The organism is Pseudoalteromonas sp. BZK2 (assembly GCF_014349195.1).
Lineage (GTDB): Bacteria > Pseudomonadota > Gammaproteobacteria > Enterobacterales > Alteromonadaceae > Pseudoalteromonas > Pseudoalteromonas simplex.
The window spans coordinates 173,014-288,356 of the sequence record NZ_JACSOG010000001.1; the positions used below are offsets into that span (position 1 = coordinate 173,014).

Sequence of the window (115,343 nt, forward strand, 5' to 3'; positions counted from 1 at the left end):
AAAATACTACGATCTTCTAAGGTGCGTTCTGCGTCTGCCTTTTGCTTTTTAAGTTCTTCTCGCAATAATACCGATTTAGTAATATCTTGAAATGTACCTATTAATCTTACGCACTTTCCGTTTTTGAATTCAGGTTCACCAAAAGTGGATACCCATATAGGTTTACCTTTCGCTGTGATCAATTCAATTTCGATATTCCACTGTTTTCCATCTTCAATAGCTTCTTTCACAGCAAGCTCAATGGCATCCCTACTTGGCCCTTTTTTGTAATATTCTATGGCATTATCAAGTAAGGGAGTAAAATCTTCTGGCACCTCATGGATCGCTTTTGTTTGTTTACTCCAATAAAGGCGATTTGATGCAAGATCTAACTCCCATGAACCAATCTTCGCAACTTTCTCAACTTGAGCAAGCATAGAGTTCTTTTTTATTAATTTTTTTGATGCTGAATTTCGTGCAAACTCATTTCCAAGCCATTGCGCAAAAAGCTCAACATAATCATGGGCATCATCATTAAAAGGCGGTGAAGCTTGCGGTGCAGAAAAGTTAAGAGTACCAAAGACTTTATTACCTACAAAAATAGGTGCGCCAATATAAGATTCAAGTTTGAAATTCAGATAACAAGGATGCTCTGCAATAGTACTTTTAGAGGCTTGATGAAAAGATATCGCTTTATTCGCTGTGAGCGTATGGGTGCAATACGTACCCGATAGTTCAAACTGAGTACCAACAGCAATTGCATCATCTGGAGCAATTACGTGTATGACCGTGTAAACATTATTTTCTACACGACTAATTATCGCAAAATCAAGATTAAATACATCTAGACCAAATTTTAGTAACTCTGTTATTTTCTCTGAGAAGTCAGTATTTTGATCAGATACGATGTTGTGAAATTGGCGCAGAAAGTTCAACCTAGCTCCCTAGTTACACGAATTTTATTTTGCTTTAATAAGCATACCAAGAATTTCAAATAACAACAGTAGTAATCATAATTTATGACTGTATTTAAATTATTTATAATGACTTGCTCCTATTAAAAAAGCCCCTTAAAAGGGGCTTTTTTCGCTATTTTAATCTCTGTATAGTCGCCTTCTATAAACAAAAGGTAACAAAGCAATGAGAAATACAAAAACGCCACCGCTACTAGATTCAGCTTTATCACTATTGCTAGTAGTAGGTACATTTTTAACAGTAACATCTATCGATTGTTCTGTAGTTCCTTCCCCATCCGAAACTGCTACTTTGAATTTGAGCAATGAATCCTCTGAAACAGCTGGAGATTTGAATTTTAACGTTGCCGAATTCGATTGAAGAATATCAGCTTGAAGACCTTGCGTTTGCGTCCAATTGTAAGTTAACGACTGTGATTCCTTATCTGTCGCAGAAACGGTAATTACACCGTCTGCATTCTCATTAACTGTATAACTACTAGCAAGTTCAAGAGTTGGCAATTGGTTTACATGCACGAATAGAACAGATTGTTCATGAACAAATTCCTCATAACCATCGTTAATGGTTAAAGAAATTGTCCCTTGCTTTGACTCTATTAGCTCTGACACTTTTAAGATTGCTATACTTTCATTTTGGTTTTCGATAGTAACTTCAGGTATTGAAATAGACCAGTGATACGTTAGCTCATCTGCGTCGCTATCTGACGTGCCTGACGCATCTAAAACGAAAGTATGCAGCTCTTCTATCGTTTCTGGAATAATAAGAGACAATGTCGGTGCGCTATTAAGACTTTCTTGGGCAAGTTTTGCGACAACTTCAACAAAACCATTTTTCTCGCCGTCTAAGTCAAATTCACTACCATCTTCAATACTAATGGCTGAACAATTGCTGCACTCAGCACTAAACTCACTGCTTGCAATTATCTCTACCGATTTCCAACCATTTAACGTTAGTACGCGTGCTTGTAGCTCATCGCTTAATAAAGCGTTTTCGAGCATTGGTAAAGCAAGGTCTACTGATTCTGTACGCTGTGCAAGCTCAACATTGATGTTTATCATGTCACTCTTCAATTGGAAATGAGGATCTTCAACCCTCATCTCGGTGAAGGCATCAAGCAGTTGGCCCTCAGAGACATTCATATTTTCTATGAAGTGCTCACTGTGAGTGCGAATAACGTCACCTGCTCTGATGATATGGAAAACATTGTTCGTATATACATAAGAGTCAGATGCGAGTACCCCTTTCGAGGTGTTTGCTGAATTATCTAAGAAATCAACAATCCCATCACCATCACTGTCGCCTATCCACTCTATGCTATCGGGGATATTATCACCATCGGTGTCCGCACTTTCATCATCAAAGATAACATTATTAATCAATGGCACAGTCTCAGTTTTAGTCATAACCGACTCTCCATTTTGTAAAATGTCATACTGTAAGGTAATGTCTCCTTGCCAAGCATCTTCAATACCAAAATAGCCACTCCAAATTGATGTGTCATACATATACACGTCAACTTCATTGATGACTTGTTCAGCAGATAATAATGTTACTTTTAGCTCTAAACTTTCATAATTTGAAAAGCCATATACTTGTATATAAAGTTCGGCGCTATTCCCTTTGACCAAACTTGCCATTTTCTTACCATTTTGTTTATAAGTGGCACTGATAGTACGTGGAGCATCTTCATCTAAATGAATTATTTCAGATTTACTAAACTCCCCTGTATAACCGCCGTCGTATACTTCAAGCTCAATTGAATCGATTGACGATTCCACGATACTTGGGAAGACTACATTCTTAATCCCTTCAATACTGTAGTCACCAACATAATGGCTATAATTGCCAGCACTTAAATTTAACCCCAAATAATCATATAGCGGTTTACCTCTTACATTAAGCGCAACGACGGGCAGAGCATTTCGATAAGCATAGGTATAAGGCTGAATATCAATACGAGGATTTATATGAAGGTTTATTGTGCCTGAGGCTGTATTACCTGCATTATCGCTTGCGATAATATCTACAGAGTAACGCCCTGACTCAAATTCTATATCTAACCCTGATTCGACAGTTATTTCTTTGATGCCTGATACCCTATCAAAGACAATAAATTGCTCTAGCAAGGTTTCAAACAATTGTTCTTCAGTAAATTCGCCGTTCATAGCGACGACATCATTTCGGATGGTTGGAGCCGTCGTATCAGTAACAAAGAATGTTTGCACAGCTCTTGCGCTATTCCCTGCAATATCTTCAGCGACCCAAGTTACTTGATTCTCGCCATATACTAGCGTTCTAGATAAAGGGTATACCTCAACTGCTGCTCTATTGTTATCAGTAACCTCAGGATAAAGACTTCTAGGAATAGATGTGTTTTCATAGACACCTTCAATTGTCACAGCTGTCAAATCAGAGAAAACAGGTGGTAAATTTTCTCCTAAATTTGGATCATCTGGATGACTATCCTCACTATCAACCACACCATCTGAATCAGTATCTTCAGCTGTTGGGTTTGACCCTATTTCAAATTCAGTTAAGTTAGTCAAACCATCTCTGTCTAAATCTTGACTTGCATCGTATGAGTCAAGAACATTTAAGCCAAATTGATACTCCCAAAAATCTGGAATGCCGTCATTGTCGGTATCTAAACGAGTATCAACCTCTGTAACCCACATAACTCTATCAATAAAGAATGGATCATAGCGGTAAAAATCAGCATCAACTAGATTAAGTTTTATGACGTTGAAGCCATCAGTGACAGGTATTAGTAAACGAGACTCATTATATTGAACCTGAATGTTTTCGTTGTTTAGATGAACATTAAAGCGGTCATATTTGTTAACTCTATAGTCAATTGTGATAAAACCCTGCTCAAACAAGCCAGCAATAGCAAAACCTGCATTTACTTCTGTATAATTTTCGCCATCAAACTTAGGATTGAAAGAAAGGCTATTCACTCCGTTAGAAGACCAAGTATCACTTGAAATCCAGTCAACATTATTTGCTGCTAACACCGTAAAGCGGTTAGGTAATCCTGCACTTTCAAAGCTTTCGAAAAGGTTATTAATTGCTGAAGGCGTTGAAGCGTATTCTGAAGGCGAGCTTTGTGCATAATACTCTTGTACGTCTGTATAACCATCTTCATCTAAATCAGCACCAGTAACATTTGCATTAATCGGTGAGGTCATAAGTACATTTACTTCGTAACCGTCAGGAAGTTCATCTCCATCACTATCCGAATGCCTAGGATCTGTTCCAATGCTATACTCTTGCAGCGCAGTTAGTTCGTCATTGTCGAAGTCAGAAGATGCATCATTAGCATCAGTTAAATTAAGCCCATTTTCAACTTCCCAAAAATCTGGCAACCCATCACTATCTGTATCAGCATCGCTCGTTTTAGCAATAAACTTAAAATTATCTAGCCAAACAGCATCCTCTCCAGTAGATATTGATCCATCTTTTGAATATGAAAACTCAATAACGTTAACACCTTCGGGGATTTTAACAATTACCGACCCTTCTTTAGTCCCAGCGATCCACTCAATATCACTGTTTGAACCATTTATTTTCATTATAAAAGAGTCGCAACATTCTTCAGACTCTATTTTATAGTCAAATACAAGGTATGCTTCAGCGAAGACGCCTGTAGCACTGAATGAGCTCATTTGACCATCTGAGATTTTACCGGAGCGAATGCTTTGCGAACCATCGGTAGCAAAACTATTATCAATGTACCAATCTGCATTGTTCTCTGATGAATGGTTAAACCATTGAGGTAGTCTAGAATCTTCAAATGAACTAGTTAGATTCAATTGCTCTGGAAATGACTCTGCATCCTGCGGATCAGTTTGTAACTGAAACTCGGTAAAGTTGCTAAATCCATCATTATCACTATCAAGCATGGCATCAGTAGAGTCTGTTAAATTTAGACCATGTTCATATTCCCAGCCGTCTGGAATTTGGTCTCCATCTGTATCAAGGTTATTGGGGTCTCCCTGATGTAAAAACTCATTTAGATTACTCAAACCGTCATTATCATTATCTAGTAATGCATCATCTGGATTTGAAGGATCTAAGCCGTGCACAACTTCCCAAGAGTCAGGTATTGAATCACCATCATTATCGGCAAACTCATTACTGATATAAATGTTATCAATGAAGACAGTATCTAAACCGGATGATACAGAACCATCTTTAATATATGCGAATTTAAGTGTATTTAAGCCTGCAGGAATGACCTGCTCGAAAGAGCGCCAATCGGTAATACCAGAATCAATAACAATTAATTGCTCGTTTAGATATACATACAAATGGTCAAAACCAGCTTCTGTAGAAAGTTTATAAATGAAACTTAAATACTTAGTCTGGTCTGTTACAAAGCTGTATTCAAAACTAGTCGCTTGACTATCGTCAATATCATTATTAGCCAAAGAGAAGCTATAGCTTTCATCTATTTGTGACGTTACCCATGACGTAGAAGGATCTGTAAAATTAAAACTTTCAGGAACAAGATTATCGTTAAAGTTAAAAGAGATTGTTGCAGGAATTGAAGGCGTAGAATCAGCATCCGTTGGGTCTGAACCTAATAAAAATTCAATTAGGTTAGTGAAGCTATCTTGATCTAAGTCACTTTGTGCATCTGCACTGTCTAGTGGATCTAACGAAAAATTGACTTCCCAACCATCTGTCATTTTGTCGTTATCAGAATCTGGATTAGTTAAGCTCGTTTGATATTCAAGATGTTCTTGATAGTCCGTTAGGCCATCGTCATCTGTATCAGAATTATTTGGCAACGAATTTAATCTGTATTCTTCTAGGTTGCTCAATCCATCTTCATCAAGGTCACCTGCTGCATCTGTAGGGTCTGATGGATCGAGTGAATATAACAACTCCCAATTGTCATCCATTTCATCGTTATCATTATCAATGAATTGAATATTATTACATACAACACCTACCGTATTGAATGCATCAACAACATCATTTGCCGCATAACCTAAATCAATGGCACTGTTTATTGCACCACATGCTCCATCGATAAAGTCAGTTGAATTAACCCAATAATTTTGGTTTGCGTAAAGCATAATTTGAAAAGCTTTTCGCGGATCCCACTCAGGCTTATTTGCAAGTAAATAAAATGCTCTGTTAAATACACCACTACTGTAATGGACATCAATGCCAGAATAAAACTCTGATGCATTGTCTATTGAAATACCATCATTTGACGGCGTTTCAAAATAACGCAATGCAGTTCTATTTTTTGTGATGTCGGCACCCGACAACCAATCTGTAGTGCCTCTGACAAAGTATTCAGCAGTTTCACCAGCCATGTCTGAAAAAGATTCATTTATCCCGCCTGATTGGTCAAAATAAAATAAATTAGAATTTTGTTCTGTTACACCATGACTTACCTCGTGAGATACAATATCCAAAGATACTAGTGGGTAAAAGCTATCAGCACCATCACCAAAACTCATCGCAGAGCCATTCCAGGTGGCGTTTTCCCATCCATCTCCTTGGTGAACACGCAGTAATAATTTAAAGGTCAGGGGCGCCGTGTTGTACCATTGCTCATACATATCAAACACTGAGGTACCAAATGCATGCGCATCGTTTAAAGGCGAATAGGCACCATTGACCTCTTTGTGAGTATTTCGATCACACGGGAATGAAAACGCAGATGATGGCTCACTGCCTGACTCCATCGAAACAGTTTTCACTTTATCATTCTCTAAAAAGCATGTTTCTCCTACTTGAGAAACTGCAAAGGCAGGATAATCTTCGCCATATTCATAACGGCCAACTTTCTCATTCCCCCCAGGACCCATCGCCTGTGTGTGCTTAATATTATTCCACGCTTTATACACTTCATAAGTATTTTCACTGATGATAGCTGAAGGCTTTGACTCATGTTCGGCATTTAAAATTTCAAGTTCAATTAAATATGCGTAATGAGCTTTATCATCCTTAACATAAATATAACGTTCTGATTTTATAAGCTTATATGGCAAGTCTAATGACAATTTAGCAGCTTCAAGTACTGCGTTAACTGCAGTATCTAAATCAAATTGATTGTTCGCTCTTAATTGTAATTGCGCATCATTGATGCCGGTCGCAAAAAAGCCACTCATGTGCTGTGACTTCTCTTGAACACGAATTTGCTGACCCCAAATAGGAATACCAGAGTAATACTGCTGCAGAATTTTATTTGATGAGCTTTTTCTTAACACACTATTAGAGTGTTGGTGAGTAGAAGTAATTTCTTCAAAATAAGAGCCTTTTATTTGGCTTTTTTGAAGAGTCTGATTCATTAACAACAGGTTTTGAAGTTGAGGCTTGTTAGATGGACTTACCCTTTCGACTGTTGCAGCTTGAAGAGAGTATGCACTGAACATACTAAAAACTGCAGCACCTGCAATTAATCCCTTATGCATAATAGTTCCTTAAATACATTTTTTACTTATTATCGGGACCAAAATACCAAAAATAAACACAATCTGCACCAATTTGTTAAGCTCACATTAATGAATTAGCTAAAATTTTGAATCCATATATCAAAACTCAAACTGGTAAAATACTCAATCTCAGTCAATACTTTATCATTAAAGGTTAGTAATTTTAGGCTGTCGCTATTTCAATGTCGCTGAGAATTAAATTCATCTTTTTGCTATCTACCATTTTTTTAGTGGTGGTAGCCAATACCTTCATTATCTATGTATTAGATAAACAAGGTCAGGCTAAGCTTGAGGCAGTGATCCATACTCATGATGTGCTCGATGAATCAGAAAAGCTCTACAATCAAATAACGAACGCAGAAACCGGGCAACGTGGTTATTTATTAACGCAGGATCTGAACTATTTAGAACCCTACTACGCGGCACTTGAACAAGTTAAACAACATTTTTTAGCCATCAATAGACTAACGCTAAGTAACCCCGAACAACAAAATACACTTGCAGTAATAGATGAGCTAGTCGACAAAAAGTTAGCGGAGTTAGCGTTAACTGTCACACTTGTAATGCAAAACACGCCATATGCAATCGAAGAAGCAAAAGCGATTGTTTTGACGAATGAGGGGAAACAGTATATGGACCAAATCCGCAAGCATATTTTACTGTTTCAAAATATTGAACGTGCCAAGCTAGAACAGCAAAATGCTGACTACCAAAGAAACAGACTATTCATAACTCGGTTTGTTACTTTGCAAATACCACTAATAGTGACCTTGTTAGTTTTTTGTGCTTTTTATATTAATTCAAGGCTTTTTAAACCTCTTAAGTTGTTAATTCAAAACACTGAACAACTAGAAAAAGGCGAAAGACCTAAAATGTTGACGATTAATTACAACGATGAAATTGGCTTTGTGTTAAAACGTTTTGCACGCATGAGTGACATTGTTTATAAACGAACGAGCAAGTTAAATTTTCAAGCTAGTCATGATCACCTTACAGGTGTTTTGAATAGAACAGAACTAAAGCCTGCATTAAAGCAAGCCATTTCTACTTGCTCTAAAGACAGTAAGCTGGCCGTTATATTTATAGATATCAATAAATTCAAAAAACTGAATGATGAGTATGGTCATTTAATTGGTGACCAAATTCTCATTGAAACCGCAAAACGAATTACGTCATCTGTTAGAGCTGATGATGATGTATATCGTTATGGAGGAGATGAATTTGTCATAATTACACATAATATTGCCAAATACAGATACGTTAATGCGATGATCACTCATTTATTAGCACGTTTTGACAATCCTTTTGTACTCGAACAGCTGACATTAAATATTTCATTAAGTATTGGAGTAGCCCTCGCTCCTGATCACAGCCTAAATCATCAACATCTACTTAAACTCGCTGACCAAGCAATGTATCACGCTAAGCATGAGTCAAAGAATAGTTATCACATACACAACAATCGCGGCTAGAAGACTAATCTAAATTACTGCTTTATAAGTATAAATTTGCAAAAAGCCCCATCACTATGTATAAAAAATATACACAGATTTTAATTAAGGTAGCACTATGCATATTTTATTAACAGGTGGAACAGGCCTCATTGGTAGACATTTGTGCCCTTTCTTACTTAATCACCACAAGGTTACTGTGCTAACACGCAATCCGATACAAGCTGCTGTGATACTAACTCATCAGGTACACACAGTTAAGTCGTTAGATGAAGTCAATTTTGAAGAGATTGATGCTGTCATTAATCTTGCAGGAGAGCCAATCGTCAATAAACGTTGGAGTGAATCGCAAAAGCGCACTTTACTTAATAGCCGGATTAATCTTACCCAACAAATCTCAAAAGCGATTAGCCGCTGTGAGTCCCCTCCTCACACATTCATTTCTGGCAGTGCGATTGGTTTTTATGGCCGTCAAGAAAACCAGCCAATCGATGAAAGCTTTAATGATATATACCCTGAATTTAGCCATGTCCTTTGTCGTGATTGGGAGCATGCCGCAACGAAAGCGCATGGTGATCAAACTCGCGTTTGCTTGCTGCGTACAGGCATCGTTTTAGCAAAACAAGGGGGAGCTTTAGGTAAAATGTTGCCAGCTTTCAAGTTTGGTTTTGGTGGCCCTTTAGGTCATGGTCGTCAAGGGATGTCGTGGATCCATATTGACGACATGATCCAACTCATTCTTTTTGTGCTTTCACATCAAGAGATTCACGGACCAATTAATGCCACCGCGCCAAACCCCGTTGATAATAATGAATTTAGTCAAACACTTGCGAATGTAATTTCGCGTCCTGCCATGTTGCGTATGCCTAGTTGGGTTCTCAAATTGATGATGGGAGAGATGTCAGATCTTCTACTTCATGGTCAATTTGTGCTTCCCAATAAATTACTTAATCACAATTTCCGCTTCCATTACCCAACATTGAAGCCCGCATTAGAAAGTCTGAAATTATAGTTACAATGTACTGGTTGATAAGATTCAACTAATACATAATAATTAACTTGATTTTAGTCGAGTGATTATCCAGGGAAAATCATGATGCATTTACCCACCATAATCAGCATTTCAATTTTATTGAATGTGATTATTGGGGCGTTTCTACTGTCTTTATATTTCTTGAGACAACAAGCAAGCTATTTATATTGGGGTAGTTCGTGTTTACTTTTCGTATTTGCGCAGATCACCGCATCTCTGCGTGTTTTTATCGACTTCCCCTTAATTACCCATTACTTGGCTGATTTACTCATTATTTCAGCGCCTTTAGCTGCAATTTTAGGGATCCATGCGTTCAGTCAGTCAGATAAAAAATATCATAAAGCCTGTGCATTTGTAGTGATTCTATCCATGCTGATATTGCTGCCAGTGCATGACTCCCCGTTAAACCAAATAATCACCACGGCCATTATCGCCATATGCTTTAGCTACGCTGCTTTTGCCCTCAGAAAACTACAGGTTGAGCGCATTATGCATCTTGCTTTACTAAAACTATGCTTTGTAATTCATGCTTTAATTATGCTTTTACAGTTTTCGCTTTTAGTTTCGGATTATCAAGACATTATTGATACTGATTTAACTCACATTCTCGCGGTCATTCTGATAAGCCATATTATAATTACCACTCTAACCGCCATGATCTGGCCATTAATGATGTTTTTAGAATCAGAGCAAGTACTAAACGATCTAGCAAATCGAGATCCACTCACTGGATTATTAAACCGTAGATCATTTATAACAATTAGTAACAGCTACTTAGAACAAGCTAATCATAACCTGACTGAACTCTGCGCTTTGATGATTGATATCGATTTCTTTAAAAAAGTAAATGACCAATATGGTCACGAAACAGGAGATGAAGCACTCAAATGGGTTGCAAAAAAGATTAAAAGCCAACTACGTGAACACGATTTGGTGGCCAGAATCGGTGGTGAAGAATTTGCAGTCATATTACCTAGCACCACTCAAACTCAAGGCGAAAGCCTATCTGAACGAATTCGTTTAGCGATACACAACGATCGTTTCTTATATCAAAACAAAGCTCTAAAGCTTACGATCAGTGTCGGTATTATTACACATAAATCGGGCACCAATAATGTCAATGAATTGCTCGCAGAAGCCGATAAAGGTTTGTACAAAGCCAAGTCAAATGGCCGAAATCAAGTTGTAACTATGGCATTTTAAATGCGGTAGTTAGAATCTTTAATTTAAGCTTTCATTGAGTAGGTTTAGCTCATTAGTGACCCACTGTTTATTTAAGCATTGTTCTAAATTCAATTGAGCAAATTTTAAAAAGCTACGCGCCGCATGAGATAAATGGCGATCGGTGCGTACCACAAAATACCAATGACTAGCTAAATTGACATCTTTTACATCTAACATACAAAAACTTGTATCATGGGGTGGCAATACATGGCGAGAAACAACGCCTAGCCCCATTCCTGAACCAACCGCAACCCGAATAGCTTCGTTACTTGCCATTTGTACTGTGTTGCTTAATACAAAGCCTCTGCTTTGCAGTTCACTTTCAAACAGCATTCGTGTGGCAGAGCCAGGTTCTCGAAGCAAAAAACGTTCAGATACTAAGTCTTGTAATGTGACCTGAGTCTGACTCGCGAGCGCATGGTTGGTTGGTGCAATAAACACTAATGGGTTTTGTAAAAACCGTCCTGCTTTTGCATGTTCTAATGAAGGTGGATGACTAAAGACATAAATATCGTCTTCTCCTCTTTCAAAACGGGCTAGCACTTCAGCCCGGTTACCTATTTCAAGGGGTAACTCAACATGAGGGTGTAAATTACTATACGGACCAAGTAACTTAGGCAAGATATATTGCGCGGTGTTAACCATGGCTATTTTACAGCGCCCTCTCTCACCACCTCTAAGCTCAGCAAGATAATCTTGATAGTCATCAAAGTGACCAAACACCTGCTGACAAGTTTGAAACAATGCAAAACCCGCTTCAGTAACATGAATTCGCTGCTGATTAACCATCACTAATGGCTCATTGACTGTTTCTTGTAAGCGTTTAATTTGCTGCGATACCGTTGGTTGCGTTAAATGTAATTGCCTTGCTGTTTCACTAATTGAGCGTGTTTTTACAACGCACATGAATACCTCGAGTAAACGAAAAGAAATATGCCTTAAATCCATAAAATCAAACCCATAGATAAAAACCTATAGGATATTATCATTTATTTTATTATTTACTATGTGATTTTTTATCTAGAATAGCGGCGCTTTTTAATCAAGAGGAGAACAAAGTGCCTGATATTGTTGTAATGTTTTTTGTTTTAGGACTCACTGCCGGATTACTTCGCTCTGACCTAAAAATTCCGCAAGCGACCTATGAAACTCTTAGCCTATTGTTAATGCTCACCATTGGCTTAAAAGGAGGTATGGTGCTGCATGGCAATTTGCATTGGCAACTTCTACCAGAAATGGGCGCTGTATTACTACTTGGTGGCTTAATACCATTGATGCTGTTTCCTATTTTAAACAAACTGCTAAACCTCTCTGTTGCTAATAGCGCAAGTATTGCTGCCCATTACGGCTCAGTAAGCGCAGGTACATTTGCAGTTGCTTTAGCCTATGCTGAATCGAATTCACTTAATGTAGGTGCTGAAGTCACACTTTATTTAGTAATGCTTGAGTTACCTGCGATTATTGTTGGATTGTTACTGTATCGCCGCCTTGGTAATGGTTCTGGACAAAACCTTTCTCTAAAAGCACTTTGGCATGAAACACTTACTAACAAAAGTGTCTTTCTGCTAGTTGGTGGTGTAATTATTGGCATGATGTACGGGACGCAACAAGGGAGCCAAGTAACGAGTCTCTTAACGAACAGCTTTAAAGTTGTGCTGGCACTATTCCTACTTGAAATGGGTTTAATGGCTGCACAAACTCTGCGCCCTATTCCATGGCACCAATGGCGATTAGCATTATTTGCTCTTATAACACCAAATTTATTAGGTGCAATCGGGGTCTGCGTTGGTACTGCATTACAACTAGAATTAGGCTCTGTGGTAATACTAGCAAGCCTAGTTGCAAGTGCCTCTTACATAGCAGCCCCTGCCGCGATTAAAGCAGCCATACCCGATGCAGACATTGGTTTAGCCATGTTATGTTCTTTGGGCATTACCTTTCCTTTCAATGTATTAGTAGGAATTGGCTTATACCATCAAATAGCATTATTTATGGGCTAAAAAACGGTCACACCTTAACTTTATTAATGAGATCTTCTGAAAAGTCGTTTAATATAAACAAAAAAGCAGCGCAAGGACATGCTATGTTTAATCAAACGCTCAGCACCGAGCAACAGCATGTGAGTGATATTTTTAAGCGCATATGTACGCTTTGTAAGGTGCAAAACTATGCTGAATTAGAAAGGCACTTATCGTTAACATCAGGTTTTTGCGAGCAAAGTATTGAAGTTGCTGCAGTGCCTTATGAACTAATTGATAACGTGGCTAAAGCTTCTGAAGTTAGCTTTGATTCACTACTTAATGGTAGCGAACAAACCACAGTGACACTTGATGGGGCGTTACTACAAGCAGTAAGTAACGGTATTATTAAGAGTATAAAAAAGCTTTCTATGGCGGGGCTAATTAAAGGTGATAACCACACTCATGAAGCCCTTAGTCAGCTTGCAGATATTCAGCTAAAACAAATAAAAAATGAGCTCAAAATACAAAGCCAGGTTAAATAACCTGGCTTTTTACTAATTCTTACCTTTGTACATTTTATCGTAGATATCGGATATATTATTTTGTTTATCGTAGTAGCGCTGCAGCTCCCCAAGCGATAACTCTTTTATTTCATTACTATCAAGCCCAACAGGCTCTGCTAACTTAAAGTCTGCAGCTTGCGGTGAATTACCCATTAAGGTGGCAATTTCACTCTTTAACTGTTCAGCTTTATTAAATAGTTTAATTGCTTTGCTGATATCTGTTTCATGCTCAGCTTGTAACGTGCACCAAACTACCTCAACTGATTTAGATCTGATTTGATCTTCAAAGATATTTTTACGCGCAATCAACCATGTACTTGCAACAAGCAAGATGGCTAAAACGACAATGGCTATGTAAATTAGTTCAAGCATTACGATCCCTCGGTAAACTAAATGTTACTATACACCCAAACTTGGTCCGCAATACATCAGGAAAAAGCATTATAAATGATAGTACAAGGCTGATATACAACACAATAAAGCTGTAAACGTAATGTATCTGTGCAAATTCTTGCTGCAAATCCAGAACAACAAATTTCACCCAAATTACAAAGTGGAATACACTCAAGATTATGAACAGCTTAACTACAGCGAAAAAAAGTTTGGAAAAAACAAAACTAAAAACTAGGTGGGCCTTGTACATAAAATAGAGAGTAGCGAGGTTTATTATAGTAACAACAAGATAAATATTTTGTGCACTTGCAGCCGAACTATGATTGCTGACGTATGCTAATACATATTCCATTAGTAAAGCAGTAATCAAATAATTTGCACAAACAAAAGCAATGGTTACGAAATTACTAAAAAGCTCTTTGTTAGCTAAGGCTTTTCTCAGTGAGTTTATCAGAGCGATAATAAAAGCTGTTGCAATTACAGCTTGAGAGGAAAAAGCTGTTGTGTATGGTTGAATTACCATCCACTTTTCATACAGGTTTTCAAAAAATTCCACTTGGTCTAACCGTTTTTTAGATTCTATGCTAAACCCAAAAAGGAAAAAAAACCAGCTTAAAGCTGGTTTCTTTAGATTAAATTAATTTTCTTTTTTCTTTGGATTCAAGATGATGATACCACCAGTATTATTTATAGTTTTCTTTTTTGGGTTTAGGATAATGATACCACCAGTATTTTTAAGCAGCTCAACTGAGTTAGTTGAAGCTGGTGCTGCGTCGAATGCTAAAGTAGATAGTAATAAAGCTGATAAAGTCATTTTTTTGTTCCTTCATTGTTAAAGATAGCTTTCGTTAGCAAATACCGAGCCACTACAATAAAAATTTAGGTAAAAACTAACGACTAGACCCTATATAAGCATAAAACCTAGCCGTTAGGCTATTTTTTATACCACGCAGGTATATAAAACGACCACTAAACAGCATCAGCACCTTTAACTCTATAAACTAACAAGCCTCTATGCCATAATTCTGTCAATTCAAAAATAAGTCAAAGCGGCCCAACGCTTAGCAAGGTTTAATGCATGGCATATCCAGAACAACAGCAACCAACAATTTATTGGCACGACTACGAAACATTTGGCGCAAGCCCGCAAAAGGACCGCCCAAGTCAATTTGCAGGTATTCGTACCGATCTCGATTTGAATATTATTGGTGAGCCGTTAATTGAATATTGCAAGCCTGCAGCCGATTACTTGCCGCACCCTGAGGCGTGTTTAATAACGGGTATTACCCCGCAAGTTGCAATGCAAAAAGGCTTAGTTGAAGCTGAGTTTATGGCGAAGATCCATGCTGAATTTAGCCAACCTAACACCTGTGTTGCGGGCTATAACAGTATCCGTTTTGATGATGAAGTCACACGTTACAGCTTATACCGTAATTTTTATGACCCTTACGAGCGTGAATATAAAAACAATAATAGCCGCTGGGATATTATTGATTTAGTGCGTGCCTGTTATGCACTGCGCCCAGAAGGTATTGAATGGCCGCTCAAAGAAGACGGTACACCGAGCTTTAAGCTCGAGCACTTAACCGTTGCCAATGGCATTGAGCATGCAGCCGCTCACGATGCATTAAGTGATGTAACGGCAACCATAGCGTTGGCAAAATTAATAAAAGAAAAACAACCTAAGTTGTATCAGTTTTTCTTTAGCTTACGTTCTAAAAAAGCACTGGCTGATTTAGTTGATGTATTTAATATGACACCACTTGTGCACACTTCGTCACGAATTCCAGCAAGCCAAGGCTGCACCAGCTGGATTGCACCAATGAGCTTTCACCCAGTCAATAAAAACGCCATTATTTGCTTTAATTTGACTGAAGATCCGCAAGTGCTATTAGATTTATCAGTTGAAGAGCTACGCACGCGTCTTTACACAAAACACAGCGACCTTGGCGAAGACGAAGCACCGGTAGGCTTAAAACTCGTGCATTTAAATAAGTGCCCTATTCTCGCACCAGCAAAAACCTTGTTACCAGAGAACGCAGCCCGATTAGGTATTGACCGCGAAAAATGCCTACAAAATCTCGCTATTTTAAAAGCCAACACTGAGCTTCGCGACAAAGTAACCGAAGTGTTTAACGAACAACGTGATTACGGCGAAACCACTAACCCTGACTATCAACTTTATGATGGTTTTACCAGCCATGCTGATAAAGCAAAATTTGCTATGATACGTGATGCAAGCCCTGAGCAATTAGCCTCAATGCAGCTTGATTTTGATGATAAAAAGTTTGCTACCTTGTTATTCAGATACCGCGCTCGAAACTGGCCACATACACTTAGCCAAGATGAATTGGCAAAATGGCGCCAGTATTGCCAAAACAAGCTAATGCACGGTGAAGATAGCCCGTCGATCAGTGGCCAAGATTTCATGATCACTCTTGAGAATCTGGCTCATGAAAATGATGATAACGAGAAAAATCTGCATATATTAAAAGCGTTGTACAATTACGCACAAAGCATGTAATAAAAAACGCGACAATCATTGTCGCGTTTTTTATGGATATTACTTTTTATGTAACGCTTCGATACGCGCTAATAAACTGGATGTGTCATAGCGGCCGCCGCCTAACGCTTGTACATCGGCGTAATATTGATCAACTGTTGCCGTCATCGGCAAAGTTGCGCCGTTGGCCTTTGCCTCATCCAAAGCGATGCCTAAATCTTTACGCATCCAATCAACAGCAAAACCAAATTCGTATTCGCCAGCCCACATTGTTTTGTAGCGGTTTTCCATCTGCCATGAGCCTGCAGCGCCTTTAGAGATGGTTTCAATTACTTTTTCACCATCAAGGCCAGCTTGTTTTGCAAAGTGTAAGCCCTCAGCCAAGCCTTGTACCACACCCGCAATACAAATTTGATTTACCATTTTACACAGTTGACCAGAGCCTACTTCACCTAATAATTGGCTAAAACGGCTAAAAGCAGCCATAACAGGTTGAACAACATTAAAATCAGCTTCGTCGCCACCAACCATCACGGTTAATACACCATTTTCTGCCCCAGCTTGACCGCCAGAAACCGGCGCATCTAAAAATGCGATGCCTTGTAGTTTCGCTTGAGCAGCCACTTCACGTGCCACTTCAGCTGACGTTGTAGTGTGGTCAACTAAATAGCTGCCCTCATGCATGCTTGCCAGCACACCCTGTTCGCCATAAACAACTGAACGTAAATCATCATCATTACCTACGCACATGAAAACGATATCAGCCCCTTTTGCTGCTTTACTTGGTGTTTCAGCGTATTCACCTTGATACTCAGAAACCCACTTTTGCGCTTTAACCGTTGTGCGGTTGTAAACTGTCACGTTGTGACCTGCGTTGGCAAGATGACCCGCCATTGGGTAACCCATTACACCTAATCCGATGAAGGCGACTTTCATTGACATAAAACTGACCTATTTGAGTGATAAATTAGTAACAATTTCATTATCTCAACCGAATAACTAAAAAGCGAATGAAAAAAAGTTCATTTAAACCGTTAAAAAACACACAGGTAAAACATGGATAGTATATATCGTTTCAATGCCCAGCTTGCATCTGGTGAAAACTTTAGCCTTGAATCGTTACAAGGTAAAACAGCGCTTATCGTCAATATTGCCAGCAAATGTAATTTTTCAGTGCAAATGGCAAGCCTTGAAAAACTCTATCAAGAATATAAACAGCAAGGATTTACCGTACTCGGTTTTGCCTGTAATCAATTTGGCCACAATGAACCTCTAGATGGCAATGAGCTTAAAGCCTTTTATCAGCAACACTTTGATGTCAGCTTTCCTATTTTTAACAAGGTGTTAGTCAACGGCCCAGACGCCCACCCGTTATTTAATTATTTAAAGTGTCATACCCGTGGAATTGCACAAAACCGTGCAATTAAATGGAATTTCACCAAATTTCTTATAAACTCAGAGGGTCAACTCGTTGCGCGATATGCCCCGCGCACCAAGCCCGAAACCCTCAAAATGGTGATAGAGAGTAATTTAAATGATGAAACTGGCCTTATTCAGTGCGCAAAAGTATGAGCAACCGTTTTTTGAAAGGAATCTAACTGAATACGCTGAGTCTGTTTCGCTCAGTTATTTTGAGCAATCCTTAAACAGCAATACCACGCCCCTCTGCCAAGGTTTCGATGCAGTGTGCGTGTTTGTAAACGATACGGTCGACAAACACGTCATTGCAGATATGGCGGCTGTTGGCATTAAAGCAATCTTATTGCGTTGTGCGGGCTTCAATAATGTAGACCTTGATGCTGCCAAAGAGCATAACATCAAGGTTTGCCGCGTCCCTGCATATAGCCCAGAAGCAGTAGCAGAGCATTGTATTGCACTCATGCTAACGCTCAACCGAAAAACCCATAAAGCCTTTAACCGAGTACGTGAAGGCAACTTTGATTTAAACGGTTTACTTGGTTTTAATCTGTTTAAAAAAACTATTGGGATTATAGGCTGCGGCAAAATCGGTTTAGCGCTGGTAAATATATTAAATGGCTTTGGAGCTAAGGTACTCGTGTGCGATCCTATGGCTGGTGAAGGCCCTTATACCCTGTGCGATTTAGACACATTGCTTACCCAAAGTGATGTCATCTCATTGCACTGCCCGCTCAACGAGCATACTCATCATTTAATTGATGCTAGCGCATTTGAGAAAATGAAAGACGGTGTCATGCTGATTAACACCTCTCGTGGTGCACTTCTTGATAGCCAAGCATGTATTCAAGCGCTTAAGTCTAAAAAGCTTGGACACCTAGGCCTAGATGTGTATGAGCAAGAGTCAGAGTTATTCTTTAAAGATCACCGTGAAGAAATCATGCAAGACGATATTTTTTCACGCCTTATTAGTTTTCCGAATGTGTTAGTGACAGGCCACCAAGGCTTCTTCACCCAAGAAGCACTGAGCGAAATAGCCTGTACCACATTACAAAGTGCCAATGAAATAAGCCAAGGCTTACCATTAACTAACGAAGTTATATAAGGCAAATGCACCTTAAATTAAAAAAGGCGTGAGTTTAAACCCACGCCTTTTACTTTTATCTAGTAACTAGAAACTCGCAACTGGACTTTCTACTTCAACAACGCCACGTTCACGAATACCGCCGTCATTAATAACGGGCAGATAAAGCGAATGTACTGGGCAAACCAATAATGAGGGCCGCTCGATACTTGATGCAATTTATTACCACGCTGCCATAACCAACCAACAGTAATGAAATAGAACAGCCCCATTAAAGGTAATTGGTACTGTGTAAGTACCATAATGACTAAACCAAATAACCAGTCAAAGTTTAAGATAATCAGTGATGAGGCAATAAACACGATTAGCGTTACAAATAAGGTTGCTTTTTTGCGCTCTACACTGTGATTCTCAACTAAAAATGCCACTGGAATTTCGGTCGATGAGATGGTTGATGTCACTGAGGCAATCGACATTAAAACAAAGAATAATAAGCCAACGAGTAAACCCACTTGGCCCATTGTGCTAAACAGTTCAGGTAAAATCGCAAAAATTAACTGCCCTTCACCAACCAATTTACCGCCGCTAAATACCTCTACACCGTTATGTTGGGCAACAAAAATAGCCGGAATAATCAATAAACCCGCTAAGAAGGCCACACCGGTATCAAGCAGTGCCACAGTGCCGGTTAGTTTAGGCAGGTTGGCATCTGGCTTTAAATAAGAGCCGTAAACCATCATACAGCCAACACCTAACGACAGCGAAAAGAACGCTTGCCCCATTGCCGCAATAATTAAGTTTGCATCAAGAATTTGACTAAAATCTGGCACTAAATAGGCTGCAAAACCATCCAGCGCACCATCTAGGGTCGCGATATAAGCAATTAACGCAACTAATAACACTAGCAATAATGGCATTAAGCGACGTGACCAAGTTTCGATACCTGATTTAACGCCTTTTAAAATAATACTCGCAGTAAGAATAAGCATCAGTGGCGTAAACACAAAATTGCGCGCCATGGAGTCACTGTGTAAAAAGTTACTTAGCTCAGTAAAACCAAAGAAGCTTGCGACTGGCTCCAGCGCATAAGCGAGCATCCACCCTGCAACTATCGAATAAAAGCTCAGCATCACAATCGCACCAAAGAGGCCAATATAGCCAGCTGCGGCCCCCACTTTTGGCGCTGTGTCTTGCCATGCACTAGATAATGCTTTTACCGGATTAGCTTGCGCTTGGTGGCCTAAGTACAGCTCTGTATAAAGAGCTGGAAGCGCTAATAAGAAAATAACAATGAAGTAAACGAGTAAAAATGCACCGCCGCCATGGTTTGCCGCTTGTGTTGGAAAGCCCCAAATATTACCTAAACCTACCGCCGCGCCAGAAGCTGCTAAAACGAAACCTAATCGACTTTGAAAGCCGTCACGAACTTGTGCCATACATCTACAAATCTGTTATTATTTTTCCTCATTAAACCATAATTACAGTCAACTGCGTAAACTATTTGCGTTTGTTCATGCCTATAAAAGTGCATTTGCTGTAAAAATAAACAAAACTAAATTCAAGCCCCGTGTAAGCGTTAAACCATGAGCAGTCACTACTTTTCGAACACTCTTATCATCGAGCAACAACGCCAAACAACGGCCAAAAAAATCATGCTTATGGATGCAACATGTATTGATGTTGCAAGTTTACCCCTTGATAAATTACTCAGTGAGTTTGAATTAAGCGTACTTGAAAAACGCAAAGTGCCAAGTGCCAAGCAAGAGTACTTAGCAACTCGCCTAACGTTAAAGTATTTGTATCAACATGCTTACCCTCATGACGATTTAGCGCTCAGTGAAATATCAAGCCAGTTTGATGACAAAGACAGCAAGCTCAAATTACATACAAAACGAAGAGAACCTGTGTGGGCTTGTTTATCACATTCAAATGGTTTAATTGGCGCTGCTCTTAACCCAAAACAGCAGCTATTTGGTTTTGATATTGAACAAAGCAGTAAACCTCGCCCTTTTATCAAACTCGCAAAGCATTTTTATCATCAAGATGAAGTTGACTTAATTAGCCGTTTTGACGCTCCCGATGAACAGGCACAGTGCTTTTTTAGAATTTGGACATTAAAAGAAGCGCTTGCCAAAGCAAGTGCTCAGCCGATTGCGAAACTACTTGCTCCTAATGTATTTGAAGAATTGAGCAAACATGATTTCAGCGCGAGTAGTAACTCTATTGAAGGTTTTGATATAAGTGTTGTGGCACAAAAAAGCACTGACTGGCAGTGCTCTTTTATTAACTTTAATGACTTACGCCGCGACTTGGTTTTCTAATAGTCGGCTGTGAATAGCCTGCACGACTTCATCTGACTCACTTTGCTCAACTAAGAAACACAGGTTATGTTTACTTGCACCGTGGCAAATTAAACGAATATTAAAATCGCTTAATACCTGCATTAAGTTCATTTCTTGCTGACGTAATTGAATTTCAGAACCAATTAAAGCCACCAGCGTTAAGTTATTCTCAACCGACACATGACAAAACTCAGAAAGCTTATCTAAACAAGCTTGATCAAGCTCAGGGCGTGATGCATTTGGTGCGTTATCTAAAGTGATTGCAACACTGATCTCGGAGGTAGTAACCAAATCAACCGAAATATTAAACTCACTTAAAATGGTGAAAACACGGGCTAAGAAACCACTCGCTAGGAGCATTTCTGGGCTTTTAACCGTTAACAGAATTTGGTTTTTACGCTGTGTTACGGCACGAATACCTGGTTGCTGAGACTTTTCTTTTTCAATCCATGTACCACCTAATTGCGGCTCACGGCTTGAACCAACAAACACACTAATATGGCTTCGGCTTGCAGGTAAAATGGTTGCAGGGTGCAGTACTTTTGCACCAAACGTTGCCATTTCGGCCGCTTCATCAAAGCTTAAGCGTGCAATTGGGCTTGCTTTAGCGCATAAACGCGGATCAGTACTGAAAATACCCACAACATCGGTCCAAATATGCACGCTTTTTGCGTTAATTGCTTCAGCGAGTAATGCAGCACTGTAATCTGAACCACCACGGCCTAAAGTGGTCGTTTGATTATGTTCATTGCTACCAATAAAACCTTGGGTTACCACAACATGGTCATCAAGTAGCGGCACTAAATGCTCTTTAGCAGCCGCAGCGGTTGCTGCAACATTTGGGGTAGCTTTAGCAAATTGGCTATCTGTTTTTAGCACTTTACGTACATCAAAACGCACCGCATCAAGACCTTGACCGCGTAATACTTGAGTAAATAAATACGATGACAAACGCTCGCCAAAGCTCAATAGTTCATCTTGATCTGCTACTGACTTAGCCCCGTCTGATGCTAGCTTTTGAAAAGCCTTAAGCGTTTCATTAAAGCCATGTGCTAAATCAGCGTCCAGTGACAGCTCTGCCAAGATTGCTTCTTGAATTGCGACAACGCCAGTAATGTGCTCATCACGTTCAGCCGCACTCAAATCAGCTTTACACAATGCAACTAAATGGTTTGTCACGCCCGCACTGGCACTCACAGCAACTATACGTACTTGATTATCAGCACAAATGATTTCAGCGCAGCGGCTCATAGCATCAAAGTTAGCTACACTGGTGCCACCAAATTTTGCAACAACGTAATCTGATTTTCTGTTGGCGGCTAATTGGGTATTCATGTCGTCTCCTTTTGTGGAAAACTATCCACAGTAATTCAAGAAGAACTCGGCAAGGGGGTGCTTTGAAAATAAAGAGTAGTCCATGCCAGAAGCTCTCCACCTAGTTTGGTGACAGTTTTGAGGATTCAGCCCCATAAACCGAAAAATAACCGTGACGTCCGGTTAATTTTCTCGGCGAGTACTTCCCTCATTAATGGTCATCGGCGTTCGTCACCTCACATTAATTACCTAAGTATCGCACCTCTTCTGAATGTTAAGTTAACACCTGGTTAAAATAACAAAGCCTGCTGTTAAAAGCAGGCTTTGAAAGTTAACGTTTAGACGTCTAGCTGTCAAGTCGTTTTATGAAATTAAACTGCCCGCTAAGTGCGAACCGTAATAACCAACGGTATAAGCAATTAATAAATAAACCGACATTTTAAGATAGCTCATAAAGGTTAGTGCTTTTACCTTACTCATGGCAATAATACCTGCCGCAGAGCCGATTATAAGCATTGAGCCACCGACCCCAGTTGCGTAAGTAAACGACAGCCATTGCTGAGGGCTCATCACAATATCAGCTTTTAAAAGTGCTGCAGTTAGAGGTACGTTATCTACCGCCGCTGATAATAGCCCCATCAGGTAGTTGGCATATTCCGGTGCCATCAACTCATATAAGTGAGTAAATTTAGCAAGCATACCGACTTCTTTTAATGCACCAACCAGCAATAATACCCCGACGAAGAACAATAAGGTGTCGTATTCAATTTCACGAATATAATCGATGATTTTTTTGTTTACGTCTTTTTTGCGCATTAAAAATTGCGCAACCAAAAACATAAGTGATAAACCAAATAAAAAGGTTAACAGCGGCGGCACACTATAAAGCACACTCAAAGTTAACGTGGCAATAATCGTCGAGAAGAAGATAACCGCAATGGTAATATCTGTTTTTTCGATGCGACGGGCAGCTTGTTTTTCAAACACAACATTACCCGACATACCCACCGACAACATTGCCGCCAGCAGTGCAACACTTGTCAGTGCAGGGGCAATTAATAATAGTAGATTAGCAATGGTGACTTTTTCGTCTAAGAAAATCATCAGGGTTGTAACATCACCGGTGATCAACGACACCCCACCCGAGTTAACACTAAATACAATTAAGGTCGCATACTTTATTAATTTTTTAGGATCTAACTTAAGTGACATCACCACCGCAAGCGAGATTAAAGTTGCCGTTATGTTGTCTGAAATAGATGAAAATAGAAATGCAAAACCACCAATCAGAAACATCAGCTTTCGTTCACTGATTTGATTTGGCATAATTTTATGAACAATATTCTGGATAAAGCCTTTAGAGTTTAAATACGCTACAAAGGTCATCGCAGCCATTAAGAATAGCCACAAAGTCGCGATTTCTAATATGTTGTGATCCAGTTGATGTTGTATGGTTTCTGGGCTTTGCCCATGAATTGGAGAGATAAATAAGATAATCCAGCATAAAGTGCCAAAAAAAAGCGTCGTTTTGGCCTTGTTTACATGGATAATATCCTCTATAACGATAAGCAAAAATGCCACCGCTATCAGGGTTAGGATAAGTGGGGTTACCATGGTGTTTGAACAACCTTTATAATAATGTAAAAATTGTAAGTCGAGTGTTTCGGCGCGGATTCTAGCAGCATAGAAAGCATAAAACTATTCTCAATTACATAATTTACTACTAATCGCCAACACCAAAGTCTGAATTTACTGGAGCCTTATGATCCCAGCTAAAAAGTTATTAAATACCCTTACTGAACATTGGGGGGTGTTAGAACTGCTATTTAAACGTTTTAAGATGGCTGATTTCAGCTTGAAAGACGTACAAAATGCGATAAAACAAAAGCAGCCTTCATGGTCAAACGAACGCATTTATAAAGAAACAAATCGTTTATTGAATCAAGATATTATCATTCCACTGGCAAAATCATCACAGTTAGAAATAAACCGCGCGATCGCCGATTTTGCGACCTTCTTGCTACAAGAAGAGCACTTAGGTCTTGCTCAAGAGATTAGCGTGCTCGTTGATGACTTAGCTCGCCTTGGCAATCGCCTTGCTAAAGCCGGTGAAATTGAAGATTACGACGAGCTTCGCCGCTTTAGCCGCATTATGGATGATCGGGTACGCAAAATAATGAAATTGTTTGCCCACAATGAAAACGCAATTTTAAATATTGTTGAGCAAGCAAAAGCAGACAACGCGGTGCAATCACTGCAAAAACGCTATCAGGCTGTAATTGAAGCGTTCGATGAATACATCGAGCCTATGCTGGAAATGGTGGATATTCGAGGTGACTTCCACGCTTGCTTTAATACCATCGAAGCGCAAATTAGCGCGCAAATACAGCAAATTGACCGCCTTGGTAAGTCATACCAAGACAAACGCATGCTTGAACAATTACGTACCCGTATTTTAGAAATGCATTTAGTTGGCCGTGAAAGCTTACGTAAAAGCGCCGATATGCTGATGCCGCTACGGGAAGAGTTACGCCGTAACAACCTAATTACTCGCCAAGCAGCTAAAGTGCTTGGTTTAGTGCGTAAAAATGGCGTCGATAACATGTTAAGTGCAGTACACCCTAACTTTGTTTCAGACGCGCAACGTTTTTCACTTGGTCAGCAACGTCATATCGTGGCCTATATGGCAGGCTTAGTTGACTTTGAGCACGATGAATATCAGCTTCCTGAACATGATGATGTGCCCGCCTATCAAAGCCCGCATATTCCTGATTACAACGATGTTAAAACACAATTTAGAAAACGCTTTAAAAAAGCCAACCAAAAAGCTCAGCCGCTTCTTAGTTTCTTAGATGAAAGCTACCCAGATCTAGAGGCTGACGAAATGCTGTTCTTGTATCAAAAATTGATTAGCGATGGCGACCTTGAAATTAGCCAAAGCCAAGAGAAAGTAAAAATAAAAATTGCCCAGCAACACTTCTCTCTTTACCCATTTAACTCATCGATTGCTGACGATAAAAAAGCAACAGAGCAATAACCATGACAGATATTAATTTAGATGATTTAACGCATCTGCAAGCTATTAATAAAAAGCTCACATCAGGCTACCACATTAGCGAACAAGACACGCTGATGTGGCAAGAGCTTGATCAACACATTGATGCTTATCGCGCGTTATTTAACGCCCTAGGCCATGACCTACAACATGATAGCCGTGGCTTTTACTATTTTGGCAGCGACGAAAGCACCCCAAATATGGGTAAAATTTCGCGTGCCATCGCACTGACTATCTACATCTTGATTGAGCACTATGCCAATACTGGTAAAGATCCAATGCGTGCCTTGTTTGACGAAGTAAACGACCTTGAACTAATGCAAACCTTAGTGCAAATCAACAAGCACCTGTTTGATCAATTAGAAATATTCTCTGGCTCAGATTTACGCAAAGACGTTTACCTACGTATGGTACGTTTAGGTCTGGCTCGCGAAGTAGAAAATGGCTTTATGCTGCAAGCACCTATTTATCGTTATATCGATGCATTGATGGAAGTAAACGAAGAAACCTACCTAGGAGATGACGAATAATGCAAAGCCAAGGCCTATACGGACTCAGCAAACTTGCGCTTTTAAATACTGCTGGCTATGCAAAATGCGTGATCCCGCTGGATAAAAGTAGCTCTATTTGTGCACCTAATAATACCGGTAAAAGCTCGGTGATTAATGCCCTGCAATTTCCACTGATTAATGATTTACGTTTAACAGAATGGGATGGCCACGATTTAGACGAAACCCGAAAATTCTACTTTTCGTCAGATCAATCCTATATTTTACTCGAAGCTGACCTACCTAATGGCCCTGTGGTGATTGGTGTTGCTGGCCTTGGTAAAATTGCTGGTTACGCGCATCAGTTTTTTTGCTACCCAGGTAAGTTGAACCTTGAACACTACACGCAAGGCAAAACCATTGTAAAATTCACCAGGCTTTTTAATCACTTAAAAGAGCAAGGTTTTAATCCAATTGAATTAAAAGCGCAAGAGCTAAACGCCCTACTCACTGGCGGTGCAACCCCATTTGATGGCGATATCAACTTAAAGATGATCCCCCTCAATAACGTGCAAGACTCAGCGATTTACAAAGAAATTTTCCGCCGTATCCTTAACTTGCATAAGTTAGGTGCCAGCGATGTTAAACGCTTTATGTTACGCGTATTTGAGCGCCATATGTCAAACTCACGAGTTGATTTTTATGAGGTATGGCGACGTTCATTTGATAAAGTGAATCGCGCTAAACGTGAATTAAAAGCCCTTGAGTCAATGCAAGAGCCAATCGCAGCTCTTGAATCTATGCTTGAAAACCAAACGGTTTTAAAAGGTAAGCTTGCTGCCTATGCGCCAAAAATTGACCAAGCACTGATTGACTTTGAAACCTATCAACAAGAGCAACTCTCTGAGCTAAATATTGCCCTTGAGGATATCGAGCACGAAAAGCACGAGTTCGAACAAAAGCAGCAGCTGTATATTCAGCAATCCCGTGATATTGAACGTAAACAAACTCAAATTGAACAATGGTTTTTAGACTATCGAGCGCTTAAATCTGAGTTTGAATTGGTTAATAAAGCCACTTTAAAAGTCAGCCTTACGCAGCTTAAACAAGATTATGAATCGCTATCGCATTCATTAAGCAGTGCCCAAGGTCAAAGCTTACACACGCTTGATTACCGTATTAGCGAAACACAAAAGCAAATTAAGAGCTTAAAATTACAGCTGAAGAACCTTGAGTTCAATTTATTCACCCGTATGCGTGAAGATTTGTCTTTAAAAGAAGTTGAAGAGATTTCGCGTATTCTAAACCCAGATATCTTATCGTTTGCCACCACCAGCAATGGTGATGTTGATATCACAGACGAAGATGCTTTTGGTGAGTTTTTAGAGCAATTATCGGCAAATGTGAAAGGCGGTGTACTGACACTCCCTGGTGCAAGCATCAAACTCAAAAAGCTAAGCCCAGTGCAAATGCAAACGGGCGAAAATAAAGAGCAATTAACCGCGCAACTTGCTGCCCTTGAAAACTCACTGAAAGAGTTTAAACAGCAGCGCGAGGTCGCCGCAAATGTCGCCGAAAAGCAAAAAGAAAAAGATGCCTTGTATGATGAGCTAATGGCCTCAGAAGAAGCATTAAAACGCTTTGAACAATTTGAAGTTATGCAGCAATCTGTCGATGCACAAACTCTGCTAAAAGAGCAGTTAAATGCAGAACGCGAACAAGTTGACGACTACCTGCAAGACATTCAAAAAAATAGTGGCTCAATCAGCGATCGTCGCTCAATTATCAAGTCGAAAAAAGATTTGCTCGCGCGCCAAGCTGACCGTTTACGCCAAGTTAAATCTGAACGTATCGATCACACCCTTGATGTTTACTCAGGAAAAGTCACTCCGTACATGATTGAAATCAGTATTGATTTTGATAACTTAAGTGACCTCATTCACCACTTCAATAAAGACTGCCAAGAGTTACGTAACTTTGATATCAACGTACGTAACACCTACCTGCATATTTACAATGCAGGTATTACTAAATTTGATAACGAAAACGATGAGTTTACTAAATACGAAAAGCTTATTAGCGCGTTTCATAACATTGATAACGAGCGCGATGCGGTTGAGCGTCAAGGCCGAGTTGCTTTAACTGAAGTAGCCGCCACCATAAAAGGCTTGCGTGAAGACTTAGATCGCTTACGCCGCGAAATGAACAGCTTTAATAAAGGCATTAGTCAGCACCGTATCTCTAACCTTCAAGCATTTAAAATTAATGTTATTCCTCGCAAGATGTTGGTTGATAGCATTGATACCATTATTAGTACCTCAAATCAGTTTGAGCAAGGCGATACCCTAGACCTATTAAGCCAAGAGCCTTATAGCGAATCTGCAGTAAACGAAGCGAAAGATCATTTGATTAAGCTTGCCTCTGAAAAAGCTGGTTTAACACTGACCGACTTATTCGATATTCGTTTTGAAGTCGTAAACCGTGCTGGTGAAACTGAGCACTTCGAAAAAATCGATTCAGCCGGTTCTAACGGTACGCGTATTACCATTAAGTTACTTTGCGGTATGCTGTTTATTCGTTACTTATTAAGTGATCAAGAACAAAACTTGTATCGTATTCCGATTTATATCGATGAAGCAGCCGATATCGACCCACAAAACCAAAAAGCAATTATCGAAACCGCGCTTAGCTTTGGCTTTGTGCCGATTTTTGCCTCAGTTAAACCACAAGTTAGCTGTGATTACATCGTCCCTATTCGCACTGTTAAAGATGGCGCACAAAACTGGGTCGATGAAAAAGACTGGATAGAAGTGGAACACAGTGCTTAATTACAAACTATTACAGTACTTTTTTGTAAATGTGCCATAGTTTTTAAATAATCATTCAGTTGAGTATTTTTTGTGTTATGTTATCAATCAAGTAGTGGAAATTTTGCCAAGGAGCAAACAATATGAAGAACTTATTAATCGCGACGGCTGTACTATTTTTAGCAGCCTGTGCTAAAACGCCTGATTGGGATTACGACAAATCAGCCGATTTTAGTAATTATAAAACCTTCTCTTGGGTACCGAATGCCAGCTTGACTAAAAATGTATCGAACTACCAAATTAGTCCTTTAATGGAAAAACGGGTTCGTGAAGCCGTTAATGCTGAACTTGAAAAAAGCGGTATGAAGCTAGTTGATTTAGCACAAGCAGATGTGCTGATTAACTATCATGCCTCTGTTGATACTAAAATTGATGTAGATACCTTCAACGTAGGTTACGGTGCACGCTGGAATTACTGGGGTATGGGTTATAACACGCAAACAACTGCTCGCGAATACGAAGTGGGTACGTTAATTTTAGACGTGGTAGACCGTGCTTCTAACCAATTAGTTTGGCGTGGTGCGAAAGAAGGTCGTTTGCAAAAGAACCAATCACCTGAAAAGCGCACTGAAGTTATCAAAGAGACTGTTGCTAACATTCTAAGTAACTTCCCACCAAAACCTCAGCAATAAGCCTTTTACATAATTTTGAAAAGCTCACAAATTGTGAGCTTTTTTGTTTGTGAAGATCAAAGTTTGCTATGATGCTTTAACTTAAATAACTCTAAATGGAATTAGGGGTCTTAGAGAAAAGATCCAAAAAGGAATAAAATGAAATTAACTTGCCCAAACTGTAAAACCATAATTGCGACTAAAGATATAAAAAAGGTTAATACAAACAGCCTCTTCATTGAAAATCAATGCCCCTCTTGTCAAGCATGGTTTTGCTTAAATAAAACACAGACGATTTTAAAAATTTCCGGTATTTTTCTATTGTTAATAACTAGCTTGCTTAATATTTTTAATATTAAAGCTGAATATAGCCTAGCTTTTTCGGTCATTGGATTTATAGGTATTTTTGTTGCTCTCATCATTACTTTCTTTGGTAAATATGATGCAGTTAAAAATAAAAAATCAAACTGAAACACACATCTTTTTTAAATAATAAATAGACACAGCTCTTATTGCACAACCGCGCCTTAGCGCGGTTTTTTGTTACCTGCTGAAATCTGGTTGGAGTGGTATAACTCAGTGATTCAGATACAATACCTGCAATTTCCAGTGCGCTCTTAACGGCCACTGCAACGAGTTAATCAAAATAATAGAGAGTTTTAGATGGTACGCGCAGTACAGCTTACACTTCCCGCATTATTCGTCACTTGCTCAGTGCTAGCAGAAGACACCAACAATATTGAACAAATCACCGTTGAAGTTTCAGCAACCGCAAATAAAGAGCCTGTTGGTACCTTTGATGCGCCGGTATCAAACTTAGAATATGACCCACGTGTCGATTTACAATCACGTAACATGGCTGAAGCACAAGCTGATGTCACCATTCGTGGTGGTATCTTTGAAAATACTGGCTTTCGTGTTGGTAGCAGTACATTATTCGACCCGCAATCTGGTCACTACTTTGCTGAAATTCCAATTGCGCCACAAATGCTAACAGGCCCTTCAGTGCTTACAGGGGCTGATAATGCCCTTTATGGTATGAATAGTTCGGTTGGCACAGTTTCATTTGGCTGGCGCCCTATCACAAACACTGGCAGCGTTTCACTTGGCACAGGTACGAATGGCTTTAATTTACAAAGCATTCATGCTGCCCATAGCCAAAAGCTGGATAGTAAACCTGATTGGCGATTAGGTTTTGAGGGTGAATACTCGCACTCAAAAAGTGATGGCTCAATTGATAATGGCGACCACGACTTTGAACGTGCTTCAGCGCGTATTCAACTTGCAAGCTCTACCTCACAAACTGATTTAATATTCGGACGCCAAGAGAAGTTTTTTGGTTGGCCAAACCTTTACACGCCATTTAATTTTAACGAAACCGAAGATCTTGAAACCAAGCTTTTCATGCTTAACCACAAGCAAGTGTATGGTGAGAGCAATACCTTTGAAGTGACTGGCTATTATCGTAAACATAACGACCATTACGTTTTGTCTCGTGAAAACCCAGCTATTTTTGAAGCGTTTCACGAAACCACGGTTAAGTCATTGGGACTCTCTGGACGCCACCGTTTAAATAACCAGTATGCAATTAATTATGCTGGGCAATTTATTGCTGATGAAATTGAATCAACGTCTCTTGAAAACAACTTTACGTCACGCAATTACACTAAGCTAAGTATCTTACCTGAGTACAAATCAGCCCTTACAGCGAACAAAGAGCTTACTGTACGTGTTGGTGCTGCATTTGATGATACTAACCGTGATAGCTCAGATACCTCTTTTATTGCCGATGCCAGCCTTAAAGTAGCTAATCATAATGGCGGTGAACATACTTGGTATGCATCATACGCAGAAGCAACACAAGTTCCCGGTTATACCGCCATCGGCGGCAGCGAAACGGGCGGATTATTCAGAAGTAACTACAGCCTTGAGCGCGAAACAACCGATAACCTTGAGCTAGGTTTACTGATTGAACAGTCTTCGTGGCGTTTAGATTCAGCTATTTTCTACCGTAAAGATAAAAACCTGACAGATTGGACATATCGCTTTGATGCAACCTCAGCTCGTTTTGCAAACCCGGTTGATATAGACACCTTAGGCGTTGAGTTTTTAGCGAATAAATCGTTTGAAAGCACTGAGTTGATTGCCAGCTACACCTACTTAGAAAAGTCAGAAGACTATGGCGCGGCAGATATTGATGCGAGCTTTTATGCGCTTAACTACCCTGATCACCGTGTAACACTGGGTGCAGTATGGCAACCAATGGATGTGCTTGAGCTACGTATCGATAACGAATGGCGTAAGCAACATAGTAACCGCTTACGTAACTCTGATGATGAAGCCTTCTTCACGCAGTTAACGCTAAAATTCACCCCAGCTCAGCTTGATAATGTGTTTGTTACCTTTGCAGCTGACAACATTTGGGATGAATCTTTCGAAGAAGTCCCGGGTACCCCTGGTCGCGGCGAGCAATATACTCTCAGCGCTACTTATACGTGGTAAACAAAAACAACAATGCCAGTCAATTGACTGGCATTCCTCTATCGCGCTACCGCCTAGACATCTCACGAACCATAACCAAAATTATATTAAATGCTGTGAATAAAAATTTGGTTATAAAAAACACAACTGATCCCAGTAACCGTTAAAAAGTGTTAAAGGTTTAATCTTTTTTAAGTCATCTGCTCAAGCTCGGTAATTAAATACAACGCTTGCTCATTTGTCGTGCCGCACACATCAATAGTGGCAGAAAAGTCACTACACACCTTAGGCCTTGATTCATCACCAAATAATTTACATAGGTTATTATCATCAAGCTGAATACAGCGCTCTCCCGCTGCTTTCCCATTGGGCATTCCTGGGATCGGTGAGCTAATACTGGGTGCAATACAACAGGCGCCACAGCCTAATCTGCATGCCATTTGATCTGTCATTGAGTACCTCTTATAGAACCTTTGTAGCGCCTTTGAAATATGTGTAATGGTTTGTTACATCTTCAAACGCCTTGTAAACACTTTATTGCGTATGCTTAGCCTATCAAATTTATTTTTAATTACCGTCAACCGTGAGGGACTATCCCGTGGCTAGTAAAAAACAAATCATTCTCCCTATCGCCGTATTAGTCGGCGGACTTGGAATGGCATTCGCATTTGCCTCAATGAAGCAACCGCCAGTAGAAAAACCAGAACAAGATCTGCGCCCGCTTGTATCAATCAAACCGTTAAGCTTTGACGCCATTACCCTTGATGTAAAATCATACGGTATCGTTAAACCTAAAAACCAAACTGAGCTTGTTGCGCAAGTAAGTGGTCAGGTTGTGTCGTTATCAGATCAATTTGTACAAGGTGGATTTGTTAAGCAAGGCGACATTCTAGCACGTATTGACCCAAATGATTACGAAGCAGCACTCATTGAAGCAGAAGCAGGACTAGCCCAAGCAAGCTCTGCACTTGAGATAGAACGTGCACAGGTGTCAGTTGCGCAAGCTGAGTGGGACCGCATCAAAGGTGACTCAAACCAAGTTATCCCTTCTGAGCTTTATTTACGTAAACCACAACTTGCTGAAAAACTTGCAAGTTATCGTGCTGCGCAAGCGAGTGTAAAACGCGCTAAACGTAATCTTGAGCGCACATATATTAAAGCGCCTTACAATGCGATTATCGACGAACGCCTGATTAGTCTAGGTAGTGTGGTAAACCCAGGTAACAGCTTTGGTAGCCTGAGCTCAACGTCACTGGCTGAAATTCGTTTACCTGTTGCTGATAAAGATCTGCAATACCTAAATAACCAAGGAATTGGTGCAAGCGTATCAATTAATGCTGAATTTGCAGGTAAACAAACAACGTGGCAAGCAACTATTGTTCGTAGCGAAGGAGTTGTTGACCAACGTAGCCGCATGAATTACTTAGTAGCACAAGTAGCAACGCCTTATGAGCAAAAGCAGCCATTACGTTTTGGCTCATACATTAACGCCACTATCGAGGGCCGAGCGTTAGACAACGCGATTGTTGTTCCGCACCATTTAGTTAAAGATAAAAAAGTCGCTGTTTTACAAAATGGCGAAACGCTTACCTTTAAAACACTTAACATCGTTCGCGAGCAAAATGGCATGGTGATCGCCGATAATGGCCTTGCTAATGGTGAGCAACTGATTACCTCGGCACTCGAATACCCAACTGAAGGCATGGCGGTCAAGTTAGATGACGCAACACTGAGTGTGCCAACAACGCAGTTAGCGTTAAAAGAGGAATAAGCCATGACCACGCACAGAGAAAAAGGGCTTATTGCTTGGTTTGCTCGCAACCCAGTTGCTGCAAACTTACTTATGATTTTCATTTTAGTGGGTGGCTTATTGACGGCAATGTCGGTGCGTAAGCAAATGTTCCCACAATTTGAGAGTAACTGGATCAGTATTCAAGCTGTCTACCCAGGGGCTGCGCCGCAAGAGGTAGAAGAAGGCATCACCATTAAGGTCGAAGAGTCTTTAGAGGGCCTCGAAGGCATTAAACGTTTAATTACCTATTCGAACCGTGGTTTTTCACAAGCTTGGATCGAAATCGAAGAAAAGTACGACCCGCAAGAAGTACTCGATGAAATTAAGATGCAGGTTGATTCAATCAATACCTTCCCTGCAGAGATGGAACGCCCAATTGTTCGCCGCGAAAAGTTTGAGCAAGAAGTGATGATACTCGCGCTGTATGGCGATATGAGTAACTACCAGCTCAAAGAACTTGGTAATGATATTAAAGATGAGCTACAAGCTTTACCACAAATTAACTTGGTCAACTTTTACAGTGGCTTAAACTACGAAATTGGCATCGAAATTAGCCCAGATAAACTACGTGAGTATGGTTTAACTTTCCGTGATATTGCCACAGCCGTTCGCAGTTTCTCTGCCAATATGTCAGCAGGTCAAATTCGCTCTGAAAATGGCTATATTTCGATGCGTGTTGAAAATCAAGCGTATCGTGGTAAAGAGTTCGAAAATCTGCCTTTATTACACTTACCAGATGGTGCACAAATTTTCTTAGGTGATGTAGCAACAATTAACGACGGCTTTGAAGAAGGCTTACAATACTCTAAGTACAACGGTAAAAACTCACTGACTTTTGAAGTAAATGCGTCGAAAGATCAAGACATCACTAAAGTTGCTGCGGTATTAAAAAAATACCTAGCAGATAAAGCACCACAGTTACCAGCAGGTGTAAAACTATCACCGATTGTTGATTTAACTTACTACCTTGAAGGTCGTCTAAACATGATGATCGACAACATGATTTGGGGTGGTATTTTAGTGATGGTGGTACTGGCGCTATTTTTACCACTACGCTTAGCGTTTTGGGTAATGATGGGCTTACCTGTGTCATTCCTAGGTGCATTTTTAATGATGCCACTTGGCTTTATTGATATCACTGTTAACTTAGCTTCTTTATTCGCATTTATACTGGTGCTCGGGATAGTCGTTGATGATGCTATTGTCGTCGGTGAGTCAGCCAGTGCTGAAATTGAAAAGCACGGTCACAGCCTAGATAACGTAGTACGCGGCGTAAAACGCGTTGCTATTCCTGCAACCTTTGGGGTGTTAACTACAATTGCCGCATTTTTACCACAAACACTGGCATCAGGCCCTGGCTCTGCGTTTTCTAAAGCCATTGGTGGTGTAATAATCCTATGTTTAATTTTCTCACTAATTGAGTCAAAACTAATTTTACCGGCTCACTTAGCAGCCATGAAAAATAAACCTGCGAACCCTAAAAATCCATTACACCGCTTACGTTTAGGTATGGATAAAGGCCTCAAGAACTTTGTTGATAATTACTACACACCATTTATTGGTCGCTGTATTCATTACCGTTACACCGTGATTGTTGGCTTTATCTGTGTACTTATTGTTAGTGGCGGTATGTTCGCTGGTGGCTTAGTGAAATTTGTTGCGAACCCTAAAATTCCACATGATTTCCCACGTATCTCAGTTGAAATGAACTTATCTTCGTCTGAGCAAGCAACCCTTGAGACAGCGCAAACAATTGAAAAGCTGATTTTAGATGTCGATAAACAACTTGAAGAGCAATATGGTCAAGCAATGATCCGCGATTTATCGGTTAGTTTACGCGGTCGAACAAGTGCACGCATTATGGCGATTTTGGTTGAACCAGACTTACGCCCTATTGATACCTTCCAATTAAGTGCAATGTGGCGCGAACAAATGCCACCACTGCCAGGTGTGAAAACGCTGAATATTGAAGACAGTATCATGAACGGTGGTCGTGATGACGGTGATGTGAGCTTTCGCTTAGAAGGCAAAGATATCAATAAGCTCAAAGAAGTGGCTGCTAAGTTAAAAGAAAAGCTAAATAGCATGCAAGGCGTAGGCGATGTAAATGACTCACTACAATCTGCAACTGACGAGGTTCAACTTGAACTTAAACCACTCGCTTACAGCCTAGGCCTAACTCTATCAGATGTAGCATCACAAGTTAGCTTTAGCTACTACGGTTTAGAAGCGCAACGTATTTTACGTGACGGTGAAGAGATCAAAGTAATGATCCGCTACCCTCGTGAATCGCGTAACGCAGTAAGTGACATCACAGATGCGCGTATCATCACGCCAACGGGTGTTGAAGTACCGCTTGCTGAAGTTGCTAAAGTTAACATTGTAGATGGTGTAAACCGTATTCGCCGTGAGAACGCTAAACGTACTGTAAACGTTTGGGCTGCGGTTAATACTGACCAAGCTGAACCATTTGCCATTGCAAAAGAAATTCGTGACGAATACTTACCTAGCCTACTGAAAAGCTACCCAGGTGTAGAAAGTAATGTAGCCGGTCGTATTCAAGAAGAAATGGACAGTGTTGCAGAACAAGTACGTGACTTTGCTTTATCAATGATGATTATCTTTGCGTTACTTGCTATTCCACTACGCTCGTACTCACAGCCATTTATCATCATGTCGGTTATTCCATTCGGTGTCATTGGTGCAATGTTTGGCCACATGATCTTAGGTATGACAATGAGTAGCCTATCAGTATTCGGTATCATCGCTGTTGCAGGTGTTGTCGTAAACGACTCGCTAGTGATGGTCGACTTTGTCAATAAAGCCCGCGCCGAAGGTGTTGCAATCAAAGAAGCTGTAATGCAAGCCGGTGCGCGTCGTTTTAGAGCAATATTACTGACCTCGATTACAACCTTTATTGGTGTATTACCAATCATTATGGAAACAAGCTTACAAGCAAAAATCGTTATCCCAATGGCTGTATCTCTAGCATTCGGGGTGTTATTTGCAACGGTCATTACGCTTATTTTAATCCCTTGTCAGTACGTCGCGTTAGAAGACTTCAAACGCTTAATTGGCAAGCTAAGAGGTAAAAAAGCAGAGCCAGAAGCAAAATTACAAACAACCAGTCATTAATCCCCTCTCAAAACCCCAACCGAGCGCTTGGCAAGCTTATTTGCCAAGCGTTTTTTATTTAAAAATATGTTCCTATAAATCCTGTTGTTTTGCTAAGCTTAAATGAGCAAAAAAGAAACAATTCAAAAAATAACTAAATACGTTATAAGGACATAGCTATGAAAATTCTGCGCTACACAGCTTTGCTCAGTTGTTTATCAATTTGTATGCCAGTGCTTGCTGAGAACCAATACTTGCAACAACAGCTTGAACCTATTCTGATTGGTGAATCTCACAGTATAGAAGGACAGCATATCCATTCCCCTGAAATGACTGTTGCCACCTATAAAGCAAATAGTTTTGAACGAGTATGGGATGACAACAAATATGCCAAACAAGCGCTCAATTTAATTGCGCAAGCAGAACTTGAAGGGCTATCTCCTAACGACTATCACTTTGATACATTAATGGCGCTGGCCAACGAAATAGAGAAACGCGGAGCAGATGCCGTCGAAGCACAGTTTGATGTTCTAATGACAGATGCCGTCATGACCTATGCAAAACATTTAATTCGCGGAAAAGTAAATCCAAAACAATTGGCAGCCACATGGAACTATGAACAGTTTGATGTCAGCCCAGATGCTGCAGCGGCCTCATTACTTAAACATGTAAAATCCAAAAGCCTTGATAAAGGGCTTGAAAACCTAAAACCTGTTTTGCCTCATTATAAGCGCTTAAAAGACGCCCTTGTGTTTTATCGAGAGCTTGATGCCACTGGCGAGTTACCTGACTTCGCACTGCAAAATAAGGTATTAAAACCCGGACAATCAGACCCAGCAGTACCGCTTTTAAGACAAAAGTTAAAACGACTAAAGTATTTTGACGGCAGTAACAATGATGCCACTGATTATAACGATGAGCTAGTCACAGCAGTTAAACGCTTTCAAAATGCCCATCAAGTTGCTGATGATGGTGTGATTGGCAATGCGACGTTAAAACTACTCAACAAAGATTACAGTGAGTACGTTAATGATATTTTAGTAAACCTAGAGCGCATTCGTTGGGTTGATAACACGCTCACAGAGCGCTTCTTAGTGGTAAATATCGCAGGCTACTTGCTGTACTTGTTTGAAGACAACAAATTGAAATGGCAAACCAACGTAGTTGTAGGCAGAAACTACACCAAAACCCCAATTTTTAAAGGGCAAATGAGTTATATCGTGATGAATCCAACGTGGACAGTACCGCGGAGTATTTCAGGTGGCATCATCAAAAAAATGAAAGAAAACCCAAATTACTTAAACGAGAAAGACTTTGTTGTGGTTGATAGTCGCCGTAACCCAGTTGATAGCAAGAGTATTGATTGGCCGAATGCTAGCCGCAAAAACTTCCCGTATTGGTTTGTACAACAGCCTTCAGAGAATAATTCATTAGGGCAAATCAAGTTTATGTTCCCAAATAAATACTCAATCTATTTGCACGATACCCCTGCAAAAAGTTTATTCCAGCAAGACCAACGTGCATTTAGCCACGGCTGTGTAAGAGTTGATGACCCATTCACCTTAGCTGAGAAAATATTAGAAACCTCAGATAATTGGAGCCGTAGTGAAATTGATGACGCCATTGCAGCGAAAGAAACTAAAAAAGTCAGCTTATCAAAACCGCTGGATGTACTTTTAATGTATTGGACCGTTGCGGGTAACGACGAGGGCCTACAATTTTATACCGACGTTTATAATCGTGATGGCGCGTTATTAAAAGCACTCACCACACCATTAGCAAACAATACAATTTAGAGGTCACTATGTATTTCAGCCGTATTATTTTTAGTGTGTGCTTAGCGTTAACTACATGTTCTGTTGCTGCCATTGAATTAACTGACTCGCTGCACAGCCTTGTACTTGATGCAAAACAAGTGCTAACACTTGATAACACGGCTGACTTTACAGCGACTGCGGTTTCAGATGTTGAGACAGAGCGATTAGGGCCAAATAGCATTGCCGTTTATGCCCCAGAAAATGCAGGGTTTTATAGCCTAGTACTGAGTAACAACAAAACGAGCAAACGCTTACTCGTTATAGTGAAAAAACCATTCAATGCTAACAATAAGCAATTAAATAATTACCAAATCGGCCTCTACCCTGCGCCTTATAAAGGCTATACACAATACAGTGCGCCAAACGGGTTTATAGAAGTTTTTGAGAAAGACTTATCACGCCAGCTGACTCCTCATGTGCAAGTTAAAAATGTAATTTGTAAGCAAGTGAGTGGCTTTCCAAAATACCTTTATGTCAACAACGATGGCTTGATGATGCTCGAAGATCTGCTCTCGTTTATACAAAATGAAGGGATTAAAGTCAGCAAATTTGCCTTTATCAGCGGCTATAGAACACCCCACTACAATCGCTCAATTGGTAATGGCAAACACAGCCGACACCAATACGGCGATGCCTTTGACCTATATATAGATGAAGATGGTGATGGCCGAATGGATGATTTAAATGGCGATGGCAAACTAACGATTGCTGATGTTGACGTGCTTTATAAAGTGTTTGAAAAGTTCCAAAAACACAGTCGCTATAATGGCGGTATTGGTCGCTATAAACCTGCCTCCCATCACGGTGGTTTTGTTCACATAGATAACCGAGGATTTACCGCTAGGTGGTAATACAATCCTCTTACAACCCTTGTTCAAATATTATCCGATTGCATTATTGCCGCTTGATTGGTAAGTTGTTGTGATTAATGGAAATACTACAATAACAACAAAGGGAATTATGCGCTTTATCCTCTGCATTTTTTATATTTCAGTCCTCAGTGGTTGTCAGAGTTTTATTGCTTATCAAATCACTCAACCTGTAGAAGAGATATCTTACGGTGGCCCTGACGACCCAATGTTGAATACCGTTTACGAAGGTATACCTCACAAAACATGTAACACTATGCATAACTGTATAGCAGTTAGAATATTTTCCCATAATGATTTAATCGAATATTTTGAGCAAGGTGAACAATTTGGCATAACTTTTCAACTTAAATCTAAAGAGGAAATGGAAACATTTGAAACAACTTTGACCTCTATAAATGGTGCCAAACAGAAAAACGATTCAGCAATTATACTATTCCCAGGTTATGGTGTGAGTAGTTTGATTTATAGCTTTCAAGCCCGCTGGCTTAGCCATTTTACAGGCAAAGATGTTATCCTAATGCCTGCGAGCAATCAGTATAGTGAATTCAAATTTGGCCTAAACAGTCTTGATGTATTAAAGCATTATTTAAATACCAATCAATACCAACAAATTGATATTTTAAGTTATTCAATGGGCAGTATTGCTGCTATGCAACTTGCAAAGCAAATGCCTAATGTAAAGCAACAGATAATGGTTGCACCAATGGTGCATTTTGATACCGCATTAATGTCCGTAGCTAAAAGTTATCACCCAACCTTAAGTTACTTTATAAAAGATAATGATTTTAAAAACGCAGCAAAAAATGTAATTCAAAACAGTGCTATTGATGAAACACAGCTTGATTTAATCGCCCTACTGAACGGCAAACAATCAGCTAATAGAACCACACTCTATGTCAGTAACGCTGACCCAATAAGCCCCGCTAGTTATTGGCAAGCACTTCAAAATAAGAGTGTATCCATAGTGCATTACAGTAATTTAGACCACACCAGAATGGTAAGCCTTATCAATCAAGCCATGCGCAATGAAGTTTTACATCGATTAATGTAACCAACAAATAACAAGGAAAGCAATGAACATATTCTTTAACAAACTAAGGTTGCTTGTAGTTTTTTATTTAGTCGCAATTTCAAGCCTCGCACACAGCCAAAACATGCAAGCAGAAATGGCTGAATTTATTAATGGCTTTCATAACTTTAAGCAGTTTAATGGCAATGTGTTAGTTGCAAAGGATGGAAAAGTACTGTTTGAACAAAGCGTTGGCTATGCCAACTTTGAATGGGATATAAAACATAGTAATAAAAGTAAATTTAGAATTGGTTCAATTACCAAACAGTTTACCGCCATGTTAATTCTGCAATTGGCACAAGATGGTAAACTCAAACTCGATGATCACCTTGCAACATACCTCCCTAATTACAGACAAGATATAGCCACTAAAATTACCATTCGGCAAATACTTAATCACACCTCTGGTCTTGGTAATTATACTCAAGCAAAATCGTTTCGTGATGAGTACAGCCGAAACCCTTACAGTGTTGATGAATTTATTCGCTTATTATGTAGTGATGATCTAGTGTTCGAACCTGGCACTGAGTTTCGTTATAGCAATTCTGGCTATTTTATTTTGGGTGCGGTAATCGAAAAGGTAACAGGTCAAAAATATCAAGACGTATTACAGAAGAATATTTTAGATCCACTCGATATGAAGAATACAGGCTATGATTCTCACAATAAAATCATTAAATTTCGCGTATCGGGTTACGACAATGGCCTAGCAGGTTATAGCAATACTGATTATTTAGATATGTCTATCCCGTATGCTGCTGGGTCAATGTATTCAACAGCACGAGATTTACTAAAATGGGATCAAGCTCTCTACACAGATAAGTTATTGAACAACGAATATAAAAAACAGATGTATCAAGTTTCTGAGCAAAGAAATTATGCGCTTGGTTGGGAAGTTACAAACCTTGATAAAAGCACCTACGGAAAACCCCTAACACGTATCCAACATGGCGGTGGTATTAATGGTTTTAATGCATTTATAAGTAGAATAATCGAAGACAAATTACTGGTTATTATTTTAAATAACACCGGTGGTGCGCCACTCACACCCATGACTAATGGCTTACTTGCAATCTACTATGGCAAACCCTACGAAAAAGCGACAGAGCATGCAGATAGTAAACTTTATAACGCATTTAAACGTGAAGGTATTGCAGGACTAAAGAATAGCTATCAGCAAATGGTGAGTGAGGGTAATACGCCTAGAGAAAGGTCGCTAAACTACTTTGGCTATGAATTAATGCAGATGGATCAGCTAGACGCCGCAATCACGGTGTTTGAACTCAACAATCAATCTTATCCAGATTCAGCAAATACGTTTGACAGTTTAGGTGAAGCATATTTAGCAGCTGGTGATAAACAAAAAGCATTAGCAAGTTACAAAAGTGCGCTAAAACTTAATCCTGACAGTGAAAGTGCTAAACACGCTATTGAGAAATTACAATAAATAAAGGCCACAAGAGTGGCCTTATTTTTTTACTTACGGCTTAAAGCTTTTAGCAAGCCTGTTTTTGCGTTGCTTGGATATAGGCAACTAAATCTTCAATCGATACAACAGGCATGTTGTGCTCATTGGCAAACTTGCTTACTTCAGGCAAGCGAGCCATTGAACCATCTGGATTCGTTAATTCACAAATAACACCAAACGGTGTTAAACCCGCTAACTGCATTAAATCAACGGATGCCTCGGTATGGCCACGGCGGACTAATACACCACCCGTTTGTGCTCGCAGCCCAAACACATGTCCTGGACGAGACAAATCTTCAGGCTTTGCATTGTAAGCTGTTGCCGCTTTAATGGTGGTTACACGATCAGCTGCTGAAACGCCGGTTGTCACGCCCGTTTTAGCTTCAATGGTCACTGTATACGCTGTTTTGTTCTGGCTGGTGTTATGCTCAACCATTTGTGGTAAATCAAGCTGTTTAACACGCTCATCGCCCATGCAAAGACACACAATACCGCTGCCTTCACGGATCATCATGGCCATTTGCTCTGTGGTCAGGTGCTGTGCTGAATACACAAAATCACCTTCATTTTCACGGTTTTCGTCATCTACTACAAGTACGCCTTCACCTTGCTGCAAGGCAGCAATAGCACGTTCAACGCGTTCAAGTGGTTCGCCAAATTGGCTAAGTAAAGAAGACTGAATCATCATTTTTAATACCTATTAAATTAAATATGAAAAGATTCAGGACATTGAAAGGCACAGCAAAAAAGACCACCCGCAGGCAGCCAATTACTGTTTTATAGATAAACTATATTCTCTTTCATCCGGACTATCACCGTCGGCTCTGGCCTCTCACCAGATCTGCTGACCTTTAACCAAAGTTAAAGCGCTCGCGGGCTCACATAATTTCAAAGTATACCGCCGGTGGGGAATTTCACCCCGCCCTGAGAATGTTGCTTAATCAATAAGATGAATAAACCAAGCTATTCTATACCTAAAGTAATTAGTTATCGAGTACCCGCTTATCTAATATGCCTTTTTCAATCAGTTGATTGAGTATCGCCTTGGTTTTTTCTCGGCATATATCACGCACTAGACGAACCGCGGGTGTAATGGACTGTCGACTTGGGCATATTAGCCAAAGCTCAGCACATAAGTGAGGATAATTTTGCATCACGGGCACTACCCGCCCACTTAGTAAATCATCACTGATATCAATACATGATTTAACCGCTAGGCCTTTACCAGCCACGCACCAACGCCTTACCAAATCACCATCATTAGATGCTCGACGGCCTTGCATTTTCACCTTAAAACGCTCGGTTCCATCGGTAAATTCCCAAACATTATTGATGATATCTTGTAGTTGATAAAATAGGCCTTGATGCTGATTTAATTCATCGGGATGTGTCGGCGTGCCATGTTCGGCAATGTACTCAGGGGTTGCACATAACAGCCGCGGAACATTACAAATTTTAAAGCCATATAAATTTGAGTCGGATGGAGAGCCATACCTAAGCGCAAAATCAACGGAGTCTCGGTAAAAGTCAACATTACTATCGCTAATATGCGGGCGCATACTCAGCTTTGGATATTCATCAAGTAACTCATCTAACCATGGGATAATGATGTTGCGGCCTAAATCTGAAGATAATGCGACTCTTAGTTCTCCTTCAATTTCATCATGCTCACCTTTTAACGCGAGTGTGGCTTGGTCTAGCATGAGCACTGCTTGCTGACACTGAGGTAAAAAGCGCTCCCCTGCCGCAGATAAACGCAAATGACGAGTAGTTCTAACAAATAACTCAGCCCCCAGCGCTGCTTCAACACGTTTAATTGCCGCACTGGCGGTAGCAGCTCGCATGTCTAATTTGGCTGCCGCGGTTGTAATACTGCGAAATTCAGCCACCTTGAGGATTAATTTAAGATCTTCAACCAGCATATTAACTAAAAATTTTTGATAATGTTTATTCGATTATGCGCTTTATCGTAAAGTATGCAAGGCGTAAACTGCACCTAATTGTTATACATGCGGGAGCAAATCATGACACACCCAATCATTTCTGACTTACAACGCCGTTATACTAGTAAACGTTACGACGCTTCAAAACAAATTAGCCAAGCAGACTTAGCTGTAATTTTAGAAGCATTACGTTTATCGCCATCGTCTATTAATTCTCAACCATGGAAGTTTGTGGTCATTGAATCAGAGCAAGGTAAACAGCGTCTGCATGATAGTTTTGCAAATAAGTTTCAGTTTAACCAAGTTCATGCAAAAGCGGCATCACACACCATTTTATTTGCTTATAACCCAAGCTATAAACGTGCTGATTATGAAAAAGTAATTGATGCCGATATTGCTAATGGCCGTACAAAAGCAGAAAACAAAGAGCAAGCATTTGGCGCCTTCGCCTTTGTTGATTTAAATACTGATGAGCAAGGTGTTAACGCTGCTTGGACTAAAGCGCAAACCTACATTGCCTTAGGTAATACCATGCATACAGTGGCTCGTTTAGGTTTAGACTCAACACCGATGGAAGGTGTCGATAAAGACTTACTCGGTGAGCTTTTTGCAGATGAATTAGGCGACTATGTTTGTGAGGTGGCACTCGCTATTGGTTATCACGAGCCAGAGCAAGATTATAATGCTGCATTACCAAAATCGCGTTTAGATAAAAATTCTGTAATTAAGATTGTTTAACAAACCTTAATAGTTACGCCTTTTAATGTAGGCGTAACTTTAAATGGCTATTATAAATGAGCTTATAAGCTTTTAATCAGATAGAAACTGCCTATACACTTTTTCATCCAAGCCTAAATTAGGGCAAACCAAGGTTTTATCCTTCACCTTTGATAATGATAGTGTTTCATTATTAACAATAACAGCTTGATATTCTAGTGAACAGTTATCTTCTTTTGTTACGGACCATCTCGACAGCTTATCTAACGGTGATGGTGCCCCAGAAATAATATAAACCTCTGTTTCACCATATTTCTTAAAATTCAATAAATTATCATGAACTTTCACTAAACTGCATGGAGTAATTAACCCCAGTTTTTTTTCTGTGTTATTTAACTTCACTATACAACTTTCAGAATTTACATAAAGAGCACTTTTCGCAGTTGAACAGGACAAAAGTAATATCATGCCAAGCAATAATAATTTTACTTTCACACTAATATCTCCCAAAACCAAACTTGGTCACCTAGTTCTAGCCAATCAGAGCTTCCTTTAATTACATATTGTCTTCACAACCACATTACTCGCCATACCTTCACACAAATCTGCAGTTATTGTGGCAACAGCACCATTAATTAATGCTAAATTAGGGGCTACGTGGCCAATGTCGGCATCAACAATAACTGGGAACAAATTGCCTTTAAATGCGAGCTCTATTGCTTGGTATTCATCAAAGTAGCAGTCGTTATTAATTGCAGGGCTGCGGCCGAATACCACCGCATTTACATCAGTAAAAACATCATTCAACTTTAACGATAACAAACAACGTGCAAGGGCCATTGGACCGAGCTCTGCATTTTCTAGGTATAAAATTAACCCCTCTGGTGCATACTGTTTTTTAAACTCATGCAATGCATAGTAATTAGAGGGTAACAACAGACCTAAGGTATCTAAACAGCCGCCAATTAAGCGACCAGACACTTCAATTTGGCGTTTATCTTTATAGTTAATACAGCGCCATTGGCTAGGAGCAGTATAGTCAAATTGAGCCTCAGGCTTAGCTTTATAATCAATTTGCTTTTGCTGATAAAAAGGCGAAGCAACTTGATGCAATTGCTGTTTTTCTTCAAGTGACATGGCACTGAATATATTTGCTAAATAAACATCGGGATCGTCAGGGTGAATTTGCATTAAATTCGCAGCGTGCAAGGTTGCCCAGCCACAACGAGTGGTTAATGCACATGCAAACGTGCTGATATCTGAAAAGCCAACCAACCATTTAGGTTTTGCTTTACTTATCGCATTAAAATCGAGAAGCGGTAAAATTTCCATGGTGAGATCGCCCCCCCATGGCGGCATGATGGCTGCGATTGAATCATCAGTTAAATACTGCATAAGCTCATCAGCACGTTGCTTTGCACTATTGTGTGACTGACGTAAGCAGGCACCTTCAATAACAATAAAACCTTTGGCTGTTAAGCCATTAAGTACTATGTCTAAGCGCTCATGAAAGGCTTTATCAACACCTGATGAAAAAGCACATATGGCTATTTTATCACTTTGAACAAGTGGTTTAGGATACTGAATTTTCGCCATTATTACTCCTTCATTGCAACAGTTTGTAGCCAACGTACCGAATAAATCCACGCCTGTAAACAGGCATAAAAAAACCGCAGTGTGAACTGCGGTTTTTCTCAATGCTTGGTTAAGCTACTAAATATACTCAACTTCAATGATTTCGTACTCTACTTCACCGTTTGGCGTTTTAATGATAACGGCATCATCTACCTCTTTACCAATTAAACCACGCGCGATTGGTGAGTTAACAGAGATCAGGTTGTTTTTGATATCTGCTTCGTCATCGCCTACGATTTGGTATTTTACTTCAGCATCGGTTTCAACATTAACGATAGTGACCGTTGTGCCAAAAATAACTTTACCTGTGTTAGGCATTTTAGTTACATCAATGATTTGCACATTTGAAAGCTTCGCTTCAATTTCTTGAATACGGCCTTCGCAGAAACCTTGTTGCTCACGAGCAGCGTGGTATTCAGCGTTTTCTTTCAAATCACCGTGCTCACGTGCTTCAGCGATATCAGCAACGATTTTTGGACGGGTAACTGTTTTTAATTCGTTAAGTTCTTCGCGCAGTAATGCTGCACCACGAACTGTCATCGGAATTGATTGCATATTATTCTCACTTAATCCCAAGGGCGATTGCCTCGCCCTTGGCACATTTCCTTAGTTCATTCGCTGGTGTAGTTCCTGAACTGACGTCACCTTGCTACGGTCATCTGCTTGGTTTGCAGTACAGTTAGCAAATGCCGCGTTCAGAGTCGTTGTGTAGTTAGTCTTATGCTGTAACGCACCACGACGTAACACCTTCGAATCTTCAATCGCTTGGCGGCCTTCAGTAGTGTTTACAATGTAGCTGTATTCACCATTTTTAATTCTATCAAGAATATGAGGACGACCTTCGTATACTTTGTTCACGCGACGAACTGCAATACCAGCTTCTTCAAGTGCTTTTGCAGTGCCACCTGTTGCATCTAGCTCAAAACCAAGATCAGTCATGGTTTTAGCTAGTTCAACGATACGTGGTTTGTCACTGTTGCGTACCGATAGTAACGCGCGACCACCGCGTGGTAAAGTGTTGCTTGCACCTAATTGTGCTTTTGCGAATGCTTCGGCGAAAGTTTCACCAACACCCATAACTTCACCCGTTGAGCGCATTTCTGGGCCACGAATTGGGTCAACACCTTGGAACTTAGCAAATGGCAGTACCACTTCTTTTACGCTGTAGTAAGGAGGGATTACTTCTTTTGTAATACCTTGGCTTGCTAGCGACTGACCCGCCATACAACGTGCCGCTACTTTAGCAAGTGCGATACCTGTCGCTTTTGAAACGAACGGTACTGTACGCGCAGCACGTGGGTTTACTTCGATTAAGTAAACTTTACCGTCTTTCACAGCAAACTGTGTATTCATTAGACCTACTACGCCAAGCTCTAGTGCCATATCTGTCACTTGCTTACGCATTACGTCTTGTACTTCAGCAGTTAGTGAGTGAGCCGGTAATGAACACGCTGAGTCACCTGAGTGAACACCTGCTTGCTCAATGTGCTCCATGATACCACCGATGATTACTTGCTCACCGTCACAGATAGCGTCAACGTCAACTTCGATTGCGTTATCTAAGAAGTGGTCAAGTAGTACTGGCGCTTCATTTGACGCTGATACTGCTTCAGTCATGTAACGACGTAAATCGTCTTCATCATAAACCACTTCCATCGCGCGACCACCTAGTACGTACGAAGGACGTACAACCAGTGGGAAGCCAATTTCAGCAGACTTAACAATCGCTTCTTCTAATGAAGTAACCGTTGCATTCTCTGGTTGAAGAAGGTTTAGACGCTCAACAAGTTGTTGGAAACGCTCACGGTCTTCTGCACGGTCGATTGCATCTGGTGAAGTACCAATAACTGGCACGCCATTCGCTTCAAGTTCACGAGCAAGTTTCAGTGGTGTTTGACCACCGTACTGAACGATAACACCTTTTGGCTTTTCAACACGTACGATTTCTAATACATCTTCAAGCGTGATTGGCTCGAAGAATAAGCGATCAGATGTATCGTAGTCAGTCGAAACAGTTTCAGGGTTACAGTTAACCATGATTGTTTCATAGCCGTCTTCACGTAAAGCTAATGCCGCGTGAACACAACAGTAATCGAATTCGATACCTTGACCGATACGGTTAGGACCACCACCGATTACCATGATTTTATCTTTGTCAGATGGATTCGCTTCACATTCTTCATCATAAGATGAGTACATGTAAGCTGTGTCTGAGCTGAACTCTGCAGCACAGGTATCAACGCGCTTATATACAGGCACGATATCTAACTGGTGACGCTTCTTACGAATTTCTGCTTCAGAAACACCGGCAATTTCAGCGATACGCGCATCAGCAAAACCTTTACGCTTAAGCTTGCGTAAAAACTCAGCATTTAAACCAGCCATACCTACTTCGCTGATTGTTGCTTCGTCTTTTAAGATGTCTTCGATTTGTACTAGGTACCAAGGGTCAATCTTAGTTAATTCGAATACGTCTTCTACACTCATACCGTGACGCATTGCATCAGCAACGTACCAAATACGCTCAGCACCTGGCTCACGTAATTCACGGATGATTTTTTCTTTTGCTTTCGGATCATCAAGGGCAACAATTGGGTTAAAGCCCGTTGCGCCAACTTCAAGACCACGTAATGCTTTATGCAGTGATTCTTGTTGGTTACGACCAATCGCCATCACTTCACCCACAGACTTCATCTGTGTTGTAAGACGGTCGTTTGAACCTGCGAATTTTTCGAAGTTAAAACGTGGGATCTTAGTAACAACGTAGTCGATTGACGGCTCGAAAGACGCTGGTGTTTTACCGCCAGTGATGTCGTTTTGAAGCTCATCAAGGGTGTAACCTACTGCTAGTTTTGCAGCGATTTTCGCAATTGGGAAACCGGTTGCTTTTGATGCTAGTGCTGAAGAACGCGATACACGTGGGTTCATCTCGATGATAACCATACGGCCATCAACTGGATTCACACCAAACTGTACGTTTGAACCACCTGTTTCAACACCGATTTCACGAAGTACCGCCATCGATGCATTACGCATGATTTGGTATTCTTTATCAGTTAGTGTTTGCGCTGGTGCAACCGTGATTGAGTCACCAGTGTGAACACCCATAGGGTCAAAGTTTTCGATAGAACATACGATGATACAGTTGTCGTTTTTGTCACGAACAACTTCCATTTCGTACTCTTTCCAACCGATTAACGATTCGTCGATTAGAAGTTCATTTGTTGGTGATAAATCTAAACCACGCTCACAAATTTCATCAAATTCTTCTTGGTTGTATGCAACACCACCACCGGTACCACCCATAGTGAATGATGGACGAATGATACATGGGAAACCGATGCGGCTAAGTACATCGTGTGCTTCTTCCATTGAGTGAGCAATTTCTGCACGTGGACACTCAAGGCCAATGTTCTTCATTGCTACGTCAAAACGCTCACGGTTTTCAGCTTTATCGATTGCATCAGCAGTTGCACCGATTAGCTCAACACCGTGTTTTGCCAGTACGCCGTGCTTATCTAAATCAAGCGCACAGTTTAATGCTGTTTGACCACCCATAGTAGGTAGTACCGCATCTGGCTTTTCTTTTTCAATGATTTTCTCTACCACTTCCCAATGAATTGGTTCGATGTACGTCGCATCCGCCATTTCAGGGTCAGTCATGATAGTTGCAGGGTTCGAGTTTACAAGAATTACTCGAAAGCCTTCTTCTCGTAGTGCTTTACACGCTTGTGCACCAGAGTAGTCAAATTCACAAGCTTGACCGATTACGATCGGGCCCGCGCCTAAGATAAGAATGCTTTTTATGTCGGTACGTTTTGGCATTGTTACTCCGGTTAAATTAGTTAGAACGTGCTTGCATCAAGTCGATGAAGTGGTCAAATAATGGCGCCGCATCATGTGGACCTGGGCTTGCTTCAGGGTGACCTTGGAAGCTAAACGCTGGCTTGTCTGTGCGGTGAATACCTTGTAGCGTGCCATCGAATAAAGAAACGTGAGTTGCACGTAAATTCGCTGGTAATGTTGCTTCATCAGCTGCGAAACCGTGGTTTTGCGCTGTGATCATTACAACATTGCGGTCAAGGTCTTTAACTGGGTGGTTACCACCGTGGTGACCAAACTTCATTTTCACCGTTTGTGCACCTGAAGCAAGTGCAAGTAATTGGTGACCTAAACAGATACCAAAGATTGGCGTGTCTGTTTCTAGGAAAGTTTTAATTGCTTCAATCGCGTAAGTACACGGCTCAGGGTCGCCTGGGCCATTTGATAAGAAGATACCGTCTGGGTTTAATGCCAGTACGTCTTCTGCAGATGTTTGTGCAGGAACAACGGTTAATTTACAACCGCGGTCAACTAACATACGTAAGATATTACGTTTAACACCGAAGTCATAAGCAACAACGTGGAACTTCTCGTCTGCTGCTTCTAGCGTTTCAAAGCCTGAACCTAACGTCCAGCTTGATTCGCGCCACTCAAAATTTTCCTTGGTTGAGACAACTTTTGCTAAATCCATGCCTTTTAAGCCTGGGAAGGCTTGCGCAGCTTCAAGCGCTTTATTCTCATCTAACTCGTCGCCTGCAATGATACAACCATTTTGAGCGCCTTTATCACGTAAGATACGTGTTAATTTACGAGTGTCGATGTCGGCAATACCTAAGATATTGCGTTCTTTTAAGTAATCACTTAACGATTGCTCGTTACGGAAATTACTTGCTAGCAGTGGCAAATCACGGATCACTAGGCCTTTAGCCCAGATTTGACCCGCTTCTTCGTCTTCGCTGTTAGTACCCGTATTACCGATATGTGGGTACGTCAAAGTTACGATTTGTTCCGCGTATGAAGGGTCAGTCAAAATTTCTTGATAACCAGTCATAGACGTATTGAATACTACTTCACCGACTGACATGCCGTCAGCGCCGATTGCAGTACCGCGAAACACTGTGCCGTCTTCTAGGACTAACAGAGCGGATTTAGTCAAGTTAACCTCCTAACAGTAAAAAACGGGAGTAAAGTCATTTGCTCTACTGCCCGTTTAAAGCGATTGGAAACACGCATTTATGAATTTTTGGCAAATTGGCGCTATTCTACAGTAATTTAGCTTTCAGATCTAATCTTAATTAATAAAACAGTAAAAATAAGCGTTATTAACTAAAAATTCACTGAAACTGCCAAAAAAGAAACTAAACTACTTCAAGTCAAGCACATCTTGCATGTCATAAAGTCCAGCTGGTTTATTTTTCAACCAGCCCGCAGCTCTTACAGCACCTAATGCGAAGGTCATTCTTGAACTTGCTTTATGAGTTAATTCTAGCCTTTCGCCAGAAGTTGCGAAATATGCGGTGTGTTCACCTACTATATCTCCGCCTCTCATGACTGAATAACCGATTTCATTTTGCGATTTTGCGTGTTCGTCATTGCTTCTATCAAAACGCGCGACTTCATCATGCTGCCAGCCTTTTGCCTCAGCAATTGCTTCACCAATTGCCAATGCAGTTCCTGATGGCGCATCGATTTTATGACGATGATGAGCTTCAAATATTTCGATATCCATATCATCGCCAAACTTCACAGCCGCAGTCTGCACTAAGTTAAGCAGTAAATTCACGCCTACGCTATAGTTGCGGGCAAAAACAATCGGAATGTGTTTCGCGGCTTCATTAAGGGCATCAAGATCATCTTGGTTAAGGCCCGTAGTACCAATTACCATGGCGATATTTTTTTCGACCGCAGTTTTCAGGTGGTTGCGCATGCCTTGAGGTAAGGTGAAATCTATCAATACATCTGCATCTTTTACGTCTGTTTCTTTACTAAATGATACATCTGCTGATGCAGCGCTGTTTAATTGATTAACCGCACTATCTAAAAGTGGTGAGTTTTCGCGTACGTACGCGCCCGTTAATGTTGCGTCATCTTTTTTTGAGACAGCTTCTAAAAGTGCAAGTCCCATGCGGCCGTTTGCGCCAAATACACCTATGCGGTTCATATAGTTACCTTATCTATTCTTCTTAGCTGGCTGGATTTTATCGAAAACTCATGTAATAGTCAGGTTAGCTTATAAAAAATACAGAGCTAATTTTAGATTTATTAATAGAACAACAATAATAACAGATAGTCTTTGCATTTAGCCATCTATACATTTAAACTTCTTTCTTTGCGCCGATTTGGTCTTTGGCTTGCGGGCGCTGTTGTTGTCTTTCATTGTTTAAGACAGCGACTAAATACAGCTAAAAGAAGTGTTTGGCTGTGTTATTGGTTATCTAACGAGGAATATGATGCAGCCATCATTTAATAAAACAAAAGCAAAACTTTCTTTGCTGCCGCTTTTGGTGTTTGTCGGCTTATTTTTAGGCGCAGGCTTATACTTACAGTCTCAAGGTGTCGATTACGCCTTCTATCAATTGCCTGCTCCTGTGGCAATTTTGCCAGCCATCATGTTGGCATTTATCTTAAATAAAAATACCATCAACCACAGTGTTGAAACCTTTATTAAAGGCGCTGGCCATAGCAACATCATCACTATGTGTTTGATTTATCTGCTTGCCGGTGCATTTTCTGCAGTTGCTGGTGCAACCGGTGGTGTTGATGCCGTTGTTAATGCCGGTTTATCACTTATTCCGCCAGCTCTGTTACTACCTGGATTATTTTTAATTGCTGCGGTTGTGTCGACTGCGATGGGCACTTCAATGGGTACTATCGGTGCGATTGGCCCAATTGCTTATGCCGTTGCCCAAAAAACAGGCATTGATCCATCTCTGATGGCAGGCACGATTGTATCGGGTGCCATGTTTGGCGATAACTTATCAATCATCTCTGACACAACTATTGCTGCAACCCGCACGCAAGGCTGTGAAATGAAAGATAAATTCCGTGAGAACTTAAAAATCGCCTTACCTGCTGCGGCATTAACTATCGGCTTATTATTCTTCTTAACCCCTGCAGCAGAAGCTGTAGAGACACAAGACTTCGATATTTTATTAGTGTTACCTTATGCCTTTATCTTAGTGCTCGCGGTAATGGGCTTTAACGTATTCGTGGTGCTGTTTAGTGGTATTATCTTTGCCGCACTCATGGGCTTTACTGGCAGCTATGAAGGTGCAAGCTTTGTTAAAGATATTTATAAAGGCTTTACTGATATGCAGGAAATCTTCTTGCTATCGATGTTTATTGGTGGCCTTTCAGAGTTTATCCGTATTAATGGGGGCCTTGATTATATTGCTAACAAAATTCAAGCAATTACAAAAATCATTGCAAAATGGCACCGTAAAGTTGCGGATCAATTAGGGATTGCAGCACTGGTTATGACCAGTAACTTATGTATCGCTAATAATACCGTGTCTATTATAGTTTCAGGCCCGATTGCTAAAAAATTAGCGGATGATGGTGAAATTACAGGCAAGCGTTCAGCAAGCTTACTTGATATTTTTGCTTGTGTTACGCAAGGCTCGTTGCCGTATGGCGCACAAGCACTTCTACTGGGCGCAACCTTCAAAATTAGTCCGTGGGAAGTTTCTACCTCATCTTACTACTGCTTTATTCTTGCCTTTACTGCCGTTGCAGTAATTTGCTTACGCCGGAATAAAGCATAAGTTAAATAATTTTTTCTCTCGATACGCCCAAATATGGGCGTATCTGCTATAATCCTCACTTTATATCCCCCATTACACCATCAATATTGAGATATGAACTTGAAAAAGATCCTTTCTGTTGCTGCGCTTTGTGCAGTAAGTACTTCGAGCTATGCCGCTAATTGGAGCTCTACGCAATTACACGTTAATAACGGTGAACACAAAAACCCGTTTTCATTGACTAAGTCAAACACCACGGTTGTATCACTACAGCATGCGTCTGGTTATGACTATGGCGACAACTTCTTTTTTATTGATTACAGCAATGACGACCGTCAAGATGGTTATCAAGATAAAGACTTTTACGGCGAATGGTATTCAACATTCAGCTTATCAAAAATCTCTGGCAGTGATTTCTCATACGGCGCAATTACTGATGTAGGTTTAACGGCAGGTTTTAATGCCGCAGGCGATTCGAAAGTTCTTAAGTATTTACCGGGTGTAAAACTAAGCTGGCAAGCACCGGGCTTTAGCTTTTTATCTACTTTATTTACCGCTTACATCGATGACAGTGAAGGCGTAGCACGCGGTGGTGCTCCAACTGAAACAAACAGCTGGATGATTGATGTTGCTTGGGGCTACCCATTCACTATTGGCTCACAAAAGTTCAACGTAACAGGCCATGTTGAATACATTGCAGAGCGTGAAAATGAATTTGGCGAAGATGTTAAAGCGTGGATTTTAGCGCAGCCAATCATTACGTGGGATTTAGGTCACGCAATGAGCATGAAAGAAAACACCTTACTGCTAGGCCTTGAGTGGCAATACTGGCACAACAAGCTAGGTACAGACACAACTGAGTCAGTACCACAACTTCACGTTGAGTGGACGTTCTAATAAGCTGAAAAAATTAAAGCCTGTAGTCATCACTGAGTACAGGCTTTTTTAATTTCTATAGATATTCTTTACAGTTTACACTGCGGGGTTTTACCCTTTGCTCGCGCCGCTTGTTGGGCTTTTAATGCTTCCGACATATGCTTTTGAAGCTCTTTGATGCGGTTGCCCGGTGCTGGGTGAGTCGACATAAACTCAGGTGTACCGCTACTGCCAGCTGCACTCATATTTTGCCAAAGCGACACTGATTGCTCTGGGTTAAACCCTGCTTTTGCCATTAAATCTAAGCCAACAATATCCGCTTCTGATTCATGTGAGCGGCTGAATGGTAAAACAACACCATACTGTGCGCCTAAGCCTAAGGCTTGCATAATTTCGCCACGATATTGAACATTACCCATATCAAGTGCTGCACCACCAACTTGTAGTCCTGTTTGTAACAGTGCGTTTTGTGATACACGCTCATTAGAGTGCTCAGCAATAACATGTGCAACTTCGTGACCTAGTACTGTAGCCAATTGGTCTTGGTTTACAGCGACTTTTAATAAACCTGTATGAACACCAATATACCCCCCCGGTAATGCAAATGCATTTGCTGAATCTTCTTCAAATACAACAACTTCCCAAGACTGCTTGGCATACTCTTTAGGTAAAACCGCAATAACATCATCGGCAATACACTTTACATAAGTATTAACACCTGGATCAGTATTAACAGGCTGTGTTTTTTTCATTTCAGCAAAGCTTGCTTGACCCATTTGGCTCATTTGTTGATCTGAATAAAGTGCGATTTGGGTACGTCCCGTAGGAGAGGTTTTACAGCCAGCTAAAACAGCGGTGGCTAACACTGCCATGATTAACTTTTTCATACTAGTCCTTCAAATACTTTGTGTAATTGAGGCTAATATAGCAAAGCATTGCTTAATTTTATATGAAAATGAACAATCACCCACTCAGTTGTTACCATTTAGTTAATTCTTTTACTTAGCAGGCAAACTAAGTTCACCACAGTAACTCACACTGCTACAATAGTGACCTACTATTTGATGAATGAGTAAACAATGCCTTCCCCTGAGACTTTAAATAAACGCATTTTATTACCTTTACTGGCAAGTATTGTCGCGATTACGCCTTTGGCAATTGATCTATATTTACCAGCGATGTTGGTGATTGCCAACGACTTGCAAACAACCATGCCAAATGTGCAAATATCACTCAGCATTTATTTAGCAGGTTATGCTCTTGGCATGCTTTTTTTTGGCCCGATTGCCGATGAGCTTGGTAGACGATTACTCGCTAAGGTGGGTTTAGCGCTATTTGGTATTAGCTCATTAGCACTGGCATTTTGTACTAACATCGAATTATTTTGGTCTTTAAGAGCGGTCCAAGCATTCACTGGCGCTGCTGCAACCGTTGTAGTGCCGGGTATTATTCGTCATATTTACCGAGAGAACACAGCCAAAGGCATGTCTTATGTCTCGATGATCATGATGGTTGCCCCGTTAATTGCTCCTACTCTAGGCTCATTGATCATGGGTATTTCGACATGGCAGGTTATTTTTATTGCATTGGCGGCCTACAGTTTCGCTATTTTAGCCTTGGTGCAAATTCATTTAATCGATATTCCAATCTTTAAGAGTCAGCAACGTGGCTTGGCATTGTTCTTTAATAGCTATAAAACGGTATTTTCACGCCGCAGTGCCCTTGCCGATATTGCCAGCTCAATGTTTGCCTCATTCGCATTCTTTTGCTTTTTAACATCGGTACCTTATGTATACCTCGATTTCTTCAAAGTAGATGAGCAATTGTTCGGTGTGTTATTCGCCTTTAACGTGTTGGCTTTAATGTTCGGTAACTTTATGAATACACGTTTAGTGCCGCGCTTGGGTTCTCGTAAACTGTTATTTATTGGGCTAGGTATTGGCTTTGTGTCTGGTGGGGCATTGTTGTTATTCAGTGTGATGCATCTATCACTGTATTTTATCGTTGCCACCATCGCACCATTGATGATGAGCTTGGGTATTGTCGCGAGTAATGCAGACTCATTAATACTGATGCAATTTGAGGAAAAATCAGGCACTGCAACAGCTGTTATTGGTACCCTGAGATTCGGCAGTGGCGCTTTAGTTGGGCCTATCCTTGCCTTTGTTCACCCACAAAGCGCCATTCCATTTTCTGCTATGATGTTCAGCGCACTGATACTTATCTTACTCGTGCAGCTTTGGCATCGAAAATTGGACAAAAAAAATGCCTGTAATTAACAGGCATTTTTTTATTTTTCTTTAAAGCTTATTCAGCTTCTTTTGATACCATAACCATTGCAGGGCGTAATAAACGGCCATTTAATGTATAACCTTTTTGCATTACTGCAAGAACAGTATTAGGTGCTACATCATTGCTTGGTTGAATTGACATTGCTTGATGGAATTCAGGGTTAAATTGCTCACCCTGTGGGTTAACAATTTCAACACCGAATTTTGATACCGCATCATTAAAGCTCTTAACAGTCATTTCGATACCTTCAAGCACAGGTTTAAGCTGCTCATTTTCTTTATCAGAAAACTCAATTGCGCGCTCTAGGTTATCGATAACTGGTAATAATTCGTTAGCAAACTTTTCAAGTGCAAACTTATGCGCTTTTTCTACATCTTGAGCGGCACGACGACGCATGTTCTCAACATCTGCAGCAGCACGAACAACACTGTCTTTTTGATCGTTAATAGTTTGTTTAGCCGCTTCTAATTCGCTGTGTAGTAAAGCGATTTCAGCTTCAGGGCTCATTTCTTCGCCGTCAACTTGTTCAGCTGCTTTTTCTGCAGCTTCTACTTCAGCTTGCATTTGTTCAAATTCTTCGTTTAGTTCAACTTCTTGCTCTGGTGATTTTGTCTGCTCAGACATAGCTTACATGCTCCAATTCTTTACAACTGCGGTAATTATGGGGATTGAATTAAAAGATTCAAGAGGCTGATGAGCCGATTAACTTAAATTCTTGGATGATTGCTTCTATTTGCGCTGATTTTGGACAAATTACGCAAAATCGGCTCTGGTATTCATGGTTATTAAAATAAGGAACGCTGATCACCATCAACTCATTACAATCTGTAAATGGCAATTGTTCTGTGTTTAATACCGATACACCATTTTTAAATGCAAGTTTATCTTCAACAAAATTTAAAAACGATACACCTATATTTAAACTGGTTTGACAATCAACTTGGCGGTAAAGGTAGTTTTCACCGACCACAATACTGTTGTCTGAACCAAGCTTTTGGCTTAATTGCCGAGTCCATTGTGTTAGTGAGTCATGGCAATTATTTGGTGCCGTGCCTGCCATTGCCTGCATACGATATAAGCCTTCCATTAAGGTTTGCTGACTAAACACGGTATTAAGCCAGGTAGCAAACTGGTAACGAACGGCATCAGATGAATCTTCAGGTTTGGTAATGCAAATGTTATGGCTTTGCCCAGCTCTATCTATTAGTAGAATTAGCCAATTGCTACCATCAAAATCAAGTACCTCTACTCGAAAGACCAACTGTGAGCTGACTTGAGGTAAGCCCACACAACAACACACTTTATAACGCTGACTCAAACCATGGGCAAGCTCGACTAATTGTGCTTGCTCAGGCTGCCAATATGGTGCGATTTCAGGTAGAGCAAAAAACTCATCAAGCCAATAATCAAAACCGGCATTGGTTGGTACGCGGCCAGCAGAAGTATGCGGCGAATAGAGTAAGCCCACTTTTTCTAGCCGTGCCATAGCATTACGCACTGTAGCTGAACATACTGCCATGCCTTTTTGTTTGGCAATTCGGGTAGAGGCTACAGGCTGACCTTCCCCGTTACAGTAAAGGCTCATCACAGCTGAAAAAATTTGTTGATCGCGCGGATTTAATTTCATAATTCATACATCTTGCTTCTTGCCAGTGGATATTTGGGCGCAGCAAGTTTATTTCAAGTTATTTTCAAAGCATTAATTTTTAATGTAATCTATCGATATGAAAGTTTAAGTGCAAATAACATGGATTCACCGTTTAAAACCATAGGTTTAATTGGCAAACCTAATCACAGCGGGGCAGCTGCCACACTTGCTCGCCTGCACACATTTTTGCGAGCCTTGGGTTTCGAAGTGCTAGTAGAACAGCGCACTGGCCGTCAACTTAAAGACCTTCCTCAAGAAAACCTAGTTAAATTGGTAGATTTAGGTGAACGAGCAGACTTAGCCATAGTCGTCGGTGGTGATGGCAATATGCTTGGCGCAGCTCGAGTATTAGCGCGTTTTGATGTCGCTGTGATTGGCGTAAACCGTGGCAACTTAGGCTTTTTAACTGACTTAAACCCAGAAGGTTTTGAAGCGAGCCTAGAACAAGTGTTAAGTGGCCAGTTCCTTGAGGAAAAACGCTTCTTGCTTGAAGTTGAAGTATATCGCCATGCCGAACTCAAAAGTGCAAACTTGGCAGTGAATGAAGCGGTACTTCATGCTGATAAAGTTGCGCATATGATCGAGTTTGAGGCCTTTATTAATAACGACTTTGTATTCTCTCAACGCTCTGATGGATTAATCGTTTCAACACCAACTGGCTCAACAGCCTATTCATTATCTGGCGGCGGGCCTATTTTAACCCCTGAGCTGAATGCGATTTCATTAGTTCCTATGTTCCCGCACACATTATCAAGCCGTCCTCTTGTGGTTGACGCTGACAACGAAGTACGTTTAAAGCTTAGCCTCGAAAATACCGACAGCCTACAAGTCAGCTGTGATAGTCACGTAGTTTTAGCTGTATTACCTGGTGACGAAGTAGTGATTAAAAAAGCAGACAAGCGTCTACGTTTGATTCACCCAAAGGAATACTCTTACTACAATGTATTAAGAAAAAAATTAAATTGGGGAAGCCGCTTATTTTAAGTGGCTTTTTTATCTCAAGCTAATTGCCAAGGCGTATTGATTAGCGCAAAATAATAAGACTAAAAGCTGTATTTTTTAAAGGATTCTAAGGCGAAATGAGTTATATCGTTTTTCTTGCTCTATTATTACTTATCACCTTACTAGGTTGTTACTGGGTGGTTGAGAGCAATCGTCGTAAAGCTATTGAAGCTGAAAAAAAACGTTTTAATCAACGAGTCAAAGAAATCAATAATGACTTTAAAAATAAATTAATTGATTTTAGCGAAGGCAAAATTATCCGCCCTAAGAATATTTCGCGCCTAAATATGATCACCAGCAATTACTTTGTAGTGCAAGCGCACAAAGAAGAAAATCTCACTTACCTCGAATTCATTAGCGATTTGCTTATCAACACAATCATAATGGAAGCCAGTAAAGCGCAAAGCCCTGAGGAAATTGATCAGCTCGCTGACAGGTTACAGTATTTTATGGCTGAATTGCCTTACAACGGCATCGAGTACAATAAAGCGTTTTATCAAGAAGCCTTACCATCGCTGATTGAAGTAATTAAATATCAGCCCCCCACCGATTTACAAGACGATCAGCCGCTAGCCCAGAGTACGCAAGCTGCAAATGAATCAGTCCAAGAAAATCAACTGCCAGAATTAAGCAAAGCTTAAAAATTTAATTTGCAAAACCCGAAAACACTGTATAAATTAACAGTTAATTGACTGGATGGATAAACAGTATGTTAATCGGGTTAGAAATTAAAAACTTTGCCATTGTAAGTAATTTAAGTACTGAGTGGCACAATGGTATGACAGCTATTACAGGTGAAACGGGTGCGGGTAAATCAATTGCAATTGATGCCCTGTCATTATGTTTAGGCGAGCGTGCAGATGCAGGTGCTGTTCGCCCAGGTACGGATCGTGCAGAAATTTGTGCACAATTTGATATTAGCCAACTCCCTCTTGCCCAGCACTTTTTAGAGCAACATTTACTCTCAAACAGTGAAGGCGAATGTTTACTACGCCGTGTTATTTGTAAAAATGGCCGCAGCAAGAGCTACATTAATGGCAGCTCAGTTACCGCTGCACAATTAAAAGAGATAGGTCAGTACTTAATTTCTATTCACGGGCAACATGCCCATCAGCATTTATTAAAAGCTGAACATCAGTTGCACCTGCTTGATGCCTATGCCGGCCACAACCAGCTATTAGCTGATGTTAAAGAGCGCTTTAAAGCCTACCAAGCATTAATTAAAGAATTTAATCAACTTGAACAACAACAGCAGCAACAAGCAGCTCAAAAGCAATTACTAGAGTATCAAGTAGCTGAACTTGATGAATTTGCCCTGCAACCGGGTGAGTTCGAAGAGATTGAAGCTGAGCATCATAAACTAAGCCATAGCCAGACTATTTTAGAGTCATGCCAACGTGAGCTACAACACTTATACGAAAGTGATGAGCAAAGTGCGTGTTCATTACTGCAACATAGCGCCCAACAATTTACAGAGCTGGCAAGCTACGATGAAAGCTTATCTAGCATAGCATCATTACTGAGTGAAGCTGCCGTTCAAGTTGAAGAAGCTAGCCGCGAGATACGCAGCTATGTTGATGTAACTGATTTAGACCCTGCCCGGTTAGACGAAGTTGAAACGCGTTTAACAGGTGCTATGGACCTTGCCCGTAAACATCATATAAAACCAGAAGAGCTGGTAGAATTTCATCAGTCAATCGCAGAAGAGTTAGCATCAATTAGTTATAACAGCGACCGCCTTGTTGCACTCGAAAGCGAAATTAACAATGCCCTTGAGCAATATAAACAAGCAGCAAAACTGTTAAGTGAAAGCCGCCATAAATACGCAGATACGCTTAATCAATTAATTAGTGATAGCATGGCTAACTTATCAATGGAAAACGGCAGGTTTGCGATTGATATTCAACAAACTAGCGATAAAGCGCCAAGTGCAATGGGTTTTGATACGGTGTCGTTTTTAGTATCTACCAACCCAGGTCAACCGTTACAAGCACTGTCTAAAGTGGCTTCTGGTGGTGAGTTATCGCGAATTAGTTTAGCTATTCAGGTCATTATTGCTCAGCGTGTTACAACGCCGACTCTTATTTTCGATGAAGTAGATGTGGGTATTTCTGGACCAACCGCTTCTGCAGTTGGCAAGCTTTTACGCCAATTAGGTAAATCAACTCAAGTTATTTGTGTAACTCACTTGCCGCAGGTTGCAAGCTCTGGACATCAGCAATTTTTTGTAGCTAAAGAAATTGCAAACGGCGAAACCTACACTCAAATGAATAAGCTATCTAAAGAAGGCCGTATTGATGAAATTGCCCGACTACTTGCCGGTGACAATATCAGTAAAATGGCTAGAGCAAATGCCAAAGAGCTTATAAGCGCACACGCATAACCCATTTTTAGCTATGAAACTTAGATTGTTGATGAATTTGATGGTATAGAGTTTATAAATGAAAAATAAAAATATACTTACAGCTTTGGGTCTTGCCTTAATAACGCTTAACTCAGGGCATTCGTTTGGCGCAGTGGTTGAACCACCCTATAACGATACGCAGTTATTCGTTGCTTTATTTAAATGTATTTTGTTTGTCTTGCCCTCAACTACATTGTTGCTGGTTCTATGGAGTCGCTGGAAGCACTTAAGATTTAAGCAATTATTACAAACAGTATTAAATTATTCATTGGTCATCATGTTAGCTAGCCTGATAATGGTTAATCATCTAACAGCTGAGCTTTCATCATGGTTAGTTGTGTTTGCAGGTATTCATTCATTGCTTGTTGGCATTAATTATTTATTGGTTAAACAACACACTAACAGGATAAAAAATTCACTTACTAGTTGCTGGTAATGAAATTACTTTGGCTGCAAAAAAAATCGCGAAACAGCACGTTTCGCGATTTTAGTTCTTATTTGCTGATTAGCGTTATTCGATTTCGCTAGCTAAATATATCAAATTCATAAATAAACGGTCTGTCATACTACTAACTCCGGTACCATTGGTATAATTACCAACTTTATTTTGAGAGTTAATAATTGCATTATCTGCGAGTAATATATCACCCGATTTCAAGTCAAAAACCACTGTCGGTAAGCCATCTGGATTGACAGCTAACACTTGGCTTTCTTCTGGCATTACTGAGAAGTACCCCTTTGAACCACCGGCCTGATAAAAGCGTGTAACCTCTCCAAAAGGACCTGCAAATATAGCTTGTTGTATTTGAGAGTTTAAACCTTCTGGGTTTTGGGTATTTGGTCCATCTATGTAGCCTTCTCTGGTTACTGTATAACCCCACTTTGAATACACCTTCTCGTCAGTCATATCGGAATCTGATGCTATGATGACAACATTTCCTTTCTTCTCTGACCAATTATATAGCTCTGCAATTTCTGTTTCAGTAAAATCACTGTTGTAAAAACTACCCATAAAGAAGATATCAGTGTTATAGCTTTCAATCGCTTCCTGAGTAATTGAGCCTGATGCCGCAAAATCATGATTAACCGATACTGATTTAGCTACAACCCCACTTTCACCAAAATTTTCTGGACTTGCAAGTTTAGCCATCGGTAAATCAAACAAGTAAGCGTTTAATGTGTAGTTTTGCCATCGTGCCTTTCTTTGCTTATCAATACTCGTAATTACAAGCGACTCTACTCCTGTACTACAAGTAGGCTGCGCATAACATGCAACAGGCTTTAGAGTATTTAGTGCTAAATCGTTTATTCGCACTGGGTATGTCCCCAATGTGCATGTTTTACCCGTTTCAATTGATGCTTTATATAATTTAGTAATATTAAAATTACCTTGATCATTAATGACTTCACGGGAAATTACCAATTCGTCATTTTGATTTAGAGCAGCACCTGTTACCGTCGTTAAACCATGTTCAGATTTTTTTGTTAACTCCAGTGTTTCCGGATCCAATAAAAAAATGCTTGTGGCAGAAATGAGGTAAACCTCACCATTTTTAACAACCATGTCGCCACGCAGAATATCTGAACTACTATCGTAGCCCTTCATATTGCCTAAGAACTGAGTTTCACCTGAATCAATAGCAACCTGGTAAAGCTTACTCCCTTTAGAGCCATAAATAACGTCTTTGTTAGGGTCATAAGCAAGACGGGTCATAGGGTTAGTACGTGCCACTACAGTGTGTTTGCCTGTAGACATATCAACATAGGCGAGTTGTGTAAATCGATACTTGTCGGCTTTTATAGGCAGATCATTTAACTCTTCATCTGATAAGTTGAGAACACTCGTATCCAGTTTATAAGTTAAAGGTCTTGGGGCTGAAACATAATAGAGTCTATTTCGATAGCTATCAAAAGCCATTGCTGCGGATGAGAACTTTGCAGCAGAATGAATGTTAGCCGTTTGCGCTTGCTCATCTAAAGAAAAAACGAAGCCCGAGCTCCCTCTCCCTGAGTTGATTCCATATAACTCACCCGTACATTCAGACGCACTAAGGCCAGCAGGTATTAAGCCTAAAAGGCTAACTGTAGATAATAAAAACTTTTTCATTTTAAATTCCTTTCAATGTAAAAATAACTCACTTCCTGTTCAACTTTATTACTATCCTCCTTAGAATTTTGAACGAAATTGGTATAAAACTCACAAACAAAATCGCGAGGCCATAAGCCTCGCGATTTCAATTAGCGTCTAAAATTACAATTAATCGATTTCACTCGCATAATTGATTAAGTTCATAAATAAACGGTCTGACATGCTCGATACCTCGGTACCATCAGTAAAGTTGTCTTCTTTATTTTGTGTTGTCAGCATACCGCTATCAGCAAGTATTATGTCGCCTGTTGCAGCATCTAAAACAATTGTAGGCAAGCCATCCTGATTTACAGCTAAGACTTGAGTCCCTGAAGGCATTTCAGAGAAGTAGCCTTTTGCGCCACCAGCTTGGAAAAAGCGAGATACTTCACCAAATGGTCCTGCAAAGATTGCCTCTTGAGCTGCACTACCCACTCCTTCTGGGTTTTGTGTATTTGGACCATCAACATAACCATTGCGAGTTACTGTATAGCCCCATTTAGCATATACTTTTTCATCTGGCATATCAGAATCTGCTGCGATGATTACAACATTTCCCTGCTTTTTAGACCAGTTGTAAGCTTCATTTAATTCGCTGTCTGTGAAGTCGCTTTTGTGGAAACTACCAATAAAGAAAACATCGGTGCCATAAGCATCTATCGCAGCTTCAGTAATCGAATTTGCCGCTGCAAAATCATGATTTACAGATACTGTTTTATAAACAGTTCCCTGTTCACCAAAGTTTTCTGTACTTAAAAGCTTCGCAAGTGGTTTATCCATCAAGTGACCATTTAGTGTATAATTTTGCCACGTTGCTTTTCTTTGCATATCAATACTTGTAACAACAAAAGAGTCTGGCTCTACACTACATGTAGCTTGAGCATAGCAAGCAACTGGTTTTGCTGTATTTAGCGCCAAATCATTTATGCGCATCGGGTAGGTTCCCATTGCACACGTTTTGCCAGTCTCAATCGATGCTTTATATAACTTGGTAGTATTATAGTGACCTTGATCGTTTATAATTTCTCTAGAAATTAATAGCTCACCATTTTGATCAAGCGCAGCACCTGTAACAGCAATTAAGCCATGCTCTGATTTTTTCGTTAACTCCAATGTGTTCAAATTAACGGAAAAAATACTCGTAGCACTGATCAAAAATAGTTGGCCATCTTTAAAAACCATATCACCGCGTAAAATATCTGAGCTGTCGCCATAGCCAGTTAAGTTACCAAGTAATGTAGTTTTTCCTGATACAGGATCAACAGTATATAACTTGCTTCCTTTAGAGCCATACATCATGTCAGTATTAGCGTCATAAGCCAGTCGAGTCATTGGATTAGATCGAGAAACTACTGTGTGTTCACCAGTTGCCATATCAACATAAGCAAGCTGAGTATATTTGTATTTAGCCCCCTTAATTGGCAGATCTTTTAACTCATCTTCAGATAAGTTCAAATCACTAGGATCAAGTTTGTAAGTTAGCGGTCGAGGAGCTGAAACATAATATAATCGATCCCTTGCACTATCATAGGCCATAGCAGCAGAAGAAAACTTTGCTTTTGAGTGAATAGCGGCTGTTTGCTCTTGCTCATTTAAAGAAAAAACAATGCCTAGATGGCCGCGACCAGAATTAATTCCATACAACTCACCCGTACATTCATTAGCGACTACATTTGTAGATAAAGCACTTGTGACTGCAAGAACTGAAAGTAGCGATTTTTTCATATTATTACACCTAAAAATTAGGCCGACTAACTAAAATAATTAATAAAAATAATTAAATTACTGCTTTAGCATCAGGCCATTACGTTTAAATTTTGTACGCAATAATTTTATTTCGCTACAGTTCAAACACAATCAGAAATTACTGATTTGTCTCGATTTATTATAAAAACAGACATAACAATTAGCACCAATTATGTAAAACACACTTTAGTATTGACAATGGCTAATAACTTCTGATTTTCTATATTCTCAATGTTTTAATATTCTTACTGCTCCATATTTTCCACACATTTTCTCAGTAGCATAACGGCAAACTTGGTCACCGAAATATTTAATGAAGCTAACTGTAACTTTAATTCTTGCTCTTCTTTCTCTTCCTTGTATGGCTAATACAGATCACATACCGCAGATAGAAGAAATATTTGCCTTAGAGCAGAAAGGAAACCTAAAAAAAGCACTATTGTTAATTGAACAACTACAAAGCAATAACACGCCTGTCGCAAAATCGACGATTGATTTGATAAAAGCCCCCATATTAAGAAAACAAGGGCAATACGAGGCTGCAATAGAGTTACTTTTACCTTTACAGCATATTGCTGAGTTGTCCAAAGAAGAGCATTATCAAATCCAAAAAGAGCTTGGTATCAATTACAGACGTCAAGTTAAAACGACCCAAGCTCAGCAGCATTATATGGCTGCACTCAAACTAGCTTACGAGTTAAAGGATAAAAACAAACAGGCACAAAGCCATAGTAATCTGGGTACCTTATATGACACGTTGAATGACCTAGACCAGTCTATGTTTCAGCAATTAAAAGCACAAAAGCTTTTAATTGGCAGTAAAGATAATGAGTTAATCGCCACCAATTTTTATAATTTAGCAAACCTTTCTCATCGCCTAGATGATCTTGCCCAGTCTGAATACTTCTACAAAAAAGCACTTGAGTTTGATATTAAAACAAAAAATCAAATAAACATTGCAGATACCAGCTTACAGTTGGCAAAGTTAGTTTATAAACGTGGTGACTATGAGCAAGCTTTGCCCTTATTAAAAAATGCCTACTCACGCTTAGCTGATTTAAATGCTTATGAAGGTATGGCAACAGCAAAGCATACGCTAATGCAACTATATTTAAAGCTCGAAAATAAACATATGGCTTTAAGTAGTGCAGATTCAGGCCTCAGAGCAGCACTTAAATCTGGCTCAGCATTGAGTCAAATATATTCATATTTCAATTTAATTGAACTCCACCTGCCACTTAAGAACTCGCAATTGATTGACCTCTATTTAAGTCGTTCAAAAGAACTTATCGAAGGAATTGATAATCGGTTACTAAATAAAAAGCTGCATGGCTACACCGCAGTTTATGCCGAACTTATCGGTGACTACAAACTCGCAACTGAGCAATTGAAGCTTGAAAATAAACTGGGCGAATCTTTGTTTGAAGAACATTTAAATCAAGCCGTTGAAAAAAACAAAAAGCAATTAACAGCAATCGAGCAACAGCAACGTATTGATGATGAAGTGCAAAAAAATAAGCTCACTACTGCACAAATGAATAACCAACGACTAGAAAAACAGATTTGGTTATTGTCTGCGGGTATTGTTTTGTTGTTCACGACTCTTGCGCTCGTGCTTTATTACTTCAAGCATCGAAAAGCGCTATTTAAAGCAAAACTTTATCAATATAACCTGCTTGAAAAAGACAAAATGCTTGCTGATATATCCCATGAATTACGCACCCCTTTAAGCGTATTAAAACTGCATATAGAAGCACTTGAGCTCGATATTCAAGAAAACCGCGATCTAGCCTATAGCAAGATTAATGGCAAAATAGCGCAACTTAACAACCTAATTTCAGATGTGTATCAGTTATCTCAAGCAGAAAACAAGACTCTCGCGCTAAATCTCCAACGCTTAAATGCTGCAAATATCTTTGCTGAGTACGAGCAAGACATGCGTCATTATGTTCGCAGCCACCACCTGACATTTTTTTCAGACATTATTATTGCTAATGATGTTGAGATCACGGTAGATAAACAAAAGCTCGATCAGATCCTTAATAATATTTTTACTAATGCCTGCCTATATACCGACAGCCCAGGTCATGTTCGGCTCAAAGTGAGAACTAACAAGCAAGAGCTGTTTATTCAAGTAGATGATACTTCTCCGGGTGTAGGTAAAGCCCATATAGGCAAACTCTTTGACCGTTTATATCGTGTTGAAGAATCTCGAAGCCGCGCATCAGGAGGCTCAGGTTTGGGGCTATCAATTTGCCAGAGTTTTGTCGAATTAATGTCTGGCAGTATCAGTGCATTACCCGGTAAGTCGGGTGGACTATGTATCCGAATTTTACTGCCTTTAAGCAATAAATAAGCTTCTCCATTTTTCCACCATATTTTATTGCTTAAATAGCATAATAAACTACTATGGAATGGAACCATGTCAGAGTCATTAAAGCATGCTCAATGGGCAAAATCTGTTGAGCGTAAACACCGCCAAAGCAAAGTTAAAAAAGCCAAAAAATCACCTCTTCCTATCTGCGCCGCGCTTGCTTGTGTGCTATTGAGTGCTGGGTTTTATTATGCGAGTTATGAAAAACCGAAAGAGTATCCACCGTTATCTGCAGCTGCGAAACAGCGTATCTCGCAATTTTTTGCCAAACAGTTTTTACTGGGGCAATGGCGCTTAAATAAAATTAACTACTCATCTGATGCAATTCAGGTGTATGTGCAAACGCCAAGCAAAATTGCTCTAGAAGGTGAAGCTTTGAGTCAATATTTACATTACGCTTTATGCCCTGTGGCTAGCAAACGCATTTGGCAAGATATCAAAACAAGGGAATTATCAGTGTATGTGTTTAGCCATTCGATTCGAAAAGGTGATCGAACAGTATGTAATTTAGAAAGCGATGAACGCCAAATCAATTGATTTGACGTTCATCATAGCGATAGCCAGCACCATAAACGGAAGCGACTATCTTAGGAGAGAAATCTAAACTCTTAAGCTTTTTGCGAATATTTTTAATATGGCTGTCGATTACCCGATCGGTAATATCAAAGTTGTTTGGTTGGATATGGTCAAGTATCTGCTGCCTAGAAAAAACACGCTTTGGGGCTTTGTACAAAAGTTTAAATACGTCAAATTCCACTTTTGTTAAACCTAAAGAGACACCTTTAATTTCAACTTCAAGCGCATCTTCTATTAAGCAAATTGCATCAGTCGCTTGCACTACTACATCGGTACTAGGTGCTGACGCACAACGCCTTAGAATAGCTTTAACACGCATCACCAGCTCTGCGCCGCTAAAAGGTTTACAAACATAGTCATCGGCACCATGTTCTAGCCCTTTTAGCCTATCAGCCTCTTCAACTTTAGCAGTTACCATAATAATAGGTACCATAGAAAAAGCGCGGATCTGCTTCATGCACTCCACGCCATCTAAATTAGGTAACATTACATCTAAAATTATCGCATCTGGATTATTTTCTTTAACCCACGACACCACAGCACTGCCATTAGTGATGTGGTGAGTGGTAAAGCCAGATGCATTGAAGAACAACAGCACTTGTTCTGCAATATCTAAGTCGTCTTCAACGACTAATATCTGCGGCATTTCTATTTCCGTTTATATTTTTTTTATTGTTCTAAGTTGTTGCTTCACCATCGCTTTAAGCGTATCTGATAAGGTTTCATCTAATAAAACCATAGTCAGAATATCGTGCAGATCTTCACTATTCATAACCTCATTGAGTAAATCATTTTCAGATTTCGAATTTGGCTGAAAAAAGCTTAACTGCTCGTCATTTGTGTGTTCGCAAAACATTTTCTTTTTATCCATGTTGTTAGCATCAAATATTAAGATGGGCTTCTGCCTCTACTAAATATTAAAACGCAACAATATGGAGCAAATATGGAGTTAGTACGAAATAATGAATTTTTTCTGTTCAACAGTTAGATTCATTCCTAGATTTTAGGTAATAAGCGCTATTTTTTCATTATTTTTCTAAAACTAGGTTAAATTTTCGTATCAATAAAATGATAGGCAATAAAAAAGCAAGCTCGGTAGCTTGCTTTTAAAAGTGTTGAATGGCGCCTTAGAATTAAACGCCTAAATAATCCATAATCCCTTCCGCGGCATTTCGGCCTTCGAAAATAGCCGTTACCACTAAATCTGAGCCGCGGACAATATCGCCACCGGCAAAAATCTTAGGGTTGGTTGTTTGGTGAGTAAATTCACCTTTTTCTGGTGCATTGATACCACCCCAATGATTGATTTCAACACCGTACGGTTCTAACCAATCCATTTTATGAGGTTTAAAACCAAACGCCATGAGCACTTTAGTTGCTTCAATAACATGCTCAGAACCCGCAACTTCTTCAGCACGACGACGACCATTTTCGTCCGGTTCACCAAGTTGGGTTTTCACCATCTTAACACCAGCAACTTTACCATGCTCGTCAACCACAATGCCTTTTGGCTGAACGTTAAAGGTAAACTCAACGCCCTCTTCACGAGCATTTTTAACTTCGCGCTTTGAGCCTGGCATGTTTTCTTCGTCACGACGATACGCACAGGTAACCTGTGTAGCGCCTTGTCGGATAGAGGTTCTAACACAGTCCATTGCTGTATCACCACCGCCTAACACGACAACTTTTTCGTTCGCCATATCGATATAGGCTTGCTTGTCTTCTGCATAGCCCATAACACGGTTTGTGTTACCAATTAAAAACGGCAGTGCATCAAACACACCATCCGCATCTTCGTTTTCAAGGCCTGCACGCATACTTTGATAGGTACCAACACCTAAGAACACGGCATCATATTCTGCCAATATTTCATCAAGGGTAATGTCAACGCCAACTTCAGTGTTTAGCTGAAACTCGACACCCATTTCAGTGAAAATTTCACGACGCTTTTGCATTACTTCTTTTTCAAGTTTGAATGAAGGAATACCAAACGTAAGAAGGCCACCGATTTCTGGGTGACGGTCAAACACCACAGGCTTAACGCCGTTACGTACTAAAATATCCGCACAACCTAAACCTGCAGGGCCAGCACCTATGATAGCCACTTTTTTGTCAGACCATACCACATACGACATATCTGGTTTCCAGCCCATTTTAAAGGCCGTATCAGTGATGTACTTTTCGATATTACCGATAGTGACAGCACCAAACTCTTCTTCAAGTGTGCAAGAGCCTTCACACAAGCGGTCTTGTGGGCACACTCGACCACACACCTCTGGTAAGCTGTTTGTACGATGAGACAGCTCTGCCGCTTCTAAAATGCGGCCAGTACGAATAAGCTTCAACCACTGTGGAATATAGTTATGTACTGGGCATTTCCATTCACAGTACGGATTACCACAATCTAAACAGCGATCCGCTTGTGAGTTAACTTGTGTCTCAGAAAACGGCTCGTAAATTTCTACGAAAGATTGTTTACGTGCTGAAATTGGCTTTTTACGCGGATCAACACGTTGTACATCGATAAACTGGTATACATTTTCGCTCATACTACCCCCTTACTGAGCCTGAACACGAAGCTCTGCGCTACTGCGCGCTCGGTGTCCGAGTAAACTTTTTACATCACTAGACTTTGGCTTAACTAATTTAAACATTGGCATGTATAAATCGAAGTTAGCTAAAATCTGCTCAGCGCGGTTTGAGCCGGTAAGCTCTAAATGCTCAGCAATGAGGCCGCGTAAATGTTCTTGATGTGACGCCAACCCTTCAAGGGTAACAATTTCAACAAGCTCAGGGTTAATGCGTTTTTCAAAGTCGTTGCCTTCATCAAGAATATACGCAAATCCCCCTGTCATACCTGCACCAAAGTTAATACCTACTTTGCCAAGTACGCAAACCACACCACCTGTCATGTATTCACAGCCGTTGTCACCAACACCTTCTACAACCGCTTGTACGCCCGAGTTACGCACTGCAAAACGCTCACCGGCACAGCCTGCAGCAAATAACTTACCGCCTGTTGCACCATATAAACAGGTATTACCGGCAATGGTCGCTTTGTGGCTTTCAAAAGATGAACCCAGCGGCGGGCGAATTACTAGCTTACCGCCAGCCATGCCTTTACCAACATAGTCATTGGCATCACCAACCAGTGTCATTTCAAGGCCACCCGCATTCCATACACCAAATGATTGACCCGCTGTACCATGAAGCTCAACAGAGACAGGATCAGCAGCCATACCTTGGTTACCGTGTTTAGAAGCGATATAGCCAGATAACATAGCGCCCACTGAACGGTCTGTATTGCAAATACGGTTAACCAGTGAGATACCCGATTTTTCGTCAATTGCTTGCTTGGCTTTTTCAAGCAAGGTTTCATTTAGCTGACCTAAGTAGTGTGAGCTATTTGGCGCACTACAATACAGTGTTTCACCCGTTGGGTTATTTGGTACAGCAATCACAGACGACAAATCGACTTTCTTTTGTTTCTCTGTGTTGCCTTCGATTGCTTCAAGTAAATCCAAACGACCAATTAAATCTGTTAAACGAGTTACACCTAGGCTTGCCATAATTTGGCGAGCTTCTTCGGCTATAAACTTAAAATAGTTCATCGCCATCTCTGGTAGGCCATGATAATGCTTTTGGCGCAGCGTATCGTCTTGCGTTGCAACACCAGTCGCACAGTTGTTTAAGTGACAAATACGTAAATATTTACAACCAAGTGCCACCATAGGGCCAGTACCAAAGCCAAAGCTTTCAGCACCTAAAATAGCCGCCTTAATGATATCTAGACCCGTTTTAAGACCACCATCTGTTTGCAAACGAATACGGTGACGTAAACCATTTTCTACCAGCGCTTGCTGGGTTTCAGCAAGACCAAGCTCCCAAGGGCTACCTGCATACTTAACAGAGGTAAGCGGGCTTGCACCTGTGCCACCGTCATAACCAGCAATGGTAATTAAATCTGCATAGGCTTTAGCTACGCCAGTTGCGATAGTACCTACACCCGGCTCAGAAACGAGTTTCACCGAGATCAGTGCATCTGGGTTTACTTGTTTTAAATCGAAAATAAGCTGGGCTAAATCTTCTATCGAGTAAATATCGTGATGCGGCGGAGGCGAAATCAAGGTCACACCTGGCACTGAGTAACGTAATTTTGCAATATACGGCGTTACTTTTTCACCCGGTAATTGACCACCCTCACCTGGTTTTGCACCTTGCGCCACTTTAATCTGAATGACATCAGCGCTACGTAAGTAATGTGGTGTAACACCAAAACGGCCCGAAGCAACTTGCTTAATACGTGAGTTTTTCTCTGTACCGTAGCGAAGCTTGTCTTCACCACCTTCACCAGAGTTTGAACAACCCCCTAAGCGGTTCATTGCAATCGCGAGTGCTTCATGTGCTTCTGGCGATAATGCACCAATACTCATTGCTGCTGAGTCAAAACGTTTGTAAAGCTCAGTTGCTGGCTCTACGTCATCAACACTCACACCGCTTTCAGGAATTTTCACCGCCAACATGTCACGTAAATTGGTGATCGGACGGTTATTTACTAAATCAGCATAAGCCAAGTAATCTTTATAATCCCCAGAGCGCACTGCCTTTTGCAGTGTTTGAATAACATCAGGGTTATAAGCATGGTACTCACCACCGTGAACATATTTTAGTAAGCCACCATGACTTAATAACTTACGTTTACTAAATGCCAGCTTATGAAGTTTACGTTGGTCATCATCAAAATCAGTAAAACACGCCCCTTTGATACGACTAGCTACACCGTTAAAACAGGTTTCTACAACCGCATCTGATAAACCAACTGCCTCAAATAACATCGAGCAGCGGTACGAAGCGACAGTACTGATCCCCATTTTCGACATGATTTTATACAGACCCTTGTTGATCGCATTACGATAAGCAAGCGTTACTTCGCAATAGCTCTTGTTTAAAATCTTTTTGTCACTCATTGCAACTAATGATTCATATGCAAGGTACGGATAAATTGCCGTTGCACCAAAACCAAGTAATACCGCAAACTGATGCGCATCACGGACACTACCCGATTCGATGATGATATTAGATTCACAACGTAAGTTATTATCGACTAAACGCCTTTGAATTGAACCAACCGCCATCGCAGCCGGGATCGGCAAATGCGTTTCGCTAAAGTTACGATCACTTAAAATAAGCATGACACAGCCTGACGCTGCTTTTTCTTGTGCTTCATCACAAATACGTGTGATTGCGTTTTCTAAGCCTTCTTCTAGTGTGTAAGTGATATCAATTTTACAGTAGCTGTAATGCTCATCGTCAGCATTGATCAGCTGTTGCATATCAGCGTACATCAAAATCGGCGTATCAAACTGTAATCGCTTAGCGTGGCCGGTTGTTTCGTTAAATACGTTTTGCTCACTACCAATACAGGTTGCCAGTGACATGACGTGATTTTCACGAAGTGGGTCAATTGGTGGATTGGTTACTTGCGCAAATTTTTGTCGGAAGTAATCAAACAGTGAGCGATGGCCTTCTGACAGTACCGCAAATGGCGTGTCATCACCCATTGAACCTGTTGCTTCTTGACCATTTTCACCCATTACACGAATCACGCTATCAAGTTCTTCGTTGGTGTAGCCAAACATTTTTTGATACTTAAGCAGTGTTTCGTCATCAAAAGAACGGTTACCCGCATCTTTTTCAGATAACTGTTCAAATGGCGTTAAACGCTTAACGTTTGCTTCAAGCCATGCTTTATATGGATGGCGTGACTTAAGATCTTGGTCAATCTCATCTGAATGCCAAATTTTACCTTGATGAGTATCAATAACTAATAACTCACCTGGGCCAACACGGCCTTTTTCAACCACTTCGTCTGGCGCGTAGTCCCAAATACCGACTTCTGATGCAAGGGTAATAAAACCATCTTGGGTAATTACATAACGCGCTGGGCGTAAACCGTTACGGTCAAGGTTACAAGCAGCAAAACGACCGTCAGACATGACAATACCAGCTGGGCCATCCCATGGTTCCATATGCATTGAGTTAAAGTCATAGAATGCACGTAGGTCATCATCCATAGCACGGTTTTTTTGCCATGCTGGCGGCACAAGCATACGCATTGCACGGAATAAATCCATGCCACCGGCTAAGAACAATTCAAGCATATTATCTAAACTTGAAGAGTCAGAGCCACTTTCGTTCACGAATGGTGCTGCTGATTGCAAATCAGGAATAAGTGGTGAGGCAAACTTATACGCACGGGCACGCGCCCATTGGCGGTTACCTTGAATCGTATTAATTTCACCATTATGCGCTAAATAGCGGAATGGTTGCGCCAGTGGCCAACGAGGTTGTGTATTAGTAGAGAAACGTTGGTGGAATACACAAATCGCACTGGTCATGCGAATATCAGCTAGATCTAAATAAAAGTTAGGTAAGTCTACAGGCATCATTAAGCCTTTATAGACAGTAACTAAACCAGATAAGCTGGCAATATAAAAATGTTCATCGTTTTCGAGGCGTTTTTCAGCACGACGACGCGCTACATACAAGCGACGTTCTAAATCTTTTGGACGCCAGCCTTCTGGTGCGCTTACAAAAATTTGTTCAAAGCCGGGTAGTTGTTTTTTTGCAATTGGCCCTAAACATGACGCATCGGTAGGTACTACGCGCCAGCCTTGAATGCTCAAGGTTTCTTTTTCGAGTTCTTCACTCAACACATCTTTAGCTGTTTGCGCAAGTACAGGATCGGCATTTAAAAATACCATGCCAACGGCGTAGTTCTTTCCTAAATGCCAATCATGTTCGCTGGCAATAGCACGAAAGAAGCTATCAGGTTTTTGCATTAATAAACCACAGCCATCACCTGTTTTACCATCTGCAGAAATACCCCCACGGTGCTCCATGCGATCTAAGCCAGTGATTGCTGTTCGAATCAAGCGGTGACTCGCCTGACCATTGACCTGAGCTATTAAGCCAAAGCCACAATTATCTTTTTCTAATTTTGAGTCGTATAACATAGACCCCTCCCCTTGCTACAACGACTAGCGGTTCAGTCTTTTGTGACAGTGCTAGCAGACGAACAAAACTATCGCCAAATACCTCATGAGTCAATAGAGTTTTGAATACATATTCATATTCATGAATATTTCTCACTTAAAGCACTTTTTAAATTCTATGCTATTTTTTTACATTTAGTCGTATTTTACCCGTTATTTTTTTATGACACTGGTGTCAAATTTAACAACTTGTAAAAAAACAATCTAAAAAACCCGCCGATTTACGTTAACGTAAACTGCGCTTTATTTTGAATAATTATTCAAAATATGAATATCAATGCAGTTTTTTACGGGGTCTCGCCTAGCCTAACTGCATCATTATTTACTCTTGGCTTTAGCATAGTTACAAACTACGTATCTGAGCAGACTACCTTAGTCGCAATGACTGAGTTCTTTACCCTTGCGTCAACAATCAGCAATTAAAAAGTGTCCGCAGCGGACACTTTTTCTGTCCGCGGACAGACATTAACTCACTGTTAAAACATAAAATAATTAAAAATCAATAAATTAAAAACTGGCACGCTACTGGTATAGATAAGACATCAGCGAAATTGAGGATTTCAAAATGTTCACTATCAGTTTGTTTATGGCTTCTCCACTTACCATGCTTGCCGTTGGCTTCATGATTGTGTGTTTTGAGAATCGTAAGGAGTTATGATGATTAAGGATACCAGTGCCCAAGATATTACCGTGGCCAAGAAAACCACCATTAAAAAGCCACTTATACTAGCAGCAGGTGTAATACTTGTTGGTGCACTCGGCTTTAAAGCATTGTTTGCCAGTAACGATGGCAGCATCTCGGTTGATGCAGCAAGCCTACAAATTAGTGAAGTAAGCCAAAAGACACTCACCAGAGATGTAGCAGCAAGCGGTAAAATCGTTGCAGCTAATGCGCCAAAGGTTTACAGCCCTGAACGCGGCTTTGTCGATTTAAAAGTTAAAGCCGGTGACAGCGTTGAAGTAAATGAAGTGATCGCAACCGTAACCAGCCCTGAGCTAACCAACGAGCTAAAACAACAACAATCAGTATTAGCGAGATTAGAAGGCGAGTTACAGCGCAAGCAACTTGAAGCGCGTAGACAAAAACTAAGCCTGACTAAAGCGCTCGATTTAGCGCAAGTTGAACTCAATGCTGCAGATAGAGAAAACCGCCGAGCTAAAATCTCAATCGAAAAACATTTAATTAGCCAAATAGATTTAGAAAAAGCCGTTGATGACTTAGCCCGTGCCAAGCTGTCTTATAAGCACGCCGAGCAAGAAGTCAGCTTAGCTAAAGACACCCTCGCATTTGAGCTAAAAGCAGCAGAGCGTGATCTGGCACGTCAGCAACTGATTGTTGATGACTTACTCAGACAAGTAAATGAACTCACTATTACCGCGAGTGTAAACGGCATTGTGGGTAACTTATTAGTGCAACAAAAAGAAGCGGTCACACAAAGCCAACCATTAATGACATTGGTCGATTTAAGTAACTTTGAAGCAGAACTGCAAGTACCAGAAAGCTACGCCAATGAGCTGGGTCTTGGTATGCAAGTTGAGCTTACTTTAGGTGCTCGTCATGTCACAGGCACGCTATCGGCTATATCACCTGAAGTAAATAATCGCGAGGTCACAACCCGCGTACGCTTTGACAATGAGATTTCTGGCATTCGCCAAAACCAACGCTTAACCGCACGTATTTTACTAGAAAATCGCGACGATGTATTACAAGTAAAACGCGGCGCATTCTTACAACAAGGTGGCACCCATGCTTATAAAGTTGACGGTGACATGGCTTATTTAATCGATATAAAAACCGGTGCAAGCAGTATCAATGCTGTCGAGATAATTGAAGGCGTAGAGCCTGGCGATAAGTTAATTATCTCGAACTACGATCGCTTTAAAAAAGCACCCACACTGGTTTTACGCTAACAAATAAAAGGAATAATCAACATGCTTACAATGAACAACATCAGCAAAGTGTATCAAACAGATATGGTACAAACACATGCCCTTCGTGACTTTAATCTTCAAGTAGAAGAAGGTGAATTTATTGCCGTAACGGGCCCAAGTGGCTCAGGAAAAACCACATTTTTAAACATCGCCGGTATGTTAGAACCCTTTAACGAAGGCCAATACATGCTAGACGGTATTGATGTGGGTAAGCTCAACGACAACCAGCGTGCTGACTTACGTAATCAAAAAATTGGTTTTATTTTCCAAGGCTTCAACCTTATTCCAGATTTGAATCTCTATGAGAATATTGAAGTACCACTGCGTTATCGCGGTATCAAAGCCGCCGAGCGTAAGCGCCGAATCGAGCAATGCCTAGAGCAAGTTGGTTTAGCTTCACGCGCTAAACACTTACCGCAACAACTTTCTGGTGGTCAACAACAACGTGTGGCTATTGCCAGAGCCCTTGCAGGTGAACCGCGCTTTTTACTTGCCGATGAGCCAACCGGTAATTTAGATAGTTTAATGGCGCGTCAAGTGATGGAGCTACTTGAGCAAATCAACCGTGATGGTGCAACTATCATCATGGTTACCCATGATCCTGAACTTGCTCGCAGAGCACCACGTAATATCCAAGTTGTTGACGGCCAACTCGCTGACTTCACCTTGTATCAAGGCACTCAAAACCTTAAAGCGGCTGGAGTGTAACCATGTTCCTTCATTATTTAGATTTAAGCTGGCGCAGCTTTAAGCGCACGCCACTTGTGAGCTTTTTAATGGTATTGGCCATAGCCATTGGTATTGGCGTAACCATGACCAGTTTATCTGTGTATCACATGATGTCGGCAGACCCTATTCCTGAAAAAAGTAGTGACCTTTATACAGTACAGCTACAAACCATGGATGAAGGCCGTACGTGGTGGACAGTCGATAACATGCCACTGCAATTAACTTATCAGGATGCCGTTAACCTTAATCAAGCGAATGCGGGTGGCAAACGTGTCACTATGGTTAGAACGGGTTTTTCGGTTTATTTAGACTCAGATAAAGTTAAACCATTTATTGGACAAGCACGCCTAACCACGCCTGATTTTTTCGATATGTTTAACCTATCATTTATTTATGGTGGGGTTTGGAGCGCGCAACAAGAAGCCGATGCAGCCCCTGTTGTGGTGATCAATAAAGAATTAAACGACAAGCTATTCGCAGGTGAAAACCCTGTCGGCAAAATGGTGTACCTTGATGATGCCAGCTACGAAGTTATTGGCGTGATTGATGATTGGGATATCACCACCAAATATTATGATCTGAACAACGGTGCATTTAATAAGACCGAGCAACTATTTTTACCATTTAGCCTAATGAAAGCACGCCAGCTTGAAAACTGGGGTAATACCAATGGTTGGAAGCACGAAAAAACCAATACCTTTAACGATAAGCTCAATTCTGAAATGGTGTGGTTACAATTTTGGGTTGAACTAAAAACACCTGCAGAAAAGCAAGCTTACCAAGACTTTTTAATGGCCTATATGCAAGAGCAACAAAAGCTAGGTCGTTTTAACCGCGAAAAATTAACCGCCACCTTACGCGATGTAAATGAGTGGATGCAGTACAACAATGTCGTTAGCGAAGACAACGAAATTCTGGTTGGCCTAAGCTTTATGTTTTTAGCAGTATGCCTTGCCAATATTTTAGGTTTATTACTAGCGAAATTTTTACGCCGCGCTCCTGAGGTCGGTGTGCGCCGTGCATTAGGTGCCAGCAAACGCCAAATATTCCTTCAACATATTGTTGAGGTCGCGATGTTAGGTTTCTTAGGTGGCATCTTCGGAATTATTTTGGCGCAAGTGGGCTTATTAGGCGTACGTCAAAGCTATAGCTACTACCAAAGCTTAGCCACTATGGATTTAACCATGCTACTCAGCGCACCTGTGATTGCAATTAGCACCTGTGTGATTGCGGGTCTGTACCCTGCTTGGCTGGTATGTAAAACCAACCCTGCTATTTATCTTAAGAGCCAATAAGGAAGACACCCATGTTAGAAATTAAACCTATCTTTCACGCCTTATGCCGCTCAAAAGTTGGCGCTATATTATTACTGATCCAAATTGCCATCACCACTGCAATTGTTAGTAACGCAGCGTTTATTATTCAAGACAGAATTAGCTATTTAAGCCAAGAGACTGGCTACCCTGAACAAGACATTTTTGTTTTTAATGTCATGATGTTTGGCAAAGATGTGTCGCCGTCTCAGCAATATGAGCTTGATGAAGCCATGCTTCGTCAAATACCTGGTGTAGTTGATGCTGCTTATTCGAGTAACACACCGCTTTCGGGCAGTGGCTCTTCGTCAGATTTTAGTTTAAAGCCAGCACCTGAAGAGAGTAAATCAGCGCGTAGCTCTTACATGTTTATCGATGAGCATGGCATTAATACTTATGGTGTAAAACTCATTGCTGGGCGTAATTACACCGAAGACGAAGTGATCGTCACCGATAACTATGATGAGCTTTCAAAAGTAACCGTTGTCACTAAAACCCTACTCGATGAGCTGTTCCCTGACGGCAATGGTTTAGGCCAAACTGTCTATTTTGGTGACATTCCTATGAAAGTAATTGGTGTTGTTGAACTGATGAAAGGCCCATGGCTTAAAGACAGCCGTCCAGATAACGTAGCACTGCTGCCTTTTATTAAGCCTGGTACAAATGCACGCTTTGTGGTTAGAACAGAGCCTGGTCAACGTCAATCAGTCATGAATCGTGTTGAAGAAGCCATGCTGAAAAACTACAACAAACGCGTTATTTCTCGCATTCGTGGCTTAGATGACGATAAAGAGTCATACATGGCTGAAGATACATTAATGATGCGCATGTTGATTGTACTTATTACTATTTTAGTGTTGGTGACGGCCCTGGGTATTTTCGGCCTAACGCTGTTCAATATTAGTAAGCGTACTAAACAAATAGGTACTCGCCGTGCTTTAGGGGCCAGAAAATCGGCCATCATCAGCTACTTCTTAGTTGAAAACGCCATGATATGTATAGTTGGTTTAGTGATTGGTGTGATTGCTGCCGTGTATTTAGGCCAGGTGCTCATGCAGCACTTTTCAATTGCTCAGCTTGATATTAGCTACGTGCTTGCTACGGCGCTGGCAGTGTTCGTTATGAGTTTATTAGCAGTACTTGCACCTGCAAAACGGGCGGCGAATATCTCACCGAGCATTGCAACTCGAACAATTTAGTTCTCCCAACCTATGCTACACTGGATTAACAGTGTAGCATTCATCTTGCACCCTTATTAGGAAAATAACTAAAACAATAATATGGAAAAAATACTTATCGTCGACGATAACCCAGCAATTTTGGATGCATTGTCGTTATTACTCGAAATTCACGGTTTTGATGTTGTTACAGCAAGTAACCCGTTTGAGGCAATTCAAGCCGTACAATACCAACGCATAGCGCTTGTTATTCAAGACATGAACTTCACCGCCGACACCACTTCCGGCGAAGAAGGCAAAGAACTTTTTTATGCCTTACGAGACATTAATCCTCACCTACCGATTATTTTGATCACCGCATGGACAGAGCTTTCTACTGCCGTTGAACTTGTCAAAGCAGGGGCTGCTGATTATTTACCAAAACCATGGGACGATGCCAAGCTACTTACTTGTGTAAATAACCTAATCGAGCTAGGTAAAGCAAAACAGCAAAACGAAACCTTTACACGCCACCAGCAAGAGCGTGACGCATCTGTGCAACAAGCAAATTTGGTGGGCTTGGTTTATAAAAGTACCGCTATGGAGCACATTGTTAATCTTGCGGTTCAAGTGGCTAAATCGGATATTTCAGTGCTGATCACAGGCCCCAACGGCAGTGGTAAAGAGCGAATTGCGCAAATAATACAGGCTAATTCATTATTAGCTGATAAACCCTTTATCACTGTTAATGCGGGTGCTTTGCCAAGCGAGCTTATTGAGGCTGAATTATTTGGTGCCGAAGCGGGCGCCTACACCGGTATTACTAAACAACGCATTGGCCGTTTTGAAGCGGCCGATGGTGGCACCCTATTTTTAGACGAAATTGGTAACTTACCACTTTCTGGGCAAATGAAATTATTACGCATTTTACAAACCGGTGAATTTGAACGTTTAGGTTCAACACAAACTCGTAAAGTGAATGTGCGGGTGATTTCAGCTACCAATGAAGATTTAAGCCATGCAATTAAAACAGGTCAATTTCGTGAAGACCTTTACTACCGCTTAAATGTGATTGAGTTAAATTTACCAAGCCTTGCCCATCGCCCAGATGATATTTTAGCTTTAGTCGCACACTTTTTACCTGAGCGCACACTGTCGCTAAGTACAGAAAAAGCCCTGCTCGCCCATAGTTGGCCGGGTAATGTTCGTGAGCTTGAAAATGCCTGTAAACGCGCTGGCGTTTTAAAACCCACAGGGGTGATTGAGCTTGCTGATTTTGGCTTACAAGTTGAAACAAACAGCCCAACACATACAAGAGCAGAGCCTAATAAACAAGAGATCGAACTTGCCATGCGCGAGTACAAAGGTGTGATTGCTAAAGTGGCTCGCCATTTTGGTTTAAGCCGCCAAGCACTCTACCGCAGGCTTGATAAATTTAAGATTGAATACTAATGCGTTTTTCGTTTCGATATAAAATCATCACTTTGTGTATTGCAGCGTCTGCATTGCCGCTTATATTGGTTTGTTATTTTGCGGGCATAAGCTTGCTTTACAGCCTATTAGCCCTACTCGCTTGCACCTTGATAAGCGGATTTTTTGCCGCGCAATTATCAGCTCCGCTCATTGATGGCATGAACTCGCTCGAAACCGGGCTGCTTAATTTTAAAGATGGTGAGCTGGCTACATTATTAGCCTATGATGGCAGTGATGAGCTAGGTGATTTATGCCGGCTTTATAACCAAACTGCAAAACAGCTTCGCCAAGAAAAGCAATGGATTTATCAGCGTGAGCTAATGCTCGACAAAGTACTGCAAAGCTCGCCACAAGCTGTGCTTTTGACTAACGACCAAGGCTTTATTGTGTATAGCAACCACAGCGCTCGCAGTTTACTCGATGCTAAATCAGCCCTTGAAGGCGCCAAGCTTGAAAACTTATTAGATTCAAGCTGCGAGCAATTAACGCGTGCCATTCACAAAGGCGTTGATGGCTTATTTACCCTCGACAAAGCAGATCAAGAATCACAAACTTGGCATATGGCAACAGGTCGATTATTACTTAATAATCAGTTTCACCAACTGTATGTTTTTAAACAACTGACCCGCGAACTAAGCCGCCAAGAAGTAGAGGTTTGGAAAAAAGTTATTCGTATCATTAGCCATGAGCTAAACAACTCCCTAGGGCCAATGTCGTCGATGCTTCATAGCGCGCAACTTTTAACAAAAGAAGTCGATGAACCACGCTTAAAACGGGTATTTACCACCATTGAAGACCGCATAAAACACCTTAATGAGTTTGTACAAGGCTATGGTAAATTTGCCAAGTTACCCACCCCTCAACTATCAACGATTAACTGGCCTACGCTGATTGAGCAATTAAAAAGTCAGTGGCAAGTCGAGGTTTCACTTGATGAGCGTGTAACAACTGACGCTGATCACACTCAGCTCGAACAATTACTTATAAACTTATTAAAAAATGCCTATGAGTCAGGGTCAAACCCCGAAGATGTCAGCTTAACAGTGCAACAAGAAGCAAGTGGCACACACATCACAGTGAGTGATAAAGGCAAAGGTATGAGTGAAGCTGTAATGGCTAACGCACTTATACCCTTTTACTCCACTAAAGCAACAGGCAGTGGCCTAGGGTTAGCACTTTGCAGGGAAATAGTTGAAGCGCACCACGGGCAAATTAGCTTGCATAACCGCGAGCAAGGTGGATTAAGCGTGCATGTTTTGCTGCCCGCGTAATACGACAGATACAAAAAAGCCGCAATCAGCGGCTTCTTTCAACACTAAATATAATTATTCAGCGTCTTTTTCTTTGTACTTTGCAGCTGTTTCAGTGATTAGTGGCTGTAATTCACCACGTTGAAACATTTCGATGATAATGTCACAACCACCGATAAGCTCGCCTTCTACCCATAACTGTGGGAATGTTGGCCAGTTTGCGTATGCAGGTAACTCTGCACGGATATCTGGGTTAAGTAGAATGTCAACGTAAGCAAACTGCTCACCACACGCCATAAGTGCTTGTGATGCTTGTGAAGAAAAACCACAGTTAGGTAACTTTGGTGATCCTTTCATGTAAAGAAGGATAGGATTTTCAGAAATTTGCTGTTTAATTTTATCGATGGTTTCCATTTACAACCTCAAAAAAGACATTGGCTTACTACATTGGCCTTGAAAAAGTTTCACTGTGGCCTCAGATATATAACTTAAAATCGGCATTCGTAGCCACAATTTTAAATAGTCTTTAGCAATAGCATTGCTGTTTGCTAAAACTTGAGTAAAATACTCAACAATTATAGTAACACTATAATACCACTTGGTATAGGGAAGTACGCTGTTTACCTTGCTATTACCTATAACTGAGTGGACTATCAACCAAGAAGATGGAGATAAAAAATGGCATTTGAACTACCGTCACTACCATACGCAATCGATGCATTAGAGCCACATATTTCAAAAGAGACTCTAGAGTTTCACCACGGTAAACACCACAACACTTACGTTGTGAAATTAAACGGTCTGATCCCAGGCACAGAATTCGAAAACAAATCTCTAGAAGAAATCGTATGTTCTTCAGAAGGTGGCGTATTTAACAATGCTGCACAAATCTGGAACCACACGTTCTACTGGAACAGCCTATCTCCAAACGGCGGTGGCGAGCCTACAGGCGCAATCGCTGACGCGATCAACGCTAAATGGGGTTCTTTCGACGCATTCAAAGAAGCGTTAAACGACAAAGCAGTAAACAACTTCGGTTCAAGCTGGACTTGGTTAGTTAAACTAGCTGACGGCACTCTTGATATCGTTAACACATCAAATGCTGCAACGCCATTAACTGATGAAGGTGTTACTCCAATCCTAACTGTGGATCTTTGGGAACACGCTTACTACATCGATTACCGTAACGTTCGTCCAGATTACCTAAAAGGTTTCTGGGCATTAGTTAACTGGGACTTCGCGAACGCTAACTTCGCTTAATCTTCTGTTACTAGCAGTAATCAAAAAAAGACGCTTCGGCGTCTTTTTTATTGCCAGTGCACGCCCCTTCTAAGTCGCAGCCAAGCCCTCAGCCAAAAAGCGTAATCAAGATGAGCTTTTTTCAATTAAATTCTTAATTTTCTTGCGCAAAAATTCAAAATCGTGACTAAGCTTTAATTAGCCTTTGCTTTTCTCTTAATCTAATTACACGTCATTTTAGCGGGTTTTCGGAGGTCTCTATGAGTATTTTTGAGCATTACCAATCACGATACGAAGCAGCGCAAGAAGAAGAATACAGTATTGAGGAATTTCTCGAGATCTGTAAGAAGGATAAATCAGCTTATGCCAGCGCACCTGAGCGGCTCTTGATGGCCATCGGTGAGCCGGAGATTATCGACACTTCAACCGATGCGCGCTTAAGCAGGCTGTTTTCTAATCGCGTAGTCGCACGCTACCCTGCATTTCACGATTTTTATGGTATGGAAGATGCCATTGAACAAATCGTTTCTTATTTAAAACATGCTGCGCAAGGCTTAGAAGAATGTAAGCAAGTACTGTATTTACTTGGCCCAGTAGGTGGCGGTAAATCATCTATTGCTGAAAAGCTAAAATACTTAATGCAGCAGGTTCCTATTTACTCAATCAAAGACTCGCCTGTTAACGACCACCCTTTAGCGTTATTTGACCCAAATGAAGACGCTGAGCTTTTAGAAAAAGAATACGGCATTAAACCGCGTTATTTAAAAACGGTGATGTCACCGTGGGCTGCAAAACGCTTAAGCGAATTTAACGGTGATATTAGCCAATTTAGAGTTGTTAAGCGCTTCCCATCTATTTTAAATCAAGTCGCGATTGCGAAAACTGAGCCCGGCGATGAAAACAATCAAGACATTTCAGCGTTAGTGGGTAAAGTCGATATTCGCCAGCTTGAGCACTTTGCACAGAACGACCCTGATGCCTATGCCTACTCAGGTGCACTTTGTTTAGCAAACCAAGGCTTAATGGAATTTGTGGAAATGTTTAAAGCGCCAATCAAGGTGCTACACCCACTACTTACAGCCACGCAAGAAGGCAATTACAACGGCACAGAAGGCATTAGTGCCCTGCCGTTCAATGGCATGATTTTAGCTCACTCAAATGAATCTGAGTGGCAAACATTTAAGAACAACAAAAACAATGAAGCATTTTTAGACCGTGTTTACATCGTCAAAGTGCCTTATTGTTTACGTGTTTCTGAAGAAGTTAAAATTTACAACAAACTTCTTGAAAACAGTGAATTACATGATGCACCTTGTGCACCGGGCACATTAAAAACACTGGCACAATTTACCACTCTTTCGCGTATTAAAGAGCCTGAAAACTCAAGTATTTATTCAAAAATGCGGGTGTATGACGGCGAAAGCTTAAAAGATACTGATCCGAAAGCGAAGTCGTATCAAGAATACCGCGATTACGCGGGTGTTGATGAGGGCATGACCGGGCTTTCTACCCGCTTTGCGTTTAAGATCCTATCGCGGGTATTTAACTTCGATACCACTGAAGTGGCAGCCAACCCAGTGCACTTATTCTATGTTCTTGAACAGCAAATTGAGCGAGAGCAATTTACCGCCGATGTTGAAGAGCGTTACTTAAGCCACTTAAAAGGCTACCTCATTCCTCAGTATGTAGAGTTTATCGGGAAAGAGTTACAAACAGCCTATTTAGAGTCTTACTCTGAATATGGGCAAAACATCTTTGACCGCTACGTCACTTATGCAGATTTCTGGATCCAAGATCAAGAATACCGCGACCCAGATACTGGCCAGTTATTTGACCGTGCTGCGCTTAACGCAGAACTTGAGAAGATTGAAAAACCTGCGGGTATTTCAAACCCTAAAGATTTCCGTAATGAGATAGTTAATTTCGTACTGCGGGCGCGTGCCCACAACCAAGGCAAGAATCCGCTTTGGACCAGCTACGAAAAACTTCGCACAGTTATTGAGAAGAAAATGTTCTCAAATACCGAAGATCTGCTGCCGGTTATTTCCTTCAATGCGAAAACCTCTGCAGAAGATCAGAAAAAACACGAAGACTTTGTCAATCGTATGGTTGAGAAAGGCTATACCCAAAAACAAGTACGTTTACTTTCTGAATGGTATTTACGCGTTAGAAAATCGCAGTAAAAAACGTTTGTTTTAAGGGGGTTGTTATGGCGCATTTTATTGACCGACGCCTGAATGGAAAAAACAAAAGTACCTTGAATCGTCAACGATTCATCAGGCGTTATAAAAAACAGATTAAAGAAGCGGTATCTGATGCCATTAATAAGCGCAGCGTAACCGATACCACCAGCGGCGAGAGTATCTCTATTCCGCAACGTGATATCAGTGAGCCTATTTTTCATCAAGGACGTGGTGGCGACCGTGAACAGATCCACCCAGGCAATGACCAGTTTTCTACGGGCGACAAAATCAAGCGCCCGCAAGGAGGCGGTCAAGGTGGTGGTAGCGGCGAAGGTGAAGCCAGTGACTCTGGTGAAGGACAAGACGACTTTGTATTTTCTATTTCAAAAGATGAATACTTAGACTTATTGTTCGAAGATCTTGAACTGCCCAACCTGCAACAAAACCAGCTCGATAAACTGGTGCAAATGAAAACCCATCGCGCTGGTTTTTGTAACGACGGCATGCCAAGCAATATTGATATTGTTCGCTCATTACAAGGCTCGCTCGCTCGAAGAGTGGCGATGACTGCAGGCAAAAAACGTCACCTTGCAGAGCTTGAAGGTCAGCTCGCTCTGCTACAAGCTGAAGAGCAGCCAGACAAGGCAGCCATTGCGTTACTTGAACGTCAGATTGAGGAGCTGCAAAACCGCATAAAAGCAGTACCATTTATTGATAATTACGACTTACGTTTTCGTAATTATGAAAAGCAACCACACCCAACAAGCAAAGCTGTGATGTTTTGTTTAATGGATGTGTCTGGCTCGATGGATCAAGCCACGAAAGACATGGCAAAACGCTTTTATATTCTGCTTTATCAATTTTTAACTCGTAGCTACAAAAATATAGAGGTTGTCTATATTCGTCATCATACCCAAGCGAAAGAAGTTGATGAGCAAGAGTTTTTCTATTCTCAAGAAACGGGTGGCACCATAGTATCAAGTGCATTAAAACTGATGAACGAAATCATCGCTGAACGTTATAACCCTGAAGAGTGGAACATTTACGCAGCGCAAGCCTCTGATGGTGATAACTGGGCTGATGATTCGCCAAACTGTGGCGAAATTTTACGTAATAAACTGTTAAAGGCGGTGCGCTATTACGCCTATATCGAAATTACCGCTCGTGCTCATCAAAGTTTATGGCGAGAGTATCAATCAATAGTGCAAACCCACGACAATTTTGCCATGCAACACATTCGTGGCGTTGAGGACATTTACCCTATTTTCCGTGAATTATTTAAAAAGAATCGTCAGCAGCAAGGCGCCGCATAGCCTTGCCAGTGAGGTAAAGTATGGCCGATAAACGTATTAGCGACGGTCCTGATTGGACATTTGATCTACTAACAGAGTATCAAACTGAGATTGAACGGGTAGCGAAAATTTATAAACTCGATACCTACCCGAATCAAATTGAGGTGATCACTGCTGAACAAATGATGGATGCCTATTCGAGTGTGGGTATGCCGATTGGCTATAGCCACTGGTCGTATGGTAAAAAATTCATTCAAACCGAGCAAAACTATAAGCGTGGGCAAATGGGCCTCGCTTATGAAATTGTTATTAACTCAGATCCTTGCATTGCCTATTTAATGGAAGAAAACACCCTGCCAATGCAAGCCTTGGTAATGGCCCATGCCTGTTATGGTCACAACTCATTTTTTAAAGGCAATTACTTATTTAAAACCTGGACTGATGCCTGCTCAATTATCGATTACTTATTATTTGCCAAAAACTACATTGCCAAGTGCGAAGAGAAATACGGTATTACCGAGGTCGAAAACCTGATTGATTCATGTCATGCATTAATGAATTATGGTGTAGACCGCTACAAGCGCCCGCAACGTATTTCACTTTTTGAAGAGCAAAAACGCCAACAAGAACGTGAAGACTACCTACAATCTCAAGTCAACGAGTTGTGGCGCACAATCCCTACTTCGCAGCAAGAGTCAAAAAAACGTGAGCGCCGTTTTCCTGAAGAGCCACAAGAAAACATTTTGTATTTCATCGAAAAAAATGCGCCGCTGCTAGAGTCATGGCAACGAGAAATAATTCGAATTGTGCGTAAAATTTCGCAATATTTTTACCCACAAAAACAAACTCAAGTGATGAATGAGGGCTGGGCTACGTTTTGGCATTACACCATTTTGAACCATCTGTACGACGAAGGTAAGCTCACCGATGCCTTTATGCTCGAGTTTTTACAAAGTCACACCAATGTGGTGTATCAACCACCCTACAACAGTAATTATTATTCAGGGATCAACCCCTATGCTCTTGGCTTTAACATGATGGTTGATATTCGCCGTATTTGCGAAAACCCAACAGAAGAAGACAAGAAGTGGTTTCCAGAGTATGCCGGCAGTGATTGGTTAGAAACCTTGCACTTTGCAATGCAAAACTTTAAAGACGAGAGCTTTATTAGCCAGTTTTTATCGCCAAAAATTATTCGTGATTTCAAGTTGTTTACGATTATTGATCATGAAAAAGAGCCAACCCTCAATGTCGGTGCCATTCATGATGAAATGGGCTATCACCAGGTGCGTGAAACCCTGTCGGCACAATACAACTTAAGTAATCACGAACCAAATATTCAAGTCTATAATGTTGATATTAGAGGAGATCGTTCACTTACTCTGCGTTATGTACCCCATAACAATATTCCTTTAAACAAGTCTAAAGATGAAGTACTAAAACACCTTTACAGGCTATGGGGCTTTAAGGTAAAACTGGAACAAGAAAGCGCAACAGGTGAAGTTTCATTATTGGGTGAATGCCCAAGCAGTGATGCCCGACACACAACAGAGTAACCAAAATGAATAAAAAGATATTGGTGATCATCGACTCAACGGCCGATGCTAAAACATCTATATTACATGCAAGACAAAAAGCAAAAGGCATGAAGCATATTGATATTGTTGCTTTTAGCTACGAAGATACCAATAACATTTTATTCTCTATTCCACCTGATGAAGCGCTGGCTATTCAAGACAAAGAGCTTGCTAAAGTCCGTGCAGCACTTGGTCCACTTATCAGCGAGTATCTAGATGATGATAGCTATACTTTGCAAACCCTGTGGCATGAAAGCCCAGTACAATGGCTAGCCAATGAGCTTGATACGTCAGATTATGAAATGGTGATTAAAACTCGCCACATCGACGAAGAAACGCAATTTACAGAGCTAGACTGGCAGCTTATTCGCTTTAGCCCGCTGCCACTTTATTTGGCCGCCGATAACAAATGGCGTAACAATACCAATGTGCTGGCAGCCCTTGATTTAGGCAGTGAGAAGGCGACTAAATACTGTTTAAACGAAGCAATTATCAAAGCAGGCTTAGCCTATGCAAAAGACTACGACAGCGAGTTTTATGCCTGTTATACCGTACATGTATCACCGTTTTTACGTGATTTAGGCATTGTATTTTCAGATGAGCAAGTGATTAACGCCTTTGAAAAGCTACCCGTAGCACAGCGAACCTTAATCGAAGCGCACGACTTAAAAGACAAGCTTAAAATCAAAGCCGGTGTGGTTGAGCAAGTGATCCCAAGTGTTGCAGCTAAATTAAATGCTGACTTAGTGATTATGGGTTCGGTGGGTAATACTGGTATTAAAGGTCATTTAATTGGTAATACCGCCGAAAAAGTCATGAAGCTACTTAAAACAGATATTCTTGTTTTACCGCCACTTGGGGTTTAATTTGCTTAACTGAATAGAGTTACTATGAAAAAGGGGCTTAATTGCCCCTTGTTTGTTTATAAATCTGTGTAAGCTGTGACCTTGTTACGGCCGTTTTCTTTTGAGTGATATAAGGCTTTATCGGCGGCTTCAACCCACTTTTCGTAGCGATCAAACTTCTCGTCGAAGCAGGCAAAGCCAATACTGACCGTCAGTTGAATTTGTTTGCCATCAAAGTAAATTGATGAGTTCTCAATGAGTGTTCTTAATCGCTCAGCAAATATATGTGCACCTTCATGATCAGTATCAAGCAAGGTTACCGCAAACTCTTCACCGCCATAGCGACCTGCTAAGTCTGTTTCACGCAGAGTTTTACGCAGTAAGTCTGCAATATGACGCAGCGCCTCATCACCGCCGCGATGGCCATGTTCATCATTGACCTTTTTAAAGTGATCAATATCAAACATTAACAAGGTGCTGCACCCGCCACTGCGCACTATGCGCATGTATTCTTTGCGTAGCTTTTCTTCCCAATAACCACGGTTAGTAAGCTTAGTAAGTGCATCGGTACGGCTCATTTGTTCAAGCTTGCTATTCGCTTCTTCTAGCTCTTTTTTATTCACCGCTTCATCGGTTACATCATAGATAATGATACAGATATGCGATACTTCACCTGTGGTCGTCGTCAGTGGAATAAAAGTGGCATTTTGATACATATGATCCGCTTTACCGGTAATTGGGCGGTAATTCTTAAAACGGAAAATATATGGCTGCTGCTCCCAAATAGTAAATGAGCGATTATTTAAAATGAACACAGACTCAGATTTGCTGCGAAACCACTTTTCATCGATTGATGGAAACAAATCAAACAGGTCTTTATCTTTCACCGCGCTTGGCAATAGGCCAGAATGGTTTTCCATAAACCCATTCCAGATGCATACTTTGTAGTCTCTATCGAGCACCACTAGGCCTACATCAACGGTATTAAACATATCCATTAACCAATGGAGTTCATTCATATTAAAATCGGCTGCAGGCATAGTTTAGTCTTCTAATAAATAAGCTACTTTGTACTTAAGGGTTTTTAATGAGTCCTCGGTGAACAGCAACATCAAATCACAGTTAATATTGTGATTTTCGATGCCATAGCTGATCTCAATCGCCAGCGTTCGTTGCCAGCGAGATTTATTCGCCTTTACTAAATCAGATACATCACAGTGTTGTCCCAGCACCACAGGATGACCTTGGCTAAAACGCATATCTAATTGGTGCGACAGTCCTGTCAGAATAGCCCCTATTAATATGTTACTCACATCCATTAATAGCTCTAATTCAACTTTATCGTTGAGCTCACCCTCATAATTCATTAACGAGGCGATTTCTTTAAAACTTGAATCATTTAACAGCAATAGTGCTTCGCCAGAAACACCGCCGCCAATAAAACCCTGACATACACCTGAGGTTGCGGCATTGGCATCAATCGAGCGCAAAGCCATATCTAGTTCATTGACTTCTAAAACATTTACATTAGGAATAGGAAGCTTTACGAATACATTAAGAAGACGCGCTAATAAGTCTCCAGCTTGCCCCATTGCGACATTGGTGAGTTCTTGGTAGATATCACGCACATCGGGATCAACTTGCTCACCTAGCTTATTAGCAAGACGCTCACGCATGGCTTTATCTTTAATACCATGATGTTCAATAATACTCGCTAGTTTCTCGGCGGAACAAGGTTTTTGAATAAAGTCGATTGCGCCTAACTCAAGCACACGTCGATGAGCATTAGGTTGGATGTCTCCGGATACAACAACAGTGAGAACATGAAGGTCTTGTTCTTGAATGGCTTGCAGTACTTCGTAACCATCCATTTCAGGCATGTTTAAATCGAGAAATAAAATTTCCGGCTGAATTTTTTTGATTTGCTCAATACAGTGAACACCATTTTCAGCAAACTCAATTTTTATATCCCAATCATCGGGTAAAGAGCGTGCTAATTGTCGACGTGCTAACTTTGAATCATCACAAACTAATACCGATGTTGACATATATTCTCTCTAAATCCACACTTTCTAACTAGCAAAAACATTAACTAGTAACTTTATTCTTATTTTTATATGTAAAAAATAGGGTCACAGACACATGTTAATCAAACTAATGGTTATTTACAATTTTAAATTGTACTAATCCTTGGAGCCACTTCATGAGTATAATACACTGAAGTTAAATGCGTTAATTTAAAGGAATTTTATTATGTTACGTCCGCTAATGTTTGCATTAGGCGCTGTGTGCACGTTTAGTTATGCAGGTGATTTATCAGAAAATAGTTTAGACGCAGGTAAGGTTTCAGCCCAGTCTAAACCGGTTACTTTACTAGGGCAAGGTGTTGAAGTTGGCCAACAAGCGCCTAATTTTAAAGTAGTAGATGGCAACTTTACCCCCGTCACACTAGACAACTATCAAGGCCAAGCAGTGCTTTTAAGCGTTGTGCCAAGTTTAGACACAGGTGTATGTAGTATTCAAACCAAACACTTCAATAAAAAAGTAGCTTCAGAATACCCAAGTGTGGCGATGCTGACCTTAAGCGCAGATTTACCGTTCGCACAGAAGCGTTTTTGTAAAGCCGAGAATATAGACAAAATAGTGACCTTATCTGACTCTGTATGGCGTGACTTTGGTAAGAACTACGGTTTGATTATCAAAGATATGGGCTTGTTAACCCGTGCCGTATTTGTGCTCGATAAAGACCATAACATCGTTTACAAGCAGCTTGTCGATAACCTTTCAAAAGAGCCTGATTACGACAGTGCTATTGCGGCATTAAAGAAACTGTAAAAGCGCAATTTTAACTTGCAGTGATACAAACACAAAAAAACCGCCCAAGGCGGTTTTTTCATATCAGCAATTAGGCTATTAACCTAAAAGCTCACCAAGTTGTTGGCTAACAGCTTCAACAGCTTGAGTACCGTCTAATTTGTGGTACTGAGTGTTGCCTGCTTTCGCTTCAGCTTGGTAGTAATCAACTAATGGTTTAGTTTGGTCGTGGTAAATACCTAAACGCTTACGAACTGTTTCTTCAGTGTCGTCATCACGAATGATTAGGTCTTCACCTGTGATGTCATCTTTGCCATCAACTTTAGGTGGGTTATAAACAACGTGATAAACACGACCAGAGCCAGGGTGTACACGACGGCCGCCCATACGCTCAACGATAATTTCATCAGCAACGTCAAATTCGATAACGTGATCAACTACCACGCCATTCTCTTTCATTGCATCTGCTTGAGGAATAGTACGAGGGAAACCGTCTAGTAAGAAACCTTTTTCGCAATCTGGCTTAGCAATGCGCTCTTTAACTAGACCGATAATAATTTCGTCAGATACTAATTGACCTGCATCCATTACTTTTTTAGCTTCAAGACCAAGTGGTGTACCTTCTTTGATTGCTGCACGCAGCATATCGCCCGTAGAAATTTGTGGAATACCGTATTTGTCCATCAAAAACTGAGCTTGAGTACCTTTACCTGCACCCGGCGCGCCCAAAAGAATAATGCGCATATCATTGTCCTCTGTGTGATACTAATCTTAAAAAATGGTCGATCAGTGGAGTTTTGTTTTTAGAGCCTGAATTCTTCCACAACTAAGGCTATACCTCAAGTAACTTATACCAATTGCCTATATTAGCGGCAATAAAAAAGGGAGCCTTGCTCCCTTTTCCAACTCATTGCGCTAAAACGCTTATTTGCTTAAATCTAGCATAAGTTTGTTCAAACGAGTTACAAAGCCTGCAGGGTCTTTTAACGTACCGCGTTCAGCCAGTAATGCTTGATCTAGAAGTACTTGTGACCACTGGGCAAACTTGTCTTCATCTTGTTCAACATTTAAGTGTTTAACAAGCTGATGCTCTGGGTTTAGCTCAAAAATTGGCTTTTGCTCAGGCACTGTTTGACCAACTGATTCCATTAACTTTTGCATTTGCGAGCTCATATCGTGCTCATCAGCAACAACACACGCTGGTGAGTCAGTTAGACGGTGCGTAAAGCGTACGTCTTTAACGTTATCACCTAGTGCAGTTTTAATGCGCTCAACTAAGCCTGCAACTTCTTTTTCTGACTCTTCTTGCGCTTTTTTCGTTTCTTCGTCATCCATGTTGCCTAAATCTAAGTCACCACGGGTAATTGACTGGAATGATTTTTCGTTGAACTCTGTTAAGTAGCTCATCATCCACTCATCAACACGGTCGCTTAATAGCAACACTTCGATGCCCTTCTTACGGAAGATCTCTAGGTGTGGCGAGTTCTTCGCTGCAGCGAATGAATCAGCAACTACATAGTAGATTTTGTCTTGCTCTGGCTTCATACGCTCAATGTATTGCTCAAGCGATACATTTTGAGTGCTTTCATCAGTATGTGTAGAAGCAAAACGCAGTAGCTTAGCAATCGCTTCTTTGTTAGCCGCATCTTCAGCTGGGCCTTCTTTTAACACCTGACCAAACTCGTTCCAGAACGTTTGGTAATCTTCTTCGCGGTTTTTCGCCATACGCTCAAGCATTTTAAGTACGCGCGATGTACACCCTTTACGGATTGCTTGCGTTACTTTGTTGTCTTGTAGGATTTCACGCGACACGTTTAGTGGTAAGTCGTTTGAATCAAGTAAACCTTTCACAAAACGTAAGTAGCTTGGCATGAACTGCTCAGCGTCATCCATGATGAAAACGCGTTGTACATACAGTTTTAAACCTGATTGACGCTCACGGTTCCATAAATCGAATGGTGCTTTTTTCGGGATGTATAACAGGCTTGTGTATTCTGTTTTACCTTCAACCTTGTTATGTGCCCAGCTTAGTGGCTCTTCCCAATCGTGACCGATATGCTTATAAAACTCTTTGTACTCTTCGTCTGTTACTTCTGACTTATCGCGAGTCCAAAGTGCTGTTGCGCGGTTAATACCTTCCCACTCGCCTGGCTGTGCTGGAATTTTCTCGCCGTCAGGACCCTCAGATTCAGGTACCTCTGCTTTATACATCTCAACTGGAATAGAAATATGGTCTGAATATTTAGTTACGATGCTACGTAAACGGAACTCATCAGCAAATTCTGTTTCGTCTTCACGAAGGTGAAGAATAATTTCGGTACCGCGTGATGGTTTATCAATCTCTTGTAATGTGTACTCACCTTCACCTGCAGATTGCCATTCAATACCTTGGCTTTCACCTGCTTTACGCGTACGCACTGTTACTTTGTCAGCAACGATAAATGCTGAGTAAAAACCAACACCAAATTGACCAATCAATTGTGAATCTTTGCTTTGGTCACCAGTTAGGTTTTGGAAAAATTCTGCGGTGCCTGATTTTGCAATTGTACCTAGTGAATTGATCACATCTTCACGGCTCATACCAATACCATTATCAGTAATGGTGACCGTGTTTGCTTCTTTATCGGCACTGATACGTACTTTTAGTTCCGCATCGTTTTCGTATAAATCGCCATTAGAAAGCGCAAGGAAACGTAATTTATCTGCCGCATCTGACGCGTTTGATACAAGCTCACGTAGGAAAATCTCTTTATTAGAGTAAAGAGAGTGAATCATCAAATGTAATAACTTGCCCGTATCAGAGCCAAATTCATGTTTTGTAATGTCTTTTTGTTCTGCCATGGTAATACCCTTAACACTTTTGGTACACAGTTTGGTACACATTATAATTCTTAAGCTTTCGCTTCTGGAATCAATATTGTGTCGGTATATCAACAATTCAAGTATTGAACATGAGAAAAATACGCAATGTGCTCGCCTTGGCTCAGATTTATATTGATAACACTCATTATCTGTTTGTTATGAGTCCAAATCATCAGCTAACAAGTTCAAACACTCATCTTCTGTGTACTCTTTGCCAACAACAGCTGTTTCAGTATGGCCGTAACAAGTCGTCGCTATGCCTACAGGGTCAACATAGCCAGTTAACTCTTGGCCCTCGAAAGTAGCGACTGTGACACCCGCAGCCGCAAGAATGCCGGAAAACCCCAGCGCTATAAGTTTTCCTGCTTTCATAGTTTGTTCTCGAATTTTAGGTATAAAAAAACCCGCAAGATGCGGGTTTAACTAATTACTTACTATTAAAAGTGTCCAAAACGCAATTGCTTAGTAATGACTTGATTTTGAGTAGTGCTAAACTTCAATTCAACTCTAAGGTTTTTCAATAAGAATAAGAACCGATCAAAATCACTCCCGCTCAATCCCCTAGCGGTAATGAGACTATGCGAACTATTAGGACTTACTCCTAATGGCCCTCCAAGCTCTAACCTAATCCCCTTAAAGCTAGTTTTTATTTTGTCCTCGATTTCAATTTGACTAAGTTCTTTACCGCCCAAAAATAATTTGTATTCAAGTTTTATGGCTGCTCCGTTTCCATAGTTGTGAAGGGTGTAGCGATAAAGACCTTCGGGTTTACTATAGTACTCAAGTTTTTCAATGACTGGTTGAATAGAGTTCAAGAATTGCTTTTCATTATGCTTTAAGCCGTTCCAAGCAAATAGAAAAGTAATTAATGCTGCTGAAGTAGCAATCAAATCACTCAGTTTTACTTCGAATGAGAAGCCTTGACCAATAATTACCCCTGCTAGGAAGGTCAATAAAACTGCTAAAACAATCATCTTATCAAACTTCTGCAAGCTTTCTCCTTTTAAGCGTTATAGGTATAAGATTAACATGCAAAGCTTTGTGGGAATATAAAAACAAAAAATCCGCAAAGTCATAAACTAAGCAGATTTCTTCAACATAGAAAATACTATATCAGGATTGGGGGGTTTGCAAGTTCGCTTCACTATTTTTTAATTCCCCGAAAAAGATGTTGAGATGAATGTCACAACTCGAAGTAACTTCATTGTAATGTTCAATACTGATAAGCCCTGTCAAGCGCATTATAAATAAGGCTCGATATACATCCATTGCAAAAACCCTAATATCAAAATCTTCACCTGAATTAGTATGCGTTTTAATAAAAATTCCTATATTAAATATATTTTGAACTATATGTTTAATTTGTTGTTCCAGTTCTACATCTTCGAGTGAGATATCTAACTCTGTTAAAGTATCCAAATCAATTACAGGGAAACCCTCACTAAAAATAAAGTTGTCAGATTCTAAGTTAGCATTTTTAAGTTCGTTGTAAGAATTCTCTGGGAAAGTATACCTGTAAAGCCTTTCTGTATTAATTACTAAACTATCACTCTCAACTTTTGTTGAAAGCCTAAACATTTGTTTACTTAAAGATAACAAGCTATTCAGCTTGCTTTCAAACCTTTTAATATGCTCATGGTAAAGAGAAAAATTTTCCTTCTTTATGTATAGAGATAACTGACTTTCAAGCCTGCTTGATTGCTGTTGCGCTAATTTTAATTGTTCAAAAGCCAACCTTTGCTGCGCATTTGATAATCTAAGCTGCTCAGAAAACTGTAAGCTTCTAGCATATAACCCCAATAATGTCGTTATAGTTACCATTAATACAAAAAATCTAACGGGTAATGCAAACACAGCCTCCACACCTACCCAATTAGATAACTTCATTACATCATAGTTAATTTGATTTCCAACAAATGCAAACTGAGCACCTAATAGCAGTAACGGTAAAATCCAAGTTAACGAAAGAGAAGTTTCAAACCTAAACCTCCACTTTTCATATGCCTTTTCTTGATAACTCTTGTGATTGCTAACTAAATCCAGATTTTCCATAGACTAACCCTTAAACAACACTTTTTACACTTCCTCTGTGCATTCTCACAGAACTAATCACAACCCCTTCAAAAAGGTACTCATCATGCTTTGTAACTTTTACCGGTGGGTATTCTTCGCTTGCAGAAAGCAGTAAGTTATTCTTGAGGTCAGTAATCTTACAAACAAACACACCGTTGTATGCACAAACAATAACATCGCCTTGCTTGACATCAACGCTGCGGTCAATTATGAGTAAGTCACCGTCAAAAATTCCAACTCCTTCCATCGAACGGCCGCTAGCTACTCCATAGAAAGTTGCATCTTTGTTCTTTTCGATTAGGCCGCCGACTCCATTTGGCAAATCTTTAAAGTTATTAGCTTTGTTGAAGTTACTTTCCAATATTAATTCCTTTATGTTTCTGAGCTAAAAATTCTGCCAAGCTTTTGTAAGAACTAAATTGCTCTAAGATTTTAGGTTCACGAATCAAAGGAAGCTGACGAGCGGAACCTAACAGGCTTTCAGAAATGCTCACATAATCAGCGTTCAAATTAGCTCTAAATTTAAACCTGTTTTTTTTACATGCATGAATAAAGTCATGAATATTATCTACTATTTCAGTATTCACATTTGCGATTAAGTGGTAAATATCTTGTTCAATTGTATTTAACTCTATTTTTAAAGATTTAGCATTGCTACGCTCTACTTCAATATCCTCAGCATTAAGCTTGATCACTGCTTCCTCATAACCTTTGAGGTAGAGTTTTGATTCACCTTTTTTTAGGTTGTCACTGTCTTGTACAAGCTGAAAAATTTTTACCTCACTTAACCTCAAATGAAAGCGCTTCAAGTAAAACAAAGATATTTTACTTATTAATTGTAGCTTGTTATCAAACTCCTTTGCCGACTTCCATTCATTTAAATTTATTGCTGCTATTACCAGTAACAAAGTTGTAGCCCAAGATATGAGGCCTGTGAAAATCGCAATCAAAATGTCACTTACCGACCCCCAGTTGCCATTTGTCACTTCGCTATCATAAATCGATGTACATACATATGCTGTAGTTAAAAGGTATAAACCAGTTATCACAGCGACTATAAAATAGTTTTTGTGAGATGTAAGGATATCTTTTCTCCAAAAGCAAAAGTTTTTAAGCATTGTTTTGCTCAACCTTTTCTGCCAAAGCCCTTAGCTTATATGCAATCGTCGCTTTGGTATCATTCTTATTGAAATAAGCCTCTAAATGTTCATTGTCGATATCTAGAGCTAGTGTGAAATTGCAGTAATCGCCAAATCCTACTGGCTGTACTTTTTGTTGGTGAGTTTTTGCTGCATGTTATCTCCTTATTTCATACTGCAATGTATTAGAGCATTAAAATGCCCCTATGCGCATTTAATTGCGCTCAGGTTGCGCAATCAGCAAGATTATATTAATAAGATATTGTTATTTATATAAATTTGCAAGATAAGAGTTGCGCACTAAATTACATTTAATGCGCAACTATTACACTCAGTCGCATTTATACTTATATGAAGAGTCATTGGCAGGATCAAACACAAAATACTTAGTAGGCTTAGGCTCCATCCTAGGGCTTCCTTCAATTTTTGGGTTCGAGCTTTCTGTACATTTGTAAATTCGTCGAGTGACCCCAGGCTTTATGTATTCAGTTGCGTCAACAACCTTTCCATTAGGAAATAAAAAGCATTGTTTAACTGCTATTTTAGTATCACATTGGTTGTAAAAGTATAATTGTGGGTCTCTGGCAGGATCATTATTTAGTCCAGTACCTAAACAGCTTGACTTCCTTTCCTGGGATTTTAAGACTGCGCATTTATCTATCGCGACGGTCTCACCGGACGCTTGAGTAACTAGAGGGAATGAAAGTCCTAAAAAAGCGAAAGAACAGAAAAAGACTTTTTTAAATTTTCTCATTGGATTTTCCTTTTTGGGTAATATCAGTTATTACCTCAACTTAACCAAAACAAACCTCGATATATAATTGAAGTAACTAAAATATAGGTCACTAAATAGAAATAGAAAGCCAATCTAATGGGAAATATTATTAAAGTTGCCCTTTTACTATGCAGCATCCTCCATCTTTTCATGAATGTTTTTAAATATATCCCGCTCCCATTCACTAATTAGCCTCAAAAGCTCTTTAGTTACTTCGTCATGTGCACAACTGTAGCTTTTATGGTTGATACCAATGATTTGGCAACGGCTTCTCTTTGATATTGGCCTACGCCCTCTACCATGGCAGTGAATGCAAATATCAGGGCTTGGACTTGTCGCTTTTTCGCCTGATGCTAAACCGCTGCCATCGCATTCATTACATATATTCTGTACTTGCAAATATGGAGCTTGTTTAAATTCTGATATGACTACTATTTTATCCCTTATAAACCGAAAAAAGCGCCATATAGGCGCTTTGGTGGACAAACATAAGAGGTTAGTAAAACCTTAGTAACACATACTCAAGCATCTTTTTCATTCTGGGTGTGTGCTTTTCTGCATAGATATAGTAGCCCGTTGCACCCATTACAAATTTGGTGCAAAACAGGCTCATTGCGATTAGCCAAACGAGATTTTCTGTGGTCTTAAGCTGATAAAACGTAAATCCAACACCACTGAATAGAATCAGTGCGATAACAATCTCTATACGATTGCGATAGATAAATGAGTGTTTAAAACTCATCTATTCCACCGCAAGAAATATCTATCCCCCAATCAGTATCATCAAATACAGAGAAAGAGTCACAGCTTGTTGTATCAGAAAAGTCACTGTTATCTGTGCCAAATACGTTGCCACCTATATCTACACAATTGCCATTATCAGCATCATTGATAGGTAAACCGGTTGCAGGATTAATCGATGTAGTCGTCATTTTTTAACCTCTTAGAGTGGGTGAGTTCTCTTTAAAAGTTAATGATTTTGTGATAAAAAACAAACTTGTTTGACTGCGAAGCTCAGCAACAAACAGTTTGAATTATCACTTTCTTCTTTTCTATTTATCTCACTATTCACAGACAATATTACTTTGTTTTGTTACGAAGTAGACTTACTTTTTCGTCTGAAAGACATCAAATCCAGCTTAATTCGGAACGAAATTAGGCAATAAAAAGCGTCTCAGAATGAGACCAATAAGTCGCGTAATGTGCCGTAGGCGAAGCCGAAGAAACATGGAGCAGCGCGAATGTACAGCTGGTCTGTACTCACCGCGATGATGTTTCGCCCTAGCGAAATTCGGTTGAAATTTGGTACAAATTGAAAAGCGAACCACCTTTTCGATAGAAAAGTAAGCGATATGATGAAGGCGGATAATGGGGCACCCATCGCCTGTTCATAAAGCGGCATTGTGGCGGTGAGTACAGAGCGTAGCTCGGTACATTCGCGCTATGGCTTAATACGCTAGAGCGGTAGCTCGTCGAGTCAGCTCGTTGCGGAGCAACATCAGAGATGACGGGCGTTTTAAGCCATATGTTTGAACAACAACGTTGTGAAGACATCAGCTGAAAGCTGCCTGTTGTTGCGATAATCATCGCGACAACTCTGCCGGGCACGCGTACAAAGCATCCCGGTAGGAAAAACGGCAAACAATCGCTAAAAAGCGATAATTTGCAAGGTGGGTTGTTAGTTAAAGATTCAAACTAACAACCTGGGTCTTTAAACATGACAAGCATTCAAAACAACAATACCAGTAGCCAACTGCAGCTCGCCTACCCTCGCTATTTTGATATTGATATGCGCTACTATGAAGGTGCAAACAATCATCAAAAGTTCACCAATCGCTTGAGGCTTTCGGTCCTTATTGCCATTCGATTTACTATCATTACACCGGGCCTTGTGAGTTGGCTTTATAGCATCTCACACCGATTAGCCTTGGAGCATTTAAATAGACTCACTAGCGATGGCTTTTTAAAGCTTGTTAAAACACATCGCAGCCCCGATGGGCGCGTCTATGTTCCAACCTACAGTGCTGCAAAGTACGCTGAAGAAATAATGAATATTGATGTGTACTTCAGAGCCAATACCAACCCCGCCTTACAGTTTAACCATAACAACGTAATGCATAACTTAATTAACGCCTTTGTGATGCTAAGAGGCATTCACAATTATCACAGTGATGGCACCTACGCCCCCATGTGGCAAAGCTTTATAACTGAACCCGAATTCAAACGTGCCAATACAAGCACAGAGACCCGAACAGTCGATGGCGCAGTTCGCTTAATAGATGGCTCAATTGCAGCCATAGAAGTCGAACACTCCTTTAAGAACAAAGCAGCACGGCAAGCCATTCTTCTAAAATACCTATCCTCACTTAAAAATGGCGACTACGACAAAGTGTTTTTATTCTCCCATTCGCAGCAAATTTTTGACGACATAAAGCGACTGCATGAACAATTATTCGAAGAAATGACAACACGGTTCAATAAGAAAGCTCGCCACCCTCTACTATCGCCTGAAGATGTCGAGTTACTGCAGTCATCTATTATCTACCGAACCAAGCTATGCGATGAAATAAGTGAGAGGTTTTATAATGACTAAGTGAGTTTCGGCATGGGCAGAGTCATAAGGGCATAACCCGTTACTGGACAAAAACGCGCTAGAGTATTTGTTCGGTAACGCCCCAAAAAGGGGCTGATAATGCTTGGCTAAAACTAGCGACGAAAGAGCGCAAGCCTGGTGTTTTGCGTCCTTTGGTTAAAGCGTTTGTTATAACTCATTGACATAATAGCCCTAGACTAATTAACCCAAATACGCAGGGCAAGCCTATATCAATTGTGAAGAACTTAACTCTTTGCTGTTTACCATAAAGCCAAAACCAGCTTTCAAACCTCGCAATACGAGCGAAGTCATTATTTAATTGATTTGACCAATGAGTTTGCACAAAAATTTTTATTTCATCTAACTTTTCTTCTAATTCATATCTTTTGACACTGTCATCATTGATGTTTCTTAATTGCTGCTCTACTTGCCGAGGGATATCTTGAAATAAATTTTGTAGCTTCCCTGCATGATATATAGGTTCATCATCTAAGCACTTAAGAAAACGGAATGCCAACTCTTTTCGGTGAGCAGAATTTGGATCACTTGGGTGACCAACAGTTAAATTTAAACGCCACTTAATTACCTCATTCCACGCAGACCAAGTAAATGAAATTAAAAAGTAAGTAATTAAAACGGTAAAAATAATATCTAATTCATTTCGCTCCAACCCCGAAATAAACAGGAATGGTGTTCGAGTTGCATTTATGCCTAAATCAAAAAATATGAAGCAACACGCTAAGAAAGACGAAACAAGTAAGTTTCGACGAGTCTTAATAGTTGGCTCTGAAAATTCAACAAAAGGAAATTTTTCGTATGAATTTCTGGCGTCAGAATTAATAGGCTTGAAAGTTGGCACGATATTCCTTGTGAGTTATAAGGCTTGCCGTAAACGGCGAAAAATATCAGGCTAAATTTAGCGACGAAGGAGCGCAAGCCTGCTGTTTTACGTCCACGGTTTAACGGTCTTGTTATAGCGCTATATATCTAATCCGTCCATTGGGCACAATATTTCATCTTTGATGTTTTCAAGATCTGCATTTTTTAGAAAGAAATAAAATGTAGAATCGACAATTTTTAATTGCCGAGAATTTGAATCATATGCGATGACTGGGGGACGGATACCTTTGCTTGATTGTAATTCAGTTAGTCCTTTAAGAGCCCTAGTCAATAAGTTACCATTTAAAGTCTCTTTCCTGTGGTGTATTTGCTTCAAAGAATGAAGAAGAGCTTCTTTACTTATACCACCATTAACACCATGAAATCCTAGTTCCAAAATATGCTTCACTATATAATAGTGAAGAAAATACGGCATTGGTTTATCCGAAGAAATAGAGACCCCCTGTCCGCATGCCATAGATTCTAAATTTCTTAGATGCCTACCGGAATACTCTTCTGTTTTCGCTTGGATAGCTTGATTATAAAATTCAGTGTTATCTATAAATTTTTTTTCTAATTGCTTTTTGGTTACACCACTTTTTATGCAGGTATTTTTTAAAAGCTCTTGGAACACACCAACACTACCAAATGCATTTTCAATACAGCTCGTCAAAATCGCAGTTGAGAATGTAATATTAAGAATCTCTGAACCTTTAGCTGCAATTGCTTTAAAATCGTCTTCAAGCCAAGGTTCAACTGGGATCTCAAAAATCCGATCTTGGAGTTCATCATTAAATTGAGCTAGTCTGTTTGCTTCTTTCCAAACACCTAAGATTATGAACCTTACCCTTAAATCCTGAAATGTCCTTAAATCGTAGGCAAACGTTCTTTGCAGTTCCTCTGGAAGATAATGGAAGTTTTCTAAAATAATAACTTTTTTATGACCAACTCTATGAATTAAATCAGCAACATCATCAGGCAATTCTAAGTTAAATTCTATTTCATCGTATTGCTCTTCAAGTTTTTTGTTTTTATCTTTTTCTATACCTACTTCCACTTTACCTTTTAAAATCATAGCTACAGCACCTTGGATAGAGGCTTTTGACTTTATCTTTGTGGAATCACCAGTTCCCTCAGAGAAGGAAGTTTTTAAAATAACATCTGACTTTCGCAGTATAGATTGGTAAATATCTTTTAGAGTTGTCTTTGGAGACAAGCTGATAAGTATATTTTCTTCATATTTAATGTATTTTTTGACTAAAGCTGTCTTTCCTTGTTTGGATGCTCCATAAACAATAATTTGTTTGTCAGTACGAAGTGCATCTTTAAACTTATCGTCAACTTGTTCCCTTTCTACGTGACTTTCAACCTGCTTACCACTAACTCCAAATACTTCTTCTACATTCACTGATACTACTTCCTTTTATGATGATTCGACCAATTTTAATTGCGCTATAACAATTTATAGTGCGAGCTTCGCGCAACTTTCTGTCGATGTCACGCGCATGTATTACATCCATTAATAAATCTATTATTAACAAATAAAGAGATGCATTGCTAACTATAATATTTTTATTGGCACTAAATAAATTCAGAAAAAAGAAAAATACTCCCGTCTCTCATTTTCTTCGATATATGCGCGTGCTACACAGTTTGGAAATCAATTAACTACTATTCTAAGCCAATCTCAATATCTGGTTATTTTTAAAAGTAGCCCTATAAAGGGTTTGCCTAAACACGTTTTGGGGCAAAGGCGAGTTATATTTAAACCCCTGCTCGGTGCAGACATTGGTAACGCCGCATAATAATGTGCACAATGCGGTCACAAAACTTAACAAGACCAACGTAAACACAAAACCCAACAATAGAATGAGAAATACCAAGCGTTGGGAATTACTCTTAAATGCTTTGTTCTGTGTCTTTTATCAGTTCAAGATAATATACGGCTAAGCTATCAATCAGTTTACTGACAAGATTTTGCATTTCCCTAACCACTGGCTTAAAGTCAGAGCTAATTTCTTCTCGTACCAAAGCCGTAATTTTTTCAGGTGCCATGATTTTGGAGACCTCTGACACAAAATTTCCCTCATCACTTTCCATTACTTGAATGACGATCAGGTTCTTAGATGAAAAACCCTCTTGATGTGCAATCCTATTTCGAGCTGCCCTTAGTGTAGAAACTGATTTATTAAGTTTTTTTAAAAATTCAGCGGTTTTAGGGTAGTTCTCTCGCATATGTTCAAACACGAATTTGTTCCCACCTAAACGCTCCATCAGATTCTTATCCAACAAAACTGCTGTACCAACGAATAAATGACATCGGTCTACTACGCTAGTTAATCTAAGTAAAAAGTTTTCAGCATGAAAAGCATAATGCTCTGACAAATCAAAATTTGAATCATCAAATTTATCTTTTCCCAAATACTCTAGTGACAGACTTAGCGTTTTAAACGCATTGTCTATTTCCAGCACTCTCGCATAGACATCATGTGCATATTTTTGTTTTTCTGTTACTTTTGCACTGGCTTGCCCATTTTCTTGGGCTTCCAACATTGCCTTTAGGTATTCAGACACCAATGGAAGCAAAAGCTTAATATTACTATTTGAAGTATTAATATGAACCTCCTACGTCCACTGACATATAACGCCTTGCTCACCAAGTAAATTAGGAGCTTAGCTGGTAATTTATCAGAGTGCAGCAACTTGTCATGCATTTACTAGCTCGATTTTATCGAGGTGCAATAATCGTTTTTTAAAATCCGCGTCACCCAACTCTATATTCCAGCGTCTCTCCATGAACCGGAGAAGATCCAAACCACGTTTTAAAATTTCCAGTGATGTCCACTCATTATTTTGTGCTACCTCATTTTCTGAGACCGAGCCGTTGTAATAACCAACACCAACGCCATTATTAACCTTTAGAAGAAAGCTATCGTTTTGTAGAGCAGAGTTTTTAGAGCGAGAGAGTGGTAACAGATTACCCAAAGAGTGGGTTAAATATCGCTGCTCCTGTTCATTAAAATGGCCAAAGCGATCCTCCCAATAGGTATCATCAGGTGTTTGAGGGAAGATATGCTCCAACGTCACATGGTCTTTTTTACTGGTTTTCAATACATCCCAAGTGAGTTTACTGCTCGCCTGTTTACCTTTCTCTTTGAGCCAGTATTCGTGCTCATACAGGAAGTATCGAATACCATCCCAGTGATAAAAACCATCCCTGTCCAATTCATACTTCTCTTCGATGTGAGCAAGAAATTTCTCCGGGTCATAATAGCGATCAACCCAATTGTTTATAGTCTCCACCACCTCACTAATCGATTTAATCCCAATCAAGAGATCCCGCGACATACTGAAGAATTCTGTATCACCTGTATTCGAACGACGTTGGCTAAGGTTAAAAAGTGTGAAGTTATAGCGTTCAGCAGTTGCGAGAAGCTTACTAATCATATCGTCATCTTGCTTGGAGACAAATGAAGATAGAATCAGGGGTTTGAAAGATCTAAAACTCAAGCGCTCTAAACGGTCTAGCCACAGCTTTTGAGATTCGGTCAGTTGATTACCCTGAGTGAAATAGGGATCATGCATATAGAACCAGTAGACAATAGACTGCTGAAGACTTTTCACATAATCAGAGATCTCTTCAATTTTAAGATGTTCTTCGACTTTTTTAGGGTGAGTAATATTGCGGGCATTAAATTTCTCATCCAGCAGGAACTTAATGTAGTCATCCCCTTTCCGACGAGTATATTTAAAATACATTGTCCAATGGTTCCGCAAAAAGAGGTTATCACTGAGCGGAACATCAGGATTCTTACCCAAGTATTCATACATGGTTTTCCACGCATCATTGATATTGATCCTTAATTGTTCTCGCCCATCATTATCCTTAAATAGGGTCGAAAGATAGATCAACCTATTCTTGAGAAGCTCCAAACTGGTAAGCGGCTTACCCCGGTTATTCATTGTCTCGAAAGTAACAAATACATCAATCTCTTCATCAATTTCGTACAGATTGAATTTCAGTTTCTGCGTAAGTTTCTTATAAACTAAAGCAATCTTATCAACCGACATTCCAGATAGACGCTCTTTAAAGTAACGTTTGGCAAAGCTTAGATTACGCGTATAGAGCGTTTCTAGAAACTGATTTGAACCGGAATGCTCACCAAATATCTTCGTTTTCATGTATTCATCACTGGGATTATCTTTCTCATACCCAAAGATGAAACTCTGTTGCAACTTATTATCCGCTTCATAAAATATGAACTGCTTACGGATAGAGGCGATAGATTGATAATTTAGCTCTGCGTCATCACCGACCGACTCAAGGATTGCCTGCAATAGGATCATTGACGTGGTTAAACGCTGTTGGCCGTCAACAACATAAAATGGGCGAAAGCCTATACCTTCTATTAACCACAGGTCTTTCTCCCAGCGCTGATACAAACTGGATTTTACCGGCTCTAGTGTGATTACACCTGTATAGTGAATTCTATCGGATTCGAGCTGAAGAATATCTTCCCAAAAGTCCTCAACCTGGTGCTCCTTCCAAGCGTAGCCGCGTTGATAATCGGGAATACGCAGTAAACGCCGCTCAACAATTTCACTTAAGCTATTCAGTTTCATAATCAAAGTTCCATTTAAAATAAATACCAACGCCTTAATATAAGGCGAAAAATAGCAGGCTAAACTAAGCGAAGAATGAGCGCAAGTTTGCTGTGGTTTATTCTCTTTTTAATCTTTTGGAATTTAAATCTTTTTTGAGTAAGTCCGCTAATTCGGAGTGCTTTTCCCAACACTTTGGTGTGTATTCTTTAGCTGTTTGGTCTATTTCTTCTTCCCATTCCTTTCGTTTCTCAAGTCTCCATTTTTTCTCATGATCTTCCTCAAACTTTGGAATGAACTCTTCTGGAGGTGACGGTAAATTATTTACCATATCAATTATTGAGCTTCTCACTGCATTGAATGCTTTTCTGATATCTTCTGTAGAGTGAAGCCTTAATTTAACTTCTACTTTATAAAACTTTTCTAATTGTGCGTCAGTATCGCGACCTTTATTTCTAATTAATCGTTCGCTAGTATGAAGTACCTCTTCATATAAAGCAGACAAATCATTAAGCTCTTTTTCCAAAAGCCTAACTTGATCGGCTCTTTCTTGCCTTTCTCTTGCATTTTTTGAAGTTATAAACGCATTAAGAAGCATTGCGCTACCAGCAATAACTGCTCCTAATACTGTTCCAATAATTGCTTCCATATACTACAAACTCTCCTTACCACATTACAATTAAATTACGAGCTATTGGGTCATCTTTCTGCTGCAGTCTGTCTAGTTTTGCCCTATGATCATTGATTGCAAATTTAGGAAGTACTTACCAGCATTGAGTTTATATTACATTACCCAAAATGTGGGCACTACAAAAACGACCCATTTGGTCGTTTTCTTGACTATGGAAGAAACTTAATGATTATGGATATATAAAAAGTAATTTAGGTGGAAGGATGAACGTCAGCTTTTTGCCCTAAGCCATCTTTAGAGAATTTATATTAACTCATTGTGGGGCAAAGGCGAGTTATATTTATAACCCGTCGATGGACTAAAACGTTTTAGTTCATCGGCTGTATTAGGCGAATTTCATATAAAAATTTCTATGCGGCAAAGCCCATCTAAGGAGCAAATAATTAGCTTGGCTAAAATCTGAAACGAAATGACAAATGCCAAGCTTTATTTGTCCCGCTTTGGTTGCTTGTGAGCAGTACATTACACTGTAGTAATGTTGCTCCCCTTAAACCACAAACAATCATTGCCTGAATCTATTTCGTTGGATAATTCATCGAATGGGTCCAAGCTTAAATAAACCAAATTGTTACGTATAATGAGTTTACAATGGCTAATGTAACTAGCTGAAAAGTCTTCGTAAAGTGAATACTCTGCAAGCTGACTTATTCTAAAGGAAGAAATAATTCCATCGTTTGAAACAAGGGAGATTTCGGCAAAGTTATTAGATGTATCCCAATCATACCCAATAATGATCTGAGAAAGCATTTTATCTCTGAAATAAGATGAATCCATTAAACTTTCCTTGTACTTTTAACGCCCACTTAATAGACAATGTGCTGAATGGGTTTTGAGGTGCTTGTTATGTTAGCGTTGATAGATAACTTCTTTAACTATACTTGGACCGCAGTCTTCGCCAAACCCCACTACAATATAGTCTTTTCTTATTAAGCTAGCATCAATACTATACCAAGCCACAAGCTGCTCACCTTCATGAAATACTTTTAAAGGGGCGGTAAATTTTGGCTCTTCAATACTGTCAGAAACAAGCAAAACTGCATTCAAGCTCTGATTTTCTATACTGTCGGGAAGGTTAATTGTAACGAAGTAATTATATCTGTTTAAAGTGCTTTCTATACTTACTTTTTTGCTATGAAGGTCGTTATATTGTTGTTCGGCTGCATCGTTTACAATACAAGAATCTGCATTTGCAAAGAATGCTATTGAGCTAAGAAACAAAATAATAAATTTCACTATTAGACCTCGAATGAAACATAAATACTTTTTGTCCTTACCTTAATTTGAGTTAATCAGGACTCTTAACCTTTATTAAAAGCCTACTGTTCTGTGAAACCTAGATGTTACATTGAAACAATCAAATAATGTATTGATTGTCACCTACTTGTTCAGCATGTGATGTCAGTCTAGAGCCATTTTCGCTCACAGCCGAACCTCGCTAAAGTGCCAAAAGCGGGCGCTGATAGCCACGCTCTGCGGCAACTTTGGAGCGCAGCAGAAAGTTTGTCCGGAAGCAACGCTTTGCTAAGCATTTCCTAGTGAACCAAAGACTGTCTTTCGTAATAAAACTCTTATTTACTTATGTCCTTAATGACTAACTTAGCTGAAGTTATATCTGTCATAAGTTCGTAACTCTACCCAAGGACCAATCCATCGCGCAGGTTGTTTAATTCAGATATCGCCTTTTCAATTTGTTGCCGCTGTTCAATATTCGCTTTTGATGTACTCTGTAAGTCTTGTAATGCTTCAGAAACATGGCAAATTTCAGTCGTATAGAAAGATGTTGATAACTCGTCCATACGTTTAACAAACTCAATTTTCAACTCAAGAAATATTTCCCGATAATTCTTCCTAATATCGCGTCTAGCAGCTATAAGGTTTGCGGCGCGTTTCTCTTGTTGAATATCGTCGTTGATTTGTACGACTACGCCTATTAACGCCATAACCGGCCCAATAAACTTCGCAGCTGAGCCAATTTTTTCAGCAATATTAATAGCTTGATAAGGTTTAAATTTGGCGCCAAAAAAGTGTCCTATCTCTAGGACTGCTTTGTGGAGATTACTGCCCGATGCAGCTTTCATCCCTTCTTTAGCAGTCTTATTTAGTGCCTGATTTGATAACCATGAGAATCCTTTCTCTGCAGACTTAAGAGCTTGCTGTGTTTTGACCGAACTCTCATGCTTATCTCCGATATTATGCGTTTCAATATCAATATCTGCATTAGCATTAAGTTGATCTGTAGCTTGAAAATGATCGCTCAAAACCGCTTTGAGTGACTCTGCTAACGGGCTTGTATTCAGATCTTGCAGATCAGATTCAAGAGTACTTAAAGCTGAATAGACAATTTTCTCAATTTTCAGCTGGGTTTGCTTAACTTCAGCAAGAACATCATCTGCAGAGCGCAGCTGTCTTTGCTTAAAATCCGCCTCGTTGAGGTCATCATCCACAGACTCCGCCAGCTCATCACCAATAAGTAGAATATTTTGCTCCATTTCAGATAAATTGCCATCAAACTGCTCTTGAAGCTGCTTTTGACTAGACTTTAATCTCCTAATCTTTTGCTGAAGCAGCTCAACCAGAGCTTCCTGCGTCGGATCTTCAGCGGCCAACTTACCCAGTAACTCTTCTAACTGAGTGTGTATAGCGCCTAGCGGTGTAGTCAACTTTCCTAGCAAACCTCGCTCTTGTGAAAATTTGTCAATAGCTTCGATAAAGCCACTAAAATTAGATAGAGCCATTAACTCTGCTCTATCTTCTTCACCCTCTTCTTCTAATGACTCGAAATATGACTCTGCATCAACAAATACAATAGGAAAGTCTTCCGGTATTCTGGGTTCTAAAACTTCAGCAATCCCATTTAATTTGGTCTCCACTGTACCTGAATCGCGTTGAGATTTATTTACTACCAGAAGAATTTCTTTTTCTCTTCCTTTTGTAAAGCATAGATCTCTAAATGCAGCCCCAACAACATCATCAAACAGTTCATTTGTAATCACGTAAACCAACAAATCCGCCTGATCCATCGCTATAAATGATGCTTCATCATGCTGCTCCCTTTCACCTGCAAGAATGCCAGGGGTATCCCATACAACCAAATCTTTGTAGTCATACTTAATCACTTGATCGGTTGTCACGCCTGAGTCAATGGGAATGTCATCAAGTCCTGTTAATCCTTTAATTAGAGAAGATTTTCCAGAACTATATTGGCCAACAAAAGCGATATTTAGCTTTGAATTTTGATACTCATCTTGATCCGGAAAACTGAGACCAAGTTCAGTTAACTCAATTCTCTTAGACAAATCAGCAATAAATGCCGATATTATTTGCTTAGCCTGGTTAAACTTCAACTCTTCCATTAATGACAAACCTCACTCATTTAATACATTGGTTTTGCAGATAACTTGATATTACAAATAGCAGCAGCCAACATAATATTGCGCCCCTGCTTTCCAATAATCCGTCCAAGATCTTCTTCTTTAACAAAAATGAAGTACTCTCCATTTTCTCCTTCGACTCGAGCCTTAACTTTTCTAAGACCTAATATATAAGAAAGCATCTTCTCTATCGAGTTTTCGTATACCACTCTAACACGCTCACCCAAAAGTGTCTGCAACGACGAGAGTAGCTCAGGCTCTTTAAAATGATTGGTGACGGTGAAATAGCAAGCGTAACCGGGTTGGCGGACTATGCGTTTAAACCGTGGTTTTTGATAATCATCTGAAGCCACGATATCCATAGTCCGAAGCAAGTACCTTTCGTTTATGTCATATTCTAATTGATCAAGCTGGAGAAGCGCTTTTTCTAAAGACTGAATAAACCTATCAAGCCCAATGCAGATCTCATTTAAGTCCGATTTAACCTGAAATATCTGATTTGGTTCGATATCATAGTGAAACCAATTTGTGATTTCTTTAATCGAATTATCCCGCTGCACTGCTATTTCATCACGAATCCCTTTAGTTCGACTACGCTTTTCCATTTGTAGTTTCTTGTCTTTTGAATCCGAGAACATTTGAAATATACTAAACACGAAAGCTACACCTGCTAGTACCCAACCAATGGGATTCCAGCTATTTACAAAAGCAATGGCAGAAAGAACACCCAACCCAGCTGCAGCCCAACCATTTATGCGCTTATAATCATAAGGATCAAATGACTTTTTACCTCCTTCTATAATTAGCTTGCCACGAAGCTCAATATTCTTAACCATATCCCGATTGAATTGTTCAAGATCAGCAGCAAGCTCTTCAGCTATATTATTTGCCACATTTTTGCAGCGTTCTTCTAAAGCAAAAGAAGCAATGTGTTCTTCCAGTCTATTGCCAAAATACTTATACTGAATATTGTCATCAACAAAACTTGATACTGACTTCATTAATGGAACAAAAGCTCGTCCGACATCTTTTTCAATCTTATCCGGCACCCGTTTTGATTGGCGTTCGTGCCATTTATAAACACGCTTCTGGGTATTAGCGTATTCCTTGAGCAGCCCTTTAACTGATTCTTTCTGGGAATGAATCAATGTATCTAGATCATCCGTATGAGTTAATGTCGAACCTAATAGTGTTTGAACTCGCCTAGCACGGCCTTTATGCGTAATTTCATCTGTTAATAGAGTTAGGAGATTATCCATTCGACTGACTAGATAAAGCTCTTCTTTTTGATCACTATAGGCCTCCTGAGTCGACAAAAAGGCTGCTTGAGCGTGTATAGGGACAATATGGATGAATCTTGGGTTCATCCCCAGCTTTGCAGCTTGGTTTCGCAACCTTTCCTTGTGCCCTTCGAGGGCTGAAGCATTGTAGATATAGCTATCGGGATCTTTTATCGCCTTTTTTCGAAGAACATTCTTCTCCAGATTTTTCTTCACATTCACAACAAATATTAAAGGCTTGTTCAATTGGTAGGCGTATTTCAGCTCGGTAAATGTAGACTCTTGAATACTATCATCGCTGAGTAAAAAGAGAACCACATCTGATTGTTCAAGAATGCTGCGTGCTATCTCTGTATCTTCCTTGCCGTTATAAGCACCAAACCCTGGTGTATCTATAATGCGAAGATGATTCCAGTAATACTGACGCACGTCTCGGGTCGTTCTTTGCGCCCCCATCCCTATAGTTGATCCATCTCCTCCAGTAATGGCTTCACGTATAGTGCTTTTACCCGCCATAGTGCGGCCAAACAACATAACACTAAAGCTTTTTAGTGACTCTTTATGCTGTTCTAGAGCCTTTATTTGCTTAGCCCTGAGCAACTCATAACCGGCACCCAAGCTGCTTTGAATATCAGTCAATCCCTTCGCTGCAACCTGAGCCTTGGAGGTAACTTGTTCTGCCTTCAATACAATATCGTTGAATTCATTGTTTAGGTTTTTAACAACTTGATCGCAACGCTTACAAAATTTTACTGCTGCTTTGAATTCATCCTGAGCAACCTTTTCGCAATCCTTCAATGCTTTGCGATAAGCATCCAGCTTCATCATATATCTATTCTCACAATCAATAATTAACTCAATTTCTACACTTATTCCCTTTCCGTGTAAATCACATTGACAGTTTCGTGATTACTCATAAGTGACAAAAAATGAACTTTTACGCCCTATCTGATAGAAGATTAATTCAATCCTTTTTGTATGCTTAA

93 protein-coding genes and 2 riboswitches (1 of these 95 running past the window's edge) are annotated in these 115,343 nt (G+C 40.2%); of the genes, 44 read left to right on the top strand and 49 right to left on the bottom strand.

Annotated elements, in window-relative coordinates:
* On the bottom strand, positions 1-914 hold the start of the coding sequence (locus tag BIZ38_RS00735) for an ATP-binding protein (RefSeq protein ID WP_054551472.1). 1,105 nt of this gene lie to the left of the window's left edge; 914 of the gene's 2,019 nt are visible here — the first part of the coding sequence; it begins with the start codon at positions 912-914; its stop codon lies off the left edge, out of view.
* Between the two features lie 159 nt (positions 915-1,073).
* Positions 1,074-7,388, bottom strand: coding sequence for a M4 family metallopeptidase (locus BIZ38_RS00740; protein ID WP_187489287.1), 6,315 nt, complete (start codon positions 7,386-7,388; stop codon positions 1,074-1,076).
* A 203-nt stretch (positions 7,389-7,591) separates the two neighbouring features.
* Here BIZ38_RS00740 and BIZ38_RS00745 point away from each other — a divergent pair, with 203 nt between their 5' ends.
* The 3 genes from BIZ38_RS00745 (at position 7,592) to BIZ38_RS00755 (ending at position 11,096) form a co-directional block, all read left to right on the top strand.
* On the top strand, positions 7,592-8,881 hold the full coding sequence (locus BIZ38_RS00745) for a diguanylate cyclase domain-containing protein (RefSeq protein WP_138600527.1): 1,290 nt from the start codon (positions 7,592-7,594) through the stop codon (positions 8,879-8,881).
* Between the two features lie 97 nt (positions 8,882-8,978).
* Complete coding sequence (locus BIZ38_RS00750) at positions 8,979-9,872, top strand: TIGR01777 family oxidoreductase (protein ID WP_166340362.1); 894 nt, start codon at positions 8,979-8,981, stop codon at positions 9,870-9,872.
* 81 nt (positions 9,873-9,953) lie between these two features.
* Positions 9,954-11,096 carry a GGDEF domain-containing protein gene (locus BIZ38_RS00755; RefSeq protein WP_187489288.1) on the top strand — a complete coding sequence of 381 codons (1,143 nt, stop codon included), beginning with the start codon at positions 9,954-9,956 and terminating at the stop codon, positions 11,094-11,096.
* A gap of 18 nt (positions 11,097-11,114) precedes the next feature.
* Here BIZ38_RS00755 and BIZ38_RS00760 read toward each other — a convergent pair whose 3' ends face one another.
* Positions 11,115-12,065 (bottom strand): LysR family transcriptional regulator, encoded by a 951-nt coding sequence (locus BIZ38_RS00760; RefSeq protein ID WP_054551477.1) that lies wholly within the window; start codon positions 12,063-12,065, stop codon positions 11,115-11,117.
* A gap of 110 nt (positions 12,066-12,175) precedes the next feature.
* On the opposite strand from BIZ38_RS00760, the gene BIZ38_RS00765 reads away from it, so the two are divergent.
* Positions 12,176-13,117 carry a sodium-dependent bicarbonate transport family permease gene (locus BIZ38_RS00765; RefSeq protein ID WP_187489289.1) on the top strand — a complete coding sequence of 314 codons (942 nt, stop codon included), beginning with the start codon at positions 12,176-12,178 and terminating at the stop codon, positions 13,115-13,117.
* A gap of 83 nt (positions 13,118-13,200) precedes the next feature.
* Positions 13,201-13,620: a hypothetical protein gene (locus BIZ38_RS00770; RefSeq protein WP_054551479.1), complete on the top strand. Its 420-nt coding sequence runs from the start codon at positions 13,201-13,203 to the stop codon at positions 13,618-13,620.
* 12 nt (positions 13,621-13,632) lie between these two features.
* Here BIZ38_RS00770 and BIZ38_RS00775 read toward each other — a convergent pair whose 3' ends face one another.
* The 3 genes from BIZ38_RS00775 to BIZ38_RS00785 all read right to left on the bottom strand — a co-directional run bounded on the left by BIZ38_RS00775 (position 13,633) and on the right by BIZ38_RS00785 (position 14,848).
* Positions 13,633-14,013, bottom strand: a complete 381-nt coding sequence (locus tag BIZ38_RS00775) for a hypothetical protein (protein WP_138600519.1) — start codon at positions 14,011-14,013, stop codon at positions 13,633-13,635.
* Positions 14,006-14,590, bottom strand: coding sequence for a hypothetical protein (locus BIZ38_RS00780; RefSeq protein WP_187489290.1), 585 nt, complete (start codon positions 14,588-14,590; stop codon positions 14,006-14,008). Before BIZ38_RS00780 ends, BIZ38_RS00775 begins: the two co-directional genes overlap by 8 nt.
* An 81-nt stretch (positions 14,591-14,671) precedes the next feature.
* The gene (locus tag BIZ38_RS00785; RefSeq protein ID WP_187489291.1) at positions 14,672-14,848 is read right to left on the bottom strand and encodes a hypothetical protein; all 177 of its coding nucleotides are present in this window, start codon (positions 14,846-14,848) and stop codon (positions 14,672-14,674) included.
* A 264-nt stretch (positions 14,849-15,112) separates the two neighbouring features.
* Here BIZ38_RS00785 and sbcB point away from each other — a divergent pair, with 264 nt between their 5' ends.
* The gene (gene sbcB / locus BIZ38_RS00790; RefSeq protein WP_166340368.1) at positions 15,113-16,558 is read left to right on the top strand and encodes an exodeoxyribonuclease I; all 1,446 of its coding nucleotides are present in this window, start codon (positions 15,113-15,115) and stop codon (positions 16,556-16,558) included.
* Positions 16,559-16,597: 39 nt separating this feature from the next.
* Here the strand turns inward: sbcB and BIZ38_RS00795 are convergent, their stop codons facing one another.
* On the bottom strand, positions 16,598-17,479 hold the full coding sequence (locus BIZ38_RS00795; protein WP_166340370.1) for an NAD(P)-dependent oxidoreductase: 882 nt from the start codon (positions 17,477-17,479) through the stop codon (positions 16,598-16,600).
* Positions 17,480-17,593: 114 nt separating this feature from the next.
* Here BIZ38_RS00795 and BIZ38_RS00800 point away from each other — a divergent pair, with 114 nt between their 5' ends.
* Together BIZ38_RS00800 and BIZ38_RS00805 are read left to right on the top strand one after the other, a co-directional pair.
* Positions 17,594-18,109: a glutathione peroxidase gene (locus tag BIZ38_RS00800; RefSeq protein ID WP_054551485.1), complete on the top strand. Its 516-nt coding sequence runs from the start codon at positions 17,594-17,596 to the stop codon at positions 18,107-18,109.
* Complete coding sequence (locus tag BIZ38_RS00805) at positions 18,075-19,058, top strand: 2-hydroxyacid dehydrogenase (RefSeq protein ID WP_054561682.1); 984 nt, start codon at positions 18,075-18,077, stop codon at positions 19,056-19,058. The genes BIZ38_RS00800 and BIZ38_RS00805 overlap by 35 nt, the downstream gene beginning before the upstream one ends.
* 89 nt (positions 19,059-19,147) lie before the next feature.
* Here the strand turns inward: BIZ38_RS00805 and BIZ38_RS00810 are convergent, their stop codons facing one another.
* Complete coding sequence (locus tag BIZ38_RS00810) at positions 19,148-20,473, bottom strand: sodium-dependent transporter (RefSeq protein ID WP_166340372.1); 1,326 nt, start codon at positions 20,471-20,473, stop codon at positions 19,148-19,150.
* 147 nt (positions 20,474-20,620) lie between these two features.
* On the opposite strand from BIZ38_RS00810, the gene BIZ38_RS00815 reads away from it, so the two are divergent.
* A complete protein-coding gene (locus BIZ38_RS00815; RefSeq protein ID WP_187489292.1) occupies positions 20,621-21,358 on the top strand; it encodes a 4'-phosphopantetheinyl transferase family protein in 738 nt (245 codons plus the stop codon).
* Here the strand turns inward: BIZ38_RS00815 and lysC are convergent.
* Positions 21,335-22,714 (bottom strand): lysine-sensitive aspartokinase 3, encoded by a 1,380-nt coding sequence (gene lysC / locus BIZ38_RS00820; RefSeq protein WP_187489293.1) that lies wholly within the window; start codon positions 22,712-22,714, stop codon positions 21,335-21,337. The two genes, BIZ38_RS00815 and lysC, sit on opposite strands and share 24 nt — an antisense overlap.
* Before the next feature lie 81 nt (positions 22,715-22,795).
* Positions 22,796-22,968, bottom strand: a riboswitch (Lysine riboswitch).
* An 88-nt stretch (positions 22,969-23,056) separates the two neighbouring features.
* Complete coding sequence (gene nhaD / locus BIZ38_RS00825) at positions 23,057-24,307, bottom strand: sodium:proton antiporter NhaD (protein ID WP_054551492.1); 1,251 nt, start codon at positions 24,305-24,307, stop codon at positions 23,057-23,059.
* 148 nt (positions 24,308-24,455) lie between these two features.
* On the opposite strand from nhaD, the gene BIZ38_RS00830 reads away from it, so the two are divergent.
* The 6 genes from BIZ38_RS00830 to BIZ38_RS00855 all read left to right on the top strand — a co-directional run bounded on the left by BIZ38_RS00830 (position 24,456) and on the right by BIZ38_RS00855 (position 32,216).
* A complete protein-coding gene (locus tag BIZ38_RS00830) occupies positions 24,456-25,730 on the top strand; it encodes a hypothetical protein (protein ID WP_187489294.1) in 1,275 nt (424 codons plus the stop codon).
* Between the two features lie 2 nt (positions 25,731-25,732).
* A complete protein-coding gene (locus BIZ38_RS00835) occupies positions 25,733-26,278 on the top strand; it encodes a condensin complex protein MksE (protein ID WP_063705788.1) in 546 nt (181 codons plus the stop codon).
* The gene (locus BIZ38_RS00840; protein WP_187489295.1) at positions 26,278-29,064 is read left to right on the top strand and encodes an ATPase; all 2,787 of its coding nucleotides are present in this window, start codon (positions 26,278-26,280) and stop codon (positions 29,062-29,064) included. Before BIZ38_RS00835 ends, BIZ38_RS00840 begins: the two co-directional genes overlap by 1 nt.
* Positions 29,065-29,186: 122 nt before the next feature.
* Positions 29,187-29,735, top strand: coding sequence for a DUF4136 domain-containing protein (locus BIZ38_RS00845; RefSeq protein ID WP_054551495.1), 549 nt, complete (start codon positions 29,187-29,189; stop codon positions 29,733-29,735).
* A gap of 138 nt (positions 29,736-29,873) precedes the next feature.
* A complete protein-coding gene (locus tag BIZ38_RS00850) occupies positions 29,874-30,185 on the top strand; it encodes a hypothetical protein (protein ID WP_138600501.1) in 312 nt (103 codons plus the stop codon).
* Positions 30,186-30,377: 192 nt separating this feature from the next.
* Positions 30,378-32,216, top strand: coding sequence for a TonB-dependent receptor (locus BIZ38_RS00855; protein WP_187489296.1), 1,839 nt, complete (start codon positions 30,378-30,380; stop codon positions 32,214-32,216).
* Between the two features lie 170 nt (positions 32,217-32,386).
* On the opposite strand, the gene BIZ38_RS00860 is transcribed toward BIZ38_RS00855, so the two are convergent.
* The gene (locus BIZ38_RS00860) at positions 32,387-32,635 is read right to left on the bottom strand and encodes a YkgJ family cysteine cluster protein (RefSeq protein WP_054562006.1); all 249 of its coding nucleotides are present in this window, start codon (positions 32,633-32,635) and stop codon (positions 32,387-32,389) included.
* A 158-nt stretch (positions 32,636-32,793) separates the two neighbouring features.
* On the opposite strand from BIZ38_RS00860, the gene BIZ38_RS00865 reads away from it, so the two are divergent.
* From BIZ38_RS00865 to BIZ38_RS00890, 6 genes are all read left to right on the top strand, one after another.
* On the top strand, positions 32,794-33,966 hold the full coding sequence (locus BIZ38_RS00865; protein WP_187489297.1) for an efflux RND transporter periplasmic adaptor subunit: 1,173 nt from the start codon (positions 32,794-32,796) through the stop codon (positions 33,964-33,966).
* Between the two features lie 3 nt (positions 33,967-33,969).
* On the top strand, positions 33,970-37,122 hold the full coding sequence (locus BIZ38_RS00870; protein WP_187489298.1) for an efflux RND transporter permease subunit: 3,153 nt from the start codon (positions 33,970-33,972) through the stop codon (positions 37,120-37,122).
* 158 nt (positions 37,123-37,280) lie between these two features.
* Positions 37,281-38,897 (top strand): murein L,D-transpeptidase, encoded by a 1,617-nt coding sequence (locus tag BIZ38_RS00875; RefSeq protein WP_187489299.1) that lies wholly within the window; start codon positions 37,281-37,283, stop codon positions 38,895-38,897.
* Between the two features lie 8 nt (positions 38,898-38,905).
* Positions 38,906-39,769, top strand: a complete 864-nt coding sequence (locus BIZ38_RS00880) for a D-Ala-D-Ala carboxypeptidase family metallohydrolase (RefSeq protein WP_187489300.1) — start codon at positions 38,906-38,908, stop codon at positions 39,767-39,769.
* Positions 39,770-39,839: 70 nt separating this feature from the next.
* On the top strand, positions 39,840-40,841 hold the full coding sequence (locus tag BIZ38_RS00885) for an alpha/beta hydrolase (RefSeq protein WP_187489301.1): 1,002 nt from the start codon (positions 39,840-39,842) through the stop codon (positions 40,839-40,841).
* A 22-nt stretch (positions 40,842-40,863) separates the two neighbouring features.
* A complete protein-coding gene (locus BIZ38_RS00890) occupies positions 40,864-42,306 on the top strand; it encodes a serine hydrolase domain-containing protein (RefSeq protein WP_187489302.1) in 1,443 nt (480 codons plus the stop codon).
* A 49-nt stretch (positions 42,307-42,355) separates the two neighbouring features.
* Here BIZ38_RS00890 and ribB read toward each other — a convergent pair whose 3' ends face one another.
* Both ribB and BIZ38_RS00900 read right to left on the bottom strand, forming a co-directional pair.
* On the bottom strand, positions 42,356-43,009 hold the full coding sequence (gene ribB / locus BIZ38_RS00895) for a 3,4-dihydroxy-2-butanone-4-phosphate synthase (protein WP_316247561.1): 654 nt from the start codon (positions 43,007-43,009) through the stop codon (positions 42,356-42,358).
* Between the two features lie 106 nt (positions 43,010-43,115).
* A riboswitch (FMN riboswitch) is annotated at positions 43,116-43,263 on the bottom strand.
* Positions 43,264-43,310: 47 nt separating this feature from the next.
* Positions 43,311-44,249, bottom strand: coding sequence for a LysR family transcriptional regulator (locus tag BIZ38_RS00900; protein ID WP_187489303.1), 939 nt, complete (start codon positions 44,247-44,249; stop codon positions 43,311-43,313).
* A gap of 102 nt (positions 44,250-44,351) precedes the next feature.
* On the opposite strand from BIZ38_RS00900, the gene BIZ38_RS00905 reads away from it, so the two are divergent.
* Positions 44,352-45,008, top strand: a complete 657-nt coding sequence (locus BIZ38_RS00905; RefSeq protein WP_054551938.1) for a nitroreductase family protein — start codon at positions 44,352-44,354, stop codon at positions 45,006-45,008.
* Positions 45,009-45,080: 72 nt separating this feature from the next.
* Here the strand turns inward: BIZ38_RS00905 and BIZ38_RS00910 are convergent, their stop codons facing one another.
* From BIZ38_RS00910 to dapB, 6 genes are all read right to left on the bottom strand, one after another.
* Positions 45,081-45,482, bottom strand: coding sequence for a hypothetical protein (locus tag BIZ38_RS00910; protein WP_187489304.1), 402 nt, complete (start codon positions 45,480-45,482; stop codon positions 45,081-45,083).
* A gap of 57 nt (positions 45,483-45,539) precedes the next feature.
* Complete coding sequence (locus BIZ38_RS00915; RefSeq protein ID WP_187489305.1) at positions 45,540-46,583, bottom strand: S66 peptidase family protein; 1,044 nt, start codon at positions 46,581-46,583, stop codon at positions 45,540-45,542.
* Positions 46,584-46,700: 117 nt separating this feature from the next.
* Entirely contained in the window at positions 46,701-47,177 is a 477-nt protein-coding gene (gene greA / locus BIZ38_RS00920; protein WP_054551507.1) for a transcription elongation factor GreA, read from the bottom strand.
* Between the two features lie 51 nt (positions 47,178-47,228).
* Positions 47,229-50,447, bottom strand: coding sequence for a carbamoyl-phosphate synthase large subunit (gene carB, locus BIZ38_RS00925; protein WP_138600477.1), 3,219 nt, complete (start codon positions 50,445-50,447; stop codon positions 47,229-47,231).
* Positions 50,448-50,463: 16 nt separating this feature from the next.
* Complete coding sequence (carA, locus tag BIZ38_RS00930) at positions 50,464-51,600, bottom strand: glutamine-hydrolyzing carbamoyl-phosphate synthase small subunit (protein WP_187489306.1); 1,137 nt, start codon at positions 51,598-51,600, stop codon at positions 50,464-50,466.
* A 207-nt stretch (positions 51,601-51,807) separates the two neighbouring features.
* Positions 51,808-52,605, bottom strand: coding sequence for a 4-hydroxy-tetrahydrodipicolinate reductase (gene dapB / locus BIZ38_RS00935; RefSeq protein WP_138615973.1), 798 nt, complete (start codon positions 52,603-52,605; stop codon positions 51,808-51,810).
* 289 nt (positions 52,606-52,894) lie between these two features.
* Here dapB and BIZ38_RS00940 point away from each other — a divergent pair, with 289 nt between their 5' ends.
* Together BIZ38_RS00940 and BIZ38_RS00945 are read left to right on the top strand one after the other, a co-directional pair.
* Positions 52,895-54,208, top strand: a complete 1,314-nt coding sequence (locus tag BIZ38_RS00940; protein WP_187489346.1) for a Na+/H+ antiporter NhaC family protein — start codon at positions 52,895-52,897, stop codon at positions 54,206-54,208.
* A gap of 93 nt (positions 54,209-54,301) precedes the next feature.
* Entirely contained in the window at positions 54,302-55,084 is a 783-nt protein-coding gene (locus tag BIZ38_RS00945; protein ID WP_054551512.1) for an outer membrane protein OmpK, read from the top strand.
* Between the two features lie 68 nt (positions 55,085-55,152).
* Here BIZ38_RS00945 and BIZ38_RS00950 read toward each other — a convergent pair whose 3' ends face one another.
* On the bottom strand, positions 55,153-55,950 hold the full coding sequence (locus BIZ38_RS00950) for a M48 family metallopeptidase (protein ID WP_187489307.1): 798 nt from the start codon (positions 55,948-55,950) through the stop codon (positions 55,153-55,155).
* A 192-nt stretch (positions 55,951-56,142) separates the two neighbouring features.
* Here BIZ38_RS00950 and BIZ38_RS00955 point away from each other — a divergent pair, with 192 nt between their 5' ends.
* Positions 56,143-57,342, top strand: a complete 1,200-nt coding sequence (locus BIZ38_RS00955) for a Bcr/CflA family efflux MFS transporter (protein ID WP_187489308.1) — start codon at positions 56,143-56,145, stop codon at positions 57,340-57,342.
* A gap of 28 nt (positions 57,343-57,370) precedes the next feature.
* Here BIZ38_RS00955 and grpE read toward each other — a convergent pair whose 3' ends face one another.
* A complete protein-coding gene (gene grpE, locus BIZ38_RS00960; RefSeq protein ID WP_054551515.1) occupies positions 57,371-57,979 on the bottom strand; it encodes a nucleotide exchange factor GrpE in 609 nt (202 codons plus the stop codon).
* Positions 57,980-58,037: 58 nt separating this feature from the next.
* The gene (locus BIZ38_RS00965) at positions 58,038-58,982 is read right to left on the bottom strand and encodes an HrcA family transcriptional regulator (protein WP_054551516.1); all 945 of its coding nucleotides are present in this window, start codon (positions 58,980-58,982) and stop codon (positions 58,038-58,040) included.
* Positions 58,983-59,102: 120 nt separating this feature from the next.
* Between BIZ38_RS00965 and nadK the strand changes: the two genes are divergently transcribed.
* The 4 genes from nadK (at position 59,103) to BIZ38_RS00985 (ending at position 62,845) form a co-directional block, all read left to right on the top strand.
* Complete coding sequence (nadK, locus tag BIZ38_RS00970) at positions 59,103-59,987, top strand: NAD(+) kinase (protein ID WP_187489309.1); 885 nt, start codon at positions 59,103-59,105, stop codon at positions 59,985-59,987.
* Between the two features lie 95 nt (positions 59,988-60,082).
* On the top strand, positions 60,083-60,646 hold the full coding sequence (locus tag BIZ38_RS00975) for a hypothetical protein (protein ID WP_187489310.1): 564 nt from the start codon (positions 60,083-60,085) through the stop codon (positions 60,644-60,646).
* 68 nt (positions 60,647-60,714) lie between these two features.
* Positions 60,715-62,388, top strand: a complete 1,674-nt coding sequence (recN, locus tag BIZ38_RS00980) for a DNA repair protein RecN (protein ID WP_054551518.1) — start codon at positions 60,715-60,717, stop codon at positions 62,386-62,388.
* 58 nt (positions 62,389-62,446) lie between these two features.
* Positions 62,447-62,845 (top strand): hypothetical protein, encoded by a 399-nt coding sequence (locus tag BIZ38_RS00985; protein ID WP_187489311.1) that lies wholly within the window; start codon positions 62,447-62,449, stop codon positions 62,843-62,845.
* A 75-nt stretch (positions 62,846-62,920) separates the two neighbouring features.
* On the opposite strand, the gene BIZ38_RS00990 is transcribed toward BIZ38_RS00985, so the two are convergent.
* Positions 62,921-64,516, bottom strand: coding sequence for a hypothetical protein (locus BIZ38_RS00990; RefSeq protein WP_138615981.1), 1,596 nt, complete (start codon positions 64,514-64,516; stop codon positions 62,921-62,923).
* 150 nt (positions 64,517-64,666) lie between these two features.
* Positions 64,667-66,262 (bottom strand): hypothetical protein, encoded by a 1,596-nt coding sequence (locus BIZ38_RS00995; protein WP_138615983.1) that lies wholly within the window; start codon positions 66,260-66,262, stop codon positions 64,667-64,669.
* A gap of 334 nt (positions 66,263-66,596) precedes the next feature.
* On the opposite strand from BIZ38_RS00995, the gene BIZ38_RS01000 reads away from it, so the two are divergent.
* Together BIZ38_RS01000 and BIZ38_RS01005 are read left to right on the top strand one after the other, a co-directional pair.
* Positions 66,597-68,639: an ATP-binding protein gene (locus BIZ38_RS01000; RefSeq protein WP_187489312.1), complete on the top strand. Its 2,043-nt coding sequence runs from the start codon at positions 66,597-66,599 to the stop codon at positions 68,637-68,639.
* Between the two features lie 66 nt (positions 68,640-68,705).
* A complete protein-coding gene (locus tag BIZ38_RS01005) occupies positions 68,706-69,194 on the top strand; it encodes a hypothetical protein (RefSeq protein ID WP_054551523.1) in 489 nt (162 codons plus the stop codon).
* Here the strand turns inward: BIZ38_RS01005 and BIZ38_RS01010 are convergent.
* The 4 genes from BIZ38_RS01010 to gltB all read right to left on the bottom strand — a co-directional run bounded on the left by BIZ38_RS01010 (position 69,187) and on the right by gltB (position 76,249).
* Positions 69,187-69,879, bottom strand: a complete 693-nt coding sequence (locus BIZ38_RS01010; RefSeq protein WP_187489313.1) for a response regulator — start codon at positions 69,877-69,879, stop codon at positions 69,187-69,189. The genes BIZ38_RS01005 and BIZ38_RS01010 overlap by 8 nt on opposite strands.
* A 12-nt stretch (positions 69,880-69,891) precedes the next feature.
* Positions 69,892-70,089, bottom strand: a complete 198-nt coding sequence (locus tag BIZ38_RS01015) for a hypothetical protein (RefSeq protein WP_054551940.1) — start codon at positions 70,087-70,089, stop codon at positions 69,892-69,894.
* 277 nt (positions 70,090-70,366) lie between these two features.
* Positions 70,367-71,782: an FAD-dependent oxidoreductase gene (locus tag BIZ38_RS01020; RefSeq protein WP_187489314.1), complete on the bottom strand. Its 1,416-nt coding sequence runs from the start codon at positions 71,780-71,782 to the stop codon at positions 70,367-70,369.
* Between the two features lie 9 nt (positions 71,783-71,791).
* Positions 71,792-76,249: a glutamate synthase large subunit gene (gltB, locus tag BIZ38_RS01025; protein WP_187489315.1), complete on the bottom strand. Its 4,458-nt coding sequence runs from the start codon at positions 76,247-76,249 to the stop codon at positions 71,792-71,794.
* Between the two features lie 696 nt (positions 76,250-76,945).
* On the opposite strand from gltB, the gene BIZ38_RS01030 reads away from it, so the two are divergent.
* From BIZ38_RS01030 to BIZ38_RS01055, 6 genes are all read left to right on the top strand, one after another.
* Positions 76,946-78,199: an efflux RND transporter periplasmic adaptor subunit gene (locus BIZ38_RS01030; protein ID WP_187489347.1), complete on the top strand. Its 1,254-nt coding sequence runs from the start codon at positions 76,946-76,948 to the stop codon at positions 78,197-78,199.
* A 21-nt stretch (positions 78,200-78,220) separates the two neighbouring features.
* The gene (locus BIZ38_RS01035) at positions 78,221-78,928 is read left to right on the top strand and encodes an ABC transporter ATP-binding protein (protein WP_187489316.1); all 708 of its coding nucleotides are present in this window, start codon (positions 78,221-78,223) and stop codon (positions 78,926-78,928) included.
* Between the two features lie 2 nt (positions 78,929-78,930).
* Positions 78,931-80,244, top strand: a complete 1,314-nt coding sequence (locus tag BIZ38_RS01040; protein ID WP_187489317.1) for an ABC transporter permease — start codon at positions 78,931-78,933, stop codon at positions 80,242-80,244.
* An 11-nt stretch (positions 80,245-80,255) separates the two neighbouring features.
* A complete protein-coding gene (locus tag BIZ38_RS01045; RefSeq protein ID WP_054551530.1) occupies positions 80,256-81,461 on the top strand; it encodes an ABC transporter permease in 1,206 nt (401 codons plus the stop codon).
* An 81-nt stretch (positions 81,462-81,542) separates the two neighbouring features.
* Positions 81,543-82,871, top strand: coding sequence for a sigma-54-dependent transcriptional regulator (locus tag BIZ38_RS01050; RefSeq protein WP_187489318.1), 1,329 nt, complete (start codon positions 81,543-81,545; stop codon positions 82,869-82,871).
* On the top strand, positions 82,871-84,163 hold the full coding sequence (locus BIZ38_RS01055; RefSeq protein ID WP_187489319.1) for a sensor histidine kinase: 1,293 nt from the start codon (positions 82,871-82,873) through the stop codon (positions 84,161-84,163). Before BIZ38_RS01050 ends, BIZ38_RS01055 begins: the two co-directional genes overlap by 1 nt.
* A gap of 54 nt (positions 84,164-84,217) precedes the next feature.
* On the opposite strand, the gene BIZ38_RS01060 is transcribed toward BIZ38_RS01055, so the two are convergent.
* Positions 84,218-84,556, bottom strand: a complete 339-nt coding sequence (locus BIZ38_RS01060; RefSeq protein WP_054551536.1) for a Grx4 family monothiol glutaredoxin — start codon at positions 84,554-84,556, stop codon at positions 84,218-84,220.
* Between the two features lie 264 nt (positions 84,557-84,820).
* On the opposite strand from BIZ38_RS01060, the gene BIZ38_RS01065 reads away from it, so the two are divergent.
* From BIZ38_RS01065 to BIZ38_RS01085, 5 genes are all read left to right on the top strand, one after another.
* Entirely contained in the window at positions 84,821-85,402 is a 582-nt protein-coding gene (locus BIZ38_RS01065) for a superoxide dismutase (protein WP_054551537.1), read from the top strand.
* 239 nt (positions 85,403-85,641) lie between these two features.
* A complete protein-coding gene (locus BIZ38_RS01070) occupies positions 85,642-87,564 on the top strand; it encodes a PrkA family serine protein kinase (protein ID WP_187489320.1) in 1,923 nt (640 codons plus the stop codon).
* Positions 87,565-87,590: 26 nt separating this feature from the next.
* Complete coding sequence (locus tag BIZ38_RS01075; protein WP_130167088.1) at positions 87,591-88,877, top strand: YeaH/YhbH family protein; 1,287 nt, start codon at positions 87,591-87,593, stop codon at positions 88,875-88,877.
* 20 nt (positions 88,878-88,897) lie between these two features.
* On the top strand, positions 88,898-90,412 hold the full coding sequence (locus tag BIZ38_RS01080; protein ID WP_187489321.1) for a SpoVR family protein: 1,515 nt from the start codon (positions 88,898-88,900) through the stop codon (positions 90,410-90,412).
* Positions 90,413-90,417: 5 nt separating this feature from the next.
* Positions 90,418-91,299 carry a universal stress protein gene (locus BIZ38_RS01085; RefSeq protein WP_166338066.1) on the top strand — a complete coding sequence of 294 codons (882 nt, stop codon included), beginning with the start codon at positions 90,418-90,420 and terminating at the stop codon, positions 91,297-91,299.
* A gap of 56 nt (positions 91,300-91,355) precedes the next feature.
* Here the strand turns inward: BIZ38_RS01085 and BIZ38_RS01090 are convergent, their stop codons facing one another.
* Complete coding sequence (locus BIZ38_RS01090) at positions 91,356-92,318, bottom strand: diguanylate cyclase (RefSeq protein WP_054551542.1); 963 nt, start codon at positions 92,316-92,318, stop codon at positions 91,356-91,358.
* Between the two features lie 3 nt (positions 92,319-92,321).
* Positions 92,322-93,326 (bottom strand): response regulator, encoded by a 1,005-nt coding sequence (locus tag BIZ38_RS01095; protein ID WP_054551543.1) that lies wholly within the window; start codon positions 93,324-93,326, stop codon positions 92,322-92,324.
* Between the two features lie 205 nt (positions 93,327-93,531).
* On the opposite strand from BIZ38_RS01095, the gene tpx reads away from it, so the two are divergent.
* Positions 93,532-94,113 carry a thiol peroxidase gene (gene tpx, locus BIZ38_RS01100; RefSeq protein ID WP_187489322.1) on the top strand — a complete coding sequence of 194 codons (582 nt, stop codon included), beginning with the start codon at positions 93,532-93,534 and terminating at the stop codon, positions 94,111-94,113.
* Positions 94,114-94,191: 78 nt separating this feature from the next.
* Here the strand turns inward: tpx and adk are convergent, their stop codons facing one another.
* The 9 genes from adk to BIZ38_RS01145 all read right to left on the bottom strand — a co-directional run bounded on the left by adk (position 94,192) and on the right by BIZ38_RS01145 (position 101,873).
* The gene (adk, locus tag BIZ38_RS01105) at positions 94,192-94,836 is read right to left on the bottom strand and encodes an adenylate kinase (RefSeq protein WP_036967590.1); all 645 of its coding nucleotides are present in this window, start codon (positions 94,834-94,836) and stop codon (positions 94,192-94,194) included.
* A 180-nt stretch (positions 94,837-95,016) separates the two neighbouring features.
* On the bottom strand, positions 95,017-96,933 hold the full coding sequence (gene htpG / locus BIZ38_RS01110) for a molecular chaperone HtpG (protein ID WP_222937980.1): 1,917 nt from the start codon (positions 96,931-96,933) through the stop codon (positions 95,017-95,019).
* 177 nt (positions 96,934-97,110) lie between these two features.
* The gene (locus tag BIZ38_RS01115; RefSeq protein WP_187489323.1) at positions 97,111-97,326 is read right to left on the bottom strand and encodes a glycoside hydrolase family protein; all 216 of its coding nucleotides are present in this window, start codon (positions 97,324-97,326) and stop codon (positions 97,111-97,113) included.
* A 65-nt stretch (positions 97,327-97,391) separates the two neighbouring features.
* Entirely contained in the window at positions 97,392-97,946 is a 555-nt protein-coding gene (locus BIZ38_RS01120) for a hypothetical protein (protein ID WP_187489324.1), read from the bottom strand.
* A gap of 121 nt (positions 97,947-98,067) precedes the next feature.
* Positions 98,068-99,006: a hypothetical protein gene (locus tag BIZ38_RS01125; protein ID WP_187489325.1), complete on the bottom strand. Its 939-nt coding sequence runs from the start codon at positions 99,004-99,006 to the stop codon at positions 98,068-98,070.
* A gap of 10 nt (positions 99,007-99,016) precedes the next feature.
* Positions 99,017-99,388 (bottom strand): LexA family protein, encoded by a 372-nt coding sequence (locus tag BIZ38_RS01130; RefSeq protein WP_222937981.1) that lies wholly within the window; start codon positions 99,386-99,388, stop codon positions 99,017-99,019.
* Complete coding sequence (locus tag BIZ38_RS01135; protein WP_187489326.1) at positions 99,378-100,157, bottom strand: hypothetical protein; 780 nt, start codon at positions 100,155-100,157, stop codon at positions 99,378-99,380. Before BIZ38_RS01135 ends, BIZ38_RS01130 begins: the two co-directional genes overlap by 11 nt.
* A gap of 1,280 nt (positions 100,158-101,437) precedes the next feature.
* Positions 101,438-101,683, bottom strand: coding sequence for a hypothetical protein (locus tag BIZ38_RS01140; RefSeq protein ID WP_187489327.1), 246 nt, complete (start codon positions 101,681-101,683; stop codon positions 101,438-101,440).
* Positions 101,673-101,873 (bottom strand): hypothetical protein, encoded by a 201-nt coding sequence (locus BIZ38_RS01145; protein ID WP_055022470.1) that lies wholly within the window; start codon positions 101,871-101,873, stop codon positions 101,673-101,675. The genes BIZ38_RS01140 and BIZ38_RS01145 overlap by 11 nt, the downstream gene beginning before the upstream one ends.
* A gap of 785 nt (positions 101,874-102,658) precedes the next feature.
* Here BIZ38_RS01145 and BIZ38_RS01150 point away from each other — a divergent pair.
* Complete coding sequence (locus BIZ38_RS01150; RefSeq protein ID WP_187489328.1) at positions 102,659-103,534, top strand: hypothetical protein; 876 nt, start codon at positions 102,659-102,661, stop codon at positions 103,532-103,534.
* A gap of 175 nt (positions 103,535-103,709) precedes the next feature.
* Here the strand turns inward: BIZ38_RS01150 and BIZ38_RS01155 are convergent, their stop codons facing one another.
* The 9 genes from BIZ38_RS01155 to BIZ38_RS01195 form a co-directional block, all read right to left on the bottom strand.
* Entirely contained in the window at positions 103,710-104,393 is a 684-nt protein-coding gene (locus BIZ38_RS01155) for a hypothetical protein (protein WP_187489329.1), read from the bottom strand.
* Positions 104,394-104,513: 120 nt separating this feature from the next.
* A complete protein-coding gene (locus tag BIZ38_RS01160) occupies positions 104,514-105,821 on the bottom strand; it encodes an AAA family ATPase (protein ID WP_187489330.1) in 1,308 nt (435 codons plus the stop codon).
* A 491-nt stretch (positions 105,822-106,312) separates the two neighbouring features.
* Positions 106,313-106,966 carry a Cthe_2314 family HEPN domain-containing protein gene (locus BIZ38_RS01165; RefSeq protein ID WP_187489331.1) on the bottom strand — a complete coding sequence of 218 codons (654 nt, stop codon included), beginning with the start codon at positions 106,964-106,966 and terminating at the stop codon, positions 106,313-106,315.
* Between the two features lie 153 nt (positions 106,967-107,119).
* Positions 107,120-109,036 (bottom strand): DUF262 domain-containing protein, encoded by a 1,917-nt coding sequence (locus BIZ38_RS01170; protein WP_187489332.1) that lies wholly within the window; start codon positions 109,034-109,036, stop codon positions 107,120-107,122.
* A gap of 97 nt (positions 109,037-109,133) precedes the next feature.
* Positions 109,134-109,664 (bottom strand): hypothetical protein, encoded by a 531-nt coding sequence (locus BIZ38_RS01175; RefSeq protein ID WP_187489333.1) that lies wholly within the window; start codon positions 109,662-109,664, stop codon positions 109,134-109,136.
* A gap of 504 nt (positions 109,665-110,168) precedes the next feature.
* On the bottom strand, positions 110,169-110,480 hold the full coding sequence (locus BIZ38_RS01180; protein ID WP_187489334.1) for a hypothetical protein: 312 nt from the start codon (positions 110,478-110,480) through the stop codon (positions 110,169-110,171).
* 72 nt (positions 110,481-110,552) lie between these two features.
* Positions 110,553-110,939 (bottom strand): hypothetical protein, encoded by a 387-nt coding sequence (locus tag BIZ38_RS01185; RefSeq protein ID WP_187489335.1) that lies wholly within the window; start codon positions 110,937-110,939, stop codon positions 110,553-110,555.
* A 398-nt stretch (positions 110,940-111,337) separates the two neighbouring features.
* Complete coding sequence (locus tag BIZ38_RS01190) at positions 111,338-113,059, bottom strand: GTPase domain-containing protein (protein WP_187489336.1); 1,722 nt, start codon at positions 113,057-113,059, stop codon at positions 111,338-111,340.
* Positions 113,060-113,079: 20 nt separating this feature from the next.
* Positions 113,080-115,185 (bottom strand): GTPase, encoded by a 2,106-nt coding sequence (locus BIZ38_RS01195; RefSeq protein ID WP_187489337.1) that lies wholly within the window; start codon positions 115,183-115,185, stop codon positions 113,080-113,082.
* Between the last annotated feature and the right edge of the window lie 158 nt (positions 115,186-115,343).

Excerpts from the sequence above, each read along its gene's own strand:
- BIZ38_RS01055 (WP_187489319.1), top strand. The coding sequence starts at position 82,871 with ATGCGTTTTTCGTTTCGATATAAAATCATCACTTTGTGTATTGCAGCG.
- BIZ38_RS00950 (WP_187489307.1), bottom strand. The coding sequence starts at position 55,950 with ATGAAAAAGTTAATCATGGCAGTGTTAGCCACCGCTGTTTTAGCTGGC.
- BIZ38_RS01005 (WP_054551523.1), top strand. The coding sequence starts at position 68,706 with ATGTCAGAGTCATTAAAGCATGCTCAATGGGCAAAATCTGTTGAGCGT.
- htpG (WP_222937980.1), bottom strand. The coding sequence starts at position 96,933 with ATGGCAGAACAAAAAGACATTACAAAACATGAATTTGGCTCTGATACG.
- dapB (WP_138615973.1), bottom strand. The coding sequence starts at position 52,605 with ATGAACCGCATAGGTGTATTTGGCGCAAACGGCCGCATGGGACTTGCA.
- BIZ38_RS01035 (WP_187489316.1), top strand. The coding sequence starts at position 78,221 with ATGCTTACAATGAACAACATCAGCAAAGTGTATCAAACAGATATGGTA.
- BIZ38_RS01020 (WP_187489314.1), bottom strand. The coding sequence starts at position 71,782 with ATGAGCGAAAATGTATACCAGTTTATCGATGTACAACGTGTTGATCCG.
- BIZ38_RS00955 (WP_187489308.1), top strand. The coding sequence starts at position 56,143 with ATGCCTTCCCCTGAGACTTTAAATAAACGCATTTTATTACCTTTACTG.
- BIZ38_RS00975 (WP_187489310.1), top strand. The coding sequence starts at position 60,083 with ATGAGTTATATCGTTTTTCTTGCTCTATTATTACTTATCACCTTACTA.
- BIZ38_RS01180 (WP_187489334.1), bottom strand. The coding sequence starts at position 110,480 with ATGGATTCATCTTATTTCAGAGATAAAATGCTTTCTCAGATCATTATT.
- BIZ38_RS00870 (WP_187489298.1), top strand. The coding sequence starts at position 33,970 with ATGACCACGCACAGAGAAAAAGGGCTTATTGCTTGGTTTGCTCGCAAC.
- BIZ38_RS00840 (WP_187489295.1), top strand. The coding sequence starts at position 26,278 with ATGCAAAGCCAAGGCCTATACGGACTCAGCAAACTTGCGCTTTTAAAT.
- BIZ38_RS00830 (WP_187489294.1), top strand. The coding sequence starts at position 24,456 with ATGATCCCAGCTAAAAAGTTATTAAATACCCTTACTGAACATTGGGGG.
- adk (WP_036967590.1), bottom strand. The coding sequence starts at position 94,836 with ATGCGCATTATTCTTTTGGGCGCGCCGGGTGCAGGTAAAGGTACTCAA.
- BIZ38_RS00775 (WP_138600519.1), bottom strand. The coding sequence starts at position 14,013 with ATGCTTGAACTAATTTACATAGCCATTGTCGTTTTAGCCATCTTGCTT.
- BIZ38_RS01190 (WP_187489336.1), bottom strand. The coding sequence starts at position 113,059 with ATGGAAGAGTTGAAGTTTAACCAGGCTAAGCAAATAATATCGGCATTT.
- nhaD (WP_054551492.1), bottom strand. The coding sequence starts at position 24,307 with ATGGTAACCCCACTTATCCTAACCCTGATAGCGGTGGCATTTTTGCTT.
- gltB (WP_187489315.1), bottom strand. The coding sequence starts at position 76,249 with ATGTTATACGACTCAAAATTAGAAAAAGATAATTGTGGCTTTGGCTTA.
- BIZ38_RS00760 (WP_054551477.1), bottom strand. The coding sequence starts at position 12,065 with ATGGATTTAAGGCATATTTCTTTTCGTTTACTCGAGGTATTCATGTGC.
- BIZ38_RS01060 (WP_054551536.1), bottom strand. The coding sequence starts at position 84,556 with ATGGAAACCATCGATAAAATTAAACAGCAAATTTCTGAAAATCCTATC.
- BIZ38_RS00785 (WP_187489291.1), bottom strand. The coding sequence starts at position 14,848 with ATGACTTTATCAGCTTTATTACTATCTACTTTAGCATTCGACGCAGCA.
- BIZ38_RS00900 (WP_187489303.1), bottom strand. The coding sequence starts at position 44,249 with ATGCTGGTTGAAGATCTTAAATTAATCCTCAAGGTGGCTGAATTTCGC.
- BIZ38_RS00805 (WP_054561682.1), top strand. The coding sequence starts at position 18,075 with ATGAAACTGGCCTTATTCAGTGCGCAAAAGTATGAGCAACCGTTTTTT.
- BIZ38_RS01080 (WP_187489321.1), top strand. The coding sequence starts at position 88,898 with ATGGCCGATAAACGTATTAGCGACGGTCCTGATTGGACATTTGATCTA.
- BIZ38_RS01165 (WP_187489331.1), bottom strand. The coding sequence starts at position 106,966 with ATGTTGGAAGCCCAAGAAAATGGGCAAGCCAGTGCAAAAGTAACAGAA.
- carB (WP_138600477.1), bottom strand. The coding sequence starts at position 50,447 with ATGCCAAAACGTACCGACATAAAAAGCATTCTTATCTTAGGCGCGGGC.
- BIZ38_RS00770 (WP_054551479.1), top strand. The coding sequence starts at position 13,201 with ATGTTTAATCAAACGCTCAGCACCGAGCAACAGCATGTGAGTGATATT.
- greA (WP_054551507.1), bottom strand. The coding sequence starts at position 47,177 with ATGCAATCAATTCCGATGACAGTTCGTGGTGCAGCATTACTGCGCGAA.
- BIZ38_RS01040 (WP_187489317.1), top strand. The coding sequence starts at position 78,931 with ATGTTCCTTCATTATTTAGATTTAAGCTGGCGCAGCTTTAAGCGCACG.
- recN (WP_054551518.1), top strand. The coding sequence starts at position 60,715 with ATGTTAATCGGGTTAGAAATTAAAAACTTTGCCATTGTAAGTAATTTA.
- BIZ38_RS00985 (WP_187489311.1), top strand. The coding sequence starts at position 62,447 with ATGAAAAATAAAAATATACTTACAGCTTTGGGTCTTGCCTTAATAACG.
- grpE (WP_054551515.1), bottom strand. The coding sequence starts at position 57,979 with ATGTCTGAGCAGACAAAATCACCAGAGCAAGAAGTTGAACTAAACGAA.
- BIZ38_RS01050 (WP_187489318.1), top strand. The coding sequence starts at position 81,543 with ATGGAAAAAATACTTATCGTCGACGATAACCCAGCAATTTTGGATGCA.
- BIZ38_RS00915 (WP_187489305.1), bottom strand. The coding sequence starts at position 46,583 with ATGGCGAAAATTCAGTATCCTAAACCACTTGTTCAAAGTGATAAAATA.
- BIZ38_RS01000 (WP_187489312.1), top strand. The coding sequence starts at position 66,597 with ATGAAGCTAACTGTAACTTTAATTCTTGCTCTTCTTTCTCTTCCTTGT.
- BIZ38_RS01090 (WP_054551542.1), bottom strand. The coding sequence starts at position 92,318 with ATGCCTGCAGCCGATTTTAATATGAATGAACTCCATTGGTTAATGGAT.
- BIZ38_RS01170 (WP_187489332.1), bottom strand. The coding sequence starts at position 109,036 with ATGAAACTGAATAGCTTAAGTGAAATTGTTGAGCGGCGTTTACTGCGT.
- BIZ38_RS00875 (WP_187489299.1), top strand. The coding sequence starts at position 37,281 with ATGAAAATTCTGCGCTACACAGCTTTGCTCAGTTGTTTATCAATTTGT.
- BIZ38_RS01140 (WP_187489327.1), bottom strand. The coding sequence starts at position 101,683 with ATGAGTTTTAAACACTCATTTATCTATCGCAATCGTATAGAGATTGTT.
- BIZ38_RS00945 (WP_054551512.1), top strand. The coding sequence starts at position 54,302 with ATGAACTTGAAAAAGATCCTTTCTGTTGCTGCGCTTTGTGCAGTAAGT.
- BIZ38_RS00835 (WP_063705788.1), top strand. The coding sequence starts at position 25,733 with ATGACAGATATTAATTTAGATGATTTAACGCATCTGCAAGCTATTAAT.
- BIZ38_RS01010 (WP_187489313.1), bottom strand. The coding sequence starts at position 69,879 with ATGCCGCAGATATTAGTCGTTGAAGACGACTTAGATATTGCAGAACAA.
- BIZ38_RS01175 (WP_187489333.1), bottom strand. The coding sequence starts at position 109,664 with ATGGAAGCAATTATTGGAACAGTATTAGGAGCAGTTATTGCTGGTAGC.
- BIZ38_RS01065 (WP_054551537.1), top strand. The coding sequence starts at position 84,821 with ATGGCATTTGAACTACCGTCACTACCATACGCAATCGATGCATTAGAG.
- tpx (WP_187489322.1), top strand. The coding sequence starts at position 93,532 with ATGTTACGTCCGCTAATGTTTGCATTAGGCGCTGTGTGCACGTTTAGT.
- nadK (WP_187489309.1), top strand. The coding sequence starts at position 59,103 with ATGGATTCACCGTTTAAAACCATAGGTTTAATTGGCAAACCTAATCAC.
- BIZ38_RS00880 (WP_187489300.1), top strand. The coding sequence starts at position 38,906 with ATGTATTTCAGCCGTATTATTTTTAGTGTGTGCTTAGCGTTAACTACA.
- BIZ38_RS01145 (WP_055022470.1), bottom strand. The coding sequence starts at position 101,873 with ATGACGACTACATCGATTAATCCTGCAACCGGTTTACCTATCAATGAT.
- BIZ38_RS01085 (WP_166338066.1), top strand. The coding sequence starts at position 90,418 with ATGAATAAAAAGATATTGGTGATCATCGACTCAACGGCCGATGCTAAA.
- BIZ38_RS00890 (WP_187489302.1), top strand. The coding sequence starts at position 40,864 with ATGAACATATTCTTTAACAAACTAAGGTTGCTTGTAGTTTTTTATTTA.
- BIZ38_RS01075 (WP_130167088.1), top strand. The coding sequence starts at position 87,591 with ATGGCGCATTTTATTGACCGACGCCTGAATGGAAAAAACAAAAGTACC.
- BIZ38_RS00750 (WP_166340362.1), top strand. The coding sequence starts at position 8,979 with ATGCATATTTTATTAACAGGTGGAACAGGCCTCATTGGTAGACATTTG.
- BIZ38_RS00800 (WP_054551485.1), top strand. The coding sequence starts at position 17,594 with ATGGATAGTATATATCGTTTCAATGCCCAGCTTGCATCTGGTGAAAAC.
- BIZ38_RS00845 (WP_054551495.1), top strand. The coding sequence starts at position 29,187 with ATGAAGAACTTATTAATCGCGACGGCTGTACTATTTTTAGCAGCCTGT.
- BIZ38_RS00940 (WP_187489346.1), top strand. The coding sequence starts at position 52,895 with ATGCAGCCATCATTTAATAAAACAAAAGCAAAACTTTCTTTGCTGCCG.
- BIZ38_RS00795 (WP_166340370.1), bottom strand. The coding sequence starts at position 17,479 with ATGTCAATGAAAGTCGCCTTCATCGGATTAGGTGTAATGGGTTACCCA.
- BIZ38_RS01070 (WP_187489320.1), top strand. The coding sequence starts at position 85,642 with ATGAGTATTTTTGAGCATTACCAATCACGATACGAAGCAGCGCAAGAA.
- BIZ38_RS01015 (WP_054551940.1), bottom strand. The coding sequence starts at position 70,089 with ATGTTTTGCGAACACACAAATGACGAGCAGTTAAGCTTTTTTCAGCCA.
- BIZ38_RS00855 (WP_187489296.1), top strand. The coding sequence starts at position 30,378 with ATGGTACGCGCAGTACAGCTTACACTTCCCGCATTATTCGTCACTTGC.
- BIZ38_RS00965 (WP_054551516.1), bottom strand. The coding sequence starts at position 58,982 with ATGAAATTAAATCCGCGCGATCAACAAATTTTTTCAGCTGTGATGAGC.
- BIZ38_RS00810 (WP_166340372.1), bottom strand. The coding sequence starts at position 20,473 with ATGGCACAAGTTCGTGACGGCTTTCAAAGTCGATTAGGTTTCGTTTTA.
- BIZ38_RS01045 (WP_054551530.1), top strand. The coding sequence starts at position 80,256 with ATGTTAGAAATTAAACCTATCTTTCACGCCTTATGCCGCTCAAAAGTT.
- BIZ38_RS01195 (WP_187489337.1), bottom strand. The coding sequence starts at position 115,185 with ATGATGAAGCTGGATGCTTATCGCAAAGCATTGAAGGATTGCGAAAAG.
- BIZ38_RS01125 (WP_187489325.1), bottom strand. The coding sequence starts at position 99,006 with ATGGAAAATCTGGATTTAGTTAGCAATCACAAGAGTTATCAAGAAAAG.
- BIZ38_RS00990 (WP_138615981.1), bottom strand. The coding sequence starts at position 64,516 with ATGAAAAAGTTTTTATTATCTACAGTTAGCCTTTTAGGCTTAATACCT.
- BIZ38_RS00745 (WP_138600527.1), top strand. The coding sequence starts at position 7,592 with ATGTCGCTGAGAATTAAATTCATCTTTTTGCTATCTACCATTTTTTTA.
- sbcB (WP_166340368.1), top strand. The coding sequence starts at position 15,113 with ATGGCATATCCAGAACAACAGCAACCAACAATTTATTGGCACGACTAC.
- BIZ38_RS00905 (WP_054551938.1), top strand. The coding sequence starts at position 44,352 with ATGACACACCCAATCATTTCTGACTTACAACGCCGTTATACTAGTAAA.
- BIZ38_RS00815 (WP_187489292.1), top strand. The coding sequence starts at position 20,621 with ATGAGCAGTCACTACTTTTCGAACACTCTTATCATCGAGCAACAACGC.
- BIZ38_RS00850 (WP_138600501.1), top strand. The coding sequence starts at position 29,874 with ATGAAATTAACTTGCCCAAACTGTAAAACCATAATTGCGACTAAAGAT.
- BIZ38_RS00860 (WP_054562006.1), bottom strand. The coding sequence starts at position 32,635 with ATGGCATGCAGATTAGGCTGTGGCGCCTGTTGTATTGCACCCAGTATT.
- BIZ38_RS01150 (WP_187489328.1), top strand. The coding sequence starts at position 102,659 with ATGACAAGCATTCAAAACAACAATACCAGTAGCCAACTGCAGCTCGCC.
- BIZ38_RS01095 (WP_054551543.1), bottom strand. The coding sequence starts at position 93,326 with ATGTCAACATCGGTATTAGTTTGTGATGATTCAAAGTTAGCACGTCGA.
- BIZ38_RS00740 (WP_187489287.1), bottom strand. The coding sequence starts at position 7,388 with ATGCATAAGGGATTAATTGCAGGTGCTGCAGTTTTTAGTATGTTCAGT.
- BIZ38_RS01115 (WP_187489323.1), bottom strand. The coding sequence starts at position 97,326 with ATGAAAGCAGGAAAACTTATAGCGCTGGGGTTTTCCGGCATTCTTGCG.
- BIZ38_RS01030 (WP_187489347.1), top strand. The coding sequence starts at position 76,946 with ATGATTAAGGATACCAGTGCCCAAGATATTACCGTGGCCAAGAAAACC.
- BIZ38_RS00755 (WP_187489288.1), top strand. The coding sequence starts at position 9,954 with ATGATGCATTTACCCACCATAATCAGCATTTCAATTTTATTGAATGTG.
- BIZ38_RS00995 (WP_138615983.1), bottom strand. The coding sequence starts at position 66,262 with ATGAAAAAATCGCTACTTTCAGTTCTTGCAGTCACAAGTGCTTTATCT.
- lysC (WP_187489293.1), bottom strand. The coding sequence starts at position 22,714 with ATGAATACCCAATTAGCCGCCAACAGAAAATCAGATTACGTTGTTGCA.